Raw genomic sequence first — 112,673 nt, 5'->3', positions numbered from 1 at the left:
GCTGAACTCGCGGAGTTGGCCGGGGTGATGCGGCCGGCGGTCACCAACTGGCAACGTCGGTACGAGGACTATCCGGAGCCGGTCAGGACGGGGGAAACGGAACTATTCAGTCTACGGGCGGTCCTCCGCTGGCTCGACTCCCGTCAGATCCCGTCACGTGCGCGTGCGACCGACGAGCCGGCCGGGTTCACCTATGCCGACCGTATGCGGCGGAACCTCGTCGCGTCGGACGACGCCCGCCAGGGAGCGGCCGCGCTGAGTTGTGAGGCAGCAGGCAGCGGTCAGTTGAGCGACGAAGAAGAGCGTGCGCGGCGACTTGCGCAGCTACTGGGACCGATGGCAGACGCCGTGCGCGGCGGCGCATCGATGACGGACTACCTTGCCTTGCTTCTCTCCCTGGTCTTTCTTCAGGTGAGCGGAAGCCCGCGCTCGGTGTCGCTCCCGCGTATGGTGCGGGCTCGATCCAGGGCTGCCACGGCGGCGTTGTTGCAGGAGATTGGGGAGGCAGCCGACGAGGCACTGCGCCTGCGCGGTGTGCCGCCGGGCATGCGGACAGCCATCGTCAGGCTGGAACCTCGGGAGTACGGGGATGTTGTCGAGGTGATCCGCCTCACCGACGGCTTGGGGATCGACGAGTTCCGACAACTGGTGGATCAATTCGGCTCCCGAGCCGCGCTTCCCAGCGGAGAGTTCTTCACCCCACGTGCCGTGGTGCGGCTGATGCGGGACGCCGCCATAGGGGACGAGGACTCCGCGCAACGCGTCTACGACCCGTATGCGCGCGCAGGCGAGATGCTTGACGGAGTCGCTGAACGCCTCGGCGGTGTCGTGCCTCTGACTCTGCGTGGTGAGAGCCCGCAGCGCGGCACACTTCGGCTCGCCGGAATGAACCTCGCGCTGCACGGTATCCCGGTCGAACTGGAAGCCGGCACCGTGGCCCCATGGAACGAACGTGCCTGGCCGAAGGGCCACCGGGCCGACCTGATCCTGACCAATCCGCCTTTCAACGCTCACGGGGCCGTGCCGAAGCCGCGTGAGGGCATCGACTGGCCGTACGGACCGCCTCCCCCCGGTAGTCCTGCCTTCGCCTGGCTCCAGCACGTCATGGTGTCACTCAAGGACGAGGGCCGTGCAGGTGTGGTGATGCCGGTCAGCGCGGGCACCTCCACAGACGTCCGGGAGCGGGAGATCCGGAGCAGGCTGGTGGAGGACGGCGCCGTCGAATGCATTGTCGCGTTGCCGCCTCAGCTCTTTTCCGGGGCTCAGGTGTCCGTTTGCTTGTGGTTCTTGCGGAGTTCCACGGCGGTGCGCGAAGAGATCCTGTTCGTGGACGCCCGGGACCTGGGTGACAAGGCGACTCGCGGACCCCGAGTCCTCTCCGACGAACACGTCGGGGCCGTCACGAAAACCGTTCAGGCATGGCGACGAGGGACCGGATTCCGCCTCGGTCGGCAGAGAGCGGGCCATCTTGCGGTTGCTGCTCCGCTGGAGGCGGTGCGGGCTGCCGGTTATTCGCTCAGCCCCTCCGACTATGTGGACAGATGGATGTCCACGGCGTCACCGGCTGATGCGGCTACCGAGGCAGCAGCCACGGAGCGGGTGCTCTCTGCGGCGAGGCGTCGAACGAAAGCCGTGGACGGCGCGGTCGATGCGCTCTCGTACGGCCCGTTGCCGTCAGCCACCGTGCTCTCGTACGACGGGCTACCTCATGACTGGCGTCGGGTTCCGCTGGGAGAACTGGTCGACATCATGGCTGGTCCGTCCTACACACGCCTGCCGGCCGAGGTTCGCTCCGCGGCAGGCGATCTCCGTGTCGTGATGCCCAAGCACCTGCGTGAGGGACGTATCGACGATCGTGACATGGAGAAAGTAAGCGCGGATGTCGCCCGCGCACTGGCAAGGTTCCGTCTCAGCCCCGGAGACATCCTGTGCGTGCGTTCCGGTGCCCAGATGCCCCCTGCCTTGGTCGAGAAGGCGCAGGACGGCTGGCTCTTCAGCACCAACCTGCTGCGGCTGCGTGCCCCGGAAACGGATGGGGAGCCACTGGTCCTCCCCGGCTACCTGCTCGCCTATTTGTCTCTGCCGGAGACAGTGCACTGGCTCAAGGAGTACGCCCGCGGCACCGCCGTTCCTTCCCTCAGCGCCGCCACGCTGGCACTTCTGCCCGTACCGCTGCCGCCCCTTGCCCACCAGCGGCGAATCAGCGCCGCGCTGGATGCCGTGGACGCGCAGATCACCGCGCATCGTGAACTCATCCAGGCCGCGACCCGCCACCGCAGCACACTCGCCGCGCATCTGCTGACCGGCGTCCTGGTCCCCGAATGACGCACTCCTCTCCTTTCAGTCCGTCCGCGAAGGAAGACTTCTGTGAATGCTCCGTCGTCCGAGCCACGATCCGGAACCAGGTACCTGTGGCTACTCGTGGCAGCGCTGTTCTCGCTCGTGGTGGCTCTGGTCGCCGGGATCCTGAAGACCAGCACCGGAGCCGCATTCGCTGAGGCAGTCCTTTACGGCGGCACTGCTTTTGCCACGTCGATGGGCCTCTGCCTGCTTGTCCTGTCTGCAGCCGGCCAACTCTGAACGAGCTGACATGCCTTTCGGAACATCCCTCTGCGGGCCGCGCTCGTTCACCTCTGGTTGCGAAACACCGGGTACGCGGGCCACACCTCAACCGTCGGACAGAGTGTACGAACGGTGCGAGTTCTCTGGTCAGTCCAGACAACAAAGAAGGCCCGAGGCTTTGAACCTGGGCCTTCTTCATGGAGCGGGTGACGAGAATCGAACTCGCGCTCTCAGCTCGGGAAGCGACGGGGCTGGCGTCGCCAGATGGCTTCTGGCCTGGTCATATGTGCTGTGGGATGGCGCCCGGGGGTGCAGGATCGCACCGCTGTTGACCGTGGTTGCCCGCCCTTACGGGCATGCCGTGGGCACGGGCGCCACCAGCGGCCCGGTCATGCGTGTGCGCGACGCTTCGCACTGACCGGACCGCATCGTCTCGCCGACTGATCTGGAGTGTCCGTCGCGACAGCACACACCGGGATCCGGGTGGCTCACGGCCCGGTGCGCACCGACCGGCGGGCCTACCTGCGCGAGCCGGTCGGGCGGGCCGATGTTGCCGCGGTGACGGCGGCGGAACCGCCTCCCGCGTAGGTGATGTCCGGCCGAGGCGGCTTGGCCATGCCGGCTCCGAGGAAGTAGTCGACGTGGTGGGACTGCATGTACCCCTTGAACGTCATGGCGTTCCGGTAGGCGGGGTTGTGCGCGAGCGTGTACAGCCGGGTGTTCGTCGGCCGGTCGGTCGAGAAGATGATCAACTCGTTGTGGGACGCGTTGGTGTACACGGCCTCCTCGCGCCAGTCGCCGAGGATGTCGCCGACGAGGGTGGGCCCGCCCTGGGCGGCTGTGACCGCGCCGTGGTTCCAGGTGCTGACCAGCCGGGGCAGACTGCCGCTCGCCGTCGGACGCGCCGGGTCCCACTTCTCGATCTTGCCGCTGTTGAGCAGCTCCATGGTGAGGTCACCGTCCCACCACAGGCCCAGCTGCGGCCACGGACTCAACGACGTGTTCGGTTCGGTGAGCCTGTTGGTGGGCGCGTTGTACAGGCCCGAGAAGGACCAGACCTCCATGCCGGGGAAGCGCGGGTCGACGTCGCCCGCCATGCCGCGTCCGACGTCGGCGGGGCCGCCGTTGTGCTTCCAGATGACGGAGCCGTTCGCGGCGTCGTAGTAGTACTCGAGGAGGCCGCTCGGGTTGTGCTGTTGCACGCCGTAGCCTTCCAGGCCCGGACGGTCGGGGTCCATGTCGGCAAGGTGGAAGCGGTCGCCGTGGATGATGCCGCCTGGGCCCATCGAGTAGCGCAGGGAGCCGTTGCCGTTGAGGACGAACCCGATCTCGGCGACCTCGTCCGTCCCGTCACCGTTGACGTCGATGGCGCGGGTGTTGTGCCCGTCGGGTGCGTCCTGGTTGCCGCGCTCCCACGTCCACTGGCGGTCCAGCGAATCGCCGTCGAACTTCCAGGCGCCCGTCATCAGGTTGAAAGCCCCGTCGGCGCGCCGGTTCTTCATGTAGGCGACCAGGCTCGGGGTGGTGCCGTTGAGATACGCCACCCCGAGACGTGCGGCCATCGGACCGTCGCCCAGATAAGTGGTCGGTACGGCGGACCAGTTGCGGAGCGCTCCGGTCCGGCCGTCGAGGACGGCCATGAACTGACGTGAGTCGTCCGCGTGCGTCCAGGTCGTCCCGTCCCCGAACCTGACCCCGTCGGCGATCCGGACGGCGACCTCCGCACGGCCGTCGCTGTCGAAGTCGTAGACCGTGACGCCGTCCCAGTGGCCCAGGTCGATCGCGGACGATCCCGGTTCGATGTTGTCCTGGTTCTGGCTGTTCGGCCCCAGGTCGACATCCCAGAGGAAGTCGCCGTCGCCGCTGTAGGCCTCGAGCTTCTGGGGAGAGGTCTGGCGGTCCACCACGTAGTCGTACTCGCCGTCGCCGTCGAGGTCGCCGACCCAGACGAACTTCACCGGACCGCCGGAGCGCAACGGCACGCGGACCACGGGCTCCACGGAGTGGTTGGCCGTCAGGGTGAAGGCTCCGCTGGGCGCCTGCTCCTGCCCGCCCACGACCGGAGCCACTCGGTAGCTGTTGGACCGTGTCAGGTCGGCCGTGGAGTCCTGGTAGTTGGTCCCGCCCGTCAGGACGCCGGCATTGAGCTTGGTGTACGCGCCGCCGCCGGTGGACCGGTACACGTTGAAGCCGATGCCCTCCGGGTCGAGTCCCAGCAGCCGCCAGGAGACCAGGACCTGGGTGCTGCTGGAGCGCACCGCGACGACCCCGCGACCGAGATTCTCCATCACGCGCGCGGCCTGGATCGTCGGATCGGCTGCTGTGGCGTCGGCTGGAACCGGGTGCGAGGGGCCCGTGGCCAGAGTGGCGCAGACGGCCAGGACCGCCGAGATGGTGAGGGGCACCCGATGGGCGGCCCGCCGACGTAATTTCATGTACATGACAACCTCCTGGAACGGCTCACGGTGGTGAGCGCGCCGGTGCCCGCCCTCGGCCCAGGCCGGAAACGTCGAAGAGTTAAACCGTTTACACACCCGGGATGGAAGCACCGTGATGAGTACCCGTCAAGGTGGCGGGGGCATATAAGGACCCTCGTGTTGACGAGACGGAACGTATACGCGAGCATCGAGCGGAAACGTTTACATACAGGTGGGGACACTGGAGGCCCGATGCCTCGCCGGACAGCGGCCGACGACGGGCAGCCCCGCCTCGCGACGATCCGCGACGTGGCCCAACACGCCGGCGTCTCGGTCGCCACGGTCTCCCGGATCCTGTCCGGCACCTACCCCAGCGCCCCCTCCACGCGCGCCAAGGTCATGCGCGCCGTGAGCGAGCTCGACTACGTGGCGAACGCCCACGCCAGAGGACTCGCGGGGGTACGGCCCAAGAGCGTGGCCATCGTGGTCAACTCCGTCATCTCGCCGCACTACGCCCACGTCGCGCAGGGCGTGCAGGAGGAGGCCGCGCGGGAGGGCAGGCTGTGCATCGTCGGCACGACCGGCGGCGACCCGGAGCGGGAGCTGGCCACCATCGGGCTGATGCGCCAGGAGCAGGCCGAAGCCGTGATCCTCGTCGGCAACATCGTCGCCGACGACGCCTACCGCGAGCGCATGGCCAGCATCGCCCGCGCCCTCGCCCGGGCCGGCTCGCAGCTCGTGCTGTGCGGCCGCCCTCCGCTGGGGCCCGACGTCCCGGCCATCGGGGTCGAGTACGACAACACCGCCGGCGCTCACGCCATCACCAGTCACCTGCTCTCGGCGGGCCACCGGCGCATCCTGTTCCTGGGACGCCGCTCCGGATACACCACACCCGACAGCCGGATCGCCGGCTACCGCGCGGCATTGGCCGCGCACCGGGTCCCGCACGACCCCGGGCTCGAGGTCGACGGCACGATGGAGCGCGGCGAGGGCTACCGCATGATGCGTGAGCGGCTCGACAGGGGATCGGGACCACGAGACTTCACCGCCGTCTTCGCCAGCAACGATCTCATCGCCGCCGGCGTGCGCGACGTGCTGCGCGAGCGCGGGCTGCGCATTCCCGACGACGTCTCGTTGGTCGGATTCGACGATCTCCCCCCGGCCGCGGACATCGACCTGACCACCGTTCACGTCCCGCACGAGGAACTCGGCCGCACCGCCGTGCGGCTGGCGCTCAGGGGCGAGACGCCCGGTGCCGCCCAGCGCGTCCTGCTGGGCACCCACATCGTCGTCCGCGACTCAGTCCGCCGTCTTCGGGGGGTGTGACGGCCTCGTCCCGGAGCCTGCGCCGACTGGGCCTGAGCCTGACAGAGAGAAGGTCGGGAGCCGTCGCGGCTGCACAGACCTCGGCTCGGGCTTACTCGCCGGCTGCAGGGCCATACCACTGGAGTGCCTGCCCGGTGACGGCGGCGACGCACTCGAAATCCCGGTCACGGCAGGGGCAGGCGGCGGCGGTTCGGGGCGAAGCACCACAACGACGACCGCGCGCACCACAAGCAGAGGCCCACCGGCACCTGGCCAAGCCCGACGGTGCGGACGTGGTCCGCGCCCGACCCACCGGTCTGGACAACAAACAACCCCCAGATCCATGATCTGGGGGTTTCAACTGGAGCGGGTGACGAGAATCGAACTCGCACTCTCAGCTTGGGAAGCTCAGGTGTTCTGCAAGCGGTGACTGCTCTGACCTGCGACGGAAGTTGAACCGCGTCCGAGCGGTTGCAGACTTGTTCCCCGCTGTTCCCCGTGGTTCTCCGCGAGATCTGGCACGCATCTGGCACGTCCGGCCGGTGCCTCGCAACATCTGGCCTGCTGCGCGAGTCCCACTCGTACGCCCCTACGATGCGGGTCATGGGGACGTCTGATTCCACACCACTCATACGCGCTTGCTGGCTCTCATGGCTCGCAGTCGCGACCGTCGATCGAGCGGAGTTGGTGAAGACCCTTGGCTTGATGGATGCACGGGAGACCACCTGGGCCGATGGCGTGGAACTCATCGACGAGGTGGCACATGAGGAGGCGGAGCCGTTCTCCACAGTCGTCGTTACCCCGCCCATGCAGGGGTGGACCCTGGTCGTCGGACCGTACTTCGGCCTGTCCTATCCTCAGCAGACAGTGCACGTCACTGACCTGTGCCGAAAGTCGAGCGCGCACTTCGGCAAAGCCCAACTCTTCTTCCACAGCGAGCAGAACGACGGGGAGGCGTGGCTGATCGCCGACCGCGGACGGATCCTCAGACGTTGGATCAGTGAGGATTTTCAGCGTTGCCGCTCCAGGGTGAGGACGGCCGTGGCGATTGACGTCATTCGGTTCGGGCTGCACCGGGACCTGCGGAAGATCCTCCACGACTTCAGTCGGGCGATGCCACGCTCGACCGGGGCCCGGGCCGCGGAAAGCGCTCGGTTGACGGTTTGCTGGGTGGGTGTGAGGTCACGGCCCGGCGGGCGTCTGAGAGCTGTCGTCACCCATGGGCCGGCTCCCATGTAGGCCCGGTCGGCGAGGATCGGGATGCCCTGGCGTTCGCAGATCCGGATGATCCGGTGGGTGCGGGCCGCGGTGAGATCGTGTGCGCGGCCGGGCAGTGCGGGCGAGATCCACAGCAGCTGACCGGCTGGGTCGGTCACCACCTGCACGTTCACCCCGTGCCGGCGGTGCTTGTGGGAGAAGTCGGCCCGGCTGTCGCCGACCCGGTCGCACTCCGCCAGGGTTCCGTCGAGCAGGACGTACTCCGGGTCGGACTCGCGCAGGACGCGCAGCAGGCCCGGGGCGCGGTCGGCAAGCAGGTCGACGACGGCTGCCGTGTAGGCGTGGGCCGTGCCGACAGTGATGTCGAACCCGGCAGCGAGCTGGGCGAGAGTGTCGTGCCGGCGCAGGTACACCAGACCGACCAGCGCACGCTGGTGCGGTGGAAGCTTGCAGCGGCGGTCACCCTCGCGGGTGACGATGAGCATGGTGACCCACTCGACCAGGGCGTGCGGCAGGTCGAGTGCGGCAGATTACGGAACCAACGCGGCTCCTGCGTCTGAGGGTTGAGACTTCGAACACCTCTCCCAACGGCACGGGAGCCTCGTGCGTTGCGGGCATCGATCCCGTCACCCGATCAGTGGCCACACTGAAAACGCTCAGTCAGCCACGACGGCGGGTGCGCCGGTTGCCATGAGCCTGCTGTCCGCGCCCCTCCGATTGCTGGTCATGAAGACTTGCTTCATCCTGGAAGAGCAAGCGCCTTGCGCGGATGTTCCAGGGCTCGGTCATCTCCTTCTCACTGATGGCGAGCAAATCCTCTCTGAGCGATTTCGGGGTCGGAGGGTGGTCATGGGTACACCCAACTCAACTCAGTCAAGAATCGTGGTTTCAGGAGACGCCGTAGCTGATTGGATCATGGCGCGGCGCAAAGAAGATGAGCCACGGCGCACCACCGGGACCAAGTGGCAAGAACGACAGCAGAATGTTATCCAACAAGAGATACCCGGGGGTGCCCGTCTGGTTGCCATGTTGATCGAGGGGGCGCGGGATGGGGCTGACTTTCTTTCTTATACGAATGGTTGGAGTGAAATTAGTTGGGGCGAAGAGAGGATCAGCCATCACTATGCAATTCTTGGGCGTTTTCCAAAAAATGGAAGCATAACTGATTTCGAGAATGACGAAAACTTTTGCTGGCGAATGTCGGATGGCATAGGAATGACTAGGAGGCGCACGCCGTGTGCACACGATGATCGCGTTTGCCGGATAACCGATGAGCCCGATGAAGCGCATTTGATCGTACTGGTTGAGTCCGGGCTCAAGTATTTTGAGGATCATGATCTGCCCAAGGGAATTGACCGGGAGGATAAAGTCCCGTGGCTACTCGTAAAGCTGGGCGGGGATGGGATGCTGGACCGTAATGACAAACTGCACAGGGCTCTCACCCAACGCAGGGACAAGGTTATTGTCGTAACGACAGCAGACGACCTAAGGCGCGTCCCTGGGACGAAAATAAGCCGAAGCACGGCTTGGGATCTTGAGGCATCAGATTGCGCCAGAGTTTTCCGTACCCAAGATCGGCTTAACCAGTACCGATTTGTCGTTGTCTCATTTGGCCCAGCGGGTGCACTGCTATTTGACAGAGAGGCCAATGATGACGCCCGATTGAGGCTGTTTTACGACGCCTCAACAGTGGAAGGGTCGTCGGATTTCTGGCTCAATGGAAGAATGTGGGGGTACACATCTGCTTTGACTGCGGCGATTTGTCGCAAAATCCTGACTTCATGGGAGGACGATGCATCTTTGGTGGTGGGTAATGCAGTTATGAACGATGGAGTACGGCGCGGCATCGGGGCAATGCAAAGAATTTATGACGCCGGATTCGGGCCCATCTCTGACGATGACGCCCTTTGCTTCCCTGTGGCAGAAGTAGGTGCCGCAATCAATGGCACCGCTAGCGGTCGCGTCGCAGAAGTGCCAGTGGATAGAGAGGCTGGAAGCTCCTGGACAGTGCTCAATGCTAGTCCGCGCCGTCTGGATGAAATCGCACACGAGATTGTTTACAAGGGCGTCGAAAAAGCACTAGAAGTCACGAAAGTTCCCCACCTCAAATACGGAAGAGTAGTCACAGTTGATCGGCGAGAGATCGAGAGCTACCAATCAGTTAGGTCGCTCGTTAAGGATTATGTCGAGAGGCGCGGGACCCGTGTCCGTAATTACTGGGAGATGCAACAAGCTAGGACGCCGGTACCCCTATCTATAGCAATATTCGGACAGCCTGGATCGGGTAAGTCTACGGCGGTTAGGGAGATTATAGGGTCCCTGAAGATCCAGGACAGGGAACTGAAGATTGAGGAGTTCAATCTTTCTCAATTCCGAGGGACTTCCGAGTTGATCGACTCCTTCCATTTGCTCCGCGATCACCGCCTGAGGGGACGTGTGCCTGTGGTCCTTTGGGATGAATTCGATACAGATTTTGATGGAACCCTAGGTTGGCTTCGTTACTTCCTGTCTCCCATGCAAGACGGTAGTTTTCAGCAAGGGCAGGCCGTGCATCCCATAGGGCGATCTGTTTTCGTATTTGCGGGAGGGGTTGCAAGTACTCTAGACGAATTTAAGAATCTAGGGAGTGCGGAGGAGTTCAATCCGGCGAAAGGCAGTACGGAGGAGTTCAAGCTGGCGAAAGGTCCTGACTTTTTGAGCAGGGTGCGTGGAACCATGGAGCTCCAGGGAATTGACAAGCGGGATGATGATCCGCTTTGGGTTCTTCGAAGGGCCATCTTGCTTCGCTCCATATTGCAAAGCGAAACCCATCTATTTGACGGGCATGAAGATGGGGTTAGCGCAATCGATGCAGACGTACTAAATGCCTTCCTGGGGGTCGAAAAATTCAGTCATGGGGTCCGCTCCCTGAGGGCCATCGTGGTGAATAGCTCACTTGCCGGCGAGTATTACTACTCCAAATCGAGTCTGCCGAATGAAACTCAGCTGAATCTTCATGTGAAGTCGGGGGAGTTTTATGCCGCCATGAAGGAGAAGTGGTACGAGAGCGTCTGAGAGCTGTCGTCACCCATGGGCCGGCTCCCATGTAGGCCCGGTCGGCGAGGATCGGGATGCCCTGGCGTTCGCAGATCCGGATGATGCGGTGGGTGCGGGCCGCGGTGAGATCGTGTGCGCGGCCGGGCAGTGCGGGCGAGATGCACAGCAGCTGACCGGCTGGGTCGGTCACCACAGGCCCGGGGCGCGGTCGGCAAGCAGGTCGACGACGGCTGCCGTGTAGGCGTGGGCCGTGCCGACAGTGATGTCGAACCCGGCAGCGAGCTGGGCGAGAGTGTCGTGCCGGCGCAGGTACACCAGACCGACCAGCGCACGCTGGTGCGGTGGAAGCTTGCAGCGGCGGTCACCCTCGCGGGTGACGATGAGCATGGTGACCCACTCGACCAGGGCGTGCGGCAGGTCGAGTGCGGCAGATTACGGAACCAACGCGGCTCCTGCGTCTGAGGGTTGAGACTTCGAACACCTCTCCCAACGGCACGGGAGCCTCGTGCGTTGCGGGCATCGATCCCGTCACCCGATCAGTGGCCACACTGAAAACGCTCAGTGAGTACCCGGAGCTCGCCCTGGGCGAGCCGTTCGGAGTCGAGCGACGACTCCTCGACGCCTACGGCATCACGGGCAAGCCCGAGGATCTCGCCCCTGACAGCGACCTGGCCGGCGACTGGGCGGCGACGTGGGGGGATTGCTGGGCGACGACGGTCGCGGAGGAAAACAGCGTCGACCCCACGAAAGCCGCCGCCGATACGGGCTTGATCAGCGGCATGCTGGTGGCGGCTGCTCCACCCTTCGAGTAAGCGCACCGCTTGCCCACGGAACGACCACCGTCTCGCACACGGCTCCGGAGGCCGCTTGGCTCCTGGGTAACGAGGCAGGTCATGGCCTTACGCGACACAGATCTGGCGGAACGAGTCCACGGGTAGTCCACGGTCGCGAGCCGAGGAACCTAGCCGCGGCGGAGCCGTGCTATGCAGCGGATTCGGCGCCCTCCTGGCTCCCCCTTCTCCATCGCCACCCTCGGCAGCGGGGCACCCGGATCCACCAAAGAGGTCCCTCCAAGCCGTCCCCACAAGGCAGTATCCCGGTATGGATGATTGGGACGCATACACCCTGTCAGTTCACGAGCAACTGACTGCTACAGGATTCGTTCATGTGTGCAAGTGGGCGGGACACTTCGATCCAGAGACCTTCACGAAGTACGAAGAGGTTCTGTCAGCTGCCGAGGATGAGAAACCGATCCAGAAGTTCCTGGAAGAGAACCCGTGGATGCTGATCCAGCAGATGGGAGGAAGCTGCAGATGGATTCGCCCCCAGGTGAGACTGGGTGATGCTTACGTACCCGATTTCCTGGTGGCCAGACTCGACAGCTACCAACTGAACTGGACACTCGTCGAGCTGGAGAGCCCCAGAGCTCCACTCTTCATGGCGAGCGAAAAGAACGCCAATCGACCAGCAGAAAAGCTTCGAGAAGGACTCGACCAGATCACCGAATGGCGGCGATGGCTACGCGCAAACACGGACTATGCTCAGAGGCCGCGTGGAGCCGGGAAGGAAGGCCTGGGGCTTGTCGAGATCGGCGACTGGGCCAACGGACTGGTCATAATTGGCAGACGGTCTGAAATGACGATAGCGCAGCGCAGAACGCGTGATCAGTTGGCTTTTGAGAGCAGGACAAACATTTACACGTACGACTGGTTGACCGACGAGGGTCGCAGAGTCCGCGGACGTGTAGAGGAGCTTGGAGACGGCACCTGCGAAGAGTGCTCGATGTTCCTCTAGCCAGGAGAACGCAGGACAGGGTTGACGGGTCCGCCAACCGCTCAGGCGCGCGTGCAGGGCACCCACCACCGGGCCTCAGTCACGCTGTCTGGCGATGTCCGCCAGAGCAAGCCGTTCCGGCGGAAGCGTGGTTGGGCGGCCTTGAACGATGACCTCGTCGTCCCGAAGCAACATGGATGTGCGTCTGACCTTGGGCCGCTGCGTCTCTCACCTGCGCCGGTGGTCCGCAGGCGTCCGCGCTTGTCCGTCGCTGTCCGTCGGCGTTGTCACGCAGTTAGACACTCAGCGTCGGCCGCTATCCGGGGGCTAGGAACTAGGCCGTCACCTCGTCGATCGCGGCGAGGATCAACTCAGGCACGGCGGCAAGGGCGCTGTCCAAGAGGTACTCGATCGCTACAGCATCCTTGCTGCGGTTCACGTCGATCTGTGCAGTCCATTGGCCGGGCTGGTAGCGAGCAAGCATCGATAGCGCGTAGAGCACCGCCCACCAGGCCAACAGAGGGTGGAGCACGCGGTCGTCACCGCCGAATCGCGCGTGGATCACTCGGGTGGAGTCTGAGAGGCTGCGCCCCTTCCATGGTGCGATGTCCTCGAACCTACGCTTGGCAGCCTCCTCTCCGCCTACCACGTCCCATACCAGGCGGCAGCCGATCGTGCCTTGCATCGAATCCCAGCTATCCGGCCCGCTATCCGGGATGGCGCCAGTCGACCGGAAGCGGTGCCCTGTCAACGACGGATAGTCGGCGAGCCACGCACGTACGGCCTGCTCACGGTCGTGCGGGCTCGCGTGGTCTTGAAGGTTTCCAGGCAAGCCGGACACCATCGCCTGCAAGGTGTTCGCATCTACTTGATGCGTCTCTCTATTGACTGAGAGCTGCGGACGCGTTGCCGACTGCAAAGGCCAGAGACTCACTTCCAAGATCGAGGCCCACACGTCCGCGAGACGGGCTTCTTCAGGCAGTGATCGTGATCCGAGCATCGCCGCAAGTTGAGTGAACGACTGCGTTCCGGCTGCACCCTTGTCTTTGACGGTGACCGAGCCTAGGTCTGGTTGGTCCATCTGGGCGGCTGCGATTCCATGGCCGTTCAGGCGGCATTTGTCGGCGGGGACGGGTGCACACGCTGCGATGGCCCGTCCTGCCTGGCTCAGGCCGTAGAAGAGTACGAGGGGCCTGGAAGCCGGCCCAACCGAGGCAGCTGCGGTGAAGAGTTGCTCCGACTGCTCCAGTGCTGCGCTGAACAGCTTCTGGCGCGGGCCCTTGGCCGCATACCCTGGCGGCTCTGGACGGAGCTCTCGTAGGGCCCTCCATACTGCCGCTGTCGCGGGATACGTCTGATCACGGTACGTGGGATACGGCCTGCGAACCATTGCCCCATCTTGCCAGTGCAGAGCACACGGCCGTGGCGATGCCTCCTGCGGGCGACGGATGTAAGGATTGCCCAGTGATGTCCGAACCGAAGACCGCGAATAATCTCCTCGCCGAGGTGGAGCGCCTTGCCGCACTGCGTGAGCCGCCCGTGCGTAAACAGCATGTGGTCTCTCGGGTGTTGCTTAAGCAGTTCGCTGAGCGCCATCCCCGCCATGGCCTCTACCTGCTGTCGATCGACCTTGACCACCCGGAGCGCGCACCAGCGCGTAAGGGCCCGGGGGGCTGCGGATTCGAGGAGGACTTCGTGGCCTTCGCTTCTCAGTCTCTGGAGCACGTATGGGGCGGCACAGAGGAGAAGCTACCGGAAGTCTTTAACGCCCTGGCCAATGGCATCGACTCTCCGGACTACGTATCAACCCAGATCCTGCTGGACACTCTTTCCCTTCATTTGGTGCGCTCCCATACCTACCGCGACGTGCACTTTCGTACCTTCACAAAGCCCTACGCACTGATCTTCAACTTGTTGGTGAACGACATGCAAGGGCAGTTGCACGCGGCGGTACTGCGCGAGAAGGGGCTGCATGTGGTGGGCCGCGAGGGCCTAGAGCACTACGCCAGGGAACTGTTGCAGCATGCCGTCGACCTCTTTGAGAGCCACGGCATGCTGCGGGTGCGTATGGAGCAGGTATACCGCCAGGTCCGAGACCTGATCGCCGACTCCGACGTACGGATTCTCACGCCCCCACCCGGGCATGAGTTCCTCATCGGTGACGTGCCCTGCTTCACATTGCGCTTCGAGCCTGACAGCGTGCGCCCCAACGTCGCCGTGGCTGAGGCCGCCACCGTCGTGATGCCCCTCGGACGGCACCACGCCGTAGCCCTCGCCCGACCCGACACGGACGCCATAGTCTTCGAGTCCCTCGCCGCCCAGCTCAACGACCTCCAGGTTCAACAGGCGCGTTCGAAGGTCTACATGCACCCAGGCAGCGGCCTCGACGACTATGCCCGGCAGCGCGCTGCAAGTGTGAGGGCAACGACGCGGGGGCCGGCATCATGCTGACGACGTGGTGCTAGGAAACGTAGCCAGAAGCCGACCACCGCTTTAGGAGAGGGGCTGGGTGATCCGGCCGTTGGCCTGGCTTTTCGATGCCCGGTGAGGTGACCGGCGTCCTGCCCGCGGAGTGCCCTCGTTGACCGTGGCTGACCCCTGCATCTGGCACGGTTGTGGCACGAACCTCAGCCGACGACAGTCAGCCACGGCGGCGGGTACGCCGACCGGTCAGGCGCGCGTGTGCCTCGATGCACCCCCACCAGCCTCAGCCACGCTACTGGCTTGTGTCGTCTACCGGGAGGGAGAAGGGAGACAGGGCATAGCCATGCGAGTGTCTATTTGCAGCACCTGCGCTTTGCGCCGTTCGATACCGAATGGACCGGTGCGATAAATGTGTGCCCTCCTGTATGGCAGAACCACTCGCACTTCAAATTGCTCTTGATTCGGAGGTTGTTCGGGGAGCGACTAGGATCGTTCAAGCAACGGATGAACCTAGCGGCAATTTTCGGGAAAAGATCTGCAAGTGACTTGCCAGGCGGCGCCATTGAGCGTGCGACATTGTTTTGGTTTACGCCTTGCCGATGGCACGCGTGACAACCAGAACCGCTGACAGCCCTGTTGCGGATCATCGTTGCCCAAATGTTTCCGCATTTACTGCACTGCCATTTTGCTACATCGAACGATGAAGGTGAGCACAGGCTCAGGTCGTACTCTGGGCGGGTGAGATTTTCCCTGAATTCGATTAGGAGCTCGGGGTTTCGTTCAGCGACGGATTCAAATCTAACCCGCCCCTTAACTACTGCCCAGGCTTCTGCGGCCTGTCCGAGGGCTATCCCTCGTTGTTCCTTAGTAAGAGGTTCAAATGGCAATCCTCGGGAAACCAATACGGGGCGAAGGGAAGACGCCCAAGTCCACGGATTAAGGCCATCCTTGGTGCTATCGCTGACTTCTACGTGATCCCCTGGAATAGCAGGGAGGCCTCGGGCGCGGACCCGTACGTAGTCCAAACCGCAGAGAAGCGCGCTCTTCCTGGCATCCTTTTCTCTGTGTTTACTCGCGCTGTGCGTGTGGAACGGGTCTAGGTCCACGTGGAGCTGAATCGCAGGGATAAATAAATCCACTCGGGGGCGGCGGCCTGACAGGCCGCGTACATGCTCTACGGCGTAGTCGCATACTACGCCGGTTCCTGTTGCCGCTATGAGTAGAGACTGCACCTCAAGCTCGAAACGGGACCTGCCGGCTGAGGTGCACTTCGGGCACCCAGAGCCGTAGGTGCGGGACAGGACAATAGCTTCCCATTCATGCCCGTAATTGCATCTCCAGAGACATCGGTCATTGCTGCGGATGCGCAGCCGGTCGGGTCCCGCTCCCGGGGTCGTTAGATTCTTGACGAATGAGTGACTGATCTGCGGGAAGCGTTCCTTTAGTGACTCTCCTTCTTTCGGTATTCTGCGCCTTGCGGAAATTCGACGGTCATAACATTTACGGCACCCGGATCTGCTTCGGTTCCTATGAGAGGTTACCCGGGAGGCGACAGAGGCTATCCAAGTGTGCCTGCAATCCGAGCATAGCCATGTGCACTTATCGGCAGAGCCTGGTCTCAGCATGGTTAGATCGTGATCGGGAGTTGTCTCATTACTGACGAACTCCGACGCGACCTCGCCGAGTGCATCGTGTGCGGTCAGGGAAGTGCCCTTCGGGCTACGTCTCCAACTTCCGCGTTTTGCTTCAAAACAGGCGGGGCATCCCGTTTTTCCGGACACACGATTCTGAGGAACCGCTACCCATTCGTTGTTACAGGAGCGGCAGCGCCAGCGACATTTGTAGTTGCTATGGGGCTTAAGCTGCGAAGCAGTAAGTTCGTTCTCTAGATTGGCGACGAATTCTAGCGCCAGTTCAGGGTGTAGATCTGCCAGTGAAGCGCCTGGACGCGCTATCCTGCGCGCATTGATTGTCCGCAGACGCGCGCACTTCGGGCACCCACGACCTGCGCCTGTGCGGGTTCGGGCGTTTGGTGTCGTGCTCCACTGGTTGCCGCATTGTCCGCAACGCCATCGGCACATTTTGTTCGAGCTGGCGTGGATGTCAGAGGCGGTGTGTCCTGGGTGGCCGTCAATTACAGCGAGCTCTGCCGCGATCTCTGGGAAGCGGTCTTGTAGTGATGCGCCAGGAGGCGGCGCCTGCCAAGCCGCCCGCCGGCATTGTGTGCAGCCGCTGCCTGTGCGGGTTCGGGCGTTTGGTGTCGTGCTCCACTGGTTGCCGCATTGTCCGCAACGCCATCGGCACATTTTGTTCGAGCTGGCGTGGATGTCAGAGGCGGTGTGTCCTGGGTGGCCGTCAATTACAGCGAGCTCTGCCGCGATCTCTGGGAAGCGGTCTTGTAGTGATGCGCCAGGAGGCGGCGTCCGCCAAGTCACTTGCGATGCCGCCCGCCGACACTGTGAGCAGCCGCGACCGCCCGCCTTAGTCCGATCGACTACTCGGCCTCGCCATTGATGGCCGCATGTGCTGCAGGCCCAGAGCACTGTCCGGCCGCTGCCGGTAGTGAGGGAATCTCGATCAACCGCTGCCGGCTCCACGGCGCTGATCTCTGCGAAGACAGCAGGATGTGTATCGCGCAACATGCGGCGTGTGGCCACGTCTTCCCCCCGGCACAGGACGAGGCTGATACTACAGAGCTACCGCCTACTGCACAGGCATGGTTCAGAGGTCGAGGGAGATGTAAGCAGCTTCCCTGTGACCCGGCTGCGTCGGGGCTGTGTCGCGAGTACTGAGAGAAAAGCAAGATAGAACGGGGGGAAAATTGGCTGCACAGTCATTTTTTGTCGTGGGGGAAACTTGGTTTCAATCTTTCCGTGAGGGCTATAACCCTGAAGCGGCATCGATTTTTCGTGAGTGCGACGCCCGCTGTGACGAAAACGGCGAACTGGATTACTTCACCATTTCATCCCGCCAGATGGGGGATCGGTTGGAGCTCCTTGGTATCGATATCAATGCGACGGCCGCTGCTTTCAGGCACGGATACATGGAGACTCCAGAAGAATACCGTCCAGACGGGTTCGATTTCCACTCTTGGCTGGAAGACGGCAAAGAGTCTGTGCGGCGACTCGGAGGGTGCGATTTTGGTGCAGATGCCGACTGGATTGATTCGTCGGTCGATATTCGCTACATAATTCGGGCCGTAATCGAAATGCATGAAGCAGACGTGCCCGTGGTCTGGAATCTTGCAGACGTGGTGGGTCGCGGCTTCGTGTCACCCGATCCTCGGCTCTGCGAACTCGAACTGGAGAAGAAGCGGGGGGCAAACGTCGCAACCTTCCCCGTGATTGTACTGACAGAGGGATCGACCGATGCTAGCTTTTTGAGTTCGGCGCTCTCATTGATATATCCGCACCTTGTCGATTTTCTGAAGTTCATGGATTTTGGGGTTGGAGCAGAAGGAGGGGCTAGCGCCCTTGCGCGATCCGTGAAGTCATTCGCGGCCTCAGGGGTCGCAAACAGAGTGATCGCTATATTTGATAATGATACGGCCGCCTCGGATGTACTGGTCGCTATGAACGCCACACTTCCTAATACTTTCAGGGTGCTTCGATACCCTGACATCGATTTGGGCAAAAAATACCCGACGATCGGCCCTACCGGGCGCGGAGTCGCTGACGTCAACGGTAAAGCGGGCGCCTTGGAGCTGTACTTCGGTGAGGATGTCTTGAAAGATCCCGCGGGTGAACTGACACCGGTGCAGTGGACGGGGTACGTAAAGCGGCAGAACGCCTACCAGGGTGAACTTCTTGATAAAAGCCGTCTTCAGAAATCTTTCAGAAGGAAGCTGGATGGCGCCATAGCTCGGGGGAGCACTCAACCGGAGGAAGATTGGTCTGGGGTCACCGCGATTCTCGATAGCATTCGCCACGCTTTCCGAGATTTTTCAGCTTAATTGGGAGGTCAAGTAGAGGGTGATCGCGACTGATGACCATTTCGGGTGCACGATGAACTGGAGGGAAATTGATGATCGGCGACTCGATGCCATGGCGTGAGGACCTTCTTCGAATCGCAGAGCGACTTGAGAAGCGAAAAGTTCAAAAGCGGTGGACTGAGCGAACCACTTACCTGGTCGAGCGAGACATAGCACTTGGTGCCTTCATTGTCCGGCGACTGAACGAGTCCCGTAAAGTCTCCGATAGCCTTGCTGCGCGTAACTTCCCGGTCGAGCGCTTCTCGCTAGTTGGAGAGGTGCCGGACGTTTATAACCGTCACGAGTTCTATGAGCTGTATGATCTCGAACGTGGTGCGGCGGATACCCTTTCATTCTCTCACCTGTGCAATCAGATAATTCATAGCTATGTCTGGCATTTTTCCGTGACTGAAGATTCTGGAATGCTGGACGGCGTGTATGTCTGTTCCGATCACAAACGTCGGAAGACTCTGTATAAAATTCCACTCGATAGCTTGATTGATCTGTTCGTTCGTGTGGGAACCGAGGACATCTATCGAATCGACATTCGTGCAGACAGCAATGGTGAGAGGTATGTTGCGCACGTCGAGGGCCGCTCGCTACTCGACGGAATACGTGCAGACTAGGTCGGCGGAGCGGCTTCGGGCGGGAGTTGCTTCGAGGCGAGTAGTCTTGGCCCACAAGTTTTGGCGCGTCAGGCTTGTGGTGCTGCCCAGTAAAGCGCGAGGTTGGGGCCAGCATCTTAGGAGCTTGGCTTGCAGCGACTGCCTAGAGCTGCAGAGCCGACCGCCTCGCCACGACGTACCCCTTTCTTTAAGGCAGGCGGTTGAATGCTGTGCGCGGCACGGGCGCCGGCCGGGCTGGAGCGGGGCGGAGACAGGAGCGCAGGCCCGGCCGGGGGCCGGGCCGCGCGCGGGGAGCGGAGCGAGCCGCCTTGAAACCGTAGAGAAGGTTGTTACTCAGGCATCGGCTGGGATGTGCCACAGCGGTGCGACGTAGCGCTCTGGACGGCTACTGATGAGCAGTTGACGCAGGTCATCGCGTTGCGAGCCGTTGAGGTTCAGGACCTCTGTGAGGTGGCGGAACGTCGTGTGGGTTACTCCGCGGCTTCGGGCCTCGTCCTCGAACCGGTCGAGCTGCGAGAGCACGTTGTCGCGGTCGAGTTGCACTGCTGGCTGGTCCTTGAGCCAGGCAGCCTTGTTGCGTTCGTAGTCGATTTCCGAGTAGCCGCAGACTTCGCGACTGTGGGCCTCCACCTCGTCCAAGGTGGCGGTCGACAGGATGGCGCGAGCCAGCTCGTTGCGGTTCAGGGCGTCGTCAAGGTCGACTTCATGGACCGTCGGGCCGTCGTCTGAGAGCGGAATGGGGAGTCCGGCGTCTCGTACTTCGCAGATACCTCGTACTCCGCGCGCTGTTGCAGCGAGCATCCCGGTGGCCTCGGACGGGTGCCATTCCAGGACCGAGCTGACCGGCTCTGCGTCCTTCGCGGTCAATGTGCGGACGAGGGGCCCGAGCAGGCTGCGCACCTCGTCGATCGGGAGTTCGCCGTCCAGGCCGGGACCGGCAACCAAGAGCCTGACCGGAGCGTTCACCCGGCAGCACGCGGCCAGCGTGAGGGCGTCGGCGAGCGGGCTCTTCAGCGTCGGTTCGTTGCCTCGCGCGAGGATGTCACCGCCCACGTCTAGGAGGTCGATCGAGGTCGGCGCCAAGTGGTCCACCAGCTCTTCGAGTTGGCGTGTGATGCCCTCGGCTCCGTGGTGCGGGTCGATCAGAGCGAAGGTGTGTGGGAGCTCCGCCGCGAGTCGCGGGAGGGTGGATCCTGCCGGGGCGATCGGGCGGGCTTCGGCCAGCACCGACCAGACGGAGGGAGTGACGGGTTCGAGGCCCGTGAAGTCGGATGGGCCTCGGGGACCTGGGACGGGGTCGACCAAGAGGCGGTCCCACGCGTACGTGAGGATCACCGCCTGGTCCTCGTCGCCGTAAAGGGCGGCGTCAAGCATTGCGGCGGCGACTGCGTCGCCCCCTCCTCCTGCTGCGACGATCAACCGCGTCATGTGGTCAACATTACGGGTTCGGCGTCTGGCCACTCACCCTATAGTGGCTAGAGGCCATAGCCACTTGGACGAGGAGGGGACATGCCTCAGATCGAAGAGGCGCAGCCGAAGTATCTCCAGATCGCTCACTACATCCGCGATCAGATCCTTCGGGGCGACCTGAGGCCGGGGGACGAGGTCCCTTCGGAGCGACAACTGGCGGCTAACTGGAAGGTGTCCAGGCCGACGGCCGCGCGGTCGCTGGAAGCTCTGAGCCATCAAGGACTCGTTGAGAAGCGGCAGGGTTCGGGCACCTACGTGCGCAGCCTTGAAGTCAACCGCCGAGCACGAGAGTTGTACGGGCGGGCGCGACAGACCGGAAAGATCTACACCCCTGGTGAGTACGCGGTCATCACCTCGGCCGGCTGGATGGAGGCGCCTGACCATGTCGCCGAGGGGCTGGGTCTGGTGAAGGACCGCCGAGCCGTGCACCGGCGACGCGTGACCAACAACCAGGACGGGCCCATCACTCTGTCCACTTCGTGGTTCGCTCCGGACGTCGGACAACGCGCGCCCAACCTACTGGAGCCCGAACGGATCCAAGAGGGCACTTTGATGTACGTGGAGAACATGACGGGACGGCAGGGGAGTTACGCCGAAGACCGCATGTGTGCGCGGCAGGCAACCGACGAGGAGGCAGCAGACCTCCAACTCGACGCCGGTTCTGCGGTCTTGATCGTGCACCATGTCGTGTTCGACCTCCAGGACCGGCCGTTGGAGTTCGCCGAAGCCACCTACCCGCCGCACCGCTGGGCGTTCGAGCAGGGCTACCCACTCACCTGACGGTTCGTCATTTCGGCGAACCGCTTGCGTCGCACGAGTGGCTAATGCCACTATCCAGTAAGTGGCTAAGGCCACTTATTGAAAGGGGGCACGGAGTGACGGGTCAGCCGCCGGAACAGGGCGCGCACTTAACTTGCCGGGGATGCCGAGGGCGGGGCTGGAAACGAGTCAGCTCGCGCACGGCCCTGGCGGTATCGACCGTCAATGACCGTGCCCGTGCCGCATCGAAACGGCGCTGCCTCGATTGTGACGGCAGCGGCAAGGAGTGAGCACGGATGGCCTACACGCTCGACCGCTACCCCTCCGAGGAAGCGCCTCGACTCGGTGCGATGACCTTGCATCCCGTCGCGGAGTCTGTGCCTCGGGCCCGGCGCTGGTTCCGGAAGTTCATCGCCCCCTACAACCCGGCCTGCTCGGTCGACGACTGCCTGTTGATGATCTCGGAGTTGGTGACCAACGCCATCGCCTACGGCCGGTCGGACGACCCGTGGCTCGTCCGGGTGGAGTGGTTCCGAGAGGGGACCTCGCTCCGGGTTGAAGTGCACAACCCGGGATTTCCGGCGAACGTGAGGCTGCGGCACCCCGATGCCGCCGACGCGCACGGGCGCGGGCTGCTCCTCGTCGACTCCATCGCCGAGTCCTGGCACTCCGGCCCCAGTCGGCGCGGCGGAACCGTTGTTTCCTTCGTGATGGCCGATGCCTGGCCGGCCTGAGACGTGTGTGACGCCGCAGTACTGCGCAACTGAATTTGTCGCTAGTCTGGTTGACCAGTTGACTTGGCCAATCCCGACGGGCGGCGTTCATGGCGTATGAAGTGGAGGCACCGAAGTACGTACGCCTCGCGCAGACGATCCAACGCCGCATCGAGGATGGCACGTACCCGCCAGGCACGCGGGTCCCCAGTGAGAATCAGCTGGTCCAATCCTTCGGGATGTCCCGCCCGACTGTCGTACGCGCCCTAGAGCTGCTGAAACGAGACGGCTGGCTGGAGTCCCGGCAGGGGTACGGCACGATCGTGCGCAGGCGACCGGCCGTCATCGAGCAGAAGGACCGCCGCGGGCGCGAAGCACTGGAGCGCGACGAGTCACGGACTCCGGGGCGTCTGGTTGCAGTCGACCAAGTGCCGGTTCCGGCGCGCATCGCCTCCGCGCTCGGGTTGCCGAAGCGTGCCAAGGTTCTTGTGCGCAGGTTCCTCGTCGTGGAGGACGGCGAACCTGCCGAGCTGGTCTCGTCGTACTTCCCCGCCGGCTTGATCGAGGGCACTGAGTTGGGGAGTGCCGCACCCTTGAGTGGCGGCACCCGTGATCACCTTGAGGCGCGAAAGAAGGTCCGCTTCGACCACGTGACGGAACGGGTCTCGGCTCGGCTGCCCGAGGGCGGTGAGGCCGAGCTTCTGGAACTGCCGGTCGGTGTACCCGTGCTCAGCGTCCTGGTCGTCGCGTGCGATGCATCTGGTCAGGCGTTGCAAGTCTCTGACGTGCTACTTCCGGCGGATCGACAGGAACTCGAAGACACATACCGGCTCAGCTGAGTCGGTGGACGCATTGGCTACTTCCTGAGCGGCTGTGACGGTCTACGTCAGGTGCGTCGGGTGGCGAGTCGGTAGATCAGGTAAGTAAAGCCAAGGATCACGTCGACGGCTACCCACAGGCCGATGATGAGACCCACGCCGATGGTGGTTCCGACGTCGCCTGCGTCCTCGCACAGCTTCAGGGCGTCGCCTGTCAGGCCTCGGCACTCCTCGGATGTACCGCTTCCGCTCGTGGCGCCCGTGATCACCCAGATCAGGAACAGGATCTGGATGGCAAGGAAGAACCACAGGAAGACGCGACGGCGTTTTTTTGGCGGGGGTATCGTCCCGCCTTGATCAGGGCTGCTTGGCGGGGGGCCTTGCGTTGGTGCTGACCAGGCTGCCGGCAGTGGTGGGGAACCTGTCGAGTTCCGCGGACCCCATGCCTGCGGCTCTTGAGCGCGGTTTCGTCTGCCCATGTCGCGCCCTCCTCTGTGCTGCCTGACTTCATGGTGCGCGTGCGGTACCGGTCGCGCTCGTTGACCGCCACCAAGCCTCTTGACAAGTCAACTTGGCAACTCTAACTTCGAACTTGCTAAGTCAACCTGTCAGGTGACGGGTTGATCGATTCCAGAAGGAGAAATCTCTGTGCGTGTGATCCGCATTGACGCCTCGTCCGCCACGATCCTGCTGACCGAAGCTCCGGCGCCGAAGGTGCGTGACCGGCAGACCGGTGAGATCGCCAAGGACGCCGTGAGCGGTGAGGCGCTGATGACTGTCGGCGTCGTCTTCATCGACGAGGGAGACTCGTCGCTCATCCAGGTCACCGTTCCCGAAAGCGGTGTGACGGAGGGCCTGGCCGTTGGTTCTCCGGTGTCGCTGCCGGGCCTCATCGCCCGGCCGTGGGAGAGCGTGTTCAACGGCCAGCAGCGGCACGGCATCGCCTACCGCGCCACCGCGATCGCGCCGGGCGCTTTCCCGGTCGCTCAGGCGGGCTGATCGTCGTGACGGACCTGATCACGTTGGCCGAGCTGGGCGGCTCGCTCACTGCGATAGGCGGCGCCGCGTACGTCCGGCACGCCCACCCGGCGGCGTACTGGTCCACGGTCGGGCTGCCGGTCTCGGTGGCCCGGCTGCTGGCCTCGTACTCCTCGACCATGGACGCGTGCGGCCTGACCGTCGCACCGTCCCGGCTACGGGTGCTGGCCATCAAGGCGACCAGCCGACGGGAGATCCGCCCCGTCCCGCCTCGTCGGGGCATCATCCGGCCCACGTCGACTGGCCTGCGCGTCCGTCTTCGGCTCGCGCCGGGCCAGGAACCCGCTGACGTCGCTGCCTCGGCGGAACGGCTCCGCCATGCGTGGGGCGTGCATGGCGTGTACGTGAAGGACGTGAAGCCCGGTGTCGTCGAACTGCGGCTCATCGGCTTCGACGTCCTGCGCAAGGTTCGGATGCCTCGGCGGATCGAAGGCGGGTTCCTCAAGGTGCCGGTGGCGCTGCGGGAGGACGCCACGGCGTTCTTACGTGACTACCGCGCCGTTCCGCATGAACTCGTCCTCGGCGCAACGCTGTCGGGCAAGTCCATGTACCTGCGGAACCTGATCGCCGGTCTCGCTCGACAGTCCGTCGCCCTGGTCGGCATCGACTGCAAGCGGGGCGTCGAGCTGGCGCCCTTCGCCTCCCGCTTCGCTGCGCTGGCGACCGACCCGGAAGAGGCGGCCGGGCTGCTGCCCGTCCTGGTCAAGGAAATGGAGGACCGATACGACCTGATCAAGGCGCGGCAGGGCATCGCCCCCGGCACTCCCGACGAGGAGATCACCTCTGACATCTGGGGCCTGCCTGAGAGCGAACGGCCCACCCCCATCGTCCTGTTCGTCGACGAGGTGGCCGAACTCTTCCTCGTCGCCACGCGTAAGGACGAGGAACGCCGCGACGAGATGGTCACTCACCTCATCCGCCTCGCCCAGCTCGGCCGCGCGGCCGGCATCTACCTGGAGGTCTGCGGACAGCGCTTCGGCGCCGAGCTGGGCAAGGGCGCGACCATGCTGCGGGCCCAGCTCACCGGCCGCGTCTGCCACCGCGTCAACGACGAAGCCTCCGCCAAGATGGCACTCGGCGACATCGCACCCGAGGCGGTCTACGCCTCCTGTGCCATCGCCGCCGAGCTGCCCGGCCTGGCCGTGGCCGGTGACACCTCCGGCGGCTGGTCCCGCATCCGCACTCCCCACCTGTCCCTCGCCGATGCTGCGGCCACCTGCCGCGACACGGCCCACCTCGCCCCCGACATTCCGGCGCTCACGCCCTTCCGGCCGTACGTCCCGCCCGTAGTCCTCGACACTCCCGAACCGGTACCCACCGCGCGCCTGGCCTCCGAGACAGCGGAGGACTGACCGATGCGCATCCGGCTCGACCCGGTCTTGGTCCAGGCGGCCATTGCCGCAGCACTGTCCTTCGCCCACCTTCACGACCTCGCCGCCGCGGCCGGGCAGGACGGCTGGAAGGCATGGGCCTATCCGATCAGCGTTGACCTGCTCCTTGTCGCCGCCTGGCGACGGCTGCGCTCCGGTACGGCGAAAGCCGCTGCCTGGTGCTGGTTCGTCGTCGCCCTGGTCGCGTCGCTGGGCGCGAACGTCGCCACGGCCGGCCTGCTCGACCTCGGAGACGTCCCGGCCTGGCTGCGCATCCTCGTCGCCGGATGGCCCGCCGTCGCCTTCCTCGGCGGAACCCTCCTCGCCCACGGCGCCCCGGACCGCGACCAGGTTCCGGAATCAGACCAGGACCAGGCATCTGCGTCGCCCGTCAATCCGACCGCCCCTGAGCTGCCCGCAGCCGATCCGCAGCCGACCGCACCGCCGTCCGTCGCTCCCGTCCCGCCCGCCCTCGTCGCCCTCGCCCGCAAGGTCGCGGACGACCACCGGACACGGACCGGAACGGACATCGACACCCCAACCCTTCGCGCTCGCCTCGGTGTCCCGCTTCCGCTCGCCGAAGCCATCGCCGCCCAACTCACCTGACCCGGAGGACTTTCCACCTTGCGTCCGTCCACGCTCCGCGCGCTCAAGCGTGCCGCCGAGCTGACCCGACAGAACCGCCTCACCGAAGCCGTGCTCATCGCCGAACCGGTGATTCTCACCGCCGACAGCTACGAGGGCGACGAGATCTTGCGCTGGCTTGCCGACCACGCCGCCGACTTCACCGGCGAAAACCCTGAGGAGCTCCCCTGATGCCCACCAACCGCCGCTTCCGCAACGTCGTCCGCATCGGACCCGTCCAGGTCGGCACCGCTTACGACAGCCGCGGACGCGAGAAACACACCGCCGTTTGCACCGCCCCTCGCTGCGGCTTCTCCCACGACTACGACACCCGTGCCGCCGCCGAACTCGCCGCCCGCACCCACCGCTGCCGCGTCCGCTGAGGAGATGCCGTGACCGTCTCGCTCCCGCTCGTCTTCGTCCTGGGCGTCATCGCCTGGGCCGCGATCAAGTTCTTGGGCGTCCGCATGTGGGTCGCCGTCGTGATCGCCCTTTTCGGCTTCTGGCTCTCCCACACCTTCCTCGCCCCCGCCATCGAGTCCGGCACCCGCTCCGGGGTCGGCGTCGTCAACGGCGACAACCGCTGAAAGGAGCTGGCCATGTTCCGCCCCAAGCTGCCCGACGTCCCCACTCCGCCGTCGACCCTCATCCCTCAGCAGCAGCACCACCAGAACAGCCCGGCTCCCGCCGCCGGCCGCTCGCTCAGTCCCTACGCGGGGCCGGTCACCGTCGTCCTCGTCGGCGGGGTCGTCCTCACCGCGCTCCTGGCGGCCGTCGCCATCACGGCCATCTCCGTGGCCATCGCCGCCGTGGTCCTGCGCTCCCTGCTCAACAACGCCAACAGGCGCTGACCGGCCGCCGGGGCGGCAAACGCCGCCAAGCATCCCGCCGCCCCGGGGCCGTCCCTCCCAACCGCAGAACAGCCGAAAGGAAGTCCCATTCTCACCCGGCAGACTCCGCCCCCGCTGGCGGAACTCTCCATGCTGGCCTCCCTCGGAACCATGCCCGAGCTGGCCCGCCAACTCTCCGGCCTGGGCGGCTGCACGCACCCTATCCGCCTCGACGGCCACCGCACCGAATACGCAGTCGACACGACAACCGGCGAGATCGGCCGCGCCCTGCACCACCTCGACTCGACCGCCCTCCCGGCGGGCCAACTCCTCGTCCGCTGCAACAACCGCCGAGCAACCCGCTGCCCGGCCTGTGCCGAGACCTACCGCCGCGACACCTATCACCTGATCACCGCCGGATTACGGGGCGGCAAGGGCACATCGGACCAGGTCGCCACACACCCCCGGGTCTTCGCCACCTTCACCGCCCCCGGCTTCGGCCTGGTCCACAACCGCCGCTCCGACGGACGCCCCTGCCGCTGCGGTGCTCGTCACGACGAGGACGACAACGCGCTGGGTACGCCCCTGGACCCGGACCGGTACGACTACGAAGCGGCCGTGCTCTGGAACGCCCACGCCGGGCTCCTCTGGCGGCGCTTCTCCATCTATCTCCGCCGGGAAGTCGCCAAGCGCGCCGGCCTCACCCAACGCACCTTCCGCGACCACGCACGCATCTCCTTCGCCAAGGTCGCCGAGTACCAAAAGCGCGGAGCCGTGCACTTCCACGCGGTCATTCGCCTCGACGGCCCGGACGGCGGCGACACCTCACCACCTGCCTGGGCAACGGCAGAGCTCTTGATGGACGCCATCCAGGCCGCAGCCACCGCCGCCCGCGTCGACGGCCCGACCATCGACGGCCGCGCGCACACCTTCGCCTTCGGCCGCCAACTCGACGTCCGTACGATCCGATCCGCCGACTTCGACAACGGCCAGGAGCTGACCGAACGAGCCGTAGCGGCCTACATCGCCAAGTACGCCACCAAAGGCGCTGAGACGGCGACCGGCACCCTCGATCGCCCGCTCAAGTTCCTCGCCGAGCTCGCCCAGGCACGCATCTCAGAACACGCCCAACGCATGATCCGCGTCGCCTGGACCCTCGGCGCTCGCCCCGAACTCGCCGAGCTCCGCCTTCGGGCCTGGGCTCACATGCTCGGCTTCCGCGGCCACTTCTCCACCAAATCCCGCCGCTACTCCACCACCCTCGGCGCCCTCCGCGACGCACGAGCCGAATGGCGTCGCGCACAAGTCGCTGCGCCCGTCGAGACAGAGCCGACGGAAACCACCCTCGTCCTCTCTCACTGGGTCTTCGCCGGAACCGGCCTCTCCCGCGCCGAAGCCTGGCTATCCGCATCCCTCGAACCCGCCCCCGGAACGGAAGGGGAACCCACCGCATGACCGACCGCTATCTGTCCGTCGACCAGGTCGCCGAGCTGCTCGGCACGACCACCCGCTTTCCCCGGCGGCTGATCGAGGAACGGCGCATCCGGTACGTGAAGGTCGGCCGGCACGTCCGCATCCCGGAAAGCGCGGTGGAGGAGTTCATCACGTCCCGCATGGTGCAGCCGCTGAGGCGGCCCCGTACCCGGTACGGGAGGGCCTCCTGATGGCCAACAACAGAGGCAGGCGGCGGCGCTTCGGGGCCATCAGGAAGCTTCCGTCCGGTCGCTATCAGGCGCGCTACCCGGGCCCGGACGGCGTGATGCGACCGGCCCCGATGACCTTCGAGACGACGGCGGATGCCGACGATTGGCTTGCTGAAAAGCAGACGGAGATTCGGCGTGGTGAATGGCGTGACCCCGAAGCGGGGGCGGTGGGCTTCCGTGTGTACGCAGAGAAGTGGGTCGAGGAACGGGAACTCGCGCCTCTTACCCAGGACCTCTACCGGTATCTCCTCGACAAGTACCTGCTGGGCAGCTTCGCCGAGTCCGACTTGGACGAGATCACCGCGCCACAAGTTCGTGAGTGGCGGACGGCGCAGCTGCGGGCCAACGGCGGCAAGACGATGATCGCCAAGGCGTACCGGCTGCTCAAGGCCATCATGGAGACCGCCGTTGATGACGAACTGATCCAACGCAACCCGTGCCGGATCAAGGGTGCTGGCAAGGAGAGGGCTGCTGAGCGGCGCATCGCCACCGTCGCCCAGGTCGACGCGCTTGCCGAAGCCATTGGCATGCGGTGGCGGCTCATGGTCTACCTCGGCGCGTACGGTCCGATGCGGCCCGAGGAACTGGCCGGCCTCCGTCGCCGAGACGTCGACCTCGACGCTCTGCGGATTCGCGTTCGCCTCGCCGAGCCGGAGCGCATGAACGGGCGACGTGTCCAGGGCGACACCAAGTCTGAGGCCGGGACCCGGAGTGTGATCCTTCCCGCGTTTCTCCACCGGGAGCTCCGGTGGCACCTGGAGTCGTACGCCGAGCCGGGCCCCGATGGGCTGCTCTTCGTCGGTGAGAAGGGCGCCCCCTTCCGCCGTAGCACCTTCGGCCGGAAATGGAGGAAGGCACGTGAGATCGTCGGCATGCCCGAGGGCTTCCGGTTCTACGATCTCCGCCACACCGGACACACGCTGTCCACGCGCTCGGGTGCCACCCTCAAGGACACGATGGTCCGGGCCGGGCAGTCCTCGGAGAAAGCGGCGCTGATCTATCAGCACTCCGACGACGAGCGACAGCAGGAAGTTGCTGCCGGACTCGACGCGACCGTACGCAAGGCCCGCCAGGAAGCTGCGGCCGTGCCAGAACCGGGGACAGCCGAGCCCGACGATCAACGTTCTGGCACGAATCTGGCACGCGGCGAGTGATCGCAGAGCGCAGCAAAAAGGCCCGGGTCGATGACCTGGGCCTTCTTCGTGGAGCGGGTGACGAGAATCGAACTCGCACTCTCAGCTTGGGAAGCTGATGTTCTACCACTAAACTACACCCGCGTAAGACGCCGGTCGGGACCGGTATCGGAACGCACGGTCACTTTACCTCATGTCCGGCCCCCGGCGCTGAAGCCGTGGGGCCGCGGTGCGTTACGGGGGTGTGACCGGGCTGCGGGGGGCGGGAGTTGGGGCGTACGGTGGAGACGTGGGAGAGGGGCCGGGTGGGTCGGAGTGCCGCCTGGAGAGTCGTCTCTTTGATCCCGTAATGTGGCTTTTGTCGTCAGGCGAGCAGCAGCCAGACGCGGCTCTTGGGGAAGGGACTCGTGGACTTGATGGAGCGCACCGTCGTCCGTTGTGCCGATGGGCACGTGTTCAGCACCGCTTCGTTCCCGATGCAGCAGGCCGAGCGGCTCGGTCCCGGACGCCTCGTCCGGTGCCCTCGGTGTGCCCGGCTCCGCAGCGTGGTGCCGGTGGCGTTGGAGAAGCACTAACCACATCCGTATAGCGAGCAGCAGAACAGGCGCGCGGGTCGTCCGATGGTGGTCGGTCCGCGCGTCTTGCGTATCCTCGGGGCGTGCTTCTCTCAGACAAGGACCTCCGGGCCGAGATCGACGCCGGACGGGTGCGGATCGATCCCTTCGACGAATCCATGGTGCAGCCGTCGAGCATTGACGTACGTCTTGATCGGTACTTCCGGGTGTTCGAGAACCACCGGTACCCCCACATCGATCCCTCCGTCGAGCAGGCGGATCTCACGCGGCTCGTCGAGCCGGAGGGCGATGAGCCGTTCATCCTGCATCCCGGGGAGTTCGTTCTCGCCAGTACGTACGAGGTCGTCACCCTCCCCGACGATCTTGCTTCGCGGCTGGAGGGGAAGAGTTCTCTCGGCCGGCTCGGGCTCGTCACCCACTCCACCGCCGGGTTCATCGACCCGGGGTTCTCGGGGCACGTGACCCTTGAGCTGTCGAACCTCGCCACCCTCCCCATCAAGCTCTGGCCCGGCATGAAGATCGGGCAGCTGTGCATGTTCCGGCTCAGCTCGCCCGCCGAGTTCCCGTACGGGAGCGAGCGGTACGGCTCCCGGTACCAGGGGCAGCGGGGGCCGACCGCCTCCCGGTCCTTCCTCAACTTCCACAGGACCCAGGTATGAGCGAGATACGGGAGAATCTGACGTACGAGGCGTTCGGCACCGCCGTGCGCGAACTCGCCCAGAGCATCGCCGACGACGGGTTCGAGCCCGACATCGTGCTCTCCATCGCCCGGGGTGGTGTCTTCGTCGCCGGGGGGCTGGCCTATGCCCTCGACTGCAAGAACATCCACTTGGTGAACGTCGAGTTCTACACCGGCGTCGGGACGACTCTCGACATGCCCGTCATGCTCGCCCCCGTCCCCAACACCATCGACTTCTCCTCCAAGAAGGTCCTCATCACCGACGACGTCGCCGACACCGGCAAGACGCTCAAGCTGGTGCGTGACTTCTGTCTCGACGCCGTCGACGAGGTGCGCAGCGCCGTCATCTACGAGAAGTCGCAGTCGCTGGTGAAGTGCGAGTACGTGTGGAAGCGGACCGATGAGTGGATCAACTTCCCGTGGAGCGTCCGACCGCCCGTCGTGAAGCGGACGGGACAGGTGCTCGACGCCTGACGGTCGCAACGGTCACAGCAAGCAGTAGGGGCTCCCCGCATGCGGGGAGCCCCTACTCGTCGTACGGGAATGCCTCTAGAACGTGCCCAGCTTCACGATCGACAGCAGTGCGATCAGCTGGATCGCGGACGCGCCCAGCGCCTTCGGCCAGGGCAGGTCGTGGGACTTGGACACCATGAGGGTGAGGAGGGCGCCGGCCGCGACCCAGGTGGCCCAGCCGAGGATCTGGACGAAGCTCGCGTCGCCGCCGAAGAACATCGCGACGACCAGGCGCGGGGCGTCCGTGAGGGACATGATCAGCATGGAGAGGCCGACCGTGGGCTGCCAGGCGCCGTCGCCGCCGAGCTGGCGGGCCAGGGTGTGGGTGACCACGCCGAGGACGAAGGAGCTCAGCACCATCGCGACGGCGGTGATCAGGACGATCGGGACCGCGTTCGACAGCGTGGCGTTGATCGCGTCCTCGCGGGCGCCGTCGAAGCCGAAGACCGCGAGCAGGCCGTAGAGGAAGGACACGACGAGGGCCGGGCCCCACACCGTGTAGTCGCGCATCTGGAGGAAGGTCTGGTTGGGGGACAGGACGATGCCCCTCAGGAGGACCTTCCAGTGCAGGCGGGGGCCGACCGGGGCCGTGGGGGCCGCGCCGGCGCGGTAGGTCCCGCCCTGGTTGTAGGGGTCCTCGCCGACCGAGAACGCCTGGGTGTGCCCCGGGTTGTTGGCGGCGTACGGGTCCGGGCCGGGTTGCGGCGGGTAGGCGCCGGCGTCGCCGAAGTACTCCGGCTCGTCGTAGCCGCCCGCCTGGGTGGCGCCGCCGTACTGCTGCTGCCCCGGGTGGGGCTGCGGCGCCGGCGGGTAGCCGTACGACGACGGTCCCTGGGGCGCGCCGTACGACGGCCCCGGGGGCGTCTGCTGCCCGTACGGAGGTTGTTGCGGTCGCGTGTGAGGAGCGCCGTTGTCCCGGCCGCGTCCGATCCTGAATCCAGCCACGTCTTCGAACGTACCTGGTCCCGGAGAGTGACGTGCGGGGCCCGGCGTTCCGGACCGGCCTTTGCGGCCGAGCTGTGACATCCCCTAAGGGGAGGTCCGGGGGCGCCTCAGGGTCTGGGTGCCCAGTCGTCTTCGGAACTTACGGTGGCCGAGGGTTCTGCTGTGACGGCAGACGCGTGATGATGCAGCTGTTCGAGTCGGGGAGTCGGGGGAGGGAGCGCGCATGCGCTCTGTGCTGGGCTGGGGACTGGTCTGGGTCGTACGGCTGTGCGCGCTGGTGGGGTGGGTGGCGACGGCGGTCGCGTGTACGTGGCTGCTCGGCGTCGCGCCCACGCCCCAGCCGTGGAACGGCCCGTTGGTGTGGGGCGCGGTCGCGGCGGGGTGTGCGGTGGTGCGGGCGCTGGCGTTGTGGGCGCTGCGGGTGCCGGCTGCGGTGGCCTCGTGGGGTCGACGGCGGCGGAGCGGCGTCTCACTGAGCAAGGAGCGGCACGCGGACCGCCGAGGCCGCTGGGCCGACTGGGAGGACTGGGCCGACTGGCAGGACGGCCACGAACTCTCCTTCGACGGCCACGAGATCTGGATCAAGCTGCGCACCGCCGCCGTATGGCTGCTCGTGGCGTTCTCCTCGGGGGCGCTCTTCGTCGCGCTGCTGACCGGGTCGGAGGCGGGAGGCAAGGCCGAGACGCTGCGGGACGCCGGTGCGGAGGTCAGTGCCGCGACGGTCGTGGAGAAGCCGGCGGCGGTTCGGGCCGACGTGGACGACGAGGACGTCGTACAGGGATATTCGTCGCGGCTCGTCGTGTCCGTGGTCGGGGGGCCCGAGCGGCTCATCGTGAAGGACGCGTACACCTCCGAGAAGCCCCGGGAGGGAACCGAGGTCGACGTCCTTTGGGCCCGGTCCGTGACGCGGCTCGGTGGTTACGTCCACGAGGACAGGGACCTGCCGACGATCGCCGCGGGGCGCTGGAAGGCGTTCCCGGACAGCGAGTTGGGCGGCGCGATGCTGTTCGCCTTCATCCTCCTCGCGGTGGTCTTCGGCGGCGTTCTGACGCCCGTCTTCACACTGGTGGCCGATGCCGACGACCTCCAGGAACTGGCCTGGTCGCCATGGGCCCAGACGATCCGTGCCGCGCTGGCCGCGGCCGTGTTTCTGGGATGGCGTCCGCTGCTGCTGGGGGAGCAGCCCGAGCTCGCGGAACTGCTCTTCGCCGGAGGCGGCTTCTTCCTCGTTTTCCTGGTGTACGTCTTCACGTCCATCCGCAGCCTGGGCTGACGGTCGCCCGTACGACGTTCCGCAGCATGGCCGACGGTCGCGCGTACGACAGCGCCCCCATGCCCGTCCCGGACATGGGGGCGCCTCGACGCACAAGTGAGGTCGGCTACTTCACCGGCTGCGGCTCCGCCTCGCTCTCGGCATCCGACTCGCCCGCCGGGGGCTCCTCGTCCACCGGTGTCCGGACGGACTCCAGGAGCAGCTGGGCGACGTCGACGACCTGGATGGACTCCTTGGCCGTCCCGTCGTTCTTCTTGCCGTTGACCGAGTCGGTCAGCATGACCAGGCAGAACGGGCAGGCGGTGGACACGATGTCCGGGTTCAACGACAGCGCCTCGTCGACACGCTCGTTGTTGATGCGCTTGCCGATCCGCTCCTCCATCCACATCCGCGCGCCGCCGGCGCCGCAGCAGAAGCCGCGCTCCTTGTGGCGGTGCATCTCCTGCTGACGCAGGCCCGGGACGGCCGTCATGATCTCGCGCGGCGGCGTGTAGATCTTGTTGTGGCGGCCCAGGTAGCAGGGGTCGTGGTACGTGATGAGGCCCTCGACCGGCGTCACCGGGACCAGCTTGCCCTCGTCCACCAGGTGCTGGAGCAGCTGGGTGTGGTGGATGACCTCGTAGTCGCCGCCGAGCTGCGGGTACTCGTTGCCCAGGGTGTTGAGGCAGTGCGGGCAGGTGGCGACGATCTTCTTCGCCGACCTGGGCTTACGAGACTCCTCCGTCACGTTGCCTTCGTCGTCCGTCTCCTCGCCGAACGCCATGTTCAGCGCGGAGACGTTCTCCATGCCGAGCTCCTGGAACAGCGGCTCGTTGCCGAGGCGCCGTGCCGAGTCACCCGTGCACTTCTCGTCGCCGCCCATGATCGCGAACTTGACGCCCGCCATGTGGAGGAGTTCCGCGAAGGCCTTCGTCGTCTTCTTGGCACGGTCTTCCAGCGCGCCCGCGCAGCCGACCCAGTACAGGTACTCGACCTCGGACAGGTCCTCGAGGTCCTTGCCGACGACCGGCACCTCGAAGTCGACTTCCTTCGTCCACTCAAGGCGCTGCTTCTTGGCCAGCCCCCAGGGGTTGCCCTTCTTCTCCAGGTTCTTGAGCATCGTGCCCGCCTCGGACGGGAACGCGCTCTCGATCATCACCTGGTAGCGGCGCATGTCGACGATGTGGTCGACGTGCTCGATGTCCACCGGGCACTGCTCGACACAGGCGCCGCAGGTGGTGCAGGACCACAGGACGTCCGGGTCGATGACGCCGTTCTCCTCGGCGGTGCCGATGAGGGGACGCTCGGCCTCGGCCAGCGCGGCGGCCGGGACATCCTTCAGAGCCTCCTCGGAGGCCTTCTCCTCGCCCTCCATGGTCTTGCCGCCACCCGCGAGCAGGTAGGGCGCCTTGGCGTGGCCGTGGTCCCGCAGCGACATGATCAGCAGCTTGGGGGAGAGCGGCTTGCCGGTGTTCCAGGCGGGGCACTGCGACTGGCAACGCCCGCACTCGGTGCAGGTGGAGAAGTCCAGCAGGCCCTTCCAGGAGAACTGCTCGACCTGGGAGACGCCGAAGACGTCGTCGTCGCCCGGGTCGGTGAAGTCGATCGGCTTGCCGCCGCTCGTCATCGGCTGCAGCGCGCCCAGCGCGGTGGAACCCTCCGCGTTGCGCTTGAACCAGATGTTCGGGAACGCCAGGAAGCGGTGCCAGGCCACACCCATGTTGGTGTTGAGCGAGACCACGATCATCCAGATGAACGAAGTGCTGATCTTCACCATGGCGACGAGGTAGACCAGGTTCTGCAGCGTGGAGACGCTCAGGCCCTTGAAGGCCAGGACCAGCGGGTACGAGGCGAAGTACCCGGCCTCGTAGTGCTCCACGTGGTGCAGCGCACCCTCCAGGCCGCGCAGCACGTAGATCGCGAGGCCGATGGTGAGGATGACGTACTCGACGAAGTACGCCTGACCGGCCTTGGAGCCCGCGAAGCGGGACTTGCGGCCGGCCCGTGAGGGCAGGCTCAGCAGCCGGATCACCATGAGCACGGCGATGCCCAGGATCGTCATCACGCCGATGAACTCGATGTACAGCTCGAACGGCAGGAACTCGCCGATGTACGGCAGCACCCAGTCGGCCTGGAAGAGCTGGCCGAAGGCCTGGGCGAGGGTCGGCGGCAGCGTCAGGAACCCGACCGCCACGAACCAGTGGGCGAAGCCGACGATGCCCCACCGGTTCATCCGGGTGTGGCCGAGGAACTCCTTCACCAGCGTCACGCTGCGCTGGTAGGGGTTGTCGGTCCGGGCGCCGGCGGGGAGCGGCTGGCCGAGTTTGAAGTACCGGACGAACTGGCCGATGGCGCGTGCGAGCAGCGCGACGCCGACCACGGTCAGAACCAGCGACACGATGATCGCGGCGAGTTGCATTTCGGGGCTCCTCGGGCCTGCGAGGGTTTTTGTCGAGAGGATTCGTCGAGAGGATTCGTCGAGGGGTTGCGTCGTGGGTTTTCGTCGAGGCGGTCCGCGAGGGGACGCTCTCGGCGATTACTAAGCGGTAACTTATGCAGTCCTCTGAGAGTACCCGCAATCCTGTGCCGCACTGTAGTCAGCCGGTCGGTGATCTGTGCTACTGAGGCAGACCTCAGTAACGCGCCCCGGCGGCGCGCCGAGCCGATCCCGTCATTCATACCAAATCATGACATTCGGCTTAGCTTTGGATCCGTGCTCTACGGGATCGCAGCCGCCACCACCGCCCTTCTCCTCTCCGCCGTCCTCACCGCGCTGATGCGGGTCCCGGCCCTGCGCCTCGGCGTCCTCGACCGGCGCCGACAGCGCCCGCTCCCGCTGCTCGGCGGGGTGGCCGTCGTGCTCGTCACCTGCCTGGTCACGGCCGCCGGGGAGTGGACCGGGTTCGCGCCCCTCCTGGACGGCATCGGCACGCTGCTCGCCGCCGGGGTCGCGGTCGCCGTGCTGGGGCTGGTCGCCGACGTGCGGCGGGTCAAGGCGCGGTTCCTGGTGGGCGGTACGGCCGTCGCGGCGGTCTGTGTGGTGCCGTACGCGGAGACCGGCGTGCCGGGCGGGCTGCTGGCGGCCGGCTGGATCGTCTTCGTCGCCGTCGGCTTCCGGGCGCTCGACCACGCGGACGCGCTGGCGGGCACCGTCGGGGTGGTGACCGCCTTCGGGGTGGGCGTGTTGGCGGCGGCCGAGGTGATGGACGGGCTGGCCGCGCTGCTGAGCGTGCTGGCCGCCGCGCTGACCGGGTTCCTGATGCACAACTGGCCTCCCGCGCGCGTGGGGCTCGGTTCCTGCGGATCCCTGTTCACCGGGTTCGTGCTCGCGGCGGCTGCTCTGAGCACCCGGACGGGGCACGAACCGGCGGCGGGTGCGGGGGTGTTGTTCGCGCTGACGGTCCTCGCGGCCGCGGACGTCGTCCTCGTCCTGCTCTCGCGCAGGCTGGCCGGACGGCCCCTGTTGCGCCGCGGCCCCGACCATCTCGCGCACCGGCTGCGGCGGCTCGGGCTCACCTCTCAGGGGGCGGCGGTTCTGCTCGGTGTCGGGGCCTTCTGCGGGGTACTCGTCGCGGTCCTCGCGCAACTGGGGTGGCTCGCGCAGTCGGGGGTGTACTGGGTCGGGGCGGGCGCCCTGATCGTCGTAATCGCACTCTTGCGGGTCAGGGTTTACGGGCCTCGAAGCCCCCGGCGGATTGAATCACCGCAGGTCAGAGCCCAGTTGCGTGTAAGGAACGGATAAGAGTTGAGTCCGGGCGACTCAGGTCTGTTGACCAGGGCTGGGACGTCATGCACACTTGAGTCCGTTCCACTCAAGTCATTGCTGGAGGAATCAACCATGGCACGTGCGGTCGGCATCGACCTGGGCACGACTAACTCCGTCGTCAGCGTTCTGGAGGGCGGCGAGCCCACCGTGATCACCAACGCCGAGGGCGCCAGGACCACGCCGTCCGTCGTCGCCTTCGCCAAGAACGGTGAGGTGCTCGTCGGCGAGGTGGCCAAGCGCCAGGCGGTCACGAACGTGGACCGGACCATCCGCTCGGTGAAGCGCCACATGGGCACCGACTGGAAGATCGAGCTGGACGGGAAGCCCTTCAACCCGCAGCAGATCTCCGCGTTCATCCTGCAGAAGCTGAAGCGGGACGCCGAGTCCTACCTGGGCGAGAAGGTGACCGACGCGGTCATCACCGTCCCGGCGTACTTCAACGACTCCGAGCGCCAGGCGACGAAGGAGGCCGGCGAGATCGCCGGTCTGAACGTCCTGCGGATCGTCAACGAGCCCACCGCGGCGGCGCTCGCGTACGGCCTCGACAAGGACGACCAGACGATCCTCGTCTTCGACCTCGGTGGCGGCACCTTCGACGTGTCCCTCCTGGAGATCGGCGACGGCGTCGTCGAGGTGAAGGCCACCAACGGCGACAACCACCTCGGTGGTGACGACTGGGACCAGCGGGTCGTCGACTACCTGGTCAAGCAGTTCGCGTCCGGCCACGGTGTGGACCTCGGCAAGGACAAGATGGCCCTCCAGCGCCTCCGCGAGGCCGCCGAGAAGGCCAAGATCGAGCTGTCCTCGTCCACCGAGACCTCGATCAACCTGCCCTACATCACGGCGTCCGCCGAGGGCCCGCTGCACCTGGACGAGAAGCTCACCCGGGCTCAGTTCCAGCAGCTGACGGCCGACCTGCTGGAGCGCTGCAAGACGCCGTTCCACAACGTCATCAAGGACGCCGGCATCAACCTCTCCGAGATCGACCACGTCGTTCTCGTCGGTGGCTCCACCCGCATGCCCGCCGTCGCCGAGCTCGTCAAGGAGCTGACCGGTGGCAACGAGGCCAACAAGGGCGTCAACCCGGACGAGGTCGTCGCCATCGGCGCCGCCCTGCAGGCCGGTGTCCTCAAGGGTGAGGTCAAGGACGTCCTGCTCCTCGACGTGACCCCGCTGTCCCTGGGTATCGAGACCAAGGGCGGCATCATGACCAAGCTGATCGAGCGGAACACGACGATCCCGACCAAGCGGTCCGAGATCTTCACCACCGCCGAGGACAACCAGCCCTCGGTCCAGATCCAGGTCTACCAGGGCGAGCGCGAGATCGCGGCGTACAACAAGAAGCTCGGGATGTTCGAGCTCACCGGTCTGCCGCCGGCCCCGCGCGGTGTCCCGCAGATCGAGGTCGCCTTCGACATCGACGCCAACGGCATCATGCACGTGACCGCGAAGGACCTCGGCACGGGCAAGGAGCAGAAGATGACCGTCACCGGCGGCTCCTCGCTGCCGAAGGACGAGGTCGACCGGATGCGCCAGGAGGCCGAGAAGTACGCGGAGGAGGACCACGCCCGCCGCGAGGCCGCCGAGACCCGCAACCAGGGCGAGCAGCTCGTCTACCAGACGGAGAAGTTCCTCAAGGACAACGAGGACAAGGTCCCCGGCGACATCAAGACCGAGGTCGAGGCGTCGGTCGAGGAGCTCAAGGCCGCGCTCAAGGGCGAGGACACCGCTGAGATCCGTACGGCCACCGAGAAGGTCGCGGCCGTGTCGCAGAAGCTCGGCCAGGCGATGTACGCCGACGCGCAGGGCGCGCAGGCCACCGGTGGCGCGTCCGCCGGTGACGAGGCGCCCAAGGCCGACGACGACGTCGTGGACGCCGAGATCGTGGACGACGAGCGCAAGGACGGTGCCGCGTGACGGAGGAGACCCCGGGCTTCGACGAGAAGCCTGACGTCCCCTCCGGCGCCACCCCCGACGACGCCGAGCCGCAGGCCGCCTCCCCCTCCGGGGAGGGGGCGGCCCCGGCCGGGGACGCATCAGCACAGTCGGCAGGCCTGACGGCACAGCTGGACCAGGTACGCACGGCGCTCGGCGAGCGCACGGCGGACCTCCAGCGGCTCCAGGCCGAGTACCAGAACTACCGCCGCCGGGTCGATCGGGACCGGGTCACGGTCAAGGAGATCGCCGTGGCGAACCTCCTGTCCGAGCTCCTGCCCGTCCTCGACGACATCGGCCGCGCGCGGGAACACGGCGAACTCGTCGGCGGATTCAAGTCCGTCGCGGAGTCGCTGGAGACCGTCGCGGCGAAGATGGGTCTGCAGCAGTTCGGCAAGGAGGGCGAGCCCTTCGACCCGACGATCCACGAGGCCCTGATGCACTCGTACGCGCCGGACGTCACCGAGACGACCTGCGTGGCGATTCTGCAGCCCGGGTACCGGTTCGGCGAGCGCACCATCCGCCCCGCGCGGGTGGCCGTGGCCGAGCCGCAGCCCGGCGCGCAGACCGTCAAGGCCGACGAGGCGGAGACGTCCACCGGTGCCTCTGGTGCCTCTGGTGCCTCCGCCGCCGACGACAAGGAGAGCGGTGGCCCGGACGAGGGCTGAGCGTGAACCGAACGCTGTACCGCTGAGAGAGGAGGGACGTCGAGGATGAGCACCAAGGACTTCATCGAGAAGGACTACTACAAGGTCCTCGGCGTCCCCAAGGACGCCACCGAGGCCGAGATCAAGAAGGCGTACCGGAAGCTCGCCCGCGAGTTCCACCCGGACGCCAACAAGGGCAACGCCAAGGCCGAGGACCGCTTCAAGGAGATCTCCGAGGCGAACGACATCCTCGGCGACCCCAAGAAGCGCAAGGAGTACGACGAGGCCCGCGCCCTCTTCGGCAACGGCGGCTTCCGCCCGGGGCCGGGCGCGGGCGGCGGCTCCTTCAACTTCGACCTGGGTGACCTCTTCGGAGGCGGCGCCCAGGGCGGCGGCGCAGGCGGAGGCCAAGGCGCCGGCGGCTTCGGCGGCGGCCTCGGTGACGTCTTCGGGGGCCTGTTCAACCGCGGCGGCGCGGGCACGGGCACGCGGACGCAGCCCCGGCGCGGCCAGGACATCGAGTCCGAGGTCACCCTCAGCTTCACCGAGGCGATCGAGGGCGCGACGGTCCCGCTGCGGATGTCCTCGCAGCAGCCCTGCAAGGCCTGTTCGGGCACCGGCGACAAGAACGGCACACCGCGCGTGTGCCCGACCTGCGTCGGCACCGGGCAGGTCGCCCGGGGCACCGGCGGGGGCTTCTCCCTCACCGACCCGTGCCCCGACTGCAAGGGCCGCGGCCTGATCGCCGAGCACCCCTGCCTCGACTGCAAGGGCAGCGGCCGGGCCAAGTCGTCCCGCACCATGCAGGTCCGCATCCCGGCCGGCGTCACCGACGGGCAGCGGATCCGGCTGCGCGGCAAGGGCGCACCGGGCGAGCGCGGCGGCCCGGCGGGCGATCTGTACGTCACCGTGCATGTCGACGCCCACCCGGTCTTCGGCCGCAAGGGCGACAACCTCACGGTGACGGTCCCGGTGACGTTCGCGGAGGCGGCGCTGGGCGGCGAGGTCAGGGTCCCGACCCTCGGCGGCCCTTCCGTCACCCTGAAGCTGCCCCCGGGCACGCCCAACGGCCGCACCATGCGCGCCCGCGGGAAGGGCGCGGTCCGCAAGGACGGAACCCGCGGAGATCTGTTGGTCACCGTCGAGGTGAGTGTTCCGAAGGACCTGACGGGGAATGCTCGTGAAGCGCTCGAGGCGTATCGCGAGGCAACCGCGGGTGAGGACCCGCGGGCGGAGCTGTTCCAGGCCGCGAAGGGAGCATGATCGAGATGGACGGTCGTCGACGCAATCCGTATGAGCTGACCGAGGAAACCCCGGTCTACGTCATCTCGGTGGCGGCCCAGCTCTCCGGTCTGCACCCGCAGACCCTGCGCCAGTACGACCGCCTCGGCCTGGTCTCCCCGGACCGCACCGCGGGCCGGGGCCGTCGCTACTCGGCCCGCGACATCGAACTGCTGCGCACCGTCCAGCAGTTGTCGCAGGACGAGGGCATCAACCTGGCCGGCATCAAGCGGATCATCGAACTGGAGAACCAGGTCGCCGCCCTCCAGTCCCGCGTGGCGGAACTGCAGTCGGCCCTGGACGGCGCGGCGGCCGCGATGCAGCAGCGCGAGGCCGCGGTCCACGCGTCGTACCGACGGGACCTGGTCCCGTACCAGGAGGTCCAGCAGACGAGTGCGCTGGTGGTGTGGCGGCCGAAGGGACGGCAGGCGTCGGACTGACAGCTGACGTAACTCGTGGAAGAGGGCCGGGTTTTCCCGGCCCTCTTCGCGTTTTCCCGGCGAGGACTTACGGCGTGGTGACCGCCCAGTCGCCCGCGGGCAGGGTCTCGGTGCCGTCGGCCTTCACACCGGTCAGCCAGTAGTACGAGATGGTCCCGCGCTCGGCCCCGGTGTCGAAGTACTCGATGGAACCGGCACCGAGATCGGCGATCTTCTCGTATGCCCCGGTGGCCGGGTTCCAGCGGTGGACGCGGTAGCCGCCGACGGCCTCGGGGGAGTCCTCACCGAGCCCGTACCACGTCAGACGGTTCCCCTCGTCGCCTTCCGCCCCGGTCGCCTCCAGGGTCAGCGGTGAGCCTTCGGGCGTCGCCACGCTCGGCGTCGTGTCGAGCTCGGTGACGGTCACGACCTGGGCCTCGCCGGTCCACTGGAAGGACGAGTTCCCGGCATCGTCGATGGCGTCGACGATGAAGCAGGTCTCCTCGCCGTCCGGGAGGAGGGCGTAGTCGTACGAGGTGGTGTCGGCCGACAGGTAGTAGCCCGGGTAGAGCGAGCAGACCCTCTCCTCCTCGTCGCCGAGGAGCTCGCCCCGGCGGACCACGTACCTCTCCAGGTCGGCGGTCGGGTTCGCGTCCCAGCGCAGCGCGAAGCCGTACTCGGTCGCGGTGACGCTCAGCCCGGTGACGGCGGACGGCGCGGTGAGGTCCACGCGACTGTCGCTGACGGCGGCGGACCGCGCGGACTCGTTGCCGGCCGCGTCGAGGGCGGTCACCCGGTAGTAGTAGGTGCTGCCCTCGACGGCCGAGGCGTCGACGTAGGACACCTGACTCGTCGTACTGCCGACCCTGCTGTACGTACCCTCCGCACTCGCCGCCCGGTACACCCGGTACGACGCCGCCCCCGAGACCGATCCCCAGCTGACCCGCAGCCCCTCCGACTCGGAGTCGGTGGTCAGTCCGGTGGGGGCGGCGGGTGCGGTGCGGTCGACGGTGGTCACGGCCTGGTCGGCGGTGCCCGTCGACTCGTTGCCTGCCTTGTCGTAGGCGCGGACCTCGTAGGAGTAGATCGCGCCGGTGACCGGAAGACCGGCGTCGGTGTACGAGGTCGAGGTGGTCGTCGCGAGCGGAGTACTGCCGTAGGAGGCCCCCTTCAGGCGCCGGTAGACGCGGTACCCGGCGAGGTCCATCTCCTTGTTCTTCGCCCAGGTGAGCTTCGCCTTGCCGGTGGCCTGGTCGTACGTGACCGAAGTGCCCGTCGGCGTCAGTGGCTTGACCGTGTCGACGGTCGCCGAGGTGCGGGGCGTGTAGCCGAACTTGACGTTGGCGGTGCCGGTCCAGTTGACGAAGTCGATGCGGAGGGTGTGTCTGCCGGAGGGGATCGTGATGTTGACGGTCTTCTTGACCGTCGTCGACACGTTCTTCCAGAGGTCGACCTTGCGGACGTTGTCGAGGTAGACGCGGATGCCGTCCTGCGCCTGGGCGGCGAAGGAGAACGGGCCGCCGGAGCCGAAGTCGCGTGTCACGGTCCAGCGGACGCCGAAGTTGTTCGACGGGAGGCCGGACGTCGGGGCGCCCGTGCCCCAGTTCTGGTCGACGGCGTTGTCGCAGTCCGTCTTCTTCGGCGTGCCGGAGAAGGTGGTGTTCGCGAAGAACTGCCGCTTGAAGACCGGCGAGGCGCAGGTCGTGGCGGCCGATGCCGGGGCGGCGAGGGCCGTGAGCAGGCCGCTCGCCGTCGCCAGGACGACGGCCGGCGCCGTGGCCCGCAGGGCGAGGTTTCTCATGCTCATGCTCCGCTCGGTGGGACCACGACGGGGGCGAGGCCGGAGAAGGCCTCCGAGCCGTTGGCGGCGACGGCCGAGACGAGGTAGTGGCTGGTCGTGGCCGACGGGGTGGTGAGGTCGGTGTAGGTGCGGGCGTCGGCGGCCAGGGGTACGTCGGTGAGGCGGACGTACTGGGCGGCCGCGCGGTCCCAGCGGTAGACGTGGAAGCCCGCGGTGGTGCAGTCGGCGGCGGTGCAGGTCCACGAGAGCTTCGCGTGGGCCGACTCGTCCGCAGCCGCGGTCAGGGACCAGGGCGCGGTCGGCTCGGGCGACTGCGACGGGGTGAGCTCGAACTCGTTGACAGCCACGTTGGCGACGTCGACGAGCGGGGAACCGCTTGTCGTGTAACGGGAGTTGTTGTACGTGTCCACCGCGTCCACGAAGTAGACCCAGTACTCGTCGTTCGGCACGTTGAGGTCGGTGAACGTGGTCGTCCCGGGCGGGAGGGTGGCCATCCACTCGTGGCCGCTGACGCCGCCGTCGGCGGGGGCCCGGTGCACGATGTACCGGGCGAGGTCCGGGGCAGGGCTCTCGTCCCACTCCAGGACCGTGCCGTACTCCGTGTTGGTGTGGGTGAGGCCGGTGACGGCCGGCGGCGGGGTGGTGTCGCGCAGGCCCGCCTGGACCGTGGCCGAGGGGGCCGACTCGCGGCCCGCGCTGTCGACGCTGGTGACGTAGTACCCGTAAGCCGTTCTCGCCGCGGCGGAGTAGTCCGTGCAGCCGTACTCCGGGTAGTAGTCGGCCTCGTTGCCCACCCGGTACGTCTCGCAGGTGACCAGGGCCGGGACGGCGTCCGCGTCGGACAGCTCCCAGCGGTAGGCCCGGTACTGCGTGGGCGCCGCCTTCGACGTCTTCCAGCGCAGGGTGATCCCGGTCTCCTCCGCGTTCGTGCCCGGGGACTCCATGGTGGGCACGGCAAGCGGCCGGGCGAGGGGGACGACCTGCGAGGTGGCGGTGTTGCCGGCGGCGTCCTTGGCGACGACCTTGTAGTACGAGGTCTCCCCGTAGGGCGCGGTCTCGTCGGTGCGGCTCGACCCGTAGGAGACGCCGAGCTTCTCGTACGTCCCGTCGGCGGACGCGGCCCGGTAGACGTCGTACGTCACGCCGTACGTGTCGTCCTGCCAGTCCAGCTCGACTCCGAGGACCGGGTCGTCGGTCGCGGACAGGACCGGCGTCAGCGGGGCCGTCCTGTCGACGGTGGTGACGAGCTTGTCTGCGCTGCCCGCCGACTCGTTGCCGGCCTTGTCCACGGCGCGGACCTCGTAGTAGTACGCGGCACCGGTCGGCGCGAGCGTCTCGGTGAACGAGGTGCCCGTGACCAGGTAGCCGCCGCTGACCTTGTGGTAGTCCTCGCTGCCTTTCAGGCGCCGGTAGACCTGGTAGCCCGCGAGGTCCATCTCCTTGTTCTTCGCCCAGGTGAGTTTCGCCTTGCCGGTGGCCTGGTCGTACGTGACCGAAGTGCCCGTCGGGGCGAGCGGCTTGACCGTGTCGACGGTGGCCGAGGTGCGGGGCGTGTAGGCGAAGGAGACGTTCGCGGTGCCGGTCCAGTTGACGAAGTCGACGCGGAGGGTGTGCCTGCCGGAGGGGATCGTGACGTTGACGGTCTTCTTGACCGTCGTCGACACGTTCTTCCAGAGGTCGACCTTGCGGACGTTGTCCAGGTAGACGCGGATACCGTCCTGGGCGGAGACCGGCAGGGCGAACGGCCCACCGGAGCCGAAGTCGCGTGTCACGGTCCAGCGGACGCCGAAGTTGTTCGACGGCAGCCCTGAGGCGGGGGCGCCCGTGCCCCAGTTCTGGGCGATCTTCGAGTCACAGTCCGTTTTCTTCGGCGTACCGGAGAAGGTGGTGTTCGCGAAGAACTGCCGCTTGAAGACCGGCGAGGCGCAGGTCGTCGCGGCGGACGCGGGGGCGGTGACGACGGTGAGCAGGCCGCCCGCGGTGGCGAGCACGACGGCGGTCGCGGCCGCCATGGTCGTGCGTCTGGCTGAGTTCATTCGGTCCTCTGGTCGTGATCAGAGCGGCAGAGGCAGCCGCTGTGATCATCGACTCGTGAGGAATGGAGTTGGTTGTACGGATCTTTGCCCTTCCAAGGGGGTGCGTTCGATGGAGAGTCCGTAAAGGGCGTTTGGAGGGGTTTCCGCCATGTCTTCACAAGCAAAGCGGAGCGTGGCGTTGCGCACTCGTTAAGTGGTTCCGCTTGACGCTGAGGGAGGTCGACGCGTTGGCTTTTCAGTCACATGGGCAGCATGCTGCGCCCGCGTCCGGAAAGCACCAGAAGTGAGCTCCCCAATGCGTCGTATCGCCATATCCGTGGCCGCGTCCACGATGACCCTCTCGCTGTCCGCCTGCGGCGCGCTCGGGGTGACCGGGACCAGCAGCGAGGCGAGCCCGACCAAGGGGAACGACATCACCGTCGGCGTCCTGATGCCCGAGAAGACGAACACGCGGTACGAGGAGTTCGACTACCCCATCATCAAGGCGAAGGTCGCCTCCCTCACCGAGAACAAGGGCAAGACCGTCTACGCCAACGGCGAGGCGGACCCGGACAAGCAGGTCGCCCAGATGCAGCAGATGATCGACGACCAGGTCGACGTCATCCTGCTGGACGCCGTCGACTCGCACGCCATCGCCGAGATGGTGCAGAAGGCCAAGGACGCGAGCATTCCGGTCATCGCCTACGACCGCCTGGCCGAGGGCCCGATCGACGCGTACGTCTCCTTCGACAACGAGCAGGTCGGCGAGGTCCAGGGCCGCTCGCTCATCGAGGCGCTGGGCCAGGATGCCGACACCTCCGACAAGATCGTCATGATGAACGGCTCGCCCACCGACCCGAACGCCGGGCAGTTCAAGGCGGGCGCGCGCTCCGAGCTGGAGGGCAAGGTGACGATCGCCGAGTCGTTCGACACCAAGGGCTGGAGCCCGGAGGTCGCCGAGTCCAACATGGCCGAGGCGCTCGAAAAGATCGGCAAGGACAACATCGCCGCCGTCTACTCCGCCAACGACGCCATGGCCGGCGGCATCATCAAGGCCCTGGAGGACGGTGGCGTCACCAAGCTGCCGCCGATCACCGGCCAGGACGCGGAACTCTCCGCCGTGCAGCGGATCGTCTCGGGCGAGCAGTACATGAGCGTCTACAAGCCGTACCCGCAGGAGGCCGAGGCCGCCGCGGAGATGGCCGTCGCCAAGATCCAGGGCAAGGACATCAAGTTCGACGCCCTCGCCTCCGACAAGGTGGACAGCCCCACCCACAAGGACATCTCCGCCCAGCTGGTCCCGGTGGTGGCCCTGACGAAGGCCAACATCAAGTCAACGGTCGTCGCGGACGGCATCTACAAGGTGTCCGACATCTGCACGAGCGACTTCAAGGCGGACTGTGAGTCGATCGGGCTGAAGTAGGGGGTAGGGGACGCCGAGGGGACGGAGTCAGGGGCGCTTCGCGTCGGCTGCTGCGCCGATGGCCCTTCGGGCCGTCGTCAAGCGATTCTCGTCCCCTGCGGGATGTCGGCGAGCTTGGGCAGCAGGAGTGCCGCCGCGGCGATGTCGGAGGTGAGGTCGCGGTCGGCCATCTCCGGCGTCAGGTCGTCGAAGAGATCGTCCAACCGCACACCGCGCAATCGCAACGCGCGTACGGCGGCCACGAGTTCACACGCCAGCACCGTCCGGTAGTCGTCCGCAGCGGTCAATGCCTGCCGCGCACCGTGCGAAGCGAAACTCGCGTCCTCCTCGACGCCGCGCGACAGCGTCACGGTCTGGACCGCCGTCGGCATGGCGAGGGCTCTCAGCGAGCCGAGCGCGGAGGCCGCGACGTACTCGCAGGCCATCACACCCGACGCACCTCCAGCCCCCGCCCCGAGGAACGGCGCCAATCCGGTGAACGCGGGCTCGGTGAGCATGGACACTCTGGCCATGGCCAGCTGCGCCGACTGGGCTGCCGCCGAGACGATCGCATCGGCTGCCTGCGCCAGGTACGCGGCGTGGAAGCCACCGTGATGGGCAACACCGTGACCGTGCAACAGTGCGGGATTCTCGGACGGTGCGTTCGCCATACGGCAGACGACGACGTCGAGGTGGGAGAGGGCGTCGATGAACGCGCCGTGCACCTGCGGCATGCTGCGCAGTCCCAGCGGGTCCTGGATGCGCGTGGGTGCTGTTACCGGGGAGATGAGCCGGCGCATCGACCGGCACACCTCGCGTGCCCCGCTGAACGGCGTCACTTGCTCGACGACCTCGGCGAACGCCTCAGGATTGCCATCCACCGCCGCGAACGTCAGCGCCGCCACCGTGATCGCGGACCGTGACAACGAAGCGAGCGAGGCGTGGGCGAGCGCCGCATCTCCGATCGCGGCGGCGTTGCTGTTGATGACCGGCATGGCGTCCTTCGGGTCGCACACGACCGGTGCCGGCAGCGCCGTGGAGGTGGGCACCTCTCCGAGCAGTGCGAGGATGGTGACCGCGAGCGCCGGGAGGTCACCGGTGCCGATGCTGCCCACCTCGCGCACGGGCGGCAGCGCGTTGGCCGAGAGCATGACCACCAAGCCGTCGAGGAGATCAGGCGCCGCCCCGCTGCCTCCGGCGGCGAGTTGATTGACGCGTACGGCCAGCATCGCGCGTATGCGTTCCGGGCTCCGGAGCGGCCCCGCGGACGTGGCGTGGCTGCGCAGGAGGGCCAGCGCATGTGCGTCCGCATCGTCGATGGCGATGTCGCGATTGGCGCCCACACCCGTCGATCTGCCGTACACCATGCGCTCGGCGCTGATCTGCACCGCGTGTTCGAAGGATCGCGCAGCCCGTGATCGCGCCTCGTCGGCGAGCCGGACAGATGCCTCCCCGTATGCGAGGGCCGCGATGTCGGAACTGTTCAGATTGACGCCGTCGACGGTGATCAACACGCCTCCAGTCGATACCGGGAGAGCAGGCTCGGAACGGTGCCGGATCCACCGCCATTCCGGCCACGTCCTGATGGGCGCGGGCCACCGTGGAGCAACCTCGTAGCTCCGGCCGCCGTGTCCGACCTGTTCAGTCGGCGTCCGTGACGTACTTGATCAGGGCGGCGAGGCTGGCGGGGGCAGTGGTCAGGATGACGTCCGGGGTGTCGCTCTCGCGGAGGCGGATCGTTCCGTCGGGGGCGGTGGCGACGTAGAGGCATTCGCCTTGAGGGCCGCCGCTGAACGTCGATTTCTGCCAGGTGAGTTCGGGCATCCGGGCCTCCTCAAAGGGTGTACAGCACGTGCTGGATGAGGGCCAGCGAGTCCTTCACGGAGTGTGCTTCCGGGGCCAACGATACGTCGATGGGAGCGAGGGCGTGCTCGGTGAGGCGCTCGAACAGTGCGCTGTACTGGGTCAAGCCGTCGCGATCGCCCAAGTATCGGAATCCTGAGGGGTATTCGAGGACCACTGTGCCAAGGTCGGGTACCTCGGGGATGGCGTGAACGAAGTTGCCGGTAAGGGCTGCGTGCGGCTGAGAGGTGAACGGGTAGATCTGGATGGTCACGTTGGGCAGACGGGCCAGTTCGACGAGGTGGAGCAGCTGATCCCGCAGCACCTCGGTGCCGCCGAACCTCATGTGCAACGCGGACTCGTGGATGACGGCGTGGACGGACGGCGGGTCGGCCCGCGTCAGGACGTGCTGCCGTTCCATGCGGAACCGCAAAGCCTCCCCGACGTTGGCGAAGTCCAGGTCAGGGCTGGCGAATAGGGCACGGGCGTAGTCGGCCGTTTGGAACAAGCCCGGGATGAGCAGCGATTGGTGCATGCGTAGGGCGACCGCGCCGGCCTCTAGTTCCGCCAGGTTCAGTGGCCCCTGTTCCATGGGCTTCTTGTAGGCGGTCCACCAGCCTTTGCCAGTCGCCTCGGACATGGTGACAAGAGCCTCGATGTACGTCTCATCTTTGCACCCATAGAGATGACACAGCTCGCGGAGTCGCTCCGTCAGGATCGTGGTCTTCGCCGTCTCGATCTGGCTCAGATGGGCCCGTCCCATGCCGATCCGCTCGGCAGCCTCACCTGCGCTGAATCCCGCTTGTTCGCGCAGTTGTTTGAGTTCGAAGCCGAGTCGGCGCTGGCGTTCGGTGATGGTGGTGCGCAGTCCCACGGGTAACTCCTTGTCCGGTCGCCCAAAGTCTCCCCGGAGTGGGTGAGTTCGTCCATCGATCCGGCAAGCAGCTTGAAAATTGTAAACCCACACCTCTACCGTGAGTGCGGGATCAGTCACGCACCGAAACCATCCAACTTCCCCTGCCCATAAGCCGACAGAGCACCCGCACCCGGGCACCGCCATCGCCGGGCAAGGCCACCCACTCCCACCCCACAGGAGTCCTCATGAATCCCGCCCGAACCCCAGCCCACCGCCCCACCCAACTCACCCACGAATACAGCTTGTTCGCCCCCGCCGATGCCACCGCCCCCCGCCTCTGCCGTGACTTCGTACGTGCCGTCCTCTTCACCCACGACCGGGAACCCCTCGTCATGCCCGCCGCCCTGTGCACCTCGGAACTCGTCACCAACGTCCACCTGCACACCAAGGGCATCGCCATGCTCCGCGTCCGTCTCACCCCCGCCCGCTTCCACGTGAGCGTCTTCGACGAGAGCCCCGACCCGCCCGTCGTCACGCACCCCGCCGCCGGGGCGGTCGCCTGTTGGGGGAGAGGGCTCGCCCTCGTCGCCGAGATGGCGGACACGTGGGGTGTCGCCGCGGAACGGGCGGGGCGGTTCGCCAAGGGCGTGTGGTTCGAGCTGGGTGGGAGCGGTGGCTCGTTCCGCTCTCACTCGAGGTGATGCCGTCATGACCAGCCTGGACAAGGTCCTGTGGCGAGTGTGGAAGGCGATGGAACTCCCCGAGGGGTACCGCGCCGAGATCATCGAAGGAGTCATCGAGGTGTCGCCCACCGGACACTTTTCCCATGCCCGAGTCGTCAACCGCCTGCGGGACGCCCTGGGGGCCGTTCTGGAAGGCGGTGAGCAAGGTGCCTGGAACGCCGCGTACGTGATCCACGAACGCGCGGCGTGGATTCCGGACGTGCTCGTCGCCCCACGTGACCCGGATCCCTCCAAGGCGGGGGCCGGCATCAAGGCCTCAGAGGTCCAGCTGATCGTCGAAGTCGTCTCCCCCGGCAAGCGCAGCCAAGACCGCGACCGCCTCCGCAAGCGCCGCGAATACGCCCGCGCCGGCATCCCCGTCTACGTCCTCATCGACGACTACGACGACCAGGGCGCCGTCACCCTCTTCACCGGCCCCCGCCCCGACCAGGCCGACTGGGAGGACATCCACCGCGTCCCCTACGGCACCGAAGTCACCATCCCCGAAGGCCCGGCCAAGGGCTTCGTGATCGGGGAAGCGATCACCGGCCCGAAGCGGGGCTGACACGCACCGCGGCTGATCGCGTCCGTTTTGTTCAAGACTGCGTCGGCAGCGGTTCCTACCGTCGAAGTCATGGAAACCAACACCTCAACCTCGCGGCACATCAGCACACACATCGACCGCCCCGCCAACGAGGTCTACGACTACGCCTCGGACCCCACCAACTGGCCCGAGTGGGCTCACGGACTGGGAAGCAGCATCGAGAAGATCGACGGTCAGTGGATCGCGGAGTCGACGTCCCTGGGACGGGTCGTGGTCGCCTTCGCGGAGAAGAACGAGTTCGGCGTACTCGATCACGACGTGACCCTGCCGTCGGGCGAGGTCATCCACAACCCGGTGCGCGTGATCGCCGACGGCGCCGGGTGCGAGGTCGTGTTCACCCTTCGCCGGCGGCCCGAGATGAGCGACGAGGACTTCCAGCGCGACGCGGATGCCGTCCTCGCCGATCTCACCACGCTCAAGCGGCTCATGGAGCGCGCATAGCGTCGTCCCCGCCGCCGACCCGTTCCGACAGGCGGCGCAGGCAAGAGGCGGGGAACTGTCCTCACCTCACCCGAGTGAACTCCACAGTCACCTCCGGCAACCCCCCAGCCACCCCCCGATAAACCCCCTTGTGCGGCGTCACGTCGTCATAGTCCCGCCCCCGCCCCACCACCACATGCGACTCGTCGGCCCGTGTCCGGTTGGTGGGGTCGTAGCCGCACCAGTCGCCTGCCCAGTACTCGACCCAGGCGTGGCTCTGGCCGGCGACGGGGCGGTGGAGTTCCGCGTCTCGTTCGGGGTGGAGGTAGCCGGAGACGTAGCGCGTGGGGAGGCCGAGGCCCCTCAGGAGGGCGAGGGTGACGTGGGCGATGTCCTGGCAGACGCCCGCGCCCTGTTCCCAGGCCTCGGCGGCGGAGGTGGTCACCCCGGTGGAGCCGGGGAGGTAGGAGACGCGGTCGGCGACCAGGGCCGAGACGGTGGCGGCCGTCTCGTGCGGGTCGAGGCCGGCCGACGCGGCCCTCGCCTGCTCGATCAGGTCGGCGGGGAGTGTCGTACGGGGAGTCTCGTCCGCGAACTCCAGGAGGCGGGAGCGTGCGGTGTTGGCGGCGATCTCCGGCCAGTCCGGGGGCTGGGGGAGAGGGCCCGGCGCGTGGGTCTCGACCAGGCTGGAGGCGGTGATGGTCAGGTCGGCGTGCGGGTCCATCAGGTCGAAGCCGGTGACCTGGGTGCCCCAGTAGTCCCAGTACGACCAGGTGGTGGCCGTCGGGCTGACGGTGACCCGGGAGTCCAGCGTGGTCTGGCCGGGCAGCGTCAGCGGGGTCATGCGGACCTCGTTGTGCGAGGAGACCGCGGCCTGGGCGTAGGAGACCCGGGTGACGTGCCGGATGCGCAGGCGGCGCATGCCCTGGGTGGTCATCGTGGTCGTCGTCGTCATCTCAGGCTCCTTCTGTGGCCCACTCGACGGGGCCCTGGTAGGGGAAGAACCGCTCGGCCACGCCGTCCGCGGACGCCATGCAGGCCTGCTGCAGGTCGCGGAGGAGGTGCGGGAGCTGGTCTTCCAGTGCCTGGGAGTCCAGGTACTCGAGGCGGGTGCGCATCCGGCCGATCGGGCGGCGCGCCGGGTCCTGGCGGGGGCGGCCGAGCGCGGCCAGGCACTCCTCCGCCGTCGTCAGGGCGTGCAGCGCGGAGCGCGGGAACTCGCGGTCCATGAGCAGGAATTCGGCCACCCGCGGGGTGTCGCCGAAGCCGCTGTGCACGCGCGCGTACGCCTCGTCGGCGCCGGACGCGCTGAGCAGGGTCGGCCAGTCGGGCGCGTGCGCCGCGTCGAGTACGCGCACGGACAGCAGTCGTACGGTCATGTCCACCCGTTCCAGGCTCCGGCCCAGGACGACGAACCGCCAGCTGTCGTCGCGGCTCATGGTGGAGTCGGCCAGGCCGAAGAAGAGGGCCGCCCGGCGGCGTACCAGTTCCAGGTAGGCGTAGGGGCCGGTGCGGCGGGCCGCCAGCCGCTGGTCCGCCAGCGCGTGCCAGGTGGAGTTCAGGCACTCCCACATCTCGGAGGACACGGCCTCGCGGGCGCTCCTCGCATTCAGCCGGGCCGCGCCGAGCGCGCCCTCGATGGAGCAGGTGGAGCGGGCGTCGAAGGCCAGCTGGTCCAGGACCTGCTGCATGTCGACGCGCTGCTCGCCCGCGTCGACGCCGAGGATCGCGTACAGCGACCGGCAGGCCACGTCCTCGTCGCGCCAGGGGTCCTCCAGCATGCGGTGCAGGTAGGCGTCGAGGATGCGGCCGGTGTTGTCCGCGCGCTCGACATACCGTCCGGTCCAGGTGAGGGCCTCGGCTATCCGGGACAGGATCACGTCGTTCACTGCTGGTGCGCCCCTTCCTGTACGACGGCGGGGGCGCCGTCGGGTCCGAGCTGGCGGGGTGCCACGGCGGGCACCGAGCCGTTGCCGACCGGGGCGGGCTGCTGCGCGGGCCCCTCGGCGAGCACCCAGGTGTCCTTGGAGCCGCCGCCCTGGCTGGAGTTGACGATCAGGTTGCCCTCCTGGAGGGCGACGCGGGTCAGGCCGCCGGGCAGGACCCAGACGTCGTTGCCGTCGTTGACGGCGAAGGGCCGTAGGTCTATGTGGCGCGGCGCCATGCGTTCGCCCGCGAGGGTGGGGGAGGTCGACAGGGCGACGGGGCGCTGGGCGATGAAGCCGCGGGGGTCGGCGATGACGGCCGCGCGGGTGCGTTCGAGGGTCTCGCGGTCGGCCTTCGGTCCGATGACGATGCCCTGGCCGCCGGCGCCGTCGACGGGCTTGATGACCAGCTGGTCGATCTGGTCGAGGACGGCGTCCAGCTGGCCGGGTGCGTCCGGACGGAAGGACTCCACATTGGGAAGAATCGGTTCTTCGGAGAGGTAGTACCGGATCAGGTCCGGCACGTACGTGTAGAGCAGCTTGTCGTCCGCGATGCCGTTGCCGACGGCGTTGGCGAGCGTGACGTTCCCCGCCAGGGCGGCGCCCATGATGCCGGGGCAGCCGATCACCGAGTCCGGGCGGAAGTGCAGCGGGTCGAGGAAGTCGTCGTCCAGGCGCCGGTATACGACATGGACGGGTACCTCGCCGCGGGTGGTCCGCATCCACACCCGGTTGCCGCGGCAGGCGAGGTCGTGCCCCTCGACCAGCTGCACGCCCATCAGCCGGGCGAGCAGCGCGTGTTCGAAGTAGGCGGCGTTGCTCGGCCCGGGGGTCAGGACGACCACCCGCGGGTCCTGGGTGCCGTCGGGCGCGGCGGCGCGCAGGGCGGCGAGCAGGCGCTGGGCGTATCCGTCGACGGGGACGACGTGCTGCTCGGCGAAGAGGGACGGGAAGATCCGGGTCATCGCGCGCCGGTTCTCGATGACGTACGAGACCCCGCTGGGCACGCGCACGTTGTCCTCGAGGACCCGGAAGTCCCCGGCCTCGTCCCGGACGAGATCGATGCCGGCGACGTGGATGCGTACGCCTCCCGGGGGCTCGACCCCATGGGCCGCACGGTGGAAGTGGGGGGAGTTGAGGAGCAGCCGCCAGGGCACGACCCCGTCCTCGAAGGCACGGGCGGGCCCGTAGGCGTCGGAGAGGTAGGCCTCCAGGGCCCTGACTCTCTGGCTCACCCCGCGTTGTATGAGATCCCATTCCAGGGCGTCCAGGATCCTGGGCACGAGGTCCAGCGGCCAGGGCCGCTCCTCGCCCGCGAAGGCGTAGGTCACTCCTCGGTCGGTGAACGCTCTGGCCATCTGGTCGGCCCGGAAGCGCAGTTCGCTCGGCTCGATCGGCTGAAGTGCCGCCAGCACCGGCTCATAGGCGGTCCTGACCTCACCCGGCCGCTCAAACATCTCGTCCCACGCGTCGGCCAACGCGTACGCGTCAAATATGTCCGCCATGGCCTGACGTTAGAGGCGGGACGTAACGCGACGATCACTCGGGCATTTCCGGGAGCTCACGCGGAACAAGGGTGCGGGTGGGGTGCTCGGGGCGAGTGGCGCCGCGGAGTGTCATGGCTGTGGCGGCGCGGGTTCCGCCGGGTGCCCGGCGGGTACTGAACACCACCGTCAGCTTGTTGCAACCCGACTGGCGGAGGCGTGGATTTAGTGGGGCATACCGGTGTTTTCTCCCTGCTGAGGCGGGAGGAGCCGTGTTGCGGAGCGGGTCGGGTCCGCGCATAGTTGCGCTGCGGAAGACGCTGGAACCGGGGGTGGGATGGGCGATGGCCGGGCACGGGGCGGATGAGCATCCACATGGTGCCGACCGACTGTGCGAGGCCGGGGATCGCGTGTATTCCCGGGCCGTGCGGCGGGGCCGCGTGCCGCGCGAGGATGCCGAGCCGGTGCCCTGCCTGCTGGACCTGGCCCTGCTCCACCCGGACCCCGACGACATGACCTGGCTGGTGCCGACGGCACCCCAGGAGGTCATGACACGGCTGCTGCGCGGGCTGTACGACGAGGTCAGCACCAGTCAGCGGCGGGTGGGCTCGGCGGTCGCGGCCTTCGAGTGGTACGCGGGTCTGGGACCGCAGCGGCAGGCGGCCACCGCCGAGGGCGGCGCGATCCGCGTCCTCGACGGACTCTCCCGCATCCAGGCCGCGATGGACGAGGCGACGGAGGCGTGCACGACGGAGGTCCTGACCGTCCAGCCCGGCGGCATCCGCCCCGAGCACGAGCTGACGGAGGGCCTGCACCGGGCGTTGGCGCTGCGCGGCCGGGGCGTTCGCATGCGCGATCTGTACACGCACGTGGCCCGGCACGGGCAGGGCCTGCTCAACTACCTGGAACTGATGGGCGGCACGGTCCAGGCGCGGACGCTCGACGAGGTCATCGACCGCCTCATCCTCTTCGACCGCACGGTCGCCTTCATCCCGGCGAACCCGGACCGCACCCTGGCCCTGGAGCTACGGCATCCGGCCCTGGTGCAGTACCTGGTCACGGTCTTCGAACGCCTGTGGCGCCTCGCGATCCCGCTGACCGCCCCCCTCCCCGACACCGGCATCAAGGGCATCTCGCACCGCGAGCAGTCCATCGCGGCGCTGCTCGCGGAGGGCCACCAGGACGCGGTGATCGCGGAACGGCTCGGGATCAGCGTCCGGACCTGCCGGGCGCACATCGCCCGGCTGTCGGAGACCCTCGGCGCGGCCAGCCGTACGCAACTGGGCGTCCGCATCGCCCAGGTGGGCCTCGACGGTACGTCCCGTCCGGCGGACGTGGCAGCGGCGGCGGCGGGCTCGGGACCGCCGACGGCGTCGCTCACCCTTCCTGATCAAGGATCCCGGACCGTCCGATGAGGTAACCGAGCTGCGCCCGGCTCTCGCTGCCGAGAGTCGAGGCGAGTTTGGCGATGTGCTCGCGGGCGGTGCGGATGTTCAGGCCGAGGCGGTCGGCTATGACGGCGTCGGTGTGGCCTTCGACCAGGAGGGCGGCTATGGCCCGCTGGCGGGGGGTGATGCCGTTCAGGGTGACCTGCTGGACCGCTTGCGGGTACATGGGCGTGGCCAGGTGCCAGAGGCGGTCGAAGGTGGTGGCGAAGAAGTCGACGAGCGCCGGGTGGCGGACTTCCAGGGCGAGCCCGCGGTCCTTGCTGGCCGGGACGAAGGCGACCGCGTGGTCGATCACGACGAGGCGCTCGGTGACCTGGTCGAGGGTGCGTGCCTCGGCGTCGCCGTTCAGCTGCTCGTAGCGGGCGATCACGGCGGGGGAGTGGCGCTGCGTGTGCTGGTAGAGGGTGCGGATGCGGCCGCCGCGATCGAGCAGGGCCTGGTCGCGGCCCAGGCTCTGGGCCAGGCGGGCGGCGGGATTCCGGCCGTCGTAGGGCTGGATGGCGAGCAGTTCGCGGGAGGCGTCCGCCATGGCCTTGGTGATGGCCTCGTTGATCCGGTCGAGTCCGCCGAGGACGGTGATGCCCGGCAGGTCCGCGGTCGCCGTGTGCCGCCCGTCGATCCGCATGAGCGGCTCGAAGGTCTCGGCCAGCCGCTGCTCGCGCCGGCGTTCGTCGGCGATGCGGCCCGCCGTGGTGCGCAGCATCCGGTGCAGGGCGACGGCCGGAGGGACGGGCTCCAGCCGGTTCAGGTCCTCGACCGCGGGGTGCAGGAGCCCGAAGTCGACCAGACAGGGCGCCGCTTCCGCGTCGGCCGCGCTCACGTGCCCTTCGCGCAGGGCGGCCTCGTACAGCTCCCTCGCCGCCACGCACAGGTCTTCCACTCCGTGCTCCTGGTGCGGCGCGCCGGCTTCCTCCGTCGCGGTCGTGGGGGCGTGTGCCTCGCTCACGGATGGCCGTCTTCCTTCGGGCCCGCGTGGTCCTGGTCCAGGATCCCCGACTGCGCGATGAGGAAGCCGAGTTGTGCGCGGCTCCCGCTGCCCAGCGCCGCGGCGAGCTTGGCGATGTGGGCGCGGCAGGTGCGGACGTTCATGCCGAGGCGCCGTGCGATCGCCTCGTCCACGTGGCCGTCGATGAGGAGCTTGGCGATGGTCCGCTGGACGCCGGTGATGCCCTCGGGCGTCGATTCGTACCGGACCTCGTCCATGAGGGGGGTCGCTCGCTGCCAGAGCTGCTCGAAGACCTTGATGAGGTACTGCACGAGACCGGGGTGGCGCAGTTCCAGGGCGACCGTCCGGTCGTCCTGGGCGGGGATGAAGGCGACCGTGGAGTCGCAGATGATGAGCCGCTCGATGAGTTCCTCGAGCGTGCGGATCTCCACCTTGGCGCCGGCCATCTTGTCCATGTAGGCGTAGGTGCTCTGGCTGTGCCGGACCGTGTGCTGGTACAGGGTGCGCATGGAGATGCCGCGCTCGATCAGTGGCTTGCTGCGCTTCAGTGCCTGGCTGAGGATGTGCTCCGGCCGGCTGCCGCCGGGCTGGACCGTCAGGACTTCGGTGCGGGCCTCGGCGATCGCCACGTCGAGCGCCGAGTGGATGCGGTCGATGCCTTCCAGCACGGTGATGGCGTGCGTGGTGGCGGGTTTCTGGGCACTGATCTCCAGGAACGGCTGGAAGGTGCCCGCGAGGTCGAGGGTGAGCCGGCGGCGGTCCTGGATCTCGCGTTCCAGGGGCTGGAGTTGCTGAGCCAGCACGACGGACGGCGGAACCGGCCGGAGCCACTGGGCGTCGTCCGGGTCGGGGTGGAGCAGCGCGAACTCGAGCAGACATGGGGCAGGCTCGACCTCACGGCGAGAGACGCGTCCGGCGCCGAGAGCGGTGGCATAAATACGCGCACCTTCCGCACATAGGTCGGCTATGCCATGTGGATGTATCCCTTTTGTACTCTTCGATGGCAAATCTCCACCCCCCAGGGTCCTGAACGTGCAGGAACATGATGCATCTCTTGTGTGGCATTGACGTGCCTGAATGAGCCATCGTCTTGTTTCACGGGGGAGAGGAAGCCATCAAGTGAGGACGAAGCCGACTATGAAAAAGAGAATGCTTCGCTCGGTGCTTGCCACTGCCTTCGTTGTTGCGCTGGCCAGCGGTATGGCCGGTCCTCTCGACGTCGGCTGGGCGAGTCCCACTGGAGAGGCGAGCAAGGCCGCGGTGAAGGACGTCGGCTGGGCGACCGTCGCCGGTGCCAGCGAGGACGTCGGCTGGGGGACCCCCCTCGGTACCAACGGCGACGTCGGCTGGTCCACCCCGGCGGGCGCGGACGCATGACCACTCCACCCGACGACCGCTCCTTCCGCCGCGAAATGGCCACGGCCTACCGCTCGGGCTGGCACTTCATCGACCTCGTCACCGCGATCCCCCACGCCGGTGACTCGCTGATGGTGACCGTCTTCGGTGAGCCGGTCGTCGTGACGCGCGACGAGGACGAGGACGTACGGGCCTACCGGTGCCTGAGGAAGCCCCGGGGCGCGCCGCAGCCTGTGCGGTGTGCCATTCGGTACGGAATGATCTTTGTGAACCTGGACCAGCGGGACCATCGACTGGTGGAGTCGGACACTCCGCCCGTAAGGACCATCTCAGCCACCCCCCGCAGTGCCTGACGCGATTCCCCCGTCGTAACAGATCGCTCAGGTGCTTCCCCCCGCAGCGGCGTCACCGTGACCTGAACACGGTGACGCCGCTGCAGTTTTGCGGGACATTTCCGGGTATCGGGCGAATCGAGGTGTGGCCGAAAGCAGTCGATCTTGCGTACGGGGCGATCTTCGGCGGCCCTCAAAGACCGACCGCTCGTCCTCTTTCGCTCGCCCGGTCCCCAGGGTTCCTGGGCTCGGCCCTTCACCCCCGCCCCATCGCCCGCGTCAGCGCTATCTCGATGACCACCCGCGTCGGGTTCGGACGCGGTGCGTGCCCGTAGCGCTCCTCGTAGCGGCGCTCCGCCTCCGCGACCTGTGCCGCCTCCGTGCGCACGAACGCCCGCCCCTCCAGCGTGGCCCAGCGGCGGCCGTCGACCTGGCAGACCGCGACCGGAGTGCCCGCCGGTCCCGCCGCCAGGATGTTGCGGACCTTGGTGCTCTTCTTGTCCGCGATCACCCGAGCCAGACGGCCCTCGGGGTCGTATGTCACTCCGACCGGTACTACGTGCGGGCTGCCGTCCGGGCGTGGTGTCGTCAGGGTGCACAGATGCCGTTCGCGCCAGAAGCTGAGGTACGGCGCGTCCGGGGCACCCGGGTCCTGAGGGTATGCGGCCATGGTCCGGAAGTTAGCCGGTCCAGGACCCCCACCGGACACCTTGAGTGGAATAGACTCAACTTTGTGTACGTTGATTGAGTCACTGTGAGACGGGACGGCTGACGCAAGGACGCCGAGGAGGAGACAGCGAACGTGGACGCCGAGCTGACCAACCGGAGCCGGGACGCCATCAACGCGGCCGGCAACCGGGCCGTGACCGAGGGGCACCCGGACCTCACCCCGGCCCATCTGCTGCTGGCGCTGCTGCAGGGGCAGGAGAACGAGAACATCGTCGATCTGCTGGCCGCCGTCGACGCCGACCAGGCCGCCGTGCGGGTCGGCGCGGAGAAGGTGCTGGCCTCGCTGCCCAGCGTGACCGGGTCCACCGTCGCGCCCCCGCAGCCCAACCGCGAACTGCTCGCCGTGATCGCGGACGCCCAGGAGCGGGCCAAGGACCTCGGGGACGAGTACCTCTCCACCGAGCACCTGCTGATCGGGATCGCCGCGAAGGGCGGCCCGGCCGGGGACGTACTCTCCGGGCAGGGGGCCACGGCGAAGAAGCTGTCGGAGGCCTTCCAGAAGGCAAGGGGAGGACGCCGCGTGACCACCGCCGATCCCGAGGGCCAGTACAAGGCCCTGGAGAAGTTCGGGACCGACTTCACCGCCGCCGCGCGGGAGGGCAAGCTCGATCCCGTCATCGGGCGGGACCAGGAGATCCGCCGCGTGGTGCAGGTGCTGTCCCGCCGGACCAAGAACAACCCCGTGCTCATCGGTGAGCCCGGCGTCGGCAAGACCGCCGTGGTCGAAGGGCTCGCCCAGCGGATCATCAAGGGCGACGTGCCCGAGTCCCTCAAGAACAAGCGGCTCGTCGCGCTCGACATCAGCGCCATGGTCGCCGGGGCGAAGTACCGCGGTGAGTTCGAGGAGCGGCTGAAGACCGTCCTCGCGGAGATCAAGGACTCCGACGGGCAGGTCATCACCTTCATCGACGAGCTGCACACCGTCGTGGGCGCCGGAGCCGGCGGGGACTCCTCCATGGACGCCGGCAACATGCTCAAGCCCATGCTCGCCCGCGGTGAGCTGCGCATGGTCGGTGCCACGACGCTCGACGAGTACCGCGAGCGGATCGAGAAGGACCCCGCCCTGGAGCGCCGCTTCCAGCAGGTGCTGGTCGCCGAGCCGAGCGTCGAGGACACCATCGCCATCCTGCGCGGGCTCAAGGGCCGCTACGAGGCCCACCACAAGGTCGTGATCGCGGACAGCGCGCTGGTCGCGGCCGCGACGCTCTCCGACCGGTACATCACCTCCCGCTTCCTCCCCGACAAGGCCATCGACCTGGTCGACGAGGCGGCCTCCCGCCTCCGCATGGAGATCGACTCCTCGCCCCTGGAGATCGACGAACTCCAGCGCGGTGTCGACCGGCTGAAGATGGAGGAGCTCGCGCTGGTCAAGGAGACCGACCCGGCCTCGCGCGAGCGGCTGGAGCGGCTGCGGCGCGATCTCGCCGACAAGGAGGAGGAACTGCGGGGCCTGACCGCCCGCTGGGAGAAGGAGAAGCAGTCCCTCAACCGCGTCGGCGAGCTGAAGGAGAAGCTCGACGAACTGCGCGGCCAGGCCGAACGGGCCCAGCGCGACGGCGACTTCGACACCGCCTCCAAGCTGCTGTACGGCGAGATCCCCACCCTGGAACGGGACCTGGAGGCCGCCTCGCAGGCCGAGGAGGAGGCCTCCAAGGACACCATGGTCAAGGAGGAGGTAGGCGCCGACGACATCGCCGACACCGTCGCCGCCTGGACCGGCATCCCCGCCGGGCGCCTCATGGAGGGCGAGACGCAGAAACTCCTGCGCATGGAGGAGGAGTTGGGCCGTCGCCTCATCGGGCAGACGGAGGCCGTGCAGGCCGTGTCGGACGCCGTACGGCGCACCCGCGCCGGCATCGCGGACCCCGACCGCCCGACCGGCTCCTTCCTCTTCCTCGGCCCCACCGGCGTCGGCAAGACCGAACTGGCCAAGGCCCTCGCCGACTTCCTGTTCGACGACGAGCGGGCGATGGTCCGCATCGACATGAGCGAGTACGGCGAGAAGCACACTGTTTCGCGTCTCGTCGGCGCGCCCCCCGGCTACATCGGTTACGAGGAGGGCGGCCAGCTCACCGAGGCGGTGCGGCGGCGGCCGTACAGCGTCGTCCTGCTCGACGAGGTCGAGAAGGCGCACCCGGAGGTCTTCGACATCCTCCTCCAGGTGCTGGACGACGGCCGCCTGACGGACGGCCAGGGCCGAACGGTGGACTTCCGCAACACGATCCTGGTCCTCACCTCGAACCTGGGCAGTCAGTTCCTGGTCGATCCGATCACGAGCGAGGCGGAGAAGAAGGAGCAGGTGCTGGAGGTGGTCCGGTCCTCCTTCAAGCCCGAGTTCCTCAACCGGCTCGACGACCTGGTCGTCTTCTCGGCCCTGACGAAGGACGAGCTGAGCCGGATCGCCCGCCTCCAGATCGACCGCCTCGCGGTGCGCCTCGCCGAGCGCCGGCTCACCCTGGAGGTCAGCGACGACGCCCTGGCCTGGCTCGCGACCGAGGGCATGGACCCGGCCTACGGCGCCCGCCCGCTGCGCCGCCTCGTCCAGACCGCCATCGGCGACCGGCTCGCCAAGGAGATCCTCTCCGGCGAGATCAAGGACGGCGACACGGTCCGGGTGGACGTCTTCGGGGACGGCCTGATCGTCGGGCCGTCGACTGGCAAGACGCTCTGAACGGACGGACGACACGGGCGGGGATGCCGGTCTTTCCGGCCCCCGCCCGGGCTACGGCTACGGCTACGGCTACGGCCACGGCCACGGGCTCGGTCATAGGGTGAACGCCACGAACCGCACCCGGGACCAGTTGGGCCCGTCGTGAGTGATGTCCACCTGTACGGCGCCGTTGCCGCCGGACTCCCCGTGGCCCAGGTTCAGGCAGAGGTCGGCCGTGGCCTCGCCGCACTGCGAGGTCCGCGGCTCGGGCCCGTCCCGGTACGTGGCCGCCAGCCAGTCCCGCACCTCGTCGCGGGGCATACGGAAGCGGGCGTCGTAGCGGGTGTCAATGCCGGACTGCACCTCGCAGGCGGTGTCGTCCGCGCCGGAGGGCAGCTCCGCCCCGCCGAAGGCCAGCGCCTCGGCGCAGGGTGCCTTCTCGACCCCGGTCCGTGCGGTGTCGTCCGTGAACAGCCACAGGAGGAGCAGCACGAGCGCTACGGCCACGAGGAGGGCCGGTAACGCCAGAATGGCCGCGAACACGCCCCAGCGGGTCCTGCCGGGCGTCCTCGGCTCCGTCACGGGTTCGTCGCCGCTCCGCGTCATGAGTTCCCCTCCGTCGGGTACCTGTCGGTACCTGCTTCCGGCCTCTGCTTCCTGCTGACCGGATCATGTCAGCCGGGGGCTCACAGACTCGCCTGGGCTTGCCACCCCCCTCCCCGCATGGGGGAGGATGGCAGGATCCGTACGAAGGGAAAATCACGGTGACCATCGACCCGTCCTCGATTCCGAACTTCGGGGGCCAGCCCGAGCCGCAGCCGTCAGGTCCGGCGGGCCCCGTCGTCCCGGATCAGGACCTCGTGAAGCAGCTCCTCGACCAGATGGAGCTGAAGTATGTCGTCGACGACGAGGGTGACCTCGCGGCGCCGTGGGAGCAGTTCCGCACGTACTTCATGTTCCGTGGTGAGGGAGACCAGCAGGTCTTCTCGGTGCGGACGTTCTACGACCGCCCCCACAAGATCGACGAGAAGCCTCTGCTGCTGGAGTCCATCGACGACTGGAACCGGCGCACCCTGTGGCCCAAGGTCTACACGCACACGCATGACGACGGCACCGTCCGTCTGATCGGCGAGGCGCAGATGCTGATCGGCACCGGCGTCAGCCTGGAGCACTTCGTCTCGTCCACGGTCAGCTGGGTGCGGGCCGCCATCGAGTTCGACAAGTGGCTCGTCGAGCAGCTGGGCCTCGAGCAGGAGGTCAACGACGCGGAGAAGCCCGAAGAGGACGAGTAGGTCCCCCGGGCCCGTAACTAACGGCCTGTACCGCCCGTAGCGGCGAAAGAGAGCCCGGCCAGGGCGCCGACCACCACGGTCGCGTGCCAGGGCCGGGCTCTCGCAGTTCGCAGTTCGCAGTTCGCGGGGAGCAGCGGGCCGCGCGCCCTACGCGAGCGTCTTCAGACGCCGTACCGCCTCCTCCAGCACCCCCGTCTTCTTGCAGAACGCGAACCGTACGAAGGGCGCGCCCGCCTCCCGGTGGTCGTAGAAGACGGCGTTCGGGATGGCGACGACGCCCGCTCGCTCGGGCAGGGCGCGGCAGAAGGCGAAGCCGTCCTTCTCGCCGAGGGGGCGGATGTCGGTGGTGATGAAATAGGTGCCCGCGGGCCGGAACACCTGGAAGCCCGCCTCCGTAAGGCCCGTGGCCAGCAGGTCCCGCTTGGCGAGCATGTCGTCGCGGAACGCGGTGAAGTAGCTGTCGGGGAGGGCGAGGGCCTCGGCGACGGCGTACTGGAAGGGCCCCGAGGCGACGTACGTCAGGTACTGCTTCGCCGAGCGGACGGCCGCCACCAGCCCCGGAGCCGCCGTCACCCACCCCACCTTCCAGCCGGTGAACGAGAACGTCTTGCCGGCCGAGCCGATCGACACCGTCCGCTCGCGCATCCCCGGGAGGGTCGCCAGCGGCACGTGCTCGGCCTCGTCGAAGACCAGGTGCTCGTACACCTCGTCCGTCACCACGAGCAGGTCCCGCTCCACCGCCAGCTCGGCGATCGCGGTGAGCTCCTCGCGGGTGAGGACGGTGCCGGTCGGGTTGTGCGGGGTGTTGATCAGCAGCAGCCGGGTGCGGTCGGTGACGGCGGCGCGCAGCTCGTCGAGGTCGAGGCGGAAACTTCCCTCGTACGGGTGCAGGGTGACCGGCACGCGCGTGCCGCCCGCCATCGCGATGCAGGCCGCGTAGGAGTCGTAGTACGGCTCGAGGGCGACGACCTCGTCACCGGGCTCGACCAGCGCGAGCAGCGCGGCGGCGATGGCCTCGGTGGCGCCGGCCGTGACCAGGACCTCGGTGTCGGGGTCGTACGACAGGCCGTACCGGCGTTCCTGGTGCGCGGAGATCGCCGTCCGCAGCTCGGGGACGCCCGGGCCCGGCGGGTACTGGTTGCCGCGGCCGTCGCGCAGCGCCCGCACGGCCGCCTCCCTGATCTCCTCGGGCCCGTCCGTGTCGGGGAAGCCCTGGCCCAGGTTGATCGACCCGGTCTGCAGGGCCAGGGCGGACATCTCGGCGAAGATCGTCGTCCCGAACTCGGCGAGCCGACGGTTGAGGAGGGGGCGTGCGCTGGAGGTCATGCCGGTCATCCTCCGCCCAAGCTCTGGAGTTCCTCAACTCACCTTCGGGGGTGAGCACCCGCGCCGGAATCCACGGCGCCGTCTCTGAGCAGGGGGGAGCGCTGTCGTCGATTGTCGTCATCTGTCGTCGTTGGCCGCCCTCGGACGGCCCCCAGACGGCCCAGCCCGTCAGGGAGTGGGCGGGGCTGCCCGAGAGCTTGTGGTTTGGCGTGTGGCGCATCTGCGCCCCACTGCCGTCGCCGTCCGTGGCGCACATGGCTCAGGCCGCTTGGGACCTAGATGACGCAGCAGGGCATGGCCGCGCGCATGGCAGATCAGGTGGAACAAGTCCACGGACGATCAGCTGAGCACCGCTGTAAGGAGTTCCCACCGTCGACTGACGGACCAGGATCTCAACGCCTCAACGTCGATCGCGTGGTGCGCGGGTGACTCCCGTCGTACGGCGAAGTGCACCCGAGTCTCAGCCTGGTTTAGGGGGCCGACCAGGACCAGACTCACCATGCATCAAGCGCTCACAGCCGTCCGCATCAGCGTGTACACACTGGCAGAATGTCCACCGCAACTTTGCCGTTTCTTGATCTCGCCAATTCTTGGAATTCTGAAAGTCAATGCCTGTCCCGGTGCGGAGCGAGATTGTATCTGATGGCATGATAATGGTATTGCCGCAACCGACTAGCGCCACTCCGGAGGGGCCCTTTCCGAGAAACAGTAAGTAGGGGTCCTTGAGTTCGGGGGGGAGTTTTTCGCCGTTGTTCAGTAGGGTGATCTGGGCAGGCTCAGCGGTAATATCGAGAATGGGGAAGTTGAGCAGCTTGACCGGCGCGACTGGACGCCCATTTGCGACGTGCGTCAGTCGGAATTCGACTGCGTGATACTCGGCTCGCATGATAAAGCAGAGGGCGACCACTCCGGCGACGATGCTAGGCACGATAACTAGTGGCCCAATACGCTTACGAAGCGTGAAGAATGCAAAGCAGAAGAGGATCAAGAGGAACGGAATTACAATACCCTGCACCCAATAGTGATCCGCGACGTAAGCGTAGACGTACAATCCGGCAAAGGCTGCGTAGAAGATGAAGAGCGACAATTTGTGACTCAGTAGAAAGAACCCGATAAAAAACCCTTTAAAGAGAGGGATGGAGTAGGTGATGGCAATCACGGCAGACACTACAACGGAGACGGTGAGTGCAATTCCGGCCGTTCGAGCCAATACGCCTACACGATCAAGCCCCACTTCTTCGGGGCGTACACTCAATTCCTCATAGAAGTGAACATATCCGGCATTCAGCAGGACGAAAAATAGACCCACTAGTCCAGCGCCGAACGCTAGGAGCAACTGCCAATCGGTGGGCTCTCTGGCCGGTGGATCTCGGGGCTGCTGCTGCATAACTACTTGATAGCCCGCTATCTCAGGACCCGCATTTGCTGGCGGCTTAAATGGCGCCAAACGGGTTAAGCGTTGCGCTGGTTGGAGGTTCCGTGGGGCTGTGTTCCGCCGGGCAGGGTGCCGTGGAGCCGGGTTCCATGCCGAGCCCACGGCTCCGGCGCATGTCAGGGTCGGACGGACTCAAATACCGCTATCACGGCCGCAGGACCACCGTTATACGTGAGGTGCGGTTCACCCGAGTCCGGAGGTGCGAAGCGAGTGCGATACCGCCGAAGGCCGCTCTCCGAGAAGTGGCATAGGCGCACGAACCCACGAGCGGTGAGAGCACTGCTGAGCGTCGCGTTACCCGATCCGGGAACGCGGCCATCAGGAGGCCGGGGCAGCTCGACTACGGGCTCACTGGATGGGTGCTGTAGGAGTTGCACCTCGTCCGCCGTCGGGACGCGGGCAGACAGTGCCCTCTCTCATGGGGTCGATCTCGTATCCGGCGTCGTAGAGGACCCGGTACCCGCAGCTGGGCCGTGCGGCGGGGTCGACAATGCGCGTCCCCTCGACGTGCTCCGGCTCGTAGTAGCTGGTCAGGCGTGTGAGTCGGTTGCACGCCTTCCTTTACGAGCCAGGCGCGTGCGTACACCTCGTAGCCGACGGGGACACCCCGCCCCTCCGCTATGAGGTTGTCCGCCTCGACACAGCTCAGCTCCGCGCGATCGGTGCGGCGGTCTGCGTCTGCTCGTTGTTGGACTGGCGGAGGACGTCATCGACGCCGACGGGCGCACGCTCCATGTGGTTCGGCAGATCAAGCAGGTGGAAGGGCATCCGGTGTTCGCCCCTACCCAAGGGCGGCCCATGGAAATCACGTTGCCGTGGGACGTGCCGGAGGGCCCGAAGGTGTCCGCCCGGCTGATCTTCACGGCGGAGCAAGGGGGCATGGTGTGGCGGAGCAACTTCAACGGCAAGGAGTGGAAGCCCGCTCTCGCGGCCGCGGGGTTCATCTCGCCGGAAGCGGATGAGAACGGGAAGCACGAGTCGGCGCGCGAGCACGGGATGCACGCCCTCCGGCACTTCTATGCCTCCGCTTTGCTGGACGCGGGAGAGAACATCAAGGCCGTCAGCGAGTACATGGGACACGCCGACCCCGGGTTGACGCTGCGGGTGTACGCCCACCTGATGCCCGACAGTCGGCAGCGTGCCCGCCGCGCCATCGACATGGTGTTTCAGCCCGTCCCCCAGGAAGATCACGGCCCACAGACGGCCCAGTGAGGCACGGACGGCCCCTGACCTGCCCTTCTGTGCAGGTCAGGGGCCGTTGGCCAGAGAGAACCCTCTGAGGTTCCTCAACTCTGCTTTGGGCGGGGAGACAGAGGGGCATCTCCACGGCACGCACCAAGCGAGGCGCCCACGGGGGGCCGCTTCGGGGGAATCGGAAGGAGGGTGACGCCATGGTCATCGGCATCATCCTGGCGATCGTCTGCTTCGTCCTTGTCGGGACGCTCATCGCCATCGGCGCGGGCCGCCGGCGCCGTACCGTACGACCGGCGGGCCGCGGTGGTGGCCACGGCCGGCGGTCGTCGGGCGGCAGCCACAACAGCAGCGCCGGTGACAGCAGCTGGTGGGTCGCGAGCGGCATGGCCGGCATCGGCGACAGCGGCTCGGGGTCGTCCGACGGCGGTTCGTCGCGCGACGGCGGTTCGTCCGGCGGCCACTCCTGCGGCAGTGGCAGCTCGTCGTCCTGCGGGGGCGGCTCCTCGTCCTGCGGTGGCGGCGGGGGCGGATGCGGAGGAGGAGGCAGCTGACACGGGGCAGCTGAGCTCCGAGGAGGAACCGCATCCGCACGGGGGGCACGGGGGAAGCGGGGGAGACGGGGGCGCGGTGACCGACCGGGTCGGTCACCGCGCCCCCGTCCCGTGTGCCGCGCCCGGTGTGCATAACAGAGCTCCGGCGCACGCTCCGGCCGCCCCGGCGCACGCCGTGGTTGAACAGTTGAGCTGTGGAGCCCTCTGAGGGATGGAAACCCCACGAAGTTGGGTAAAAACCCTGTGGCGGCGCCACAGTTCATGATTCCCTCTAAATCACCAACGCGGCCCCCGGGCGCTGTCGGCAGGACATCCCGCGGACACCGACCCAACACTCCGACTGGGCCGACCGGGCCGAATTCCCGGGTGCCGACCGGGGTGCGCCGGACCCACACCTCCCTTTCTTTGCGTGCTAGCGGAGCCGACCCATGCTCACGACCCTGAAGACCTCCTACACCGACACGCGCGCGGCCGACCTCGCCTGGGCCCTGGGGCGCGAACCGCTCCCCGCCCTGGCCACGCTCGACCTCGAACTGGCGGGCGCACAGCTTCAGTTGAGACTCCTCGGCGCATCCCACCAGGTGCTCCTGGAGGAGGAACGGGGCAGTTGTTCGGAGACGGTCGCGTGCATCCCGGGCAGCAGCACACCGCTGCCGCTGGGCGTGGCCAAGCGGGTGGGCGACTGGGAGTACGAGTTCGCGGCCCGGGTCGAGGTCCTCTCGCCCGGCTCCTTCGCGGGCCGCGCCCAGGAGTTGCTGGCCCTGGTCGCCGACCATCCGCACGGCCTCGCGGGCGTCTTTCCCGGCAGCCCGCACGCCTTCACGGCCCTGCTGGCCCAGCGCCACGAGGGACACGTGCACTGGCGGACCTGGCATGCCTACCCGCAGGACGGACACCTGGTGGCCACGCGGACGCGGGTGGGGGTGCGGGTGGCGCCGGCGGCTCAACTCGGCCCACGCCAGGCCCGACTCAGTCCGTCAGGCGTCTGAGGATCCCGACTCAGTCCGTCGGCGACTGAGGGCCCCGACTCGGCCCGTCCGGCGTCTGAGGATCCAGAAATCCGGGTGGTTCCGATCCCGATCGGGGCTGCCCGGATCCAAACCCGGGCGGCTCAACCGACCGAAAGTTCCACACGTGTGGGTGACGAAGCGTTCCGTTGCAGTGACGTAACGTCGCAGCGTGATCGAACCGCACGCGCCCGCCCCGCCCGGCACCACGCCGCCCTGGGCGGGCCCCGCGCGGCTGCCCGTCCGCCCGGGCACGGGCCGGTTCCTCGTCCTCACCTGCGTCTTCGTCTGCGCGTCCTGCGGATTGGTGTACGAGCTCCAACTCGTCGCCCTCGCCACCTATCTGATCGGAGACTCGGTCACCCAGGCGTCCGTCGTCCTGTCCGTCATGGTCTTCGCGATGGGCATCGGCTCCCTCGCCGCCAAACGGCTGCGATGGCGGGCGGCGGCCGCCTTCGGCGCGGTGGAGGCGGCACTCGCCCTGGTCGGCGGGTGCAGCGCGATGGCCCTGTACGCCGTCTTCGCCTGGACCGGCGACTGGGGCGGCCTGTGGGTGAGCGGCCCCCGCTGCCTGCTGGTCGCCTTCTCCCTGGCCATCGGCCTGCTGATCGGCGCCGAGGTCCCGCTGCTGATGGAGCTGATCCAGCGCATCCGGCGCCAGGACGCGGGCGGTGCGGTGGCCGACCTGTTCGCGGCGGACTACGTGGGCGCACTGGTCGGCGGCCTGGCCTTCCCGTTCCTGTTGCTCCCGCTGCTGGGCCAGTTGACCGGCGCCCTGCTCACCGGGACGGTCAACCTCATCGCCGGCGGGGCGCTCGTCCTCGGCCTGTTCGGCCGCGACCTGACCCGCCGCGCCCGCTGGTTCCTGCTGCTCACCAACGTGGCCGTGTTCGCCGTCCTCGCCACGGCCGCCGTCCTCGTCGACGACTTCGAGCGGGCCGCGCGGCACGCGGTGTACGGCCAGGACGTACGGGTCGCGCTGCAGAGCGACGTCCAGGAGATCGTCCTCACCGGCGGCACCGACGGCCGCCCCCTCGACCTCTTCCTCGACGGCCGGCTCCGCGTCAGCGGACGCGACGAGTACCGCTACCACGAGGCCCTGGTCCACCCCGCGATGAACGGCCCGCACGCGCGCGTGCTCATCCTCGGCGGCGGCGACGGACTCGCCGCCCGCGAGGTCCTGCGGTACGAGGGCGTCCACCGGGTCGACATCGTCGAAATCGACGAGGAGGTCGTCCGGCTCGCCCGCCGCGACCCGGCCCTCGCCAGGCTCAACGGCCACGTCTACGGCGACCCGCGCGTCCACGTGAGAACCGCGGACGCCTTCCACTGGCTGCGCGGGGCGCCGCCGGCGACGTACGACGTGGTGATCTCGGATCTGCCCGACCCGGGCATCACGGCGAGCACGAAGCTGTACTCGCAGGAGTTCTACGGCCTGGCGCGGCAGACGCTGGCGGACGGTGGCCGCCTGGCGGTGCACGCCGGTCCGGTCGCCTCCCGTCCCCGCGTCTTCTGGACGGTGGACACGACCATGCGCGCGGCCGGCCTGCGCACCGCCCCCTACCGCGTCGGCGGCCGCGACTCCGGTTTCGCCGCGGGTCCCGACCGCTCGGCCGGCGCGTCCAGGGCCCCGCACGACTGGGGGTTCGTGCTCGCGGCACCGGGCGAGCGGCCGGCCCTGCGGCTCGACCCTGCCGGGCCGCGGCCGCGGACGATGACCCAGGCGACCCTCGCGGCGGACGCGCGGGCGGCCGCGAGGGGCAGGGTGGAGGGGTTGCCGGCTTCGACGCTGGTGCATCCGCGGTACTGAGGGCGGGCGGTATGGCCCGTAAGGGGGCCGGTGAGGGGCCCGATGAGGAGGCCGGCAAGAGGGCCGGCACCGACGCGCGGGCACTTTCGGCCAACGGGGGTGCACTACGGCGCTCACTGGGTAGTCTCGGCTGACATGGAGCATGAGGTGTTCGTTCCGGTTCCGGTCGATCGGCTCAGGGAGGCGCTGGCCGACCCCGCGCGGGTCGCCCGGGCGGTCCCCGGGCTCCAGCAGGACGCCGGTGCCGAACCCATCGCGGGGCGGCTGAAAGTGCGCGTCGGCAGTCACTCCGTCACCTACCGCGGCTCCGTGCGGGTCTCCGGGCAGGACGACGGCTCGTACGCCGTCGAGGGCGAGGCCGTCGAGGCGCGCGGCACCGGGGCGGTGAAGCTCGCGCTCACCATTCGTGTCCGGGAGGCGGACGAGAGTTCGGACTCCGGCTCCGGCTCCGGCTCCACGGTGACGTTTGACGGTACGGCGTCCGCGGACGGCCGCGTCACGGAACTTCCGTCGGACGCGGTGGCATCGGCGGTGGGACGGCTGCTGAGTCGGTTCGCCGAGAATCTGGGCGTTGCGGCGGAGGAGCCGCAGGAGCCGGAGGCCATGAAGGCGCCCGAGCCGCAAGCGCCCGAGCCGCAAGCGCCCGAGCCGCAAGCGCCCGAGCCGGAAGCGCCTGCAGCAGTTCCTGAACCCCCCTCCGTCTTCGAGACCGAAGACCTCACGGAGCCCGTCGTGCCGCCCGCCGAGGCGGCGCATGCGCGGCGGACGATGATCGGGCGCAGTGCGGAGGAGGTCGACCACGCGCCGCCGCGGGGGCGGTACGCGCCTGTTCCCGCGCCGCACACCGGCGGGGCGAACTCGGCGCTGCGGTGGGCTGCGCCCGCTGCGGCGGTGGTGCTGGCTTCGGCGATCGTCGTGGGCAGGGCGTTGCGTCGGCGTCGCTGAACAGTGGCCCGGGCGTGGGGGCTGGAGAGGGGTGGGTCGCCTGCCCGGCGCTGCGGGGTGCCGCTGCGCCCACCCGTGCCGCCCCAGCGGCACGACTGCCCGCAGCTACGGCGGCGGTACGGCGTGCCCCGCGGCTACGCGAGTCCTACTCGCCCCGCCCTCTTGATCAGCCCAGTAGGGTCGTCACGTGAGTAGCGAAGACATCAGGCTGACCGCGGGTGACGCGGAAGTGATCGTGCAGCCGGGGAACGGTGGCCGGGTGGGAGGGCTCCGTGTCGGCGGGGTCGAACTCCTGCGGCAGGGCGAGCGGTTCGGCTGCTTCCCGATGGTTCCCTGGTGCGGCCGGATCAGGGACGGCCGGTTCCGGGACGGGGCGACCGTCCATCAGATGCCGCTCAACAACCCGCCGCACGCCATCCACGGCACCGTGCGCGAGGGCGTCTGGCGCACGGCCCGCGTCACCGGGGACGAGGCGGTCATCACGTACGACCTGGTCGAGCCGTGGCCCTACCGGGGCCGCGTCACCCAGGTCGTCGCCCTCGCCGAGGACGCCCTGACGCTGACCATGTCCGTGGAGACGTACGACTCGTCCTTCCCGGCCCAGATCGGCTGGCACCCCTGGTTCAACCGGAACCTGGGGCAGGAGGACGCACAGCTGGACTTCAGCCCCGCCTGGCAGGAGGAGCGCGGAGAGGACCATCTGCCGACCGGCAACCGGCTCGACCCGAAGCCCGGCCCCTGGGACGACTGCTTCGGCATGCCCGGCGGTGTCGACGTCACGCTCACCTGGCCGGGGCAGCTGGAGCTGAAGGTGGCCAGCCGCGAGGAGTGGGTCGTGGTGTACGACGAGCAGGAGGCGGCCGTGTGCGTGGAGCCGCAGACCGGCCCGCCCAACGGGCTGAACACGCTGCCGCGCCTGGTCACGCCGTTGGAGCCGCTCGAAGCCGCCACCACCTGGACCTGGCGTCGCCTCTAAGCTGACAGGCATGAGTGACGTACGCGGCGAGCTGCTGCAGCAGATCAAGGACAAGGCCGTGGTGCACGGCAAGGTGACCCTGTCGTCGGGTCTCGAGGCCGACTACTACGTCGACCTTCGGCGCATCACCCTCGACGGGGAGGCCGCTCCGCTGGTCGGGCAGGTGCTGCTCGACCTGACCGCCGACCTGGAGTTCGACGCGGTGGGCGGGCTGACCATGGGCGCCGACCCGGTCGCCGCGTCGATGCTGCACGCGGCGGCCGCTCGCGGGAGGAAGCTCGACGCTTTCGTCGTACGCAAGGCCGCGAAGGCGCACGGGCTGCAGCGGCGGGTCGAGGGCCCGGAGATCGCGGGCCGCCGGGTGCTGGTCGTCGAGGACACCTCCACCACCGGCGGTTCCCCGCTGGCCGCCGTGGAGGCGGTGCGCGAGGCCGGTGCCGAGGTCGTCGCCGTGGCGACGATCGTCGACCGGGCGACCGGGGCCGCCGAGAAGATCGAGCAGGGCGCGGGTGTCCCGTACCTCTTCGCGTACTCGAAGGACGAGCTGGGTCTGGACTGACCGCAGGATGGACCATCCGCCCAAGTCTGGAAAGATGGGGCCGACGATGACGTCACCCTCAAGGTCTAGGTCAGGGCCGTAGTAGCAGAACGCCAACCCGCATACCAAGGAGCGGACAGATGCCCATCGCAACCCCCGAGGTCTACAACGAGATGCTCGACCGGGCGAAGGCAGGCAAGTTCGCCTACCCGGCCATCAACGTGACCTCCTCCCAGACCCTGCACGCGGCCCTGCGCGGCTTCGCGGAGGCGGAGAGCGACGGCATCATCCAGATCTCGACGGGTGGCGCCGAGTTCCTGGGCGGTCAGCACAGCAAGGACATGGTGACCGGTGCGGTCGCCCTGGCCGAGTTCGCGCACATCGTCGCCAAGAAGTACGACATCACCGTCGCCCTGCACACGGACCACTGCCCCAAGGACAAGCTCGACGGGTACGTACGCCCGCTGCTGGCCGTGTCCGAGGAGCGGGTCAAGGCCGGGCAGAACCCGCTGTTCCAGTCCCACATGTGGGACGGCTCCGCCGAGACCCTCGCCGACAACCTGTCCATCGCCCAGGAGCTCCTGGAGCGCGCCCGCGCCGCCAGGATCATCCTCGAGGTGGAGATCACCCCGACCGGCGGCGAGGAGGACGGCGTCTCGCACGAGATCAACGACTCCCTGTACACGACGGTCGACGACGCCGTTCGTACCGTCGAGGCCCTCGGTCTCGGTGAGAAGGGCCGCTACCTGCTGGCCGCGTCCTTCGGCAACGTGCACGGCGTGTACAAGCCGGGCAACGTGGTCCTGCGTCCCGACCTGCTCAAGGAGCTGAACGAGGGCGTCGCCGTCAAGTACGGCAAGCCGGCCGGCTCGCAGCCGTTCGACTTCGTGTTCCACGGCGGCTCCGGCTCCACCGCGGAGGAGATCGCGACCGCGCTGGAGAACGGCGTCGTCAAGATGAACATCGACACCGACACGCAGTACCACTTCACGCGCCCGGTCGTCGACCACATGTTCCGCAACTACGACGGTGTCCTGAAGGTCGACGGCGAGGTCGGCTCCAAGAAGACCTACGACCCGCGCACCTGGGGCAAGCTGGCCGAGGCCGGCATGGCCGCGCGCGTCGTCGAGGCCTGCGGACACCTGCGCTCCAGCGGCACGAAGATCAAGTAACGCGCACGATCACGATTGCGTCGACCCCGGTGCTACTGCACCGGGGTCGCTGTATACCTGGGGCATGCCCGATGTCCGGCTGGCCTCGCCGCAAGGCAAGTGGATCCTGTTCACCACCGTCCTCGGCTCCAGCATGGCCCTGCTGGACTCGACCGTCGTCAACGTCGCCCTGCCCCGCATCGGCCGCGACCTCGACGCGGACCTCGCCGCCCTCCAGTGGACGATCAACGCGTACATGCTGACGCTGGCCGGGCTGATCCTGCTGGGCGGTGCGCTCGGTGACCGGTTCGGGCGCCGGAGGGTCTTCGTGATCGGCGTGCTCTGGTTCGCCGCCGCCTCCCTGCTGTGCGGGATCGCCCCGAACGCCGAGTTCCTCATCGCCGCCAGGGCGCTGCAAGGGGTCGGGGGCGCGCTCCTCACACCGGGTTCGCTCGCCATCATCCAGGCGTCCTTCCATGCCGACGACCGGGGCCGGGCCGTCGGCCTGTGGTCCGGGTTCGGCGGGGTCGGGGCGGCGGTCGGGCCGTTCGTGGGCGGGTGGCTGGTGGACGGGCCCGGCTGGCGGTGGGTGTTCCTGCTCAACGTGCCGCTGGCGCTGCTGTGCGCGCCGATCGCCGTACGGCATGTTCCCGAGTCGGGGGACGGCCGTGCGCACACCCGCTTCGACGTGCTGGGTGCGGTGCTCGGCGCGTTGGCGCTCGCGCTGGTGACGTATGCGCTGATCGAGGCCCGGGCGGGTTCCCTCGTCGTCGTGCTCACCGCCGTCCTCGGTGTGGCCGCCGCCGTGGTCTTCGTGCTCGTCGAGCGGCGCAGGGCCGATCCGATGATGCCGACGGACATCTTCGCGTCCCGCCAGTTCACCGCCGTCAACCTGGTCACGCTGTGCGTGTACGCGGCCTTCGGCGGCTTCTTCTTCCTGGCCGCGCTCCAGCTCCAGGTGGTCGTCGGCTACTCCGCCCTCGGCGCCGGTACGGCACTGCTGCCCACGACCGCCCTGATGCTGCTGTTCTCCGCCCGCTCGGGCGCCCTGGCCGACCGCATCGGGCCGCGCATCCCGCTCACCGTCGGGCCGCTGCTGTGCGCCGCCGGGATGCTGCTGATGCTGCGGGTCGGTCCGGACGCGTCCTACCTCGCCGACGTGCTGCCCGCGCTGCTGGTCCTCGGGCTGGGGATGGTCACCCTGGTCGCGCCGCTGACGGCGACCGTCCTCGGGTCCGTGGACACCGCGCGGGCCGGGCTGGCCAGCGGCATCAACAACGCGGCGGCCCGGGCGGCCGGCCTGATCGCGGTGGCGGCGCTGCCGCTGATCGCCGGGATGGGGGAGGAGGCGTACCGGTCGCCGGGGGCCTTCGACGACGCGTTCGGGCGGGCGATGATGGTGTGTGCCGGAGTGCTGGTGGTGGGGGCCGTGGTCGCCTTCGCGACGGTGCGGACGCCTCCGGCGGACTGCCGCAGGCCGGAGTGCCGGACCCACGGGTCGGTGACGGCGCCGCCGCTGGAAGGGGTGCGGGCGCGGAAGCGGCTGGCCTAGCCGGGTGCGGGTGCGGGTCTGGTGCCGGGGAGGTGGGTTGCGCAGCCCGGCGCTTGCGGGGTGCCGCTGCGCCCACCCGTGCCGCCCTGCGGCACGACTGCCCGCAGCTGCGCTGACGCGCAGGACTGCCCGCAGCTGCGCTGACGCGCAGGACTGCCCGCAGCTGCGCTGACGCGCAGGACTGCCCGCAGCTGCGCTGACGCGCAGGACTGCCCGCAGCTGCGCTGACGCGCAGGACTGCCCGCAGCTGCGCTGACGCGCAGGACTGCCCGCAGCTGCGCTGACGCGCAGGACTGCCCGCAGCTGCGCTGACGCGCAGGACTGCCCGCAGCTGCGCTGACGCGCAGGACTGCCCGCAGCTGCGCTGACGCGCAGGACTGCCCGCAGCTGCGCTGACGCGCAGGACTGCCCGCAGCTGCGCTGACGCGCAGGACTGCCCGCAGCTGCGCTGACGCGCAGGACTGCCCGCAGCTGCGCTGACGCGCAGGACTGCCCGCAGCTGCGCTGACGCGCAGGACTGCCCGCAGCTGCGCTGACGCGCAGGACTGCCCGCAGCTGCGCTGACGCGCAGGACTGCCCGCAGCTGTGCTGGCGCGCAGGACTGCCCGCAGGTGTGCTGGCGCGCAGGGCTGTCCGCAGGTGTGCTGGCGCGCAGGGCTGTCCGCAGGTGTGCCGACGCGACTGCCCGCGGGTGGGGGGGAATGGAGGAGACTGGGCTCCATGTCCATTCACGAAAACCTCCTCGGGGGACCGCCCCCGACCCACCTCCCCGACGACCCGGAGCCGCGCGAGCTGCTCGCGAACGGCACCGCGCCCGCGGACGTCGCCGCGAAGTACCCGACCTCCTCGCTGGCCTGGGCCCAGCTGGCCGACGAGGCCTTCGAGCGGGGCAGCGTCGTGGAGTCGTACGCCTATGCCCGCACGGGCTACCACCGCGGCCTGGACAGCCTGCGCCGCAACGGCTGGAAGGGCCACGGCCCGGTTCCCTGGGAGCACGAGCCGAACCGCGGCTTCCTGCGTGCCCTGCACGGCCTCGCCCGCGCCGCGCAGGCGATCGGCGAGCAGGAGGAGTACGAGCGCTGCTCGCAGTTCCTGAAGGACTCCTCCCCGGCGGCCGCCCAGACCCTGGGCTGAGACGTTCCTCGGTACGGCCCGCCTGCGCGATCAGGCGGGCCTTGCCTTTTCGGCGGACCATCGAAGAAGATGCCCGGCGGGGACCGGGGCCCCCGTGTCGGTAACGGCAGGGGCGGACCGCTACCCGGAGTACACAGCAGGAGACAGCGATGTCCCAAGAGGCTCACGAAACCCAGGAGCCCGAGACTCCGCATCTCGACTTCAACGGCACGACCCCGTACGAGGACTACGTACAGGCGGACGTGCTCACCCACCTTCAGCACACCCTCTCCGACGACCCCGGAGAGATGGTCTTCCTGGTCACGACCCAGGTGATGGAGCTGTGGTTCACGGTCATCGTCCACGAGTGGGAGACCGCCGCGCGGGCCCTTCGCGAGGACCGGGTGCCGGTGGCGATCGCCGCGCTGAAGCGTTCCGTACGGGAGCTGGAGGCGCTGAACGCCTCCTGGAAGCCGCTCGGCCAGCTCACCCCGGCCCAGTTCAACGCGTACCGCTCGGCGCTCGGCGAGGGCTCCGGCTTCCAGTCGGCGATGTACCGCCGCATGGAGTTCCTGCTCGGCGAGAAGTCCGCGTCCATGCTGGTCCCGCACCGGGGCGCCCCCCGCGTCCACGGGGAGCTGGAGAAGGCGCTGCACGAGCCGAGCCTGTACGACGAGGTGCTGCGGCTGCTCGCGCGGCGCGGGCACGCGATCCCGGCCGCCGTCCTGGACCGTGACGTGTCGCGCCGCTACGAGCCGTCGCCCGAGGTGGAGGAGGTGTGGACCGCCCTCTACTCCGGTGACGAGAGCGACGACCTGGCCCGCCTCGGCGAGGCGCTGACCGACGTGGCCGAACTGGTCTGGCGCTGGCGCAACGACCATCTGGTCGCCACCCGGCGCGCGATGGGTGCCAAGACCGGCACGGGCGGTTCCGCCGGGGTGGCCTGGCTGGAGAAGCGCGCGCAGAAGAACGTGTTCCCCGAGCTGTGGACGGCGCGGTCCCATGTCTGACATCACTGAACTGGCCTTCAAGGCCCGGGAGTTGGACGCCGGTGACGAGCTGGCGGGGGTGCGCTCACAGTTCGTGCTCGACACTGCGTCTGATCATGCGGCTGACGCCGCGGGCGTCTACCTCGACGGGAACTCGCTCGGCGCACTCCCGGCGGCCGTCCCCGGGCGGGTCGAGGACGTCGTACGGCGGCAGTGGGGCGAGCTGCGCATACGGTCCTGGGACGAGAGCGGCTGGTGGACCGCGCCCGAGCGGATCGGCGACCGGATCGCCCCGCTGGTGGGGGCGGCGGCCGGGCAGGTCGTGGTCGGCGACTCGACAAGCGTGAACGTGTTCAAGGCGCTGGTGGGGGCGGTGCGGCTGGCCCGGCTCAGCGGCTCCGCCCGTTCCGTTCCTTCCGTCCGTTCCGCCCGCGACGAGATCGTCGTCGACGCGACGACCTTCCCCACGGACGGGTACATGGCCGAGTCGGCGGCCCGGATGACCGGCTGCACGCTGCGTCCGGTGGCGCCGGCCGACCTGCCGGGGGTGCTGGGCGACCGTACCGCCGCCGTCCTGCTGAACCACGTCGACTACCGCACCGGCCGGCTGCACGACCTGCCCGGTCTCACGGCCGCCGTGCACGCGGCGGGCGCGGTCGCCGTGTGGGACCTGTGCCACAGCGCGGGCGCCCTGCCGGTCGGGCTCGACGAGCACGGCGTCGACCTGGCCGTCGGCTGCACCTACAAGTACCTGAACGGCGGCCCGGGTTCACCGGCGTACCTCTACGTCCGCCGCGAGCTCCAGGACCGCTTCGACTCCCCGCTGCCCGGCTGGAACTCCCACGCCGAACCCTTCGGCATGCGCCCCGACTACGAACCGGCGCCGGGCGCCCTGCGCGGCCGCGTCGGCACGCCCGACATCCTCTCCATGCTCGCCCTGGAGGCGGCCCTGGAGGTCTGGGACGGCGTCTCGATCGACACCGTCCGCGCCAAGTCCCTCGCCCTGACGGACTTCTTCCTGGAGTGCGTCGCGCGGTACGTGCCGCCGGGCCGGGTGGAGTCGCTGACGCCGGTGGCCCATGAGGAGCGGGGCAGCCAGGTGGCCCTGCGGTGCGCGGATGCCGGGGAGGTCATGAAACGGCTGATCGAACGGGGGGTCGTCGGGGACTTCCGGCGGCCGGACGTGCTTCGGTTCGGCTTCACGCCGTTGTACGTCGGGTTCGGGGATGTGGAGCGGGCGGCGGGGGTGCTGGGGGAGACGCTGCGGGTCAGTGCAGGAAACGGTTGACGAACTGGCTGAGCCCGGTGACGGCGGCGAGTACGGCGGTGACACCGCCCGCTCCCGTCGTCAGCGCGGTCAGCAGGCTCCGCACGACGGTCCGGTTGGGTTCCGGCTGCTGGAGCTGGGCCCCCAACTCCCCGGTGACCTGCCGTAGTTCCTCGGCGTCGGGAAGGGCGTCGGCGTACTGGCTCAGCAGGCGTTGGAGTTCGTCCAGGCGGGTCCGGAGTTCGAGCGTGTCGGGCGGGACGGGGGCCGCGGTGTAGTTCGCCGTGCCGCCGGGGGCGTAGGCGCCGGAGTTGGTGAAGTTCTTCGCCTTCACGCGGTTGTCGTTTCCCTGGGGTCCCTGGGGCATTCCCTGTCTCCTCTGGTGGGTCGGTCCCGGTGGGTCAGTTCGGTGCGGCCTGGCGGGCACCGCCGCCTCCGCCGCCCGAACGGGCACTTCCGCCGGGGGCGTAGGCGCCCGAGTTGTGGAAGTTCTTGGCCTTCACGCGGTTGTCGTTCCTGACGCTGTAGTCGTTGTTGGTGGTGAAGTTCTGGACGAGGTTCTGCTGGAGCCGCTGGAAGTTCTCCGAGTCGATGCCGCGGGACTCCAGGAAGTCGCCGACCGTGTTCAGCAGGTGCTGCTGTGTCGTGTGCAGGGCGCGGCTGAGGTCCCGGCCGAGGAAGTACGTCCCCTCGTTCAGACCGCAGGCGAACTCCCGGACGCTGTACTGGGCGCCGTAGTCGAACTGGTAGCCACCCCGGACGACCCGCCGCTGCCGGCGCCTGCGGGCCGCCGCGGCACGGGCGGAGGAGGCACGCCGCGCCAGCGCCCTCGGTGCGCCCAGCAGCGCGGGCAGCAGCCGGGGCAGTGCCTGCGCCCCGGCGCGTACGGCGGATCCCGCGCCCGTGCGGTGGGGGAGGAGGTCGACCGCGTAGTACCCCGGGAGCATCGGCAGCAGGGCGTACGCCGACCACTCCAGGTACAGCGTGCCGCTCACCTGCACCGCTCGTAGATACATCGTGACCACCAACTGGCCGCTCCAGGCGGGGATCTCGATGCTCACGTAGGAGCGCCGGGTCGCGCCCAGGCCGTCCGGCATCGTGCGCATGACGTGCGGGGCGACCCGGGTGAGCGGAGGCTGGTCGGGAATCGGGAGCAGCCTGCGGTCCAGGGCGACGTTCAGCCCGTCGACGAAGAGGCGCTCCTCCACGCGCAGGTTGTTCAGGCCGATGCCACGGGCCGCGGCGACCAGTTCGTCGTACAGCTCGCCGGTGGTGAACGGCCGGGGCGGGCGGCGTCCGCCGTCCGGGCGGGGCGTGCCCTTGCGGATGTCGATCGGCATGTCCCACTCGTCGACCTGGAAGCCGCTGCCCGCGAAGGGGCAGTAGTTGGAGCAGACGATCAGGTTCCCGGCGGGCCGTTCGGCCACGGCGGCGAGGCGGTCGCGGGCCCGGGAGGCAGGCGGGTCGGGTGCCTGGGACGGTCGGTAGTGGTTCGCCGCCAGTCTCCGGCGCAGGACCAGGTAGTCGGTCACCCAGATGTCGACGGCCACGGCCAGCCAGCCGAGGAGGAGGGCGGGCAGGGCGCCGAGGGCGTACGGCTGCCAGTCGATCCGCGGCTGGTCCGACGTGAACTCGTCCAGGTGGGCGTGGACGCCGAGCCCGATCAGCGCGACCGCGCAGAGCAGCATGCCGGCGAGGACGAGGTCCCGGGCGAGGCGGCGCCGGCGTGCGGCGAGCGCCCAGCGGGTGACGACGCCCAGGTCGGCGCCGAAGACGGGGGCGAGGGCCCGGTAGGGCTCGTCGACGACCTGGCGTACCACCAGTTCCGCGAACCAGGGGTCGAGCTGGGTGGCCGCCGCGAGGTGGCGGGTGGTCATCGAGCGGGCGTCGTCGTCGACGGGCGGAGGCGGGGCGTGGCTCGGCGGGGGCGGGGGCGTGGACAGGCCCGGGGCCGGGTCTCGCCCGGCTGCCGCGGCCGCTTCCCGGCGTCGGCGGGCGTCGCGTACGTCGGTGACGGTGGCGGTGTCGTGCACGGAGCGGTGGGCGGGCCCGAAGGCGGCTGCTCCGTCCTCGCCGACGAAGGTCAACTGCACTGAGCCGAGCCGAAGTTGGTCACCATGGGTGAGCCTGACCGGCTGTCCGGGCGGGATCGGCGTGCCGTTGTGCAGGACGCCGTTGCGGGAGCCGAGGTCGTTCAGCCAGACTCCGTCGCTGCCCTGCCGTAGTTCGGCGTGGCGTTTGCTGACGTCCGGAGAGTCCAGGCGGATGTCGCCGAGTCTCCCCATGATGTGCGTGCTGCGGCTCAACCCCCAGGTGACCCCGGCGAACTGCACTGGCTCGGTGATCTCCAGATAGGGCGGCCGGACCCCCGTCCGCGCCATGACTCATCACTCCCCGTTGCCGAGACGCATGTAAATGGTCTCGGTTGAGAGCCATGTTCCTCGTAGGGCGATGTGTCCGGCAACGGACAAATTTGTGGGGTGGTGGGAAGAGGAGTGCGGTGGTACGCGGCGGCGTGCGGAGCGGTCACGTCGCGATGGCGTACACCCCCGCCTGTGCCGCCGCGACCGCGGCGTCCGCCGCGCGTTCGGCGTCGGCGGGGTCCGGGGCGGTACCGGTGGTGAGGAAGCCGTAGTAGAGGGGCGCCGAGACCGCCCGTACGACCGTCGCCGCGTCCGTGCCGGCCGGCAGCTCGCCCCGCGCGACGCCCTCCGCCACGCAGGGCGCCCACTCCGCCACCCGGACCTCGTAGAACCGCCGCAGCGCCTGGGCCGTGCGCTCGTCGCACGCCGCCGCGGCGATCACCGCGCGGAACAGCGCGCCCTGCCGGGGGTCGGTGAGTGTCCGCTGGACCAGCGAGGCGTTGGCGCGCAGGTCGCCTCGTACGGAGCCGGTGCGGGTGCGCGGCAGCGACTGCTCGGCCATCTCGGCGAGCAGGTCGGCGACCAGGGCGGTCACCGAGCCCCACCGCCGGTACACGGTCGTCTTGCCGACCTCCGCGCGCCGGGCGACGTCCGCGAGGTCCAGCCGGTCGAAGCCCTGCTCGGCCAGCACGTCCCCCGCCGCCCGCAGTACGGCCGTACGGACGCGGGCGGTGCGGCCGCCGGGGCGTACGGTGCCGGGTTCGGCGGACATGTCGGCCTCCTCGTTCCCTGTGGATCGCTGTATCGCCTGGATCGCTGTATCGCCACCCGGACCGCCAGCGTAACGAAACGGCAGAACCGTTTAAGCCTCACCGAGCGTGACATCCCCGTGTCCGCGCACGTCACCGGCCTGATAGCGTCCCGCCAACGGGCGAATTCTCTCCACGGGATCGCATCCCGGTCCGCCAAGTCCGTTTCACCGCTGAGAGGTTGGAGCATGCCGGACGACGCCGCAGCACTCGATGCCGCAGCTGCCCGTGCCGTCGCCGAAGAGGAGTCGGCCTTCTCGCACCCCGCGGTCGACCCAGACGCCACCGCGGCGTACGGCGATCATCCCGACCAGGTGATCGACTTCTACGCCCCGCACATCGAGGTCGTACCGGGGGTTCCCGCCCCGCTGGTCGTCGTGCTGCACGGGGGTGCGTGGCGTGCGCCGTACGACCGCCGGCACATCTCGCCCTTCGCGGACTACCTGGCGCGTCGGGGGTTCGGGGTGGCGAGCGTGGAATACCGGCGGGGCGCCGGGGACGGGGAGCCGGAGTCGGTCGCGGGGCGGTGGCCGGACACCTTCGACGACGTCGCCGGCGCGCTGGACGCGCTTCCCGCGCTCGTCCGCGAGATCCTCCCGCAGGCCGACCCGCGCCGCATGGTGGTCACCGGGCACTCGGCGGGCGGTCACCTCGCCCTGTGGGTCGCGGCCCGTCACCTGCTGCCGGCCGACGCCCCCTGGCACACGGACCGTCCGGCGCCACTGCGGGGGGTCGTCGCCCTCGCTCCGATCGCGGACCTCGCGGTCGCGCAGAAGCTGGATGTGTGCGGCGGGGCGGTGCGTCAACTCCTGGGCGGGGAAGTCGAGTTCGCGGAGCGCCAGCCGTACGCCGACCCCGCCCTGCTGCTTCCCACGGGCATCGCGACGACCCTCGTCCAAGGCCGCGGCGACCTGGTCGTCCCGCAGGCGGTCGCCGAGTCGTACGCGGACGCGGCGGCGAAGGCGGGGGAGGTGGTGGGCCTGACGTTGCTGGAGGACGTCGGCCATTTCCCGCTGATCGATCCGGTGGCGGACGCGTGTGCGGTGGTGGCGGAGGAGATCACGCAGCTGGCGTGGTGACCCGCGCCCGCCGACGTGGGGCACGCGTAGTACCTGAGAGGGATGGCGAAGGACCCCTCTCACTGGTGACGACCGCTACCCGGCCCTCCCCCTACCGTTCTGTATGTGACCGAGACGACCCAGATCCACACCACGCCGCCGGGCGACGGGGCCAAGTCGCGCAGCCCGGAGTTCCGGCTTGCCGCGGACGCCCTGCGCGGGCTGCGGCAGGACCTGTTCCACGATGCCTTCGCCTACCGCCTGCTCCCTCGCATGCGTGTCGACGGCCCGCTGACCAGGCGGCTGCCGCCGCGCCTGGGGGAGTACGCGGGCTGGATGCCGCACGCGATGATCTGCGCGGCCGCCCTGCTCACCCTGGCCATCTCCGCCGTCGACCAGGGCGCGTGGCTGGTGCTCGCTCCGCTCGCCGTGCTCCCGATCCTGTTGACCATGGCCCGGCCGGTCGGAGCGTTCTGGCTGTCCATGGCGGCCACCCCGCTCGCTCTCCCGTTCGGCGACCAGTGGGGCGAATGGCCGTGGCTGCCGGGCAGCTTCGCCTGCCATCTGACGGTGCTGACGGTCGTGGCCGTGCGCACCAGGCCGCGCACGGCCGCGTGGATGTGGGCGCTGACCGCGGCGTACGGCACCTTCGCGGAGGCACTGTTCGGCTCGGGCCACTACTCCACCAACACCGGTCCCATGCTGGTCGTCTCCGCACTGGCCCTGCTCAGCGTCGCCGTCTGGCACACCCGCCGTGAGGCCAAGCAGGAGGTGACCGCCCAGCAGACGGTGACCGCGCACGAGCGCTCCCGGCGCACCCTCCTGGAGGAGCGCACGACGATCGCCCGCGAGCTCCACGACGTGGTCGCGCACCACATGTCGGTCGTCGCCATCCAGGCGGAGGCCGCCCCCTACCGGGTGGAGAACCCGCCGCCGGAGCTGGAGCGGGCCTTCGTCACCATCCGGGAGAACGCGGTCGCGGCCCTCACCGAGCTGCGCCGGGTCCTGGGCGTCGTCCGGGCCGAGGACTACGAGGCCCCGGACGCCCCGCAGCCCACCCTCGCCGACCTGGACGGACTGCTCGCCAACGTGCGGGACGCGGGGCTCAGCGTCGACAAGACGGTGACCGGAGCGGTACGCGAGCTGCCGCAGGGCGTCGAGCTGTCGGCGTACCGGATCGTGCAGGAGGCACTGAGCAACACCCTGCGGCACGCGCCCGGCACGAGCGCCCGGGTGGAGATCGGTTACGTCCTCGGCGGGCTGGGCCTGCGCATAGTCAACGACCCGCCGCCCGCGCCGGCCCTGGTGAAGCCCTCGCCCGGCGCCGGGCACGGCATCACCGGCATGCGGGAGCGGGTCTCCATGCTGAACGGCGAGATGACGGCGGGCGCGACGGACGAAGGAGGGTACGAGGTGGCGGTGTTCCTGCCGGTGCCTGCGGCGCCCGCTCCCGGTGAGGACGACGCATGACGCAGGGCACGATCCGCGTACTGATCGCGGACGACCAGATGATGGTCCGCGAGGGCTTCTCGGTCCTGCTGAACGCGATGCCGGACATCGAGGTCGTCGGAGAGGCGGTCAACGGCCGCGAGGCGGTGGCCAAGGTCCGCGAACTCGCCCCGGACGTCGTCCTGATGGACATACGCATGCCGGAGCTGAACGGCATCGAGGCGACCCGCGAGATCGTCGCCGCGGACGGCGCGGCGAAGGTGCTGGTCCTGACCACCTTCGACCTCGACGAGTACGTGTACCAGGCACTGCGGGCAGGAGCCTCCGGCTTCCTCCTCAAGGACGCCTCGGCCCGCCAACTCGCGGACGGGGTAAGGGTGGTGGCGTCCGGCGAGGCCCTCCTCGCGCCCACGGTCACCAAGCGCCTGATCACCGAGTTCTCGAAGCTGTCCCAGACGCCGCGCCTCATGCCGTCCGCACAGGCGGCGTACGGCGACCTGACCGACCGGGAGACGGAGGTCCTGGTCCTGATCGCCCAGGGCCTGTCGAACGCGGAGATCGCGGAACGGCTGGTGGTGGCCGAGTCGACGATCAAGACCCACGTCAGCCGGATCCTGGTGAAGCTGGGGCTCAGGGACCGGACGCAGGCGGCGGTGTTCGCGTACGAGGCGCGGTTGGTGACGCCGGGCTGAGCGATCCGCGGGAAGTGCCGCGATGGGCCGTCGGTCGTCTGCGGCGCCATCGTGGCTGATCGCGCAGTTCCCCGCGCCCCTTCAGAGCGCTGCCGAACCGTCGTTCACCGATTGTCTCCCCGAGCTGTGCGGATTTCGGCGACGGCCGCGGAACTCCTCGGCGAGGCGGACAACCTCGGACAGGTCCGTGGGATCGGCATGGTTTCGAGTCATCCCGTTTGACCAGGAAGGTTTTGCGGGTGCTGGAGCCTCGTTGGTGTATCTGGGGGGCCCGGTTCCCCAGCTGGACACCGGGCTGCGCGACTCGCCCACCGGCGTTGCGTTCTGCGATGCAGAAGCGCAGTTGAAGCACCTCCGGAGGCTGTTCCATAAGGTGGCGGAGGCGTCGCTGGACCCCACAGCGTCGCGGGACTTCATCCAACGACTGGCGAAGGAACTGTGATGAACTGGCGGAAATCGACGTACTCCGGCGGCGGCGAGGGCGACACCTGCGTAGAGATAGCCACCCTCCCCACCCGCATAGCCGTCCGCGACTCCAAGGCCCCCACCCGAGCCACCCTCTCCTTCCCCGCCCCCGCCTTCACCGCCCTCATCGACCACCTGAAGGGCCACCCCGCATGGAACAGCGAGTCACTCTGATCACCCTCGGCGTCTCCGACCTCGCCCGGTCCAAGGCCTTCTACGAAGCCCTCGGCTGGCAGGGGCAGGAAGTCCTGGAGACCGTCTTCTTCCAGGCGGGCGGCCTCGGCCTGGTCCTCTGGGGCCGGGACAAGCTCGCCGCGGACTGTGGGCTGGAAGCCGGGAAGGCGGACGGGTTCGGCGGCATCGTGCTCGCGCACAACGTCCGGTCCGACGCCGAGGTCGACGAACTGCTCGCCGCCGTGGAACGAGCCGGCGGCACCGTGACCAGGCCCGCCGCTGTCAACGAGATCGGCTTCTACTCCAGCGCGTTCACCGACCCGGACGGCCACGCCTGGGAGGTAGCCCACAACCCCGGCTTTCCGCTCGCGGACGACGGCACGGTCACGCTCCCCGACTTCGGTCAGGCCCAGTGAGGCCTGCTGGAGGAAGAAATACGCGCGGTGCCGACCCGGTCGTTCGGGGTGTCCCCCCTGGTCAGACAGGGGAGCCACGGTCTAACGTCCGTGCATGGCAGCCTTCGATCCGTGGGACCCGGCGTTCCTCGACGACCCGTACCCCGCCTATGCCGAGTTGCGTGAGCGTGGCCGTGTGCAGTACTTCGAGCCCACCGGGCAGTGGCTGGTGTCGCATCATGCGGACGTGTCCGCGCTGCTGCGGGACCGGAGGCTGGGGCGGACGTATCAGCACCGGTTCACCCATGAGGACTTCGGGCGTACCGCTCCTCCCGCCGCGCACGAGCCGTTCCACACGCTCAACGACCACGGGATGCTCGACCTGGAGCCGCCGGACCACACCCGGATCCGGCGCCTGGTCTCGAAGGCGTTCACGCCGCGCACGGTGGAGCAGCTCAAGCCCTACGTGACCCGGCTCGCCGGGGAATTGGTCGACGGGCTCGTGCGGCAGGGCGGTGGTGACCTGCTCACCGATGTCGCCGAGCCGCTCCCCGTGGCCGTGATCGCCGAGATGCTGGGCATCCCGGAGTCGGACCGGGCGCCTCTGCGTCCTTGGTCGGCGGACATCTGCGGGATGTACGAGCTGAACCCGTCGGAGGACGTGGCGGCCAGAGCGGTGCGGGCGTCGGTGGAGTTCTCCGACTACCTCCTCCAGCTGATCGCCGATCGTCGCAAGGAGCCGGGCGAGGACCTGATCTCGGGGCTGATCGCGGCGCACGACGAGGGCGACCGTCTCACCGAGCAGGAGATGATCTCGACCTGTGTGCTGCTGCTGAACGCGGGGCACGAGGCGACGGTGAACGCCACCGTCAACGGTTGGTACGCCCTGTTCCGCAACCCCGGCCAGCTGGCGGCCCTGCGTGCGGACCACACGCTGGTCGCGTCCGCGATCGAAGAGCTCATGCGCTACGACACCCCGCTCCAGCTCTTCGAACGCTGGGTGCTCGACGACATCGAGGTCGACGGCACGACGATCCCGAGGGGAGCGGAGATCGCGATGCTCTTCGGCTCCGCCAACCACGACCCCGAGGTGTTCCGGAATCCCGAGCAGCTCGACCTCGCCCGCGAGGACAACCCGCACATCTCCTTCAGTGCCGGCATCCACTACTGCATCGGCGCCCCGCTGGCCCGTATCGAGCTGGCGGCATCGATGACGGCCCTGCTGGAGAAGGCCCCGACGCTGGGCCTGGCGGCGGAGCCGCGTCGGAAGCCGAACTTCGTGATCCGGGGGCTGGAAGGGCTGGCCGTCGACGTGTGACGACGGCGGGCCGCCGGGCTTTCTCGCCCCCTCCGCCCCTTCCCGTCCCGTCCCTGGGGGCTGCCGCCCCCAGACCCCCGCCTTCGGCCCGAAGGGCCTCGTCCTCAAACGCCGGACGGGCTGAAATTCAGCCCCTCCGGCGTTTGAGGAGCGGGGTCTGGGGCGGAGCCCCAGAAGGATGGGACGGGTAGGGGCGGCGGGGGCGAGAAACACCTCACGGGCTCATGTCCCGCCGCCGCAGCCCAGCCAGCCCCACCCCGACCAGCGCCACCGCCAACAGCACAAGGACCAGCACCGGGCCCCACTCCATCTCCCCACCCGGCAGCTTCGGCAGATGGCCGAACGGGGAGACGTCCAGCACCGCCTGCGGAACGTCCAGCGCGGGCCCCACCCAGCCGATCAGCAGCACCGCCCCGGCCACGCCCCACGCCGCCACCGCCGCCCGGGGAGCCAGCCCGTGCAGCAGCACCGCCAGCCCTCCGATCACCCAGACCGCGGCCACCTGCACCAGGCACGCCCCCAGGATCGGCCCGGCCTCCTTGCCGTAGCCCACGGCGAAGCCCAGCCCGGCTAGCAGCATGATCAGTACGGAACCGCCGAAGGCGATCAGCAGGTGGCCGCTCGCCCACCGGAGTCGGCCGACCGCGTTCGCCAGCACCGGTTCCGCGCGCCCCGAGGTCTCCTCGCCGTGCAGGCGCAGCACCGAGGCGACGACGTACAGCGCGGCGATCAGGCCGAGCATGCCGATCATCGCCGAGAGGAAGGCGTCCGTGATCCCCGACTGGCCGCCCATCCGTTCGATGATCTGGCGGGCGTTGTCGTTGTCGCCGACGAGGTCGGCCGCGCCGTCGGTCATGCCGCCGTAGACGACCCCGGCGAGGAAGAAGCCGATGCTCCAGCCGAGGAGGCTGCCGCGTTGCAGCCGCCAGGCCAGCGCCGCCGCCGAGCCGAGGCGGCCGGACGCCGGTCCCGGGCGGGTCGGCAGGAAGCTCATGCCGACGTCCCGGCGGCCGGCCAGTTCGTAGGCGACGGCCGCCTGCACCGCCACCGCCGCGGCGAACAGCACCAGTACCCACCAGCGTTCGGCCGCGAAGGGCCGTACGTTCTCCAGCCAGCCGATCGGCGACAGCCAGGTCAGGACCGACGAGCCGTCGTCCGTCGCCGAGTCGCCGGCCGCGCGCAGCACGAAGGCCGCGCCGAGCACCCCCGCCGTCAGGCCGCGGGCCAGGCGCGCGCTCTCCGTGAGCTGGGCGACGATCGCGGCCATCGTGGCGAAGACCATGCCGACGCCGGCGATCCCGAGCCCGAGGGCGAGCGCGCCGGCCACGCCCTGTCCGGCCAGGCCGGCGGTCAGGAGCAGGGCCAGTACGGCGTTCGCGGCCGCCGCGGTCAGCAGTGCCGCCGTGAGCGACGCCCTACGGCCCACCATCCTCGACGCCACCAGTTCCTGCCGCCCGCTCTCCTCCTCGTCCCGGGTGTGCCGGACGACGATGATCAGGCTCATCACGGCGGCCAGCGCGCCCGCGTACACGCCGACCCGCCAGGCGGTCAGCGCGCCGAGCGAGTCGTCGAAGACCGGGCCGACCATCGCGCGCAGGGAGGGGTTGGTCTCCATCTGCCGTACCAGGTCGGCGCGTTCGGCGGAGGTGCCGTACAGGCCCTTCAGGGTGTTCGGCATGGAGAGGACCATCAGCGCGTTCACCCCGATCCAGATGGGGATCATCGCGCGGTCGCGACGCAGCGCGAAGCGCACCAGGGTGCCGGTGCCCGCGAGTTGGCGGTGACCGGTGGGCCGTGGCGTCGAAACGGCGGTCATCGGGCCGCCGCCTCGGCCGGTACGTCCTCCTGGTAGTGCCGCAGGAACAGCTCCTCCAGCGTGGGCGGCGTCGACGTCAGCGACCGCACGCCGGTCTCGCTCAACTGCCGTAGTACGGCGTCGAGTTCGCTGGTGTCCACCTGGAGCCGTACCCGGTGTCCCTGCACGTCGAGGTCGTGGACGCCCGGCAACTCGGTCAACCCGTTGGGCGCCCCCGCGAGTTCGGCGGTCACGCTGGTTCGCGTCAGGTGGCGCAGGTCGGTGAGCGAGCCGGTCTCGACGGTCCGCCCCTTGCGGATGATGCTGACGCGGTCGCAGAGCTCCTCGACCTCGCTCAGGATGTGGGAGGACAGCAGGACCGTCCGTCCCCGGTCCCGCTCCTCCTCCACGCACCGCCGGAAGACCGCCTCCATCAGCGGGTCCAGGCCCGAGGTCGGCTCGTCCAGGATCAGCAGGTCGACGTCCGAGGCGAACGCGGCGACCAGGGCGACCTTCTGCCGGTTGCCCTTCGAGTACGTCCGTCCCTTCTTCGTCGGATCGAGCTCGAAGCGTTCGATCAGTTCGGCGCGGCGGCCGGTGTCGAGGCCCCCGCGCAGGCGGCCGAAGAGGTCGATGACCTCGCCGCCCGACAGGTTCCGCCACAGGGTCACGTCGCCGGGGACGTACGCGATCCGGCGGTGCACCTCGACCGCGTCCGCCCAGGGATCGCGGCCGAGGACCTGCGCGGCGCCCGAGTCGGCGCGCAGCAGGCCGAGGAGGACGCGGATGGTGGTGGACTTGCCGGAGCCGTTCGGGCCGAGGAAGCCGTGCACCTCGCCCGTCTCCACCTCCAGGTCGAGACCGTCGAGCGCGTGCGTGCGGCCGAAGGACTTGTGCAGTCCGGACACGGTGATGGCCTTCGTCATGCTTCAGAACGTACGCTTCTTTCAGAAATTTGTGAAGTTAAGGAAGCGTATGAAATCCGGTTAGGATGGGCCGCATGACCGAATCAGCCGGGGCCGGGCGGGACGCGGAGGCCGTGTCGAAGTTCGTGGAGGCCTTCGCGGCCCAGCTCGTCGAGGCCGGTATGCAGCGGATGGCCGCCCGGGTGTTCGCCGCGCTCCTCGCGTCCGACTCCGGCGCCATGACCTCAGCCGAACTCGGCGAACAGCTCCAGGTCAGCCCGGCCGCCGTCTCCGGTGCGGTGCGGTATCTCGCGCAGGTGCACATGGTCTCGCGGGAGCGCGAACCCGGCTCACGGCGCGAGCGCTACCGGGTGCACAGCGATCAGTGGTACGAGGCGCTGACGAACCGGGACGCCATCCTCAAACGCTGGGAGCAGACCCTGCGCGAGGGCGTCGACAGCCTGGGTGCCGCGAGCCCCGGCGGACAGCGGATCGCCGAGACGCTCGCCTTCTTCGAGTACCTGGAGGGCGAGTTGATCAAGCTGATGGAACGGTGGCGGGAGCACCGGGAGAAGACCTTCGGCCGGGGCTGACGCTCGGTCTGAAAGGCGCGCCTTCGTCACGCAACCGGTTTCACGTAGCCCTTGCCCTGCTGTGATCCCGTGATCGAGGATGACGGGATGTCAACTGAGACCGTGCCACCCCCGCGCGTCGCGCGCGCCGCAGAGAAGGCCGGTCTCGGAGATTTCGAGAACCGGCATGACCGCCGTACGCCGACATGGCGGCTGGCCGCCGAGGTGGCTCTGCTCCTGCCGGTGGTGATCCTGCTCTTCGCGGCGAAGACCGGGCGGCCGGACGGCGCGTGGGGCTGGCTGGCGCTGCTGGTGGGGGTCGTGGAGATGGGCGTCGTGGTCTGGCGGTTCTCGCCGCTGTTCACCAACGATGCGGTACCGGAGCCCGCTCCGGCCCGGGATCTCGGCAAACTCGTGGTGTATACGGCCCTGCTCGGCGGCTACCTGGCCTGGCAGTGGCACCTCGGCTGGCCGGACAACTCGTTCGGCGACTGGCTGACCGTGGTCGCCGTGACCGCCGCCGTGCCGGTCCTCGTGATCGGCTTCGACATTCTCTTCCTGGCCTACGCGCCCTGGTACACGTTCAGCGAGGGCCTGGTGCTGGGCAATTCGTGGGGCGGCCGACGGCGGCTGATCCGCTACGCCGACGTCACCGTCCTCCGCTACGCGGAGTGGTCGACGAGCAGGAAGGTTCCCACCCTCGCCCCCGGCGACGGCTATAACCGCCGCCACGCCGAGCACCACTGGCACCGCCTCCGTGTACGGGGCGGGCGGAACCTGCGCTTCAGGTCGAGCGGTCTCGACTACGCGTACGACGACCTCAGCGGCGCGATCCTCGCCGGCGTCGCCGCGGAGCAGGTCGCCGGTGTCCGGGCGACGATCCGGGACGGCGGGGAGGCCGCGTTCGGGCCGATCACGGTGGACCGGGACACGATAAGGGCGGGCTCGGTCTCCGTGCCCTGGGAGAAGGTCAAGACCGTCTGGTTCAGCGAGCGCAAACTGCTGATCGAGACGACCGACGGCTCGCCGGGCCTGACCTTCCGCGCCAGCCGGGTCCCGAACGGCGTGACCCTCCAGTGGCTCAACATGGGACTGCAACGGGAGCGCCACGACCGGGACCGCATCAGGAAGGAAAACGAGGAGCGCGAGGCACGTGGGAAGCGGGGCCGCCGCAAGAGGCGCAAGTGAAGCCGCACAGACCAAGGGCCCTGGTGGAGACCGACCTCTCCACCAGGGCCCAACTACCGTACGGCTAACGCTCCTTCGTCTCCTCCAGCACCGTCCGCCCGATCAGCGCGTACCGGGACGGGTCGCGCCGCTTGAGGTACTGCGCGTACCCGATGCCCGATGCCGCGATCAGCACGACGATCCACGGCGTCGCCTTCAGCACCAGCGAACCGGACTCCGTACCGGCCGCCACGCCCATGTTGGAGACCAGCAGGACGACCACCGCGAGCATGGCCACCCCGCCCACCAGCGGGGCGACGAACGTCTTGAACCAGTGGCGGCTCTCGGGGTGGTGCGTGCGGAAGTACGCCAGCACCGCGAACGAACACACGGCCTGCACGACGAGGATCGCCATGGTGCCGAGGATGGCGAGCAGGACGTACAGACCGGCGTACGGGTCCTTGCCCGCGATCCAGAACGCGGCGATCAGTACGGCGCTGATGATGGTCTGGACGAGGCCCGCGATGTGCGGGGAGCCGTGCTTGTCGTGGGTGCGGCCGATGGTCTTCTTCAGCGACGGCAGGACGCCCTCGCGGCCCAGCGCGTACATGTAGCGGGCGGCGCAGTTGTGGAAGGCCATGCCGCAGGCGAGTGAGCCGGTGATCATCAGCCACTGCATGACGACGACCGCCCAGTGGCCGACGTACTGCTCGGTGGGGTTGAAGAACAACGCGAGGGGGTTCGCGGAGGAGGCGGCCGCGACGGCCTCCTTCTCGCCGTTGCCGATGATGGCCATCCAGGAGACGAAGACGTAGAAGACGCCGACGCCGAGGACCGAGATCATCGTCGCCTTGGGGATGATCTTCTTCGGGTTGCGGGACTCCTCGCCGTACATCGCGGTCGACTCGAAGCCGACCCACGACCAGAAGGCGAAGAAGAGGCCGAGGCCGGCGGAGGTGCCCTGGAAGGCGTTGACCGGGTTGATCGGGCCGAAGGTGAAGCCGTTCGGGCCGCCGCCGTGCAGGGCGACCGAGATCGCCATCGCCGCGAGGATCGTCACCTCGGTGGCCAGCAGGACGACGAGCACCTTCTCCGCGACCGAGACGCCGAACCAGGTGCCCATCGCGTTGACGGCGAGCATCAGGATCGCGAACGCCCACCACGGGATGTTCAGACCCGTCTGGTCCTCGAGCGTGGTGGTCGCGAAGACCGAGAAGATGCCGATGAGGGCCGGCTCGAAGACGACGTACGCGAAGGTCGCCAGGAGCCCGGAGGCGAGACCCACCGTGCGGCCGAGGCCGTACGAGATGAAGCCGTAGAAGGCGCCGGTGGAGGTGATGTGCTTCGCCATCGAGGTGAAGCCGACGGAAAAGATTGCCAGGACGACCATTGCGACGAGGTAGCTCGCCGGGGCGCCGATGCCGTTGCCCGACGACACCATGAAGGGCACGTTGCCGGTCATCGCGGTGATCGGCGCGGCGGTCGCCACGGCCATGAAGACCACGCCGAGCAGGCCGATGGCATTGGGCTTGAGCCGGTGGACGGTCTCCTCCCCGCCCGTCTTCGCCTCGGGGGCGACGCCCTCTTGTACTGCCATCGGGTGGCCCCTCTTCTGTCGTCCGGCTTGGGTACTGGTCCGGAATCCTGAAGTGCGAATGAGTCACGCAAAGGGCTGAGGGCGTTAAATGCATGTCAACTAGACCTTTAAAAACCGGGCGTGGCGAACGCCTTGGTTAACTCTCGGGCAGCTCGTGGACTGTGCCGGACCGAGCCTCGTAGCGTCCTTCGCATGAGCACCTACACGTCCACCCTCGGCGGCGAACGCCACCGGTTCGACTCCCTCGCGCGCCTGCTCGCCGCCGCGAGCCCCGAGCGCTCCGGCGACCGGCTGGCCGGACTCGCCCCGTCGTCCGCCCGGGAGCGGGTCGCGGCCCGCTGGGCGCTGGCCGAGGTGCCGCTCGCGGCCTTCCTCACCGAGCCGGTGGTGCCGTACGAGACCGACGACGTGACCCGGCTGATCCTCGACACGCACGACCCGGTGGCCTTCGCGCCGGTGGCCGGGATGACGGTCGGGGAGCTGCGGGAGTGGCTGCTGTCCGAGGCGGCGGACGCCGAGGCGCTGGCGGCGGTGTCGCCCGGGCTCACCCCGGAGATGGTCGCGGCCGTGTCCAAGCTGATGGGGAACGCGGACCTGGTGGCCGTGGCGCGCAAGGTGCGGGTGGTGACCGCCTTCCGCTCGACGATCGGCCTGCCGGGCCGGCTGGCGACCCGTCTCCAGCCCAACCACCCCACCGACGACCCGGCGGGCGTGGCCGCGGCCCTGCTCGACGGCCTGCTGCTCGGCTCCGGCGACGCGGTGATCGGCATCAACCCGGCCACGGACAGCCCGAGAGCCGTACGGGATCTGCTGGAGCTGCTGGACGGGGTCATCACGCGGTACGCGATCCCGACCCAGTCGTGCGTGCTGTGCCATGTGACGACGAGCGTGGACCTGATGGAACGCGGGGCGCCCGTCGACCTCGTCTTCCAGTCCATCGCGGGCACGCAGGCGGCGAACGCGTCCTTCGGCGTCACGCTCGGGCTGCTCGACGAGGCGTACGAGGCGGCGCGCGGGCTGGACCGGGGGACGGTCGGCAAGAACGTCATGTACTTCGAGACCGGCCAGGGCAGCGCCCTGTCGGCCGGCGCGCACCACGGGGTGGACCAGCAGACGGTCGAGGCACGGGCGTACGCGGTCGCCCGGCGCTACGACCCCCTGCTGGTGAACACCGTCGTCGGCTTCATCGGCCCGGAATACCTCTACGACGGCCGGCAGATCCTGCGCGCCGCCCTGGAGGACCACTTCTGCGGCAAGCTGCTCGGCCTGCCGATGGGACTGGACATCTGCTACACCAACCACGCGGACGCCGATGACGACGACGTGGCGACGATGCTGACGATGCTCGGCGTCGCGGGCGCCTCCTTCGTGATCTGCACGCCGGGCGGCGACGACATCATGCTCAACTACCAGTCGGCCTCGTACCACGACGCGTTGTACCTGAGGGAGGTGCTCGGGCTGCGCCCGGCGCCGGAGTTCGAGGCGTGGCTCGGGTCGATCGGGCTGCTGGACGAACGCGGCGCGATCCGCGAGGTCACCGCACATCCGCTGACGGACATCGGACGGGAGCTGGCGGCATGAGTGAAACGGGAGCCGGCGGCATAAGTGAAACGGGAGCCGGCGGCATGAGTGAGCTCGTCGCACACGCCGACGACTCGGCGCTCTGGTCGACGCTACGGCGCCACACCCAGGCCCGCATCGGCCTCGGCCGGGCCGGCTCCGGCCTGCCGACCCGGCACCGGCTGGAGCTCCAGGCCGCCCACGCGGCGGCCCGCGACGCGGTGCACTCGCCGTTCGACCCGGACACGGTCGCGGCCGCGCTGACCGGGACACCGACGGTACGGGTCCGCAGCGCCGCCCCCGACCGGCTCACCTACCTCCAGCGGCCCGACCTGGGCCGCCGCCTGGACGCCACCGACCGCGCGCATCTCCCGTCGGGGGAGTGGGACCTGGTCTTCGTGGTCGCCGACGGGCTGTCCAGCCGGGCGGTGCACGAGCACGCGGCGGCGATGGTCCGGGCGACCACGGCCCGGCTGTCGGCGGATATCCGCGTGGCCCCGGTCGTCCTCGCCGAACAGGCCCGGGTGGCCCTCGGCGACGACGTCGCCCACGCGATGGGCGCGGCGATGGTGGTCGTCCTGGTCGGGGAGCGGCCCGGCATGTCGGCGGCGGACTCCCTGGGCGCGTACCTCACGTACGGCCCGAAGCCCGGCGTGACGACCGACGCCGACCGCAACTGCCTGTCCAACATCCGGCCACCGCTGGGGCTGACGTACGACACGGCGGCGGCGAAGCTGGCGGCGCTGATGGGCAGGGCGTGGGAGCTGGGGCTGACGGGGGTGGGGCTGAAGGACGAGTCGGACGCGTTGCCGGCGGCGGCCCCGGCTCAGTCCAGGTAGGGCTTGAGCTGGTAGGTGTCGAGCGTGATGCCGACGGGTTCGGGGAGGGTGACCTTGTCGCCGATCTTCACTGTGTGGATGTCCCGGTATCCGTCCTCCGGGTCGGGCTTGCTGTGCACGACGACGGAGGCGTGCTCGCGGTCGATCAGCAGGTAGACGGGGACTCCGGCTTCGGCGTAGCCACGGGGCTTCTCCACGCGGTCGCGGTCGTGCGTGTCCGCGTCGTACGAGGTGATCTCGACCGTCATCAGGACGCCGGCGGGGTCGGCCCAGTCGCCCTGGCCCAGCAGGTAATGGACAGGCGCAAGCACCCCGTCAGGCCGGGCTCGGCCTTTGCGGTGGGCCTCCACCTTCAGGCCCTGCTGCGGGTAAAGGTTGAGTTCGGGCCGGGCCTCCATGCACTGGCGGACCAGCCACATGGCGAGCGTGCTGTGATTGCCGTTGGTCGCCTTCTGGAGCCCGATCCGTCCGTCGATGAACTCGAACCTGACGGTCTCGTCCTCGCGCTCGGCGAACGCGGCGATCCGCTCGAACAAATCCACCGACATCCGAGACGATGTGCCCTCTGCCCTGACCGTCATGGTGCCCCCTGCGTAGGTGGACACCAGCGTCACCGGCGAAGGGAGCGGGCGGGCGCGTTCCACGGTGTGATCACCCAAGTGAGTGATCACCAGCCGCCGCCACCGGCAGCGTCAGCCCCCACGCCCCCTCCCACACCGTCCACGTCCGCCTCCGCACCGGCCCCGACACCACCGCGTCCGCCCGGTACCGGAAGTCCGGTCCCGAGACGGTGATCCGCCGGCCCGTCGCCAGCAGCGGTGTCGCCTCCGCGCCCACCGACAGGGGCCGGGCCTCGACCTCGGCCAGGCCCGAGTCGCCCGGGATGACCGACAGGGCCTCCAGGGGCTGGTCAAGGTCCACCAGGGTGATCCCGTCGACCTCCACGCGGAGGCGGGAGTGGCCGGGGGCGGACGCTGGGGAGAGGGAGCGGGTGGGGCGGGCCGTCACCAGGGTCCGTACCAGGGACTGGCAGGTCCGTATCCAGGGGCGCGCGGAGTCGAGGTCGGCGCCGTGCCGGTCGGCCTCCGCGGCGTCCTCCGGCACCCCCGTCAGGGGCGGAATCCGCAGCGCGCCCAGCACCACCCCGTCGCTCTCGTCGACCAGCAGGTCCATGCGCCGCTCGGCGCCGTCCAGGACGGCCCGTGCCGCCGCGACCGCGCCCGCGGGGACGCCCAGGGAGCGGGCAAGGGACTGAGCGCCCCCCACCGGCACCACCGACAGCCCACATCCGGCCAGCTCCCGCCACCGGTGCAGCAGGGACACCGTGCGCACCAGGGCCCGGTCGTCGCCGATCACGACCGGCCTGCGGGAACCTTTTCTCTGGAGTGCCCGGGCGAATTCCTCGGGCCCCTCGGGGAGGCACACTTTCGTGGTCGCACCCGCGCTGAGCACGTCTTTCGCGATCCGTACGGCCTCACCGTCGGTCCGGCGGGCGACCGGGTCGATGACCACAAGGAGCTGGTCGGAAGTCGCCACCTCGGTCATGCCTCGCTTCCTCGGGTAGCATCTTTGTGCAAGAGCCCCTTGCGCTATTGCGCCAGGGGCTTCGTCTATTCCGGGGCATCCGGTCCGACGGGTTGCGGCCAACGAAGGTCGCCGGTGTACGAAACAGGCTGTGCGGCGCACAGTCAATGTCGCGTACGCCCCTGACCTTGGACATGCCCCGCCCGGAAGGGGTGTACGCGCGTGCCCGCACTTGTGCTGCTCGGTGCTCAGTGGGGTGACGAAGGCAAGGGAAAGGCGACCGACCTGCTCGGTGGCTCGGTGGACTATGTGGTGCGCTACCAGGGCGGCAACAACGCCGGCCACACGGTAGTCGTGGGCGATCAGAAGTACGCCCTCCACCTCCTCCCTTCCGGAATCCTCTCGCCGGGGTGCACCCCGGTCATCGGTAACGGAGTCGTCGTCGACCCGTCGGTCCTGTTCTCCGAGCTGAACGGACTGAACGAGCGCGGCGTCGACACGTCCAAGCTCCTGATCAGCGGTAACGCTCACATCATCACGCCGTACAACGTCACCGTCGACAAGGTGACGGAACGCTTCCTCGGCAAGCGGAAGATCGGCACGACCGGCCGCGGCATCGGCCCGACCTACGCGGACAAGATCAACCGCGTGGGCATCCGGGTCCAGGACCTGTACGACGAGTCGATCCTCACCCAGAAGGTCGAGGCGGCCCTCGACGTCAAGAACCAGATCCTCACCAAGCTCTACAACCGGCGTGCGATCGCCGTCGACCAGGTGGTCGAGGAGCTGCTGACCTACGCCGACCGGCTCGCGCCGTACGTCGCCGACACGGTCCTGGTGCTCAACCAGGCCCTGGAGAACGACAAGGTGGTCCTCTTCGAGGGCGGCCAGGGCACCCTCCTGGACATCGACCACGGCACGTACCCCTTCGTCACGTCCTCGAACCCGACCGCGGGCGGCGCCTGCACCGGCTCCGGCGTCGGCCCGACGAAAGTCAGCCGCGTCATCGGCATCCTGAAGGCGTACACGACCCGCGTCGGCGCGGGCCCGTTCCCCACGGAGCTCTTCGACGAGGACGGCGAGGCGCTGCGCCGCATCGGCGGCGAGAAGGGCGTCACGACCGGCCGCGACCGCCGCTGCGGCTGGTTCGACGCGGTGATCGCGCGGTACGCGACCCGCGTGAACGGCCTGACCGACTTCTTCCTCACCAAGCTGGACGTCCTGACCGGCTGGGAGGAGATCCCGGTCTGCGTTGCGTACGAGATCGACGGCAAGCGCGTCGAGGAACTCCCGTACTCCCAGTCCGACTTCCACCACGCGAAGCCGGTCTACGAGATGCTGCCGGGCTGGTCCGAGGACATCTCCAAGGCGAAGTCCTTCTCCGACCTGCCGAAGAACGCCCAGGACTACGTCAAGGCGCTGGAGGAGATGTCCGGCGCCCCGATCTCCGCGATCGGCGTGGGCCCGGGCCGGGACGAGACGATCGAGATCAACTCGTTCATCTAGTACGGCGGTTCAGAGGGGTTGTGCCACGGGTGCCCCCGTCCGGTGTCGGACGGGGGCACCCGTGTGTCACTCCTGGGTTGCCGCGGGGGCCTGGAACTCGGTGGTGTCGAGCGTGCAGTCGAAGGGCGCGGGGATGTCGAGCTTCTCGCCGAACGGCTTGCTGAGGCGGGCCGTGTAGCCCTCGGCGGTCGGTGCCCACAGCACGGTGGCCTTCTCCTCCTGCATGTCGAGGATCAGGTAGACGGGGACGCCCGCCTTTCCGTACGTCTCGACCTTGTCGGACAGGTCGTCGTCGCGAGTGGCGGACGAGGTCAACTCGGCGACGAAGGAGAGGGCTTCTCCGTCGAGGCGGTTGCTCGACGTCTCAAGCACCTGCTCGTGCGCTGCGTGGATGTCCGGCCCGTAGGCACGCTCAAGCCCGGGAAAGACGAACAGGTTGGGAGCCTGGCTGATGAAGTGGCCGTCGGGGAGGTGCCGCTGAAGCTGCTTGCACACCAGGTTCATGACGCGGGTGTAGTACCCCTTCGACCAGGGCGACATGACGATGCTCCCCCTGATGATCTCGGCCTTGTAGCCGTCCAGCACGTCCAGCCTGTCGAGGTCGTCCAGCATCGCCTCGAAGCTGTGGGGCTCCGTGCTGCTTATCGTCGGTCGCTCAATCATCACCGTCATGATGCGCTCTCCCCTCCAAGAACTGCCATACGCCACTCAGGGTAGCCAACTGAACACGGCACCGTACGTGAACATGTACGCACCAACCGGACGTATCAGACATAGCCTGACCGTTGTATGCGTCCGGTGACCAGAAGAAGGTGAATGCGATGCGCGTACTGCTCAAGGCATCGATGGACACGGAGAAGGCGAACGAGGCCATCCGGAACGGCACGTTGGGGAAGCTGATCCAGGAGTCGGTCGAACAGATCAAGCCCGAAGCGGCCTACTTCACCGCCGAGAACGGCCAGCGCACCGCCTTCCTGGTCTTCGACATGCAGGACAGCTCGCAGATGCCGGTGATCAGCGAGCCGTTCTTCCTCCAGCTGGGTGCGAAGATCTCCTACACCCCGATCATGAACCTCGAGGACGTACAGAAGGGCCTCTCCCAACTGGGGCGCTGATCACCGGCGGAGCCCTGCGGCTCAGCTGAAGATGATCATCGAGCCCTGTGCCAGACTCCGTGTCGCCGCCGCGTGCAGGCCCAGCCAGACGTGACGTTCACGGGCGAAGGGGCTGGGATCGTACGGCGGCGGTACGGCCGGCTCCTCCAGCTCCGTGGGGGCCAGCGGTGCCTCCGGGGGCGCCGGGGGGTTGGCCGGGTCGATGCCGAGTGACGGGGCGACGAACTCCAGTTCCCGCAGCAGTGTCTGGGAGGAGCCCAGCGGGCCGCCGCCCGCGAGGAGTTCGTCGTTGGAGAGCGGGTGCGGGAAGTCCACCGGGACGTAGGCGCCCGCGTGGTCGTAGTGCCACACCAGGTGGGACTGCTGGGCCGTCGCCTCGAACATCTCCAGCAACTGTTCGTAGTCGCCGCCCAGTTCGTCCACCGGTGTCACCGGCAGCCCGCACACCTGGAGCAGATAGGCGCGGCGCAGGAAGTGCAGCGCGTCGTAGTCGAAGCCGGCCACCGGGGCGACCTCGCCGGACAGGCCGGGCATGTACTGGTACACCGGCACCGGCGGGAGCCCGGCCTCGGCGAGCACCTTGTTGTATTGCGCGAGTTCCTCGGCGAACGGATTGTCCGGGGTGTGGCACAACACGTCCACGAGCGGCACCAGCCACAGGTCACAGGCCAAAAGTCAGCTCCTCGGTCACGCGCAGCGCTGCGGTCGTCACAGTGGTTGTCACACGGTGGTCAAGGCAGGGTAGTCGGTGCGGTGCGGACTTCGCTGCCGTCGTGCAGGTCCCATACCCGTGCCCGCCCCGCTCACCCGGCGGCGAGGCGTTCGATCAGCGCGAGGGAGTACGTGTTGTAGGCGGCGACGATCGAGCGGGCGGCCTTGGTGTCGCGCTCGGCCAGGGCGTCCACCAGTTCGGTGTGGCCGGACCACAGGCTGCCGCGCAGGTCGGTCAGCCGGCGCAGGTGCTGGACCGTGCACACCCAGGACTGCACCCGCAGCCGGTGCAGGAAGTCGGCCAGGTAGGGGTTGCCGAAGAGGGTGCTCAGTTCGCGCCAGAAGCGCAGGTCGTAGCCGATCAGGACGGTGATGTCACCGGCGGTCGCGGCGCGCTGCGCCTCCTCGCCGCGACGGCGTACGCCCGCCACGGCGGCGGCCGTACGGGGGTCGTCAAGATCGCGGTAGCCCCGGTGGCCGTTGTCGAGGGCCTGGAACATCCCCTCGATGACCAGGCCGCGGGCCTCGATGATGCCGCGGAAGTCCTCGTACGAGTACTCGTGCACGCGAAAGCCCCGGTGCTGGTCGGCCTCCAGGAGCCCTTGCGCGGAGAGGTCGACCAGTGCCTCGCGCACCGGTGTGGCGGAGACGCCGTACTGCTCGGCGATCTCCTTCACCGTGAATTCCTGCCCCGGCTGGAGCCTCCCGGCCAGCACCTCGTCACGAAGCGCGTCGGCGATCTGCTGCCGCAGGGTGCTGCGGGTCACTGCGCCGTTGCCGCTAGTGGCGGGCATGGTCGGGGCGTCTCCCTCGTCGCGATCGGGTGGCGTGCACGTATATGTCTACGAGCACGCCACCTTACGCGTTCGAGTTCGCGGGACGTTTTTCACCCAGTGATGACCGGCCACTGCCCGAAACCACCCCACTTACTGCGTGAACTCTTACCGCGTGAACTCGTCCGCCACCGACAGCGCCGCGTCCAGCACCGCCAGCCCCTCCTTCAGCTCCGCCTCGCTCACGTTGCACGCCGGCACCACATGTGTCCGGTTCATGTTGATGAACGGCCACACGCCCTGGGCCTTCACGGCGGAGCCGAACGCGGCCATCGGCGCGTTCGCCTCACCGGACGCGTTGTACGGCACCAGCGGCTCGCGCGTCTCCTGGTTCCTCACCAGCTCGAGCGCCCAGAACATGCCGACGCCCCGCACCTCGCCCACCGACGGATGCCGCCCGGCGAGCTCCCGCAGCGCCGGCCCGACGACGTCCGCCCCGAGCCGGGCCGCGTTCTCGACGACCCCCTCCTCGGCCATCACGTTGATCGTCGCGACGGCCGCCGCACACGCCAGCGGATGCCCCGAGTACGTCAGCCCGCCCGGGTACGGCCGCTTGGCGAAGGTCTCCGCGATCGCCCCGGAGATCGCGACCCCGCCGAGCGGCACATACCCGGAGTTCACGCCCTTCGCGAAGGTCATCAGGTCCGGCACGACGTCGAACAGGTCGGCCGCGAACCACTCGCCGGTCCGCCCGAACCCGGCCATGACCTCGTCCAGGACGAAGACGATGCCGTACTTGTCGCAGATCTCGCGGACGCCCGCGAGATAGCCCGGCGGCGGGACCATGATCCCGGCCGTCCCCGGAATGGTCTCCAGGAGGATCGCGGCGACGGTCCCCGGCCCCTCGAAGGCGATCGTCGTCTCCAGGTGCTCAAGGGCCCGCGCGCACTCCTGCTCCTCGGTCTCCGCGTAGAAGCGGGAGCGGTACAGGAAGGGCGCCCAGAAGTGCACGACACCGGCCGCGGCATTGTCGGAGGCCCAGCGGCGCGGGTCCCCGGTGAGGTTGACCGCCTGCTGGGTGCCGCCGTGGTACGAGCGGTACGCCGACAGCACCTTCGGCCGCCCCGTGTGCAGTCGCGCCATGCGCACCGCGTGCTCCACGGCGTCGGCACCGGCGTTGGTGAAGAAGATCTTGTCCAGGTCGCCGGGCGTCCGCTCGGCGATCAGCCGCGCCGCCTCCGACCGCGCCTCGATCGCGAACGCGGGCGCGAAGGTCGTCATCGTCGCGGCCTGCTCCTGGATCGCGGCGACGACCTTCGGGTGCTGGTAGCCGATGTTGGTGTAGACGAGCCCGCTGGTGAAGTCGAGGTACCGCGTGCCGTCGTAGTCCCAGAAGTACGACCCCTCCGCGCCGGCGACGGCGAGCGGGTCGATGAGCTCCTGCGCCGACCAGGAGTGGAACACGTGCGCACGGTCCGCGGCCTTCACGGCGGCGCCGACCTCGGGGCTTGGCTGAGGGGTCATGTGAGTGAGCGTAAATGTCCGCGATGCGGAAGCGGTATCGGCGTCCTGTCTGTGGACAGGGGGTTTCCGCGACAGGTTGTCGAAGGCCGAAGGCAGGTCCGTGAGAGAGTTGACAGCTTCCTGTCGAAATGACAGGATGTTGTCATCAGATGGTCAGTGAACGAGGAGGCAGTCATGAGCAGCGGTGATCGCAAGCCCGTGCATCACGCCGTGTACGACACCTACGCCGACTGGGAGACCGGCCACACGACCGCGTATCTCGCCCGCGCCGGGTACGGGATCCGTACGGTCGGCCCGACCGGGGAGCCGGTGACATCCATCGGCCGTCTGCGCGTCCAGCCCGACCTGGCGCTGGACGACGTACGCCCCGAGGACAGCTCCCTGCTGATCCTCCCGGGCGCCGACCTCTGGGACACTTCGGACGACCTCGCCCCCTTCGCCCGCAAGGCGCGGGAGTTCCTGGACGCCGGCGTGCCCGTCGCCGCGATCTGCGGGGCCACCGCCGGCCTCGCCCGCGAGGGGCTGCTCGACGACCGTGAGCACACCAGCGCGGTCTCCTTCTACCTGGCCGCGACCGGCTACGGCGGCGGCGGGCGGTACGTCGACGCGGACGCCGTCACCGACCGCGGCCTGATCACCGCCGGCCCGACCGAGCCCGTCGCCTTCGCGCGCGAGATCTTCGGACTGCTCGGGGTGTACGAGGGCGAGGTGCTCGACGCCTGGTACCGGCTGTTCCACCATTCCGACGCCGAGGCTTACGCCGTACTGGAGCAGGCGGGTGCGCAGCAGTGAGCCGTGAGCGGCAGGACCTGTTCAGCCGCAGCGCGCTCGGCGTCTTCCGGCTCAACGGCCAGTTCCTCGCCGTGGCGGAGGAGCTGGCCAAGCCCGCCGGGCTCACCGCCGCCTGGTGGCAGGTGCTCGGCGCGGTGCTCGGTGAGCCGCTGCCGGTCGCCGGGGTCGCGCGCGCGATGGGCATCACCCGGCAGAGCGTGCAGCGCATCGCCGATCTGCTGGTGGACAAGGGGCTCGCCGAGTACCGGCCCAACCCCGCGCACCGGCGCGCCAAGCTGCTGGCGCCCACGGCGGAGGGGCGGGCGGCGGTGTCCCGCATCGGCCCCGGGCACGCGGCCTTCGCCGAGCGGCTGGCCCGGGCGTACGGCGACGACGCCGAACTGGCGGACGCCGTACGGGTGCTGGAACGGCTGTCCAAGATGCTCGAAGAGCTGGGCCCGCCTGTTACGGAACCGTAGACAAACCCCAGCTCACCGCAGTGTGGCCGCGCACTATCCTCGGGCTGTTGCTCACGTGCGGGGCGGGGGAAGGCGGCGCGACGATGGAGAAACTGGGGCCTGGGGATCCACAGCGGATCGGCGCGTACCGGATGTTGGCGCGGCTCGGCGCCGGCGGGATGGGGCAGGTGTACCTGGCCCGGTCCGACCGGGGGCGCACGGTCGCCGTCAAGCTCGTACGGGAGGAACTGGCCGCGCGGGACGAGTTCCGGGCGCGGTTCCGGCAGGAGGTGCAGGCCGCGCGGCAGGTCGGCGGGTACTGGACGGCGCCCGTGATCGACGCGGACACCGAGGCCGCCGTGCCGTGGGTCGTCACCGGGTACGTCGCCGGGCCGAGCCTCCAGCAGGTCGTCGGCCACGACCACGGGGCGCTGCCCGAACGCTCCGTCCGCATCCTCGGTGCCGGTCTGGCGAACGCGTTGAAGGACATCCACGCCGCCGGGATCGTCCACCGCGACCTCAAGCCGTCCAACGTGCTGGTGACCATCGACGGCCCCCGCGTCATCGACTTCGGCATCGCGCGGGCGCTGGAGACGGTGACGGACGGGGGACTGACCAGGACCGGCGCGCTCGTCGGCTCGCCGGGCTTCATGGCGCCCGAGCAGGTGCGGGGCGACCGGATCACCCCCGCGTGCGACGTCTTCTGCCTCGGCTCGGTGCTGGCGTACGCCGCGACCGGCAGGCTCCCCTTCGGCACCGCCGACAGCGGCGTCCACGCCCTGATGTTCCGCATCGCCCAGGAGGAGCCCGACCTGGAGGGCGTCCCCGAGGGCATCGCCGACCTCGTACGCGCCTGCCTGAAGAAGGAACCGGGGGCACGTCCGACGCTGGAGCGGATCCTGGAGCGTACGGCGGCGGAGGACACGGTGTTCATGGGGCGCTCGCGGGACCCCTGGCTGCCGGGGGTGCTGGTGGCTCAACTGGGGCGGCACGCGGTGCGGTTGCTGGACACGGAGGACCCGGAGGGGGTGGGTGGAGGTGCGGGGCCGGCTCCCGGGGTGCCGCCCGGGGTGTCTCCTGAAGCGTCTCCCGAGCACGCCGCCGTTGCCGATGGCCCGTCTCCGTCTTTGTCCCCGAACGCTCCTCCGCTCCCGAACCAGGCTCCCGGCGCGCCCTCCGGCCCGCCCGTGCCGGGGGAGCCGGGCAGCGGCGGGCGGCTGGACCACCTGCCCACGGTCGTCACAGGCCAGGGCGGTCCGGGCGCACCGCCCGCCCCGTCCCCGCCCGTCCCGGCCCACCCCGAGTACGGCTACCCGCAACAACACCCGCAGCCCTCGGCGTACGGCTATCCGCAACAGCCCGGCACCCCGCCGCCGTACAACCACCCTCCCCACCCGTACGGCGGCCTCGGCCAGACCCCGCCCCACGGCCCGCCCCCGACCGCCGTCACCCCGTATTCCGGCCCTCCGGAGCCCGGAAGGAACCGCCGCTCCACCGCCGTACTCGTCCTCGTCGCCCTGGTCGTGGCGCTGGCCGCCGGCGGCTCGGTCTACGCCCTGCTGAGCGGTGACGGCGACGGCGGCGGGGAGGCAGCCGGGGGGACCACCACCCCCTCCGCGACCGCTCCCACGACTCCCGGCCGGAGCACGCCCGAAGAACAACCGTCTCCCTCACAGCCGACGACCTCCGCCCCGCCGTCCGACGGCGCGATCCCCGCCGACTACCTCGGCACCTGGACCACGACGATCGACAACGCCGACGGCCTGCACACCCGCGAACTGACCCTGCGGCAGGGCGAGACGGGCGACACGGTCCTGTCGCTCGTCGCCGACGGACCCACCGCCAACGGCACGTACCACTGCGTCTTCCAGGCGGACCTTGCCGAAGAGCCGAGCGGCGAGGGCCCGTTGAGCATCGGCCCGTCCACGGTCACCAGCGGACAGCCGCGCTCGTCCTGTTCTCCGGGGACGCCGACCGAGATCACCCTGCTGCCGGACGGCTCGCTGGAGCGCACGAACACGGGCACGGACGAGAGGCTGACGTACACCCGGCAGTGACCCGGCAGTGACCCTGCAGTGACCAAGTCCGCTTCTCCTGCACGTCGTTGAACGTCAGGCGAACTTCCGCCGACCGGGCCGGAATCCCGCCTCGCACAGCCGTACGGTGACACCTCACGATTCGGCTCCGGGGAGTAGCGGGGGCACCCACGGTGGAGTTGCTGAGCGCGGAGAACGTCGTCGCCCTGGCCACAGCGGTCCTCAGTATCGCCGCGTCCGGCGTGATGGTCTGGTACGAGCGCCGGGTGCCGCGCCGCAAACGCCTCGGCTATCGCGTCCAGATGGACAACCCGATAGGCGACGACGTGCGCATGGGCCGCCCCAACGTCCGGCTCGGAGTCTTCGACGAGGCGCCGAACATGTCGAACGCCACCCTGGTGCTGCTCCGCATCGAGAACGACGGCTCGCAGAGCATCGATCGCGACGACTACACGAGCCCCGAGGTCCACGGTCTCACCGCCGTGTTCACCGACCGCGCGATCCGCGGTGTCTCGGTCACCCAGCCGTCCGACACAGACCACCTGATGGACCACTTCACCGCCGCGAGAGGCTTCGGCTACGAGGGCCGCACCCTGCGCATCCCGCGCGTCCCCCTCAACCGCGGCGATCACTTCAAACTGCTCGTGATGCTGTCCGGCGGCGACGTCGACAGTGAGGTCCGGCTGAGCGGCGGAATCCGCGACGGCGTGGTCCACATGAACCGCAGCGCGACCCCGGACGAGAAACCGCCCCTGTTCAGCCGCGCGGCCCGGCTGATCACCATCATGCTGACGCTCAGCGTCCTCACCCTCGCCACGATCGTCGTCACCCAGGACGACACCCGCCCTCCGATCGGCTGCGCGACCGGCACGCTGACCCTGACCGGCTCGACGGCGTTCGCGCCGGTGCTGAAGGAGGTGGCCAAGAAGTACGAGGGGGACTGCGAGGGCGCGGACATCGAGGTCGATCCGCACGGGTCGACGGCGGGCCTGCGGGAGCTGGCGGCGGCCGGCGCGAAGGCGGGGGCGAAGGGGGCGCCGCCCATCGTGGCCCTGTCGGACGGCCCCAAGCAGAACGGCCTGCCGGAGCTGCGCGAGAACCGGGTGGCGGTGTCGGTGTTCGCGCTGGTGGTCAACGACGACGTACGCCTGACGAACCTGTCGACCCAGGACGTACGACGTCTCTACCGCGGCGAGATCAGGAACTGGCGGCAGCTGGGCGGCCCCGACCTGCCCGTGCACCTGATCAGCCGGGACGCCAACTCGGGGACGAGGCAGGTGTTTCAGCGGCGGGTGCTGGGACGCGGCGAAATCGCGAACTCGTCCCTTGACTGCGTTCACAAGGACGACCCGACGGCACCCGTCATCCGCTGTGAACTCGACTCCACGGACCAGGTGCTGACCACCGTCGCCGCGACCCGGGGCGCTGTCGGCTACAGCGAACTCAACGCGGCAAGCAGCGCCAAGGGCCTCCACATCCTCCGCGTCGACGACGACACCCCCTCCGTGGACGCCATCGAACACGGCACGAACGACTACCCCTACCGCGAGATCGAGTACGCCTACACCTACGGCCGCCCCCCGGCCGACTCCCTGGCCTCCAGCTTCCTCACCTACCTGGCCCGAGGAAACGGCCAGGACGTAATCCGCACCCACGGCCACATCCCGTGCTCAACACCGGAGGGCCTGGAACTCTGCGCGGAGGACTGACTTCCAGCCCGTCCGGCGTTTGAGGACGAGGCCCTTCGGGCCGAAGGGGGTCTGGGGCGCAGCCCCAGCGGGGTTCAGGGGCGGGGCCCCTGGCGGGGTCGAAGGGGCAGCGCCCCTGGGGATGGGACGGGTAGGGGCGGCGGGGGCGAGGAAAATCCCACGCCAACCACCCCATGCCCCCTCACCGCGGCTCCGGCGGCCGCTGCCGAGGCATGTTCGGCCGAGCCCCCGCCCCCGGCGGCAACGGAAACCGCCCCTGAGAAGCCCCCGAGTCCGTCCGCTGCCCCACGACCACCGCCGACTGGATACCGAGCGGCGCCGCACCCGTCCGGAACTGGACCATCCAGTCCGCCGTCTCCGTCCGCACCAGCTCCGTCACGTCCTCGGAGAACCGCCGAAGCACCCCCAGACACCGCTCGGCAGCCTCACTCGCCGTCCCGTCCGCCGGCCCCAACACCTCCCGCACACACTCCGAGGCCCAGTCGAACTGAAGCACCTGAAGCCGCCGCTGCACGGCCTGAGCCGTGGCCACGTCCCTTATCCAGCCGGCCGTCACCCCGAAGAACCGGTCGACGGCCACGCACGCCACCCCCAGCAGCAGCGAGAGATACCCCCAGGGCGCGACGCCACCCACCACCCCCGTCATGTCCAGCAGCGGCAACGCGGCCCCCGCCACCGCACCCCCCGCCGCCCCCACCCGCAGCCCCCGAGCCCCCCGCCGCTTCCACACCCGGTCCGCGAGATACCAGGACGCCGTCTCCAGCGCCCCCCGCTCCACCCACCGGTACAGCTCGTCCAGCCGCACGGCGGGCTCCCCCCAGTCCCCGAGCGGAAACTCCCGCCCGGTCAGATCGCCCGGCCGCAGCCCGGCCGAACCCTCACCCCGCCCGTCCTGAGGAGGACCCTCGGGCTGCATCTCCGGCTGACCCACCCGGCACTCCCTACCCTCATCCCAACCGATCACGTTGCGTGACACAGTCCGCGTCACACCGTGACACCTGATGCTGACGCGCCGCTACCTTCCTAGCGCCCAATGGGTGGCGAAGGCGTAGCTTTCCCCTCTTTTCCGCCCGGAAGAGGCCCTTGATCAGGTACAGGATTCCGCGCCCACTCACTCGAAAGAGTGCTGGGGCGATGGCTGCGTGGAGCACGTAGGCTCGTGCTGAACGGCAAACCCGAACGGACCCCCGTACCGACCAAGGAGAGCTGATCGTGATCCCCGGTGGTGGCCAGCCCAACATGCAGCAGCTGCTGCAGCAGGCCCAGAAGATGCAGCAGGACCTGGCGAACGCGCAGGAGGAACTCGCCAGGACCGAGGTCGACGGCCAGGCGGGCGGCGGCCTGGTACGGGCCACGGTCACCGGCGCCGGCGAACTCCGCGCGCTGAAGATCGACCCGAAGGCGGTGGACCCGGAAGACACCGAGACCCTCGCCGACCTGATCGTCGCGGCCGTACAGGCGGCCAACGAGAACGCGCAGACCCTCCAGCAGCAGAAGCTCGGCCCGCTGGCGCAGGGCCTCGGCGGCGGCAGCGGTATCCCCGGCCTGCCGTTCTGACGTCCCCGATACCGTGGGCCGACCGAAACCGGGGGCCGACCTGCCTTACTAAGACGGGCCTCGGCCAACTACCGTACGTACAGAAGGACCCCCAGCAAGCACGGAAGGACGGGCAGTCCGTTGTACGAAGGCGTGGTCCAGGACCTCATCGACGAACTGGGGCGGCTCCCCGGCGTCGGTCCCAAGAGCGCGCAGCGGATCGCCTTCCACATCCTCCAGGCGGAACCGACGGACGTACGGCGCCTCGCGCAGTGCCTGATGGAGGTCAAGGCGAAGGTCCGCTTCTGCGCGACCTGCGGCAACGTGGCACAGGAGGAACTGTGCAACATCTGCCGCGACACCCGCCGCGACCTGACCGTCATCTGCGTGGTCGAGGAGCCGAAGGACGTGGTGGCGATCGAGCGCACCCGCGAGTTCCGGGGCAAGTACCACGTCCTGGGCGGCGCGATCAGCCCGATCGAGGGGGTCGGCCCCGACGACCTGCGGATCAGGGAACTCCTGGCCCGTCTCGCCGACGGCACGGTCACCGAGCTGATTCTCGCCACGGACCCGAATCTCGAAGGCGAGGCGACGGCCACGTACCTCGCCCGCATGATCAAGCCCATGGGCCTCAGGGTCACCCGCCTGGCCAGCGGCCTCCCGGTGGGTGGCGACCTGGAATACGCGGACGAGGTGACTCTCGGCCGCGCCTTCGAGGGGAGACGACTCCTAGATGTCTGACGCCACGCTGCACGCGACAGCCCAGCAACCCGACGACTTCGCGGTCCAGATCGCGGACCAGGTCGAGAGCTTCCTGGTGGCCGTCACGGAGGTCGCGAAGGGCGACGAGCCGGACTCGGCGGTCCCCTTCCTCCTCCTGGAGGTCTCCCAGCTCCTCCTGGCCGGCGGCCGCCTCGGCGCGCACGAGGACATCGTCCCCGACGAGCGCTACGAGCCGGACCTCGGCCCGGAGGGCGACGTGGACGACCTGCGGGAGAACCTCGCCCGCCTCCTCGAGCCCATCGACGTCTACTCCGAGGTCTTCGACCCCTACGAGCCCCGCAAGGCGCCCGTCCCCGCCCGCATCTCGGACGACCTCACCGACGTCATCACCGACCTCCGCCACGGCATGGCCCACTACAAGGCCGGCCGCACCTCGGAGGCCCTGTGGTGGTGGCAGTTCTCCTACTTCTCCAACTGGGGCTCCACCGCGTCGGCGGCGCTGCGCGCACTCCAGTCGGTGGTGGCCCACGTCCGCCTGAACCAGCCCCTGGAGGAGCTCGACGGCCTGGACACGGACCAGGCGATGGGCGACGACACCCTCGAGTTCGAGGCGGGCCGCGTCATGGCGGAGGAGATCGGCGGCCCGCTGGGTCTGCCCCAGGCCAAGTAGCGCGCCCGCGATCAGTCAGTGATCGCAGTCGGCGCCGGAGCCGGGGGGCGCCGGCCGCGGAGCGGGTTCGGCTGGTTCGGCGGGCTTGGCTGGTTCGGCGGGTTGACCGGGCTTGGCGGGGTGAGCGGGCTCGGCGGGGTGAGCGGGTTCGGTCGTCGCCGGAGGGGCGGAGGGCTCCTCAACCGGTCCGGGATCCGCAGGAGTTGGGGTGGCGGGATCATCCGGTTCAGGCGCGGGCACGGGTGACGGAGGTATCGGGGGTTCTGTCCGGGGCGTTGCCGGCTTCGGCGCGTCGGTGCCCGGCGGTTCGGTTGTCGGGGACTCGGCGGCCGGATCCGGGACCGAGGCGGCCCGGCCCGTGCCGCCACTGTCAGCCGCTGCGACGGATGTGCCGTGCTCCTCGGCCGCGTCCAAGGCCGGATCCTGCGGCGGCTCAACAACCGGCACCGGCACCTCCGCCACCGGCACCTCCGCCACCGGAGCCTCAGCCACCGGCACCCTCTCCGACGGAGCCGGACCCGGTCCCGGAGAGGGGTCGATCGCGCCGAGCGAGATGAGGAGCGCGGCGGCGATACCCACCACGGCCGCTCCGGCCCCCACCGCGGCTGCCTTCGAGCCACCGGTGACGACATCACGTACCCCGTGCAGCAGCCCGCCGCCCGGCCCGCCCGCGGAGGCCACCACGGCACCGGTGGACCCGGCGGCGAACGGCAGCAGGAACTTGCCCGCGCCGCCCAGCACGAACACGAGCAGCGCCGGACCGACGAGCGCGGGCAGCCGGTTGTTGGCCTGGATCAGGACCGCGAGCCGCCCGCGGCAGTCGTCGCACGCGTCGACGTGGCCGAGCAGGCGCTCGGACTGACGTGTCGTCGCCGTGCCGCGCACGTATGCGGGCAAGCGCGCCCAGTGGACCTGACAGGCCGGATCGTCGGGAGCGCCGGTCTGCACCTGAAGGAAGGCCTGCCGCATGCCCTCGCGGG

The 112,673-nt window shown here is 68.7% G+C and carries 107 protein-coding genes, 1 tRNA gene and 3 pseudogenes (2 of these 111 cut by a window edge); 70 read left to right on the top strand and 41 right to left on the bottom strand.

Going from position 1 to position 112,673, the window contains the following annotated elements:
- On the top strand, positions 1 to 2,325 hold the 3' portion of the coding sequence (locus tag OG252_RS24635) for an N-6 DNA methylase (RefSeq protein ID WP_329338741.1). The gene continues 42 nt to the left of window position 1, outside the view; the window shows 2,325 of its 2,367 coding nt (coding positions 43–2,367); its start codon lies off the left edge, out of view; it ends in the stop codon at positions 2,323 to 2,325.
- A 755-nt stretch (positions 2,326 to 3,080) separates the two neighbouring features.
- Here OG252_RS24635 and OG252_RS24630 read toward each other — a convergent pair.
- Entirely contained in the window at positions 3,081 to 5,003 is a 1,923-nt protein-coding gene (locus OG252_RS24630; RefSeq protein WP_329338739.1) for a rhamnogalacturonan lyase family protein, read from the bottom strand.
- A 228-nt stretch (positions 5,004 to 5,231) separates the two neighbouring features.
- On the opposite strand from OG252_RS24630, the gene OG252_RS24625 reads away from it, so the two are divergent.
- Positions 5,232 to 6,305 (top strand): LacI family DNA-binding transcriptional regulator, encoded by a 1,074-nt coding sequence (locus tag OG252_RS24625; RefSeq protein WP_329338737.1) that lies wholly within the window; start codon positions 5,232 to 5,234, stop codon positions 6,303 to 6,305.
- A 989-nt stretch (positions 6,306 to 7,294) separates the two neighbouring features.
- Here OG252_RS24625 and OG252_RS24620 read toward each other — a convergent pair.
- Both OG252_RS24620 and OG252_RS24615 read right to left on the bottom strand, forming a co-directional pair.
- A complete protein-coding gene (locus OG252_RS24620) occupies positions 7,295 to 7,987 on the bottom strand; it encodes a transposase family protein (RefSeq protein WP_329338735.1) in 693 nt (230 codons plus the stop codon).
- A 403-nt stretch (positions 7,988 to 8,390) separates the two neighbouring features.
- Positions 8,391 to 8,792, bottom strand: coding sequence for a hypothetical protein (locus OG252_RS24615; RefSeq protein ID WP_329338733.1), 402 nt, complete (start codon positions 8,790 to 8,792; stop codon positions 8,391 to 8,393).
- Between OG252_RS24615 and OG252_RS24610 the strand changes: the two genes are divergently transcribed.
- Positions 8,793 to 10,556: a hypothetical protein gene (locus tag OG252_RS24610; protein WP_329338731.1), complete on the top strand. Its 1,764-nt coding sequence runs from the start codon at positions 8,793 to 8,795 to the stop codon at positions 10,554 to 10,556.
- Here OG252_RS24610 and OG252_RS24605 read toward each other — a convergent pair.
- A pseudogene (locus tag OG252_RS24605) lies at positions 10,549 to 10,925 on the bottom strand (transposase family protein); the annotation flags it as partial. The gene OG252_RS24610 and the pseudogene OG252_RS24605 overlap by 8 nt on opposite strands.
- A gap of 152 nt (positions 10,926 to 11,077) precedes the next feature.
- On the opposite strand from OG252_RS24605, the gene OG252_RS24600 reads away from it, so the two are divergent.
- Both OG252_RS24600 and OG252_RS24595 read left to right on the top strand, forming a co-directional pair.
- Positions 11,078 to 11,350 (top strand): hypothetical protein, encoded by a 273-nt coding sequence (locus OG252_RS24600; RefSeq protein WP_329338729.1) that lies wholly within the window; start codon positions 11,078 to 11,080, stop codon positions 11,348 to 11,350.
- 289 nt (positions 11,351 to 11,639) lie between these two features.
- Positions 11,640 to 12,332, top strand: coding sequence for a Shedu anti-phage system protein SduA domain-containing protein (locus OG252_RS24595; protein WP_329338727.1), 693 nt, complete (start codon positions 11,640 to 11,642; stop codon positions 12,330 to 12,332).
- 313 nt (positions 12,333 to 12,645) lie between these two features.
- On the opposite strand, the gene OG252_RS24590 is transcribed toward OG252_RS24595, so the two are convergent.
- Positions 12,646 to 13,701: a YaaC family protein gene (locus OG252_RS24590; RefSeq protein WP_443068426.1), complete on the bottom strand. Its 1,056-nt coding sequence runs from the start codon at positions 13,699 to 13,701 to the stop codon at positions 12,646 to 12,648.
- A 77-nt stretch (positions 13,702 to 13,778) separates the two neighbouring features.
- Between OG252_RS24590 and OG252_RS24585 the strand changes: the two genes are divergently transcribed.
- Entirely contained in the window at positions 13,779 to 14,762 is a 984-nt protein-coding gene (locus OG252_RS24585; protein ID WP_329338723.1) for a DUF4238 domain-containing protein, read from the top strand.
- Between the two features lie 326 nt (positions 14,763 to 15,088).
- Here OG252_RS24585 and OG252_RS52365 read toward each other — a convergent pair whose 3' ends face one another.
- On the bottom strand, positions 15,089 to 17,377 hold the full coding sequence (locus tag OG252_RS52365) for a zinc-ribbon domain-containing protein (protein ID WP_443068502.1): 2,289 nt from the start codon (positions 17,375 to 17,377) through the stop codon (positions 15,089 to 15,091).
- Positions 17,378 to 17,556: 179 nt separating this feature from the next.
- On the opposite strand from OG252_RS52365, the gene OG252_RS24580 reads away from it, so the two are divergent.
- Positions 17,557 to 18,687: a hypothetical protein gene (locus tag OG252_RS24580; protein WP_329338722.1), complete on the top strand. Its 1,131-nt coding sequence runs from the start codon at positions 17,557 to 17,559 to the stop codon at positions 18,685 to 18,687.
- Between the two features lie 71 nt (positions 18,688 to 18,758).
- Positions 18,759 to 19,331, top strand: coding sequence for a hypothetical protein (locus OG252_RS24575; RefSeq protein WP_329338720.1), 573 nt, complete (start codon positions 18,759 to 18,761; stop codon positions 19,329 to 19,331).
- A 333-nt stretch (positions 19,332 to 19,664) separates the two neighbouring features.
- On the opposite strand, the gene OG252_RS24570 is transcribed toward OG252_RS24575, so the two are convergent.
- Positions 19,665 to 20,759, bottom strand: coding sequence for a DUF1152 domain-containing protein (locus OG252_RS24570; RefSeq protein ID WP_329338718.1), 1,095 nt, complete (start codon positions 20,757 to 20,759; stop codon positions 19,665 to 19,667).
- 81 nt (positions 20,760 to 20,840) lie between these two features.
- On the opposite strand from OG252_RS24570, the gene OG252_RS24565 reads away from it, so the two are divergent.
- The 3 genes from OG252_RS24565 (at position 20,841) to OG252_RS24555 (ending at position 23,112) form a co-directional block, all read left to right on the top strand.
- Positions 20,841 to 21,581, top strand: a complete 741-nt coding sequence (locus tag OG252_RS24565) for a GntR family transcriptional regulator (protein WP_329338716.1) — start codon at positions 20,841 to 20,843, stop codon at positions 21,579 to 21,581.
- 275 nt (positions 21,582 to 21,856) lie between these two features.
- Entirely contained in the window at positions 21,857 to 22,294 is a 438-nt protein-coding gene (locus OG252_RS24560) for an ATP-binding protein (protein WP_329338714.1), read from the top strand.
- A gap of 89 nt (positions 22,295 to 22,383) precedes the next feature.
- On the top strand, positions 22,384 to 23,112 hold the full coding sequence (locus tag OG252_RS24555; protein WP_329338712.1) for a GntR family transcriptional regulator: 729 nt from the start codon (positions 22,384 to 22,386) through the stop codon (positions 23,110 to 23,112).
- Between the two features lie 47 nt (positions 23,113 to 23,159).
- Here OG252_RS24555 and OG252_RS24550 read toward each other — a convergent pair whose 3' ends face one another.
- On the bottom strand, positions 23,160 to 23,570 hold the full coding sequence (locus OG252_RS24550; protein WP_329338710.1) for a hypothetical protein: 411 nt from the start codon (positions 23,568 to 23,570) through the stop codon (positions 23,160 to 23,162).
- 169 nt (positions 23,571 to 23,739) lie between these two features.
- On the opposite strand from OG252_RS24550, the gene OG252_RS24545 reads away from it, so the two are divergent.
- From OG252_RS24545 to OG252_RS24500, 10 genes are all read left to right on the top strand, one after another.
- Positions 23,740 to 24,090 (top strand): SCO3933 family regulatory protein, encoded by a 351-nt coding sequence (locus OG252_RS24545; RefSeq protein WP_329338708.1) that lies wholly within the window; start codon positions 23,740 to 23,742, stop codon positions 24,088 to 24,090.
- Positions 24,091 to 24,095: 5 nt separating this feature from the next.
- Positions 24,096 to 25,481, top strand: coding sequence for an FtsK/SpoIIIE domain-containing protein (locus OG252_RS24540; RefSeq protein WP_329338706.1), 1,386 nt, complete (start codon positions 24,096 to 24,098; stop codon positions 25,479 to 25,481).
- 3 nt (positions 25,482 to 25,484) lie between these two features.
- A complete protein-coding gene (locus OG252_RS24535) occupies positions 25,485 to 26,105 on the top strand; it encodes a DUF2637 domain-containing protein (protein WP_329338704.1) in 621 nt (206 codons plus the stop codon).
- Between the two features lie 18 nt (positions 26,106 to 26,123).
- Positions 26,124 to 26,315 (top strand): hypothetical protein, encoded by a 192-nt coding sequence (locus OG252_RS24530; protein ID WP_329338702.1) that lies wholly within the window; start codon positions 26,124 to 26,126, stop codon positions 26,313 to 26,315.
- Positions 26,315 to 26,506: a mobile element transfer protein gene (locus tag OG252_RS24525; RefSeq protein ID WP_329338700.1), complete on the top strand. Its 192-nt coding sequence runs from the start codon at positions 26,315 to 26,317 to the stop codon at positions 26,504 to 26,506. Before OG252_RS24530 ends, OG252_RS24525 begins: the two co-directional genes overlap by 1 nt.
- 9 nt (positions 26,507 to 26,515) lie before the next feature.
- Positions 26,516 to 26,710 (top strand): hypothetical protein, encoded by a 195-nt coding sequence (locus OG252_RS24520; protein WP_037680541.1) that lies wholly within the window; start codon positions 26,516 to 26,518, stop codon positions 26,708 to 26,710.
- Between the two features lie 12 nt (positions 26,711 to 26,722).
- Entirely contained in the window at positions 26,723 to 26,974 is a 252-nt protein-coding gene (locus OG252_RS24515; protein ID WP_329338698.1) for a SpdD protein, read from the top strand.
- A gap of 129 nt (positions 26,975 to 27,103) precedes the next feature.
- Entirely contained in the window at positions 27,104 to 28,408 is a 1,305-nt protein-coding gene (locus OG252_RS24510) for a replication initiator (RefSeq protein ID WP_329338696.1), read from the top strand.
- Entirely contained in the window at positions 28,405 to 28,617 is a 213-nt protein-coding gene (locus OG252_RS24505; protein WP_329338694.1) for an excisionase family DNA-binding protein, read from the top strand. The genes OG252_RS24510 and OG252_RS24505 overlap by 4 nt, the downstream gene beginning before the upstream one ends.
- Complete coding sequence (locus OG252_RS24500; RefSeq protein ID WP_329338692.1) at positions 28,617 to 29,810, top strand: tyrosine-type recombinase/integrase; 1,194 nt, start codon at positions 28,617 to 28,619, stop codon at positions 29,808 to 29,810. Before OG252_RS24505 ends, OG252_RS24500 begins: the two co-directional genes overlap by 1 nt.
- 49 nt (positions 29,811 to 29,859) lie before the next feature.
- Here OG252_RS24500 and OG252_RS24495 read toward each other — a convergent pair.
- Positions 29,860 to 29,933: transfer RNA gene (locus tag OG252_RS24495), tRNA-Gly, on the bottom strand.
- Positions 29,934 to 30,447: 514 nt separating this feature from the next.
- Between OG252_RS24495 and dcd the strand changes: the two genes are divergently transcribed.
- Positions 30,448 to 31,023 carry a dCTP deaminase gene (gene dcd / locus OG252_RS24490; RefSeq protein ID WP_266436287.1) on the top strand — a complete coding sequence of 192 codons (576 nt, stop codon included), beginning with the start codon at positions 30,448 to 30,450 and terminating at the stop codon, positions 31,021 to 31,023.
- Positions 31,020 to 31,517, top strand: coding sequence for a phosphoribosyltransferase (locus tag OG252_RS24485; protein WP_329338690.1), 498 nt, complete (start codon positions 31,020 to 31,022; stop codon positions 31,515 to 31,517). The genes dcd and OG252_RS24485 overlap by 4 nt, the downstream gene beginning before the upstream one ends.
- Before the next feature lie 75 nt (positions 31,518 to 31,592).
- Here OG252_RS24485 and OG252_RS24480 read toward each other — a convergent pair whose 3' ends face one another.
- Positions 31,593 to 32,582, bottom strand: coding sequence for a Yip1 family protein (locus tag OG252_RS24480; protein ID WP_329338687.1), 990 nt, complete (start codon positions 32,580 to 32,582; stop codon positions 31,593 to 31,595).
- Between the two features lie 142 nt (positions 32,583 to 32,724).
- Between OG252_RS24480 and OG252_RS24475 the strand changes: the two genes are divergently transcribed.
- Positions 32,725 to 33,774, top strand: a complete 1,050-nt coding sequence (locus OG252_RS24475) for a hypothetical protein (RefSeq protein WP_329338686.1) — start codon at positions 32,725 to 32,727, stop codon at positions 33,772 to 33,774.
- Between the two features lie 106 nt (positions 33,775 to 33,880).
- Here OG252_RS24475 and OG252_RS24470 read toward each other — a convergent pair whose 3' ends face one another.
- A complete protein-coding gene (locus OG252_RS24470; RefSeq protein WP_329338685.1) occupies positions 33,881 to 36,172 on the bottom strand; it encodes a (Fe-S)-binding protein in 2,292 nt (763 codons plus the stop codon).
- Positions 36,173 to 36,466: 294 nt separating this feature from the next.
- On the opposite strand from OG252_RS24470, the gene OG252_RS24465 reads away from it, so the two are divergent.
- The 5 genes from OG252_RS24465 (at position 36,467) to OG252_RS24445 (ending at position 41,822) form a co-directional block, all read left to right on the top strand.
- Positions 36,467 to 37,495 (top strand): MraY family glycosyltransferase, encoded by a 1,029-nt coding sequence (locus OG252_RS24465; RefSeq protein ID WP_329338684.1) that lies wholly within the window; start codon positions 36,467 to 36,469, stop codon positions 37,493 to 37,495.
- Between the two features lie 96 nt (positions 37,496 to 37,591).
- Entirely contained in the window at positions 37,592 to 39,436 is a 1,845-nt protein-coding gene (gene dnaK, locus OG252_RS24460; protein ID WP_266436280.1) for a molecular chaperone DnaK, read from the top strand.
- Entirely contained in the window at positions 39,433 to 40,122 is a 690-nt protein-coding gene (gene grpE / locus OG252_RS24455; protein ID WP_329338683.1) for a nucleotide exchange factor GrpE, read from the top strand. The genes dnaK and grpE overlap by 4 nt, the downstream gene beginning before the upstream one ends.
- Before the next feature lie 45 nt (positions 40,123 to 40,167).
- Positions 40,168 to 41,364, top strand: a complete 1,197-nt coding sequence (dnaJ, locus tag OG252_RS24450) for a molecular chaperone DnaJ (protein ID WP_266436276.1) — start codon at positions 40,168 to 40,170, stop codon at positions 41,362 to 41,364.
- Positions 41,365 to 41,369: 5 nt separating this feature from the next.
- Complete coding sequence (locus OG252_RS24445) at positions 41,370 to 41,822, top strand: heat shock protein transcriptional repressor HspR (protein ID WP_266448262.1); 453 nt, start codon at positions 41,370 to 41,372, stop codon at positions 41,820 to 41,822.
- Between the two features lie 67 nt (positions 41,823 to 41,889).
- On the opposite strand, the gene OG252_RS24440 is transcribed toward OG252_RS24445, so the two are convergent.
- Both OG252_RS24440 and OG252_RS24435 read right to left on the bottom strand, forming a co-directional pair.
- The gene (locus OG252_RS24440) at positions 41,890 to 43,608 is read right to left on the bottom strand and encodes a PA14 domain-containing protein (protein WP_329338679.1); all 1,719 of its coding nucleotides are present in this window, start codon (positions 43,606 to 43,608) and stop codon (positions 41,890 to 41,892) included.
- Positions 43,605 to 45,638, bottom strand: a complete 2,034-nt coding sequence (locus tag OG252_RS24435; RefSeq protein ID WP_329338677.1) for a PA14 domain-containing protein — start codon at positions 45,636 to 45,638, stop codon at positions 43,605 to 43,607. The genes OG252_RS24440 and OG252_RS24435 overlap by 4 nt, the downstream gene beginning before the upstream one ends.
- Before the next feature lie 295 nt (positions 45,639 to 45,933).
- Between OG252_RS24435 and OG252_RS24430 the strand changes: the two genes are divergently transcribed.
- The gene (locus tag OG252_RS24430; RefSeq protein ID WP_329338675.1) at positions 45,934 to 47,040 is read left to right on the top strand and encodes a sugar ABC transporter substrate-binding protein; all 1,107 of its coding nucleotides are present in this window, start codon (positions 45,934 to 45,936) and stop codon (positions 47,038 to 47,040) included.
- Between the two features lie 77 nt (positions 47,041 to 47,117).
- Here the strand turns inward: OG252_RS24430 and OG252_RS24425 are convergent, their stop codons facing one another.
- From OG252_RS24425 to OG252_RS24415, 3 genes are all read right to left on the bottom strand, one after another.
- A complete protein-coding gene (locus OG252_RS24425; RefSeq protein WP_266436269.1) occupies positions 47,118 to 48,533 on the bottom strand; it encodes an aromatic amino acid lyase in 1,416 nt (471 codons plus the stop codon).
- A 127-nt stretch (positions 48,534 to 48,660) separates the two neighbouring features.
- Complete coding sequence (locus OG252_RS24420; protein WP_329338673.1) at positions 48,661 to 48,843, bottom strand: DUF397 domain-containing protein; 183 nt, start codon at positions 48,841 to 48,843, stop codon at positions 48,661 to 48,663.
- Between the two features lie 10 nt (positions 48,844 to 48,853).
- On the bottom strand, positions 48,854 to 49,735 hold the full coding sequence (locus OG252_RS24415; RefSeq protein ID WP_329338672.1) for a helix-turn-helix domain-containing protein: 882 nt from the start codon (positions 49,733 to 49,735) through the stop codon (positions 48,854 to 48,856).
- Between the two features lie 227 nt (positions 49,736 to 49,962).
- Between OG252_RS24415 and OG252_RS24410 the strand changes: the two genes are divergently transcribed.
- From OG252_RS24410 to OG252_RS24400, 3 genes are all read left to right on the top strand, one after another.
- The gene (locus OG252_RS24410; protein WP_329338671.1) at positions 49,963 to 50,418 is read left to right on the top strand and encodes an ATP-binding protein; all 456 of its coding nucleotides are present in this window, start codon (positions 49,963 to 49,965) and stop codon (positions 50,416 to 50,418) included.
- 7 nt (positions 50,419 to 50,425) lie between these two features.
- The gene (locus tag OG252_RS24405) at positions 50,426 to 51,004 is read left to right on the top strand and encodes a Uma2 family endonuclease (RefSeq protein ID WP_329338670.1); all 579 of its coding nucleotides are present in this window, start codon (positions 50,426 to 50,428) and stop codon (positions 51,002 to 51,004) included.
- A 69-nt stretch (positions 51,005 to 51,073) separates the two neighbouring features.
- Positions 51,074 to 51,484 carry an SRPBCC family protein gene (locus OG252_RS24400; protein WP_329338669.1) on the top strand — a complete coding sequence of 137 codons (411 nt, stop codon included), beginning with the start codon at positions 51,074 to 51,076 and terminating at the stop codon, positions 51,482 to 51,484.
- 61 nt (positions 51,485 to 51,545) lie between these two features.
- On the opposite strand, the gene OG252_RS24395 is transcribed toward OG252_RS24400, so the two are convergent.
- Genes OG252_RS24395 through OG252_RS24385 form a run of 3 tightly spaced genes read right to left on the bottom strand, consistent with a single transcriptional unit; the run spans position 51,546 to position 54,893 of the window.
- Positions 51,546 to 52,418 (bottom strand): transglutaminase family protein, encoded by an 873-nt coding sequence (locus tag OG252_RS24395; RefSeq protein ID WP_406494294.1) that lies wholly within the window; start codon positions 52,416 to 52,418, stop codon positions 51,546 to 51,548.
- Between the two features lies 1 nt (position 52,419).
- A complete protein-coding gene (locus tag OG252_RS24390) occupies positions 52,420 to 53,352 on the bottom strand; it encodes an alpha-E domain-containing protein (RefSeq protein WP_266436259.1) in 933 nt (310 codons plus the stop codon).
- Positions 53,349 to 54,893 (bottom strand): circularly permuted type 2 ATP-grasp protein, encoded by a 1,545-nt coding sequence (locus OG252_RS24385; RefSeq protein ID WP_266436257.1) that lies wholly within the window; start codon positions 54,891 to 54,893, stop codon positions 53,349 to 53,351. The genes OG252_RS24390 and OG252_RS24385 overlap by 4 nt, the downstream gene beginning before the upstream one ends.
- A 323-nt stretch (positions 54,894 to 55,216) precedes the next feature.
- Here OG252_RS24385 and OG252_RS24380 point away from each other — a divergent pair, with 323 nt between their 5' ends.
- On the top strand, positions 55,217 to 56,287 hold the full coding sequence (locus tag OG252_RS24380) for a helix-turn-helix transcriptional regulator (RefSeq protein ID WP_266436255.1): 1,071 nt from the start codon (positions 55,217 to 55,219) through the stop codon (positions 56,285 to 56,287).
- On the opposite strand, the gene OG252_RS24375 is transcribed toward OG252_RS24380, so the two are convergent.
- Together OG252_RS24375 and OG252_RS24370 are read right to left on the bottom strand one after the other, a co-directional pair.
- Positions 56,250 to 57,266: a helix-turn-helix transcriptional regulator gene (locus tag OG252_RS24375; protein WP_329338667.1), complete on the bottom strand. Its 1,017-nt coding sequence runs from the start codon at positions 57,264 to 57,266 to the stop codon at positions 56,250 to 56,252. The two genes, OG252_RS24380 and OG252_RS24375, sit on opposite strands and share 38 nt — an antisense overlap.
- Positions 57,263 to 58,273: a helix-turn-helix transcriptional regulator gene (locus tag OG252_RS24370; protein ID WP_266436251.1), complete on the bottom strand. Its 1,011-nt coding sequence runs from the start codon at positions 58,271 to 58,273 to the stop codon at positions 57,263 to 57,265. Before OG252_RS24370 ends, OG252_RS24375 begins: the two co-directional genes overlap by 4 nt.
- A gap of 154 nt (positions 58,274 to 58,427) precedes the next feature.
- Here OG252_RS24370 and OG252_RS24365 point away from each other — a divergent pair, with 154 nt between their 5' ends.
- Complete coding sequence (locus OG252_RS24365; protein WP_266436249.1) at positions 58,428 to 58,643, top strand: hypothetical protein; 216 nt, start codon at positions 58,428 to 58,430, stop codon at positions 58,641 to 58,643.
- Positions 58,640 to 58,975: a hypothetical protein gene (locus tag OG252_RS24360; RefSeq protein ID WP_266436247.1), complete on the top strand. Its 336-nt coding sequence runs from the start codon at positions 58,640 to 58,642 to the stop codon at positions 58,973 to 58,975. Before OG252_RS24365 ends, OG252_RS24360 begins: the two co-directional genes overlap by 4 nt.
- 235 nt (positions 58,976 to 59,210) lie before the next feature.
- Here OG252_RS24360 and OG252_RS24355 read toward each other — a convergent pair whose 3' ends face one another.
- Positions 59,211 to 59,624: a pyridoxamine 5'-phosphate oxidase family protein gene (locus tag OG252_RS24355; RefSeq protein WP_329338664.1), complete on the bottom strand. Its 414-nt coding sequence runs from the start codon at positions 59,622 to 59,624 to the stop codon at positions 59,211 to 59,213.
- Positions 59,625 to 59,756: 132 nt separating this feature from the next.
- Here OG252_RS24355 and clpB point away from each other — a divergent pair, with 132 nt between their 5' ends.
- Positions 59,757 to 62,354, top strand: coding sequence for an ATP-dependent chaperone ClpB (clpB, locus tag OG252_RS24350; protein ID WP_266436243.1), 2,598 nt, complete (start codon positions 59,757 to 59,759; stop codon positions 62,352 to 62,354).
- Between the two features lie 93 nt (positions 62,355 to 62,447).
- Here the strand turns inward: clpB and OG252_RS24345 are convergent, their stop codons facing one another.
- On the bottom strand, positions 62,448 to 62,939 hold the full coding sequence (locus OG252_RS24345; RefSeq protein WP_329338663.1) for a hypothetical protein: 492 nt from the start codon (positions 62,937 to 62,939) through the stop codon (positions 62,448 to 62,450).
- Positions 62,940 to 63,097: 158 nt separating this feature from the next.
- Here OG252_RS24345 and OG252_RS24340 point away from each other — a divergent pair, with 158 nt between their 5' ends.
- The gene (locus OG252_RS24340; protein WP_266436239.1) at positions 63,098 to 63,625 is read left to right on the top strand and encodes a YbjN domain-containing protein; all 528 of its coding nucleotides are present in this window, start codon (positions 63,098 to 63,100) and stop codon (positions 63,623 to 63,625) included.
- A 147-nt stretch (positions 63,626 to 63,772) separates the two neighbouring features.
- On the opposite strand, the gene OG252_RS24335 is transcribed toward OG252_RS24340, so the two are convergent.
- The 4 genes and pseudogenes from OG252_RS24335 to OG252_RS24320 form a co-directional block, all read right to left on the bottom strand.
- The gene (locus OG252_RS24335; protein ID WP_329338661.1) at positions 63,773 to 64,960 is read right to left on the bottom strand and encodes a pyridoxal phosphate-dependent aminotransferase; all 1,188 of its coding nucleotides are present in this window, start codon (positions 64,958 to 64,960) and stop codon (positions 63,773 to 63,775) included.
- Between the two features lie 451 nt (positions 64,961 to 65,411).
- Entirely contained in the window at positions 65,412 to 66,338 is a 927-nt protein-coding gene (locus tag OG252_RS24330) for a hypothetical protein (RefSeq protein ID WP_266436235.1), read from the bottom strand.
- A gap of 374 nt (positions 66,339 to 66,712) precedes the next feature.
- Positions 66,713 to 67,056 (bottom strand): annotated as a pseudogene (locus OG252_RS24325) (UTRA domain-containing protein); the annotation flags it as partial.
- Complete coding sequence (locus OG252_RS24320; protein WP_323186002.1) at positions 67,032 to 67,154, bottom strand: hypothetical protein; 123 nt, start codon at positions 67,152 to 67,154, stop codon at positions 67,032 to 67,034. The gene OG252_RS24320 and the pseudogene OG252_RS24325, both read right to left, overlap by 25 nt.
- Positions 67,155 to 67,184: 30 nt before the next feature.
- On the opposite strand from OG252_RS24320, the gene OG252_RS24315 reads away from it, so the two are divergent.
- From OG252_RS24315 to kynU, 12 genes are all read left to right on the top strand, one after another.
- Positions 67,185 to 67,598 (top strand): tyrosine-type recombinase/integrase, encoded by a 414-nt coding sequence (locus OG252_RS24315; RefSeq protein ID WP_323186001.1) that lies wholly within the window; start codon positions 67,185 to 67,187, stop codon positions 67,596 to 67,598.
- Positions 67,599 to 67,777: 179 nt separating this feature from the next.
- Positions 67,778 to 68,131 carry a hypothetical protein gene (locus OG252_RS24310; protein WP_266436233.1) on the top strand — a complete coding sequence of 118 codons (354 nt, stop codon included), beginning with the start codon at positions 67,778 to 67,780 and terminating at the stop codon, positions 68,129 to 68,131.
- A gap of 428 nt (positions 68,132 to 68,559) precedes the next feature.
- Entirely contained in the window at positions 68,560 to 69,120 is a 561-nt protein-coding gene (locus OG252_RS24305; RefSeq protein WP_329338657.1) for a DUF2617 family protein, read from the top strand.
- A gap of 190 nt (positions 69,121 to 69,310) precedes the next feature.
- Positions 69,311 to 70,948: a polyamine aminopropyltransferase gene (locus tag OG252_RS24300; RefSeq protein ID WP_329338655.1), complete on the top strand. Its 1,638-nt coding sequence runs from the start codon at positions 69,311 to 69,313 to the stop codon at positions 70,946 to 70,948.
- A 135-nt stretch (positions 70,949 to 71,083) separates the two neighbouring features.
- Positions 71,084 to 71,893: an SRPBCC domain-containing protein gene (locus OG252_RS24295; protein ID WP_329338653.1), complete on the top strand. Its 810-nt coding sequence runs from the start codon at positions 71,084 to 71,086 to the stop codon at positions 71,891 to 71,893.
- Between the two features lie 187 nt (positions 71,894 to 72,080).
- Entirely contained in the window at positions 72,081 to 72,869 is a 789-nt protein-coding gene (locus OG252_RS24290; RefSeq protein ID WP_329338651.1) for an aldose epimerase family protein, read from the top strand.
- Between the two features lie 10 nt (positions 72,870 to 72,879).
- The gene (gene pyrE / locus OG252_RS24285) at positions 72,880 to 73,428 is read left to right on the top strand and encodes an orotate phosphoribosyltransferase (protein ID WP_266436226.1); all 549 of its coding nucleotides are present in this window, start codon (positions 72,880 to 72,882) and stop codon (positions 73,426 to 73,428) included.
- 119 nt (positions 73,429 to 73,547) lie between these two features.
- A complete protein-coding gene (gene fbaA, locus OG252_RS24280; RefSeq protein WP_266436224.1) occupies positions 73,548 to 74,579 on the top strand; it encodes a class II fructose-bisphosphate aldolase in 1,032 nt (343 codons plus the stop codon).
- A gap of 64 nt (positions 74,580 to 74,643) precedes the next feature.
- The gene (locus OG252_RS24275) at positions 74,644 to 76,110 is read left to right on the top strand and encodes an MFS transporter (RefSeq protein WP_329338647.1); all 1,467 of its coding nucleotides are present in this window, start codon (positions 74,644 to 74,646) and stop codon (positions 76,108 to 76,110) included.
- Positions 76,111 to 76,830: 720 nt separating this feature from the next.
- Positions 76,831 to 77,244, top strand: a complete 414-nt coding sequence (locus OG252_RS24270) for a DUF3151 domain-containing protein (protein ID WP_266436220.1) — start codon at positions 76,831 to 76,833, stop codon at positions 77,242 to 77,244.
- A gap of 149 nt (positions 77,245 to 77,393) precedes the next feature.
- Complete coding sequence (locus OG252_RS24265; RefSeq protein ID WP_329338645.1) at positions 77,394 to 78,233, top strand: tryptophan 2,3-dioxygenase family protein; 840 nt, start codon at positions 77,394 to 77,396, stop codon at positions 78,231 to 78,233.
- A complete protein-coding gene (gene kynU, locus OG252_RS24260) occupies positions 78,226 to 79,500 on the top strand; it encodes a kynureninase (protein ID WP_329338643.1) in 1,275 nt (424 codons plus the stop codon). Before OG252_RS24265 ends, kynU begins: the two co-directional genes overlap by 8 nt.
- On the opposite strand, the gene OG252_RS24255 is transcribed toward kynU, so the two are convergent.
- The 3 genes from OG252_RS24255 to OG252_RS24245 form a co-directional block, all read right to left on the bottom strand.
- Positions 79,481 to 79,846: a DUF5955 family protein gene (locus tag OG252_RS24255; protein ID WP_266436217.1), complete on the bottom strand. Its 366-nt coding sequence runs from the start codon at positions 79,844 to 79,846 to the stop codon at positions 79,481 to 79,483. The genes kynU and OG252_RS24255 overlap by 20 nt on opposite strands.
- A gap of 34 nt (positions 79,847 to 79,880) precedes the next feature.
- A complete protein-coding gene (locus OG252_RS24250; protein ID WP_329338640.1) occupies positions 79,881 to 81,860 on the bottom strand; it encodes an FHA domain-containing protein in 1,980 nt (659 codons plus the stop codon).
- A 145-nt stretch (positions 81,861 to 82,005) separates the two neighbouring features.
- Positions 82,006 to 82,614, bottom strand: a complete 609-nt coding sequence (locus OG252_RS24245; protein WP_266436214.1) for a TetR/AcrR family transcriptional regulator — start codon at positions 82,612 to 82,614, stop codon at positions 82,006 to 82,008.
- A gap of 225 nt (positions 82,615 to 82,839) precedes the next feature.
- On the opposite strand from OG252_RS24245, the gene OG252_RS24240 reads away from it, so the two are divergent.
- From OG252_RS24240 to OG252_RS24210, 7 genes and pseudogenes are all read left to right on the top strand, one after another.
- A complete protein-coding gene (locus tag OG252_RS24240; protein ID WP_329338637.1) occupies positions 82,840 to 83,730 on the top strand; it encodes an alpha/beta hydrolase family protein in 891 nt (296 codons plus the stop codon).
- Between the two features lie 105 nt (positions 83,731 to 83,835).
- Positions 83,836 to 85,179: a sensor histidine kinase gene (locus tag OG252_RS24235; protein ID WP_329338636.1), complete on the top strand. Its 1,344-nt coding sequence runs from the start codon at positions 83,836 to 83,838 to the stop codon at positions 85,177 to 85,179.
- Positions 85,176 to 85,850: a response regulator gene (locus tag OG252_RS24230; RefSeq protein WP_266436208.1), complete on the top strand. Its 675-nt coding sequence runs from the start codon at positions 85,176 to 85,178 to the stop codon at positions 85,848 to 85,850. The genes OG252_RS24235 and OG252_RS24230 overlap by 4 nt, the downstream gene beginning before the upstream one ends.
- Positions 85,851 to 86,046: 196 nt before the next feature.
- Positions 86,047 to 86,292 (top strand): annotated as a pseudogene (locus OG252_RS24225) (Scr1 family TA system antitoxin-like transcriptional regulator); the annotation flags it as partial.
- Positions 86,292 to 86,489, top strand: a complete 198-nt coding sequence (locus OG252_RS24220; protein WP_329338633.1) for a DUF397 domain-containing protein — start codon at positions 86,292 to 86,294, stop codon at positions 86,487 to 86,489. The pseudogene OG252_RS24225 and the gene OG252_RS24220, both read left to right, overlap by 1 nt.
- Positions 86,468 to 86,905, top strand: coding sequence for a VOC family protein (locus OG252_RS24215; RefSeq protein ID WP_266436204.1), 438 nt, complete (start codon positions 86,468 to 86,470; stop codon positions 86,903 to 86,905). Before OG252_RS24220 ends, OG252_RS24215 begins: the two co-directional genes overlap by 22 nt.
- A gap of 94 nt (positions 86,906 to 86,999) precedes the next feature.
- Positions 87,000 to 88,202 (top strand): cytochrome P450, encoded by a 1,203-nt coding sequence (locus tag OG252_RS24210; RefSeq protein ID WP_329338630.1) that lies wholly within the window; start codon positions 87,000 to 87,002, stop codon positions 88,200 to 88,202.
- Between the two features lie 214 nt (positions 88,203 to 88,416).
- On the opposite strand, the gene OG252_RS24205 is transcribed toward OG252_RS24210, so the two are convergent.
- The gene (locus tag OG252_RS24205; RefSeq protein ID WP_329338628.1) at positions 88,417 to 90,018 is read right to left on the bottom strand and encodes an ABC transporter permease; all 1,602 of its coding nucleotides are present in this window, start codon (positions 90,016 to 90,018) and stop codon (positions 88,417 to 88,419) included.
- Positions 90,015 to 90,923, bottom strand: coding sequence for an ABC transporter ATP-binding protein (locus OG252_RS24200; RefSeq protein WP_266436198.1), 909 nt, complete (start codon positions 90,921 to 90,923; stop codon positions 90,015 to 90,017). Before OG252_RS24200 ends, OG252_RS24205 begins: the two co-directional genes overlap by 4 nt.
- 74 nt (positions 90,924 to 90,997) lie before the next feature.
- Here OG252_RS24200 and OG252_RS24195 point away from each other — a divergent pair, with 74 nt between their 5' ends.
- Together OG252_RS24195 and OG252_RS24190 are read left to right on the top strand one after the other, a co-directional pair.
- Positions 90,998 to 91,495 carry a GbsR/MarR family transcriptional regulator gene (locus tag OG252_RS24195; protein WP_266436196.1) on the top strand — a complete coding sequence of 166 codons (498 nt, stop codon included), beginning with the start codon at positions 90,998 to 91,000 and terminating at the stop codon, positions 91,493 to 91,495.
- Positions 91,496 to 91,582: 87 nt separating this feature from the next.
- Positions 91,583 to 92,662, top strand: coding sequence for a hypothetical protein (locus tag OG252_RS24190; protein WP_329338624.1), 1,080 nt, complete (start codon positions 91,583 to 91,585; stop codon positions 92,660 to 92,662).
- 64 nt (positions 92,663 to 92,726) lie between these two features.
- Here the strand turns inward: OG252_RS24190 and OG252_RS24185 are convergent, their stop codons facing one another.
- Positions 92,727 to 94,238, bottom strand: a complete 1,512-nt coding sequence (locus OG252_RS24185; protein ID WP_329338622.1) for an APC family permease — start codon at positions 94,236 to 94,238, stop codon at positions 92,727 to 92,729.
- A gap of 192 nt (positions 94,239 to 94,430) precedes the next feature.
- Here OG252_RS24185 and OG252_RS24180 point away from each other — a divergent pair, with 192 nt between their 5' ends.
- Both OG252_RS24180 and eutC read left to right on the top strand, forming a co-directional pair.
- Positions 94,431 to 95,819: an ethanolamine ammonia-lyase subunit EutB gene (locus OG252_RS24180; protein WP_329338620.1), complete on the top strand. Its 1,389-nt coding sequence runs from the start codon at positions 94,431 to 94,433 to the stop codon at positions 95,817 to 95,819.
- Between the two features lie 44 nt (positions 95,820 to 95,863).
- Entirely contained in the window at positions 95,864 to 96,637 is a 774-nt protein-coding gene (gene eutC / locus OG252_RS24175; protein WP_329338618.1) for an ethanolamine ammonia-lyase subunit EutC, read from the top strand.
- On the opposite strand, the gene OG252_RS24170 is transcribed toward eutC, so the two are convergent.
- Both OG252_RS24170 and OG252_RS24165 read right to left on the bottom strand, forming a co-directional pair.
- On the bottom strand, positions 96,625 to 97,218 hold the full coding sequence (locus OG252_RS24170; RefSeq protein WP_329338616.1) for a Uma2 family endonuclease: 594 nt from the start codon (positions 97,216 to 97,218) through the stop codon (positions 96,625 to 96,627). The genes eutC and OG252_RS24170 overlap by 13 nt on opposite strands.
- 70 nt (positions 97,219 to 97,288) lie before the next feature.
- Positions 97,289 to 98,182 (bottom strand): diacylglycerol kinase family protein, encoded by an 894-nt coding sequence (locus OG252_RS24165; protein WP_329338614.1) that lies wholly within the window; start codon positions 98,180 to 98,182, stop codon positions 97,289 to 97,291.
- 201 nt (positions 98,183 to 98,383) lie between these two features.
- Between OG252_RS24165 and OG252_RS24160 the strand changes: the two genes are divergently transcribed.
- On the top strand, positions 98,384 to 99,667 hold the full coding sequence (locus tag OG252_RS24160) for an adenylosuccinate synthase (protein WP_329338611.1): 1,284 nt from the start codon (positions 98,384 to 98,386) through the stop codon (positions 99,665 to 99,667).
- A 66-nt stretch (positions 99,668 to 99,733) separates the two neighbouring features.
- Here the strand turns inward: OG252_RS24160 and OG252_RS24155 are convergent, their stop codons facing one another.
- Positions 99,734 to 100,339: a Uma2 family endonuclease gene (locus tag OG252_RS24155; RefSeq protein WP_329338609.1), complete on the bottom strand. Its 606-nt coding sequence runs from the start codon at positions 100,337 to 100,339 to the stop codon at positions 99,734 to 99,736.
- Positions 100,340 to 100,488: 149 nt separating this feature from the next.
- Between OG252_RS24155 and OG252_RS24150 the strand changes: the two genes are divergently transcribed.
- Complete coding sequence (locus tag OG252_RS24150) at positions 100,489 to 100,782, top strand: hypothetical protein (RefSeq protein ID WP_266436187.1); 294 nt, start codon at positions 100,489 to 100,491, stop codon at positions 100,780 to 100,782.
- 21 nt (positions 100,783 to 100,803) lie between these two features.
- On the opposite strand, the gene OG252_RS24145 is transcribed toward OG252_RS24150, so the two are convergent.
- From OG252_RS24145 to OG252_RS24135, 3 genes are all read right to left on the bottom strand, one after another.
- Complete coding sequence (locus OG252_RS24145; protein WP_266436186.1) at positions 100,804 to 101,454, bottom strand: hypothetical protein; 651 nt, start codon at positions 101,452 to 101,454, stop codon at positions 100,804 to 100,806.
- Positions 101,455 to 101,585: 131 nt separating this feature from the next.
- Positions 101,586 to 102,287, bottom strand: a complete 702-nt coding sequence (locus tag OG252_RS24140) for a GntR family transcriptional regulator (protein WP_329338607.1) — start codon at positions 102,285 to 102,287, stop codon at positions 101,586 to 101,588.
- 147 nt (positions 102,288 to 102,434) lie between these two features.
- A complete protein-coding gene (locus tag OG252_RS24135) occupies positions 102,435 to 103,790 on the bottom strand; it encodes an aspartate aminotransferase family protein (protein WP_266436184.1) in 1,356 nt (451 codons plus the stop codon).
- Positions 103,791 to 103,964: 174 nt separating this feature from the next.
- Between OG252_RS24135 and OG252_RS24130 the strand changes: the two genes are divergently transcribed.
- From OG252_RS24130 to OG252_RS24115, 4 genes are all read left to right on the top strand, one after another.
- A complete protein-coding gene (locus tag OG252_RS24130; RefSeq protein WP_329338604.1) occupies positions 103,965 to 104,582 on the top strand; it encodes a type 1 glutamine amidotransferase family protein in 618 nt (205 codons plus the stop codon).
- Positions 104,579 to 105,040: a MarR family winged helix-turn-helix transcriptional regulator gene (locus tag OG252_RS24125; protein ID WP_266436182.1), complete on the top strand. Its 462-nt coding sequence runs from the start codon at positions 104,579 to 104,581 to the stop codon at positions 105,038 to 105,040. The genes OG252_RS24130 and OG252_RS24125 overlap by 4 nt, the downstream gene beginning before the upstream one ends.
- An 83-nt stretch (positions 105,041 to 105,123) precedes the next feature.
- Complete coding sequence (locus tag OG252_RS24120) at positions 105,124 to 107,076, top strand: serine/threonine-protein kinase (RefSeq protein WP_329338601.1); 1,953 nt, start codon at positions 105,124 to 105,126, stop codon at positions 107,074 to 107,076.
- Positions 107,077 to 107,228: 152 nt separating this feature from the next.
- Positions 107,229 to 108,764, top strand: coding sequence for a substrate-binding domain-containing protein (locus OG252_RS24115; protein ID WP_329338599.1), 1,536 nt, complete (start codon positions 107,229 to 107,231; stop codon positions 108,762 to 108,764).
- A gap of 181 nt (positions 108,765 to 108,945) precedes the next feature.
- Here OG252_RS24115 and OG252_RS24110 read toward each other — a convergent pair whose 3' ends face one another.
- Positions 108,946 to 109,695 (bottom strand): SLATT domain-containing protein, encoded by a 750-nt coding sequence (locus OG252_RS24110; RefSeq protein WP_266436176.1) that lies wholly within the window; start codon positions 109,693 to 109,695, stop codon positions 108,946 to 108,948.
- Positions 109,696 to 109,976: 281 nt separating this feature from the next.
- On the opposite strand from OG252_RS24110, the gene OG252_RS24105 reads away from it, so the two are divergent.
- The 3 genes from OG252_RS24105 to OG252_RS24095 all read left to right on the top strand — a co-directional run bounded on the left by OG252_RS24105 (position 109,977) and on the right by OG252_RS24095 (position 111,693).
- Positions 109,977 to 110,321, top strand: coding sequence for a YbaB/EbfC family nucleoid-associated protein (locus OG252_RS24105; protein WP_078936353.1), 345 nt, complete (start codon positions 109,977 to 109,979; stop codon positions 110,319 to 110,321).
- 120 nt (positions 110,322 to 110,441) lie between these two features.
- On the top strand, positions 110,442 to 111,041 hold the full coding sequence (gene recR / locus OG252_RS24100; RefSeq protein ID WP_266436168.1) for a recombination mediator RecR: 600 nt from the start codon (positions 110,442 to 110,444) through the stop codon (positions 111,039 to 111,041).
- Positions 111,034 to 111,693 (top strand): DUF5063 domain-containing protein, encoded by a 660-nt coding sequence (locus OG252_RS24095; RefSeq protein WP_266436166.1) that lies wholly within the window; start codon positions 111,034 to 111,036, stop codon positions 111,691 to 111,693. Before recR ends, OG252_RS24095 begins: the two co-directional genes overlap by 8 nt.
- 15 nt (positions 111,694 to 111,708) lie before the next feature.
- Here the strand turns inward: OG252_RS24095 and OG252_RS24090 are convergent, their stop codons facing one another.
- A protein-coding gene (locus OG252_RS24090) for a sigma-70 family RNA polymerase sigma factor (RefSeq protein ID WP_266436164.1) crosses the window boundary here: on the bottom strand, positions 111,709 to 112,673 show its 3' portion. It continues 478 nt past the right edge of the window; only the last 965 of its 1,443 coding nucleotides appear in the window; its start codon lies beyond the right edge, outside the window — the gene reads right to left on this strand; it ends in the stop codon at positions 111,709 to 111,711.

The sequence above is a fragment of the Streptomyces sp. NBC_01352 genome (assembly GCF_036237295.1).
Classification (GTDB): Bacteria; Actinomycetota; Actinomycetes; order Streptomycetales; family Streptomycetaceae; genus Streptomyces; species Streptomyces plumbiresistens.
The sequence above is the reverse complement of the archived record's forward strand: the minus strand, read 5'-3'. Positions and strand labels throughout refer to the sequence as shown.

Coding starts and splice junctions, on each gene's coding strand:
- OG252_RS24630 (WP_329338739.1), bottom strand. CDS start 5,003: ATGTACATGAAATTACGTCGGCGGGCCGCCCATCGGGTGCCCCTCACC.
- OG252_RS24625 (WP_329338737.1), top strand. CDS start 5,232: ATGCCTCGCCGGACAGCGGCCGACGACGGGCAGCCCCGCCTCGCGACG.
- OG252_RS24620 (WP_329338735.1), bottom strand. CDS start 7,987: ATGCTCATCGTCACCCGCGAGGGTGACCGCCGCTGCAAGCTTCCACCG.
- OG252_RS24615 (WP_329338733.1), bottom strand. CDS start 8,792: ATGCGCTTCATCGGGCTCATCGGTTATCCGGCAAACGCGATCATCGTG.
- OG252_RS24595 (WP_329338727.1), top strand. CDS start 11,640: ATGGATGATTGGGACGCATACACCCTGTCAGTTCACGAGCAACTGACT.
- OG252_RS24590 (WP_443068426.1), bottom strand. CDS start 13,701: ATGGTTCGCAGGCCGTATCCCACGTACCGTGATCAGACGTATCCCGCG.
- OG252_RS24585 (WP_329338723.1), top strand. CDS start 13,779: ATGTCCGAACCGAAGACCGCGAATAATCTCCTCGCCGAGGTGGAGCGC.
- OG252_RS52365 (WP_443068502.1), bottom strand. CDS start 17,377: ATGTTGCGCGATACACATCCTGCTGTCTTCGCAGAGATCAGCGCCGTG.
- OG252_RS24575 (WP_329338720.1), top strand. CDS start 18,759: ATGATCGGCGACTCGATGCCATGGCGTGAGGACCTTCTTCGAATCGCA.
- OG252_RS24570 (WP_329338718.1), bottom strand. CDS start 20,759: ATGACGCGGTTGATCGTCGCAGCAGGAGGAGGGGGCGACGCAGTCGCC.
- OG252_RS24565 (WP_329338716.1), top strand. CDS start 20,841: ATGCCTCAGATCGAAGAGGCGCAGCCGAAGTATCTCCAGATCGCTCAC.
- OG252_RS24560 (WP_329338714.1), top strand. CDS start 21,857: ATGGCCTACACGCTCGACCGCTACCCCTCCGAGGAAGCGCCTCGACTC.
- OG252_RS24555 (WP_329338712.1), top strand. CDS start 22,384: ATGGCGTATGAAGTGGAGGCACCGAAGTACGTACGCCTCGCGCAGACG.
- OG252_RS24550 (WP_329338710.1), bottom strand. CDS start 23,570: ATGGGCAGACGAAACCGCGCTCAAGAGCCGCAGGCATGGGGTCCGCGG.
- OG252_RS24535 (WP_329338704.1), top strand. CDS start 25,485: ATGCGCATCCGGCTCGACCCGGTCTTGGTCCAGGCGGCCATTGCCGCA.
- OG252_RS24525 (WP_329338700.1), top strand. CDS start 26,315: ATGCCCACCAACCGCCGCTTCCGCAACGTCGTCCGCATCGGACCCGTC.
- OG252_RS24515 (WP_329338698.1), top strand. CDS start 26,723: ATGTTCCGCCCCAAGCTGCCCGACGTCCCCACTCCGCCGTCGACCCTC.
- OG252_RS24510 (WP_329338696.1), top strand. CDS start 27,104: ATGCTGGCCTCCCTCGGAACCATGCCCGAGCTGGCCCGCCAACTCTCC.
- OG252_RS24505 (WP_329338694.1), top strand. CDS start 28,405: ATGACCGACCGCTATCTGTCCGTCGACCAGGTCGCCGAGCTGCTCGGC.
- OG252_RS24500 (WP_329338692.1), top strand. CDS start 28,617: ATGGCCAACAACAGAGGCAGGCGGCGGCGCTTCGGGGCCATCAGGAAG.
- OG252_RS24485 (WP_329338690.1), top strand. CDS start 31,020: ATGAGCGAGATACGGGAGAATCTGACGTACGAGGCGTTCGGCACCGCC.
- OG252_RS24480 (WP_329338687.1), bottom strand. CDS start 32,582: ATGTCACAGCTCGGCCGCAAAGGCCGGTCCGGAACGCCGGGCCCCGCA.
- OG252_RS24475 (WP_329338686.1), top strand. CDS start 32,725: ATGCGCTCTGTGCTGGGCTGGGGACTGGTCTGGGTCGTACGGCTGTGC.
- OG252_RS24470 (WP_329338685.1), bottom strand. CDS start 36,172: ATGCAACTCGCCGCGATCATCGTGTCGCTGGTTCTGACCGTGGTCGGC.
- dnaK (WP_266436280.1), top strand. CDS start 37,592: ATGGCACGTGCGGTCGGCATCGACCTGGGCACGACTAACTCCGTCGTC.
- dnaJ (WP_266436276.1), top strand. CDS start 40,168: ATGAGCACCAAGGACTTCATCGAGAAGGACTACTACAAGGTCCTCGGC.
- OG252_RS24445 (WP_266448262.1), top strand. CDS start 41,370: ATGGACGGTCGTCGACGCAATCCGTATGAGCTGACCGAGGAAACCCCG.
- OG252_RS24440 (WP_329338679.1), bottom strand. CDS start 43,608: ATGAGCATGAGAAACCTCGCCCTGCGGGCCACGGCGCCGGCCGTCGTC.
- OG252_RS24435 (WP_329338677.1), bottom strand. CDS start 45,638: ATGAACTCAGCCAGACGCACGACCATGGCGGCCGCGACCGCCGTCGTG.
- OG252_RS24430 (WP_329338675.1), top strand. CDS start 45,934: ATGCGTCGTATCGCCATATCCGTGGCCGCGTCCACGATGACCCTCTCG.
- OG252_RS24420 (WP_329338673.1), bottom strand. CDS start 48,843: ATGCCCGAACTCACCTGGCAGAAATCGACGTTCAGCGGCGGCCCTCAA.
- OG252_RS24410 (WP_329338671.1), top strand. CDS start 49,963: ATGAATCCCGCCCGAACCCCAGCCCACCGCCCCACCCAACTCACCCAC.
- OG252_RS24405 (WP_329338670.1), top strand. CDS start 50,426: ATGACCAGCCTGGACAAGGTCCTGTGGCGAGTGTGGAAGGCGATGGAA.
- OG252_RS24400 (WP_329338669.1), top strand. CDS start 51,074: ATGGAAACCAACACCTCAACCTCGCGGCACATCAGCACACACATCGAC.
- OG252_RS24395 (WP_406494294.1), bottom strand. CDS start 52,418: ATGACGACGACGACCACGATGACCACCCAGGGCATGCGCCGCCTGCGC.
- OG252_RS24385 (WP_266436257.1), bottom strand. CDS start 54,893: ATGGCGGACATATTTGACGCGTACGCGTTGGCCGACGCGTGGGACGAG.
- OG252_RS24380 (WP_266436255.1), top strand. CDS start 55,217: ATGGCCGGGCACGGGGCGGATGAGCATCCACATGGTGCCGACCGACTG.
- OG252_RS24360 (WP_266436247.1), top strand. CDS start 58,640: ATGACCACTCCACCCGACGACCGCTCCTTCCGCCGCGAAATGGCCACG.
- OG252_RS24355 (WP_329338664.1), bottom strand. CDS start 59,624: ATGGCCGCATACCCTCAGGACCCGGGTGCCCCGGACGCGCCGTACCTC.
- OG252_RS24345 (WP_329338663.1), bottom strand. CDS start 62,939: ATGACGCGGAGCGGCGACGAACCCGTGACGGAGCCGAGGACGCCCGGC.
- OG252_RS24335 (WP_329338661.1), bottom strand. CDS start 64,960: ATGACCGGCATGACCTCCAGCGCACGCCCCCTCCTCAACCGTCGGCTC.
- OG252_RS24330 (WP_266436235.1), bottom strand. CDS start 66,338: ATGCAGCAGCAGCCCCGAGATCCACCGGCCAGAGAGCCCACCGATTGG.
- OG252_RS24320 (WP_323186002.1), bottom strand. CDS start 67,154: ATGCCCTTCCACCTGCTTGATCTGCCGAACCACATGGAGCGTGCGCCC.
- OG252_RS24315 (WP_323186001.1), top strand. CDS start 67,185: ATGGAAATCACGTTGCCGTGGGACGTGCCGGAGGGCCCGAAGGTGTCC.
- OG252_RS24310 (WP_266436233.1), top strand. CDS start 67,778: ATGGTCATCGGCATCATCCTGGCGATCGTCTGCTTCGTCCTTGTCGGG.
- OG252_RS24305 (WP_329338657.1), top strand. CDS start 68,560: ATGCTCACGACCCTGAAGACCTCCTACACCGACACGCGCGCGGCCGAC.
- OG252_RS24295 (WP_329338653.1), top strand. CDS start 71,084: ATGGAGCATGAGGTGTTCGTTCCGGTTCCGGTCGATCGGCTCAGGGAG.
- pyrE (WP_266436226.1), top strand. CDS start 72,880: ATGAGTGACGTACGCGGCGAGCTGCTGCAGCAGATCAAGGACAAGGCC.
- fbaA (WP_266436224.1), top strand. CDS start 73,548: ATGCCCATCGCAACCCCCGAGGTCTACAACGAGATGCTCGACCGGGCG.
- OG252_RS24275 (WP_329338647.1), top strand. CDS start 74,644: ATGCCCGATGTCCGGCTGGCCTCGCCGCAAGGCAAGTGGATCCTGTTC.
- OG252_RS24270 (WP_266436220.1), top strand. CDS start 76,831: ATGTCCATTCACGAAAACCTCCTCGGGGGACCGCCCCCGACCCACCTC.
- OG252_RS24265 (WP_329338645.1), top strand. CDS start 77,394: ATGTCCCAAGAGGCTCACGAAACCCAGGAGCCCGAGACTCCGCATCTC.
- kynU (WP_329338643.1), top strand. CDS start 78,226: ATGTCTGACATCACTGAACTGGCCTTCAAGGCCCGGGAGTTGGACGCC.
- OG252_RS24255 (WP_266436217.1), bottom strand. CDS start 79,846: ATGCCCCAGGGACCCCAGGGAAACGACAACCGCGTGAAGGCGAAGAAC.
- OG252_RS24250 (WP_329338640.1), bottom strand. CDS start 81,860: ATGGCGCGGACGGGGGTCCGGCCGCCCTATCTGGAGATCACCGAGCCA.
- OG252_RS24245 (WP_266436214.1), bottom strand. CDS start 82,614: ATGTCCGCCGAACCCGGCACCGTACGCCCCGGCGGCCGCACCGCCCGC.
- OG252_RS24240 (WP_329338637.1), top strand. CDS start 82,840: ATGCCGGACGACGCCGCAGCACTCGATGCCGCAGCTGCCCGTGCCGTC.
- OG252_RS24230 (WP_266436208.1), top strand. CDS start 85,176: ATGACGCAGGGCACGATCCGCGTACTGATCGCGGACGACCAGATGATG.
- OG252_RS24220 (WP_329338633.1), top strand. CDS start 86,292: ATGAACTGGCGGAAATCGACGTACTCCGGCGGCGGCGAGGGCGACACC.
- OG252_RS24215 (WP_266436204.1), top strand. CDS start 86,468: ATGGAACAGCGAGTCACTCTGATCACCCTCGGCGTCTCCGACCTCGCC.
- OG252_RS24210 (WP_329338630.1), top strand. CDS start 87,000: ATGGCAGCCTTCGATCCGTGGGACCCGGCGTTCCTCGACGACCCGTAC.
- OG252_RS24205 (WP_329338628.1), bottom strand. CDS start 90,018: ATGACCGCCGTTTCGACGCCACGGCCCACCGGTCACCGCCAACTCGCG.
- OG252_RS24200 (WP_266436198.1), bottom strand. CDS start 90,923: ATGACGAAGGCCATCACCGTGTCCGGACTGCACAAGTCCTTCGGCCGC.
- OG252_RS24195 (WP_266436196.1), top strand. CDS start 90,998: ATGACCGAATCAGCCGGGGCCGGGCGGGACGCGGAGGCCGTGTCGAAG.
- OG252_RS24190 (WP_329338624.1), top strand. CDS start 91,583: ATGTCAACTGAGACCGTGCCACCCCCGCGCGTCGCGCGCGCCGCAGAG.
- OG252_RS24185 (WP_329338622.1), bottom strand. CDS start 94,238: ATGGCAGTACAAGAGGGCGTCGCCCCCGAGGCGAAGACGGGCGGGGAG.
- OG252_RS24180 (WP_329338620.1), top strand. CDS start 94,431: ATGAGCACCTACACGTCCACCCTCGGCGGCGAACGCCACCGGTTCGAC.
- eutC (WP_329338618.1), top strand. CDS start 95,864: ATGAGTGAGCTCGTCGCACACGCCGACGACTCGGCGCTCTGGTCGACG.
- OG252_RS24170 (WP_329338616.1), bottom strand. CDS start 97,218: ATGACGGTCAGGGCAGAGGGCACATCGTCTCGGATGTCGGTGGATTTG.
- OG252_RS24165 (WP_329338614.1), bottom strand. CDS start 98,182: ATGACCGAGGTGGCGACTTCCGACCAGCTCCTTGTGGTCATCGACCCG.
- OG252_RS24155 (WP_329338609.1), bottom strand. CDS start 100,339: ATGACGGTGATGATTGAGCGACCGACGATAAGCAGCACGGAGCCCCAC.
- OG252_RS24150 (WP_266436187.1), top strand. CDS start 100,489: ATGCGCGTACTGCTCAAGGCATCGATGGACACGGAGAAGGCGAACGAG.
- OG252_RS24140 (WP_329338607.1), bottom strand. CDS start 102,287: ATGCCCGCCACTAGCGGCAACGGCGCAGTGACCCGCAGCACCCTGCGG.
- OG252_RS24135 (WP_266436184.1), bottom strand. CDS start 103,790: ATGACCCCTCAGCCAAGCCCCGAGGTCGGCGCCGCCGTGAAGGCCGCG.
- OG252_RS24130 (WP_329338604.1), top strand. CDS start 103,965: ATGAGCAGCGGTGATCGCAAGCCCGTGCATCACGCCGTGTACGACACC.
- OG252_RS24120 (WP_329338601.1), top strand. CDS start 105,124: ATGGAGAAACTGGGGCCTGGGGATCCACAGCGGATCGGCGCGTACCGG.
- OG252_RS24095 (WP_266436166.1), top strand. CDS start 111,034: ATGTCTGACGCCACGCTGCACGCGACAGCCCAGCAACCCGACGACTTC.